The organism is Leptolyngbya iicbica LK (assembly GCF_004212215.1).
GTDB lineage: Bacteria > Cyanobacteriota > Cyanobacteriia > Phormidesmidales > Phormidesmidaceae > Halomicronema > Halomicronema iicbica.
This window is the reverse complement of the sequence record NZ_QVFV01000007.1, coordinates 1-115,343: the sequence shown is the minus strand read 5'-3', so window position 1 is coordinate 115,343 and position 115,343 is coordinate 1. Positions and strand designations below refer to the sequence as shown.

General features: G+C 54.9%; 93 protein-coding genes, 1 tRNA gene and 1 riboswitch (1 of these 95 running past the window's edge). Of the genes, 47 read left to right on the top strand and 47 right to left on the bottom strand.

Annotation, left to right across the window (positions count from 1 at the left end; all coding sequences use genetic code 11):
- Nucleotides 1–1,177: the 5' portion of a 9,9'-di-cis-zeta-carotene desaturase gene (zds, locus tag DYY88_RS20380; protein ID WP_039727183.1), read on the bottom strand. Its footprint begins 260 nt before the window's first position; the window shows 1,177 of its 1,437 coding nt (coding positions 1–1,177); its start codon is at nt 1,175–1,177; the stop codon falls past the left edge of the window.
- A gap of 297 nt (nt 1,178–1,474) precedes the next feature.
- On the bottom strand, nt 1,475–3,124 hold the full coding sequence (locus tag DYY88_RS20375; RefSeq protein ID WP_039727181.1) for a DUF6930 domain-containing protein: 1,650 nt from the start codon (nt 3,122–3,124) through the stop codon (nt 1,475–1,477).
- A gap of 380 nt (nt 3,125–3,504) precedes the next feature.
- Here DYY88_RS20375 and DYY88_RS20370 point away from each other — a divergent pair, with 380 nt between their 5' ends.
- Nucleotides 3,505–4,011 carry a sterol desaturase family protein gene (locus DYY88_RS20370; RefSeq protein ID WP_039727180.1) on the top strand — a complete coding sequence of 169 codons (507 nt, stop codon included), beginning with the start codon at nt 3,505–3,507 and terminating at the stop codon, nt 4,009–4,011.
- A gap of 80 nt (nt 4,012–4,091) precedes the next feature.
- On the opposite strand, the gene patR is transcribed toward DYY88_RS20370, so the two are convergent.
- Nucleotides 4,092–5,132, bottom strand: coding sequence for a heterocyst master regulator PatR (gene patR, locus DYY88_RS20365; protein WP_052288445.1), 1,041 nt, complete (start codon nt 5,130–5,132; stop codon nt 4,092–4,094).
- A 312-nt stretch (nt 5,133–5,444) separates the two neighbouring features.
- Between patR and DYY88_RS20360 the strand changes: the two genes are divergently transcribed.
- Nucleotides 5,445–6,356, top strand: a complete 912-nt coding sequence (locus DYY88_RS20360) for a tetratricopeptide repeat protein (protein ID WP_039727178.1) — start codon at nt 5,445–5,447, stop codon at nt 6,354–6,356.
- A 274-nt stretch (nt 6,357–6,630) separates the two neighbouring features.
- Here the strand turns inward: DYY88_RS20360 and DYY88_RS20355 are convergent, their stop codons facing one another.
- Nucleotides 6,631–8,388 (bottom strand): phosphodiester glycosidase family protein, encoded by a 1,758-nt coding sequence (locus tag DYY88_RS20355; protein ID WP_160299554.1) that lies wholly within the window; start codon nt 8,386–8,388, stop codon nt 6,631–6,633.
- A gap of 592 nt (nt 8,389–8,980) precedes the next feature.
- Here DYY88_RS20355 and DYY88_RS20350 point away from each other — a divergent pair.
- A complete protein-coding gene (locus DYY88_RS20350; protein WP_039727172.1) occupies nt 8,981–13,657 on the top strand; it encodes a glutamate synthase-related protein in 4,677 nt (1,558 codons plus the stop codon).
- Nucleotides 13,658–13,909: 252 nt separating this feature from the next.
- Here DYY88_RS20350 and DYY88_RS20345 read toward each other — a convergent pair whose 3' ends face one another.
- Both DYY88_RS20345 and DYY88_RS20340 read right to left on the bottom strand, forming a co-directional pair.
- Nucleotides 13,910–14,950 (bottom strand): hypothetical protein, encoded by a 1,041-nt coding sequence (locus DYY88_RS20345; protein WP_152624676.1) that lies wholly within the window; start codon nt 14,948–14,950, stop codon nt 13,910–13,912.
- A gap of 132 nt (nt 14,951–15,082) precedes the next feature.
- Entirely contained in the window at nt 15,083–16,042 is a 960-nt protein-coding gene (locus DYY88_RS20340) for a HEAT repeat domain-containing protein (RefSeq protein WP_039727170.1), read from the bottom strand.
- A 191-nt stretch (nt 16,043–16,233) separates the two neighbouring features.
- On the opposite strand from DYY88_RS20340, the gene DYY88_RS20335 reads away from it, so the two are divergent.
- Nucleotides 16,234–19,071: a TIR domain-containing protein gene (locus DYY88_RS20335; protein ID WP_039727168.1), complete on the top strand. Its 2,838-nt coding sequence runs from the start codon at nt 16,234–16,236 to the stop codon at nt 19,069–19,071.
- 359 nt (nt 19,072–19,430) lie between these two features.
- Here DYY88_RS20335 and DYY88_RS20330 read toward each other — a convergent pair whose 3' ends face one another.
- The 8 genes from DYY88_RS20330 to DYY88_RS20295 form a co-directional block, all read right to left on the bottom strand.
- Nucleotides 19,431–20,504 (bottom strand): 4-hydroxyphenylpyruvate dioxygenase family protein, encoded by a 1,074-nt coding sequence (locus DYY88_RS20330; protein ID WP_039727165.1) that lies wholly within the window; start codon nt 20,502–20,504, stop codon nt 19,431–19,433.
- A 100-nt stretch (nt 20,505–20,604) separates the two neighbouring features.
- Complete coding sequence (locus DYY88_RS20325) at nt 20,605–22,614, bottom strand: hybrid sensor histidine kinase/response regulator (protein ID WP_039727164.1); 2,010 nt, start codon at nt 22,612–22,614, stop codon at nt 20,605–20,607.
- The gene (locus DYY88_RS20320; protein WP_039729938.1) at nt 22,614–23,060 is read right to left on the bottom strand and encodes a response regulator; all 447 of its coding nucleotides are present in this window, start codon (nt 23,058–23,060) and stop codon (nt 22,614–22,616) included. Before DYY88_RS20320 ends, DYY88_RS20325 begins: the two co-directional genes overlap by 1 nt.
- A complete protein-coding gene (locus tag DYY88_RS20315) occupies nt 23,014–25,323 on the bottom strand; it encodes an ATP-binding protein (protein WP_039727161.1) in 2,310 nt (769 codons plus the stop codon). The genes DYY88_RS20320 and DYY88_RS20315 overlap by 47 nt, the downstream gene beginning before the upstream one ends.
- Nucleotides 25,324–25,606: 283 nt before the next feature.
- Nucleotides 25,607–26,071 carry a response regulator gene (locus DYY88_RS20310; protein WP_039727160.1) on the bottom strand — a complete coding sequence of 155 codons (465 nt, stop codon included), beginning with the start codon at nt 26,069–26,071 and terminating at the stop codon, nt 25,607–25,609.
- A gap of 128 nt (nt 26,072–26,199) precedes the next feature.
- Nucleotides 26,200–26,868, bottom strand: coding sequence for a Uma2 family endonuclease (locus DYY88_RS20305; RefSeq protein ID WP_039727158.1), 669 nt, complete (start codon nt 26,866–26,868; stop codon nt 26,200–26,202).
- Between the two features lie 104 nt (nt 26,869–26,972).
- Nucleotides 26,973–27,335: a c-type cytochrome gene (locus DYY88_RS20300; RefSeq protein WP_039727156.1), complete on the bottom strand. Its 363-nt coding sequence runs from the start codon at nt 27,333–27,335 to the stop codon at nt 26,973–26,975.
- A complete protein-coding gene (locus DYY88_RS20295; RefSeq protein WP_207223359.1) occupies nt 27,332–31,921 on the bottom strand; it encodes an EAL domain-containing protein in 4,590 nt (1,529 codons plus the stop codon). Before DYY88_RS20295 ends, DYY88_RS20300 begins: the two co-directional genes overlap by 4 nt.
- Nucleotides 31,922–32,363: 442 nt before the next feature.
- On the opposite strand from DYY88_RS20295, the gene DYY88_RS20290 reads away from it, so the two are divergent.
- From DYY88_RS20290 to DYY88_RS20270, 6 genes are all read left to right on the top strand, one after another.
- Nucleotides 32,364–34,829, top strand: coding sequence for an alpha/beta hydrolase family protein (locus DYY88_RS20290; RefSeq protein ID WP_201279009.1), 2,466 nt, complete (start codon nt 32,364–32,366; stop codon nt 34,827–34,829).
- Nucleotides 34,830–35,001: 172 nt separating this feature from the next.
- Entirely contained in the window at nt 35,002–35,955 is a 954-nt protein-coding gene (hetR, locus tag DYY88_RS20285) for a heterocyst differentiation control protein (protein WP_201279008.1), read from the top strand.
- Nucleotides 35,956–36,056: 101 nt separating this feature from the next.
- On the top strand, nt 36,057–36,209 hold the full coding sequence (locus tag DYY88_RS24550) for a hypothetical protein (RefSeq protein ID WP_160299553.1): 153 nt from the start codon (nt 36,057–36,059) through the stop codon (nt 36,207–36,209).
- Nucleotides 36,210–36,257: 48 nt separating this feature from the next.
- A complete protein-coding gene (locus DYY88_RS20280; protein WP_044151238.1) occupies nt 36,258–36,764 on the top strand; it encodes a DUF6653 family protein in 507 nt (168 codons plus the stop codon).
- A gap of 309 nt (nt 36,765–37,073) precedes the next feature.
- Nucleotides 37,074–37,553 carry a globin family protein gene (locus tag DYY88_RS20275; RefSeq protein WP_039727153.1) on the top strand — a complete coding sequence of 160 codons (480 nt, stop codon included), beginning with the start codon at nt 37,074–37,076 and terminating at the stop codon, nt 37,551–37,553.
- A 368-nt stretch (nt 37,554–37,921) separates the two neighbouring features.
- Nucleotides 37,922–38,329, top strand: coding sequence for a hypothetical protein (locus tag DYY88_RS20270; RefSeq protein ID WP_039727151.1), 408 nt, complete (start codon nt 37,922–37,924; stop codon nt 38,327–38,329).
- A gap of 106 nt (nt 38,330–38,435) precedes the next feature.
- On the opposite strand, the gene hemB is transcribed toward DYY88_RS20270, so the two are convergent.
- Nucleotides 38,436–39,434 (bottom strand): porphobilinogen synthase, encoded by a 999-nt coding sequence (hemB, locus tag DYY88_RS20265; protein ID WP_039727150.1) that lies wholly within the window; start codon nt 39,432–39,434, stop codon nt 38,436–38,438.
- Between the two features lie 411 nt (nt 39,435–39,845).
- Between hemB and DYY88_RS20260 the strand changes: the two genes are divergently transcribed.
- Complete coding sequence (locus DYY88_RS20260; RefSeq protein WP_039727148.1) at nt 39,846–40,688, top strand: tetratricopeptide repeat protein; 843 nt, start codon at nt 39,846–39,848, stop codon at nt 40,686–40,688.
- The gene (locus DYY88_RS20255; RefSeq protein ID WP_044151237.1) at nt 40,685–41,950 is read left to right on the top strand and encodes an AAA family ATPase; all 1,266 of its coding nucleotides are present in this window, start codon (nt 40,685–40,687) and stop codon (nt 41,948–41,950) included. Before DYY88_RS20260 ends, DYY88_RS20255 begins: the two co-directional genes overlap by 4 nt.
- A 36-nt stretch (nt 41,951–41,986) precedes the next feature.
- Here DYY88_RS20255 and glcD read toward each other — a convergent pair whose 3' ends face one another.
- Nucleotides 41,987–43,468, bottom strand: coding sequence for a glycolate oxidase subunit GlcD (gene glcD, locus DYY88_RS20250; protein ID WP_039727147.1), 1,482 nt, complete (start codon nt 43,466–43,468; stop codon nt 41,987–41,989).
- Between the two features lie 337 nt (nt 43,469–43,805).
- Between glcD and DYY88_RS20245 the strand changes: the two genes are divergently transcribed.
- From DYY88_RS20245 to DYY88_RS20235, 3 genes are all read left to right on the top strand, one after another.
- Nucleotides 43,806–44,432 carry a hypothetical protein gene (locus DYY88_RS20245; RefSeq protein ID WP_039727146.1) on the top strand — a complete coding sequence of 209 codons (627 nt, stop codon included), beginning with the start codon at nt 43,806–43,808 and terminating at the stop codon, nt 44,430–44,432.
- Between the two features lie 328 nt (nt 44,433–44,760).
- Complete coding sequence (locus tag DYY88_RS20240) at nt 44,761–45,795, top strand: glucokinase (RefSeq protein WP_039727145.1); 1,035 nt, start codon at nt 44,761–44,763, stop codon at nt 45,793–45,795.
- Nucleotides 45,796–45,916: 121 nt separating this feature from the next.
- Nucleotides 45,917–46,741, top strand: a complete 825-nt coding sequence (locus tag DYY88_RS20235; RefSeq protein ID WP_437438593.1) for a YebC/PmpR family DNA-binding transcriptional regulator — start codon at nt 45,917–45,919, stop codon at nt 46,739–46,741.
- A 108-nt stretch (nt 46,742–46,849) separates the two neighbouring features.
- Here the strand turns inward: DYY88_RS20235 and DYY88_RS20230 are convergent, their stop codons facing one another.
- From DYY88_RS20230 to DYY88_RS20200, 7 genes are all read right to left on the bottom strand, one after another.
- The gene (locus DYY88_RS20230) at nt 46,850–48,034 is read right to left on the bottom strand and encodes an NAD(P)/FAD-dependent oxidoreductase (protein ID WP_039727143.1); all 1,185 of its coding nucleotides are present in this window, start codon (nt 48,032–48,034) and stop codon (nt 46,850–46,852) included.
- 6 nt (nt 48,035–48,040) lie between these two features.
- Nucleotides 48,041–48,682 (bottom strand): HAS-barrel domain-containing protein, encoded by a 642-nt coding sequence (locus DYY88_RS20225; protein ID WP_039727142.1) that lies wholly within the window; start codon nt 48,680–48,682, stop codon nt 48,041–48,043.
- 137 nt (nt 48,683–48,819) lie between these two features.
- Nucleotides 48,820–49,008 carry an NAD(P)H dehydrogenase subunit NdhS gene (locus DYY88_RS20220; RefSeq protein WP_039727140.1) on the bottom strand — a complete coding sequence of 63 codons (189 nt, stop codon included), beginning with the start codon at nt 49,006–49,008 and terminating at the stop codon, nt 48,820–48,822.
- A 195-nt stretch (nt 49,009–49,203) separates the two neighbouring features.
- On the bottom strand, nt 49,204–49,689 hold the full coding sequence (gene ruvC / locus DYY88_RS20215; RefSeq protein ID WP_039727138.1) for a crossover junction endodeoxyribonuclease RuvC: 486 nt from the start codon (nt 49,687–49,689) through the stop codon (nt 49,204–49,206).
- Complete coding sequence (gene bchI / locus DYY88_RS20210; RefSeq protein ID WP_039729931.1) at nt 49,689–50,786, bottom strand: magnesium chelatase ATPase subunit I; 1,098 nt, start codon at nt 50,784–50,786, stop codon at nt 49,689–49,691. The genes ruvC and bchI overlap by 1 nt, the downstream gene beginning before the upstream one ends.
- Before the next feature lie 289 nt (nt 50,787–51,075).
- Nucleotides 51,076–52,677 carry a mechanosensitive ion channel family protein gene (locus DYY88_RS20205; RefSeq protein WP_039727135.1) on the bottom strand — a complete coding sequence of 534 codons (1,602 nt, stop codon included), beginning with the start codon at nt 52,675–52,677 and terminating at the stop codon, nt 51,076–51,078.
- Nucleotides 52,678–52,703: 26 nt separating this feature from the next.
- Nucleotides 52,704–53,585: a Tll0287-like domain-containing protein gene (locus DYY88_RS20200; protein WP_039727134.1), complete on the bottom strand. Its 882-nt coding sequence runs from the start codon at nt 53,583–53,585 to the stop codon at nt 52,704–52,706.
- A 924-nt stretch (nt 53,586–54,509) separates the two neighbouring features.
- Here DYY88_RS20200 and rbp point away from each other — a divergent pair.
- The 6 genes from rbp (at nt 54,510) to DYY88_RS20170 (ending at nt 59,408) form a co-directional block, all read left to right on the top strand.
- On the top strand, nt 54,510–54,818 hold the full coding sequence (gene rbp, locus DYY88_RS20195; protein WP_039727133.1) for an RNA-binding regulator: 309 nt from the start codon (nt 54,510–54,512) through the stop codon (nt 54,816–54,818).
- Nucleotides 54,819–55,130: 312 nt separating this feature from the next.
- The gene (locus DYY88_RS20190) at nt 55,131–55,364 is read left to right on the top strand and encodes an RNA-binding S4 domain-containing protein (protein WP_039727130.1); all 234 of its coding nucleotides are present in this window, start codon (nt 55,131–55,133) and stop codon (nt 55,362–55,364) included.
- Nucleotides 55,365–55,519: 155 nt separating this feature from the next.
- Nucleotides 55,520–56,179 (top strand): SIMPL domain-containing protein, encoded by a 660-nt coding sequence (locus DYY88_RS20185; RefSeq protein ID WP_084607075.1) that lies wholly within the window; start codon nt 55,520–55,522, stop codon nt 56,177–56,179.
- A 373-nt stretch (nt 56,180–56,552) separates the two neighbouring features.
- The gene (locus tag DYY88_RS20180) at nt 56,553–57,554 is read left to right on the top strand and encodes a metal ABC transporter substrate-binding protein (RefSeq protein ID WP_039727126.1); all 1,002 of its coding nucleotides are present in this window, start codon (nt 56,553–56,555) and stop codon (nt 57,552–57,554) included.
- Between the two features lie 148 nt (nt 57,555–57,702).
- Nucleotides 57,703–58,497: a metal ABC transporter ATP-binding protein gene (locus DYY88_RS20175; protein ID WP_039727125.1), complete on the top strand. Its 795-nt coding sequence runs from the start codon at nt 57,703–57,705 to the stop codon at nt 58,495–58,497.
- Nucleotides 58,494–59,408: a metal ABC transporter permease gene (locus DYY88_RS20170; protein WP_039727123.1), complete on the top strand. Its 915-nt coding sequence runs from the start codon at nt 58,494–58,496 to the stop codon at nt 59,406–59,408. The genes DYY88_RS20175 and DYY88_RS20170 overlap by 4 nt, the downstream gene beginning before the upstream one ends.
- An 84-nt stretch (nt 59,409–59,492) precedes the next feature.
- Here the strand turns inward: DYY88_RS20170 and DYY88_RS20165 are convergent, their stop codons facing one another.
- Both DYY88_RS20165 and DYY88_RS20160 read right to left on the bottom strand, forming a co-directional pair.
- Nucleotides 59,493–60,104 (bottom strand): SLATT domain-containing protein, encoded by a 612-nt coding sequence (locus tag DYY88_RS20165; RefSeq protein WP_052288443.1) that lies wholly within the window; start codon nt 60,102–60,104, stop codon nt 59,493–59,495.
- Nucleotides 60,105–60,261: 157 nt separating this feature from the next.
- Complete coding sequence (locus DYY88_RS20160; protein ID WP_039727122.1) at nt 60,262–60,531, bottom strand: hypothetical protein; 270 nt, start codon at nt 60,529–60,531, stop codon at nt 60,262–60,264.
- A 450-nt stretch (nt 60,532–60,981) separates the two neighbouring features.
- Between DYY88_RS20160 and acsF the strand changes: the two genes are divergently transcribed.
- From acsF to rpsU, 4 genes are all read left to right on the top strand, one after another.
- Nucleotides 60,982–62,061 (top strand): magnesium-protoporphyrin IX monomethyl ester (oxidative) cyclase, encoded by a 1,080-nt coding sequence (gene acsF, locus DYY88_RS20155; RefSeq protein ID WP_039727119.1) that lies wholly within the window; start codon nt 60,982–60,984, stop codon nt 62,059–62,061.
- Nucleotides 62,045–62,170, top strand: coding sequence for a hypothetical protein (locus tag DYY88_RS24965; protein WP_302849262.1), 126 nt, complete (start codon nt 62,045–62,047; stop codon nt 62,168–62,170). Before acsF ends, DYY88_RS24965 begins: the two co-directional genes overlap by 17 nt.
- Before the next feature lie 130 nt (nt 62,171–62,300).
- A complete protein-coding gene (locus DYY88_RS20150) occupies nt 62,301–63,155 on the top strand; it encodes a hypothetical protein (protein WP_152624675.1) in 855 nt (284 codons plus the stop codon).
- Between the two features lie 332 nt (nt 63,156–63,487).
- The gene (rpsU, locus tag DYY88_RS20145) at nt 63,488–63,664 is read left to right on the top strand and encodes a 30S ribosomal protein S21 (protein ID WP_039727117.1); all 177 of its coding nucleotides are present in this window, start codon (nt 63,488–63,490) and stop codon (nt 63,662–63,664) included.
- 274 nt (nt 63,665–63,938) lie between these two features.
- Here rpsU and DYY88_RS20140 read toward each other — a convergent pair whose 3' ends face one another.
- Complete coding sequence (locus DYY88_RS20140; protein WP_367889313.1) at nt 63,939–65,228, bottom strand: FAD-dependent monooxygenase; 1,290 nt, start codon at nt 65,226–65,228, stop codon at nt 63,939–63,941.
- Between DYY88_RS20140 and DYY88_RS24960 the strand changes: the two genes are divergently transcribed.
- A complete protein-coding gene (locus DYY88_RS24960) occupies nt 65,179–65,304 on the top strand; it encodes a hypothetical protein (protein ID WP_302849261.1) in 126 nt (41 codons plus the stop codon). The two genes, DYY88_RS20140 and DYY88_RS24960, sit on opposite strands and share 50 nt — an antisense overlap.
- On the opposite strand, the gene recJ is transcribed toward DYY88_RS24960, so the two are convergent.
- Nucleotides 65,281–68,355: a single-stranded-DNA-specific exonuclease RecJ gene (recJ, locus tag DYY88_RS20135; protein ID WP_044151236.1), complete on the bottom strand. Its 3,075-nt coding sequence runs from the start codon at nt 68,353–68,355 to the stop codon at nt 65,281–65,283. The two genes, DYY88_RS24960 and recJ, sit on opposite strands and share 24 nt — an antisense overlap.
- 169 nt (nt 68,356–68,524) lie before the next feature.
- Complete coding sequence (locus tag DYY88_RS20130) at nt 68,525–69,532, bottom strand: sugar transferase (RefSeq protein WP_039727115.1); 1,008 nt, start codon at nt 69,530–69,532, stop codon at nt 68,525–68,527.
- Nucleotides 69,533–69,925: 393 nt separating this feature from the next.
- On the opposite strand from DYY88_RS20130, the gene cobM reads away from it, so the two are divergent.
- On the top strand, nt 69,926–70,741 hold the full coding sequence (gene cobM, locus DYY88_RS20125) for a precorrin-4 C(11)-methyltransferase (protein ID WP_044151235.1): 816 nt from the start codon (nt 69,926–69,928) through the stop codon (nt 70,739–70,741).
- Nucleotides 70,742–70,906: 165 nt separating this feature from the next.
- Nucleotides 70,907–71,437, top strand: a complete 531-nt coding sequence (locus DYY88_RS20120) for a gamma-glutamylcyclotransferase family protein (RefSeq protein WP_039727110.1) — start codon at nt 70,907–70,909, stop codon at nt 71,435–71,437.
- Nucleotides 71,438–71,523: 86 nt separating this feature from the next.
- Here the strand turns inward: DYY88_RS20120 and DYY88_RS20115 are convergent, their stop codons facing one another.
- Both DYY88_RS20115 and DYY88_RS20110 read right to left on the bottom strand, forming a co-directional pair.
- A complete protein-coding gene (locus tag DYY88_RS20115; RefSeq protein ID WP_039727107.1) occupies nt 71,524–72,153 on the bottom strand; it encodes a CatB-related O-acetyltransferase in 630 nt (209 codons plus the stop codon).
- A 151-nt stretch (nt 72,154–72,304) separates the two neighbouring features.
- Entirely contained in the window at nt 72,305–73,378 is a 1,074-nt protein-coding gene (locus tag DYY88_RS20110; protein ID WP_044151234.1) for a Gfo/Idh/MocA family protein, read from the bottom strand.
- Between the two features lie 439 nt (nt 73,379–73,817).
- Here DYY88_RS20110 and gatB point away from each other — a divergent pair, with 439 nt between their 5' ends.
- On the top strand, nt 73,818–75,305 hold the full coding sequence (gatB, locus tag DYY88_RS20105) for an Asp-tRNA(Asn)/Glu-tRNA(Gln) amidotransferase subunit GatB (RefSeq protein ID WP_039727104.1): 1,488 nt from the start codon (nt 73,818–73,820) through the stop codon (nt 75,303–75,305).
- A gap of 361 nt (nt 75,306–75,666) precedes the next feature.
- Here the strand turns inward: gatB and DYY88_RS20100 are convergent, their stop codons facing one another.
- A complete protein-coding gene (locus DYY88_RS20100) occupies nt 75,667–75,951 on the bottom strand; it encodes a hypothetical protein (protein ID WP_039727103.1) in 285 nt (94 codons plus the stop codon).
- Nucleotides 75,952–76,084: 133 nt separating this feature from the next.
- On the opposite strand from DYY88_RS20100, the gene DYY88_RS20095 reads away from it, so the two are divergent.
- Entirely contained in the window at nt 76,085–77,473 is a 1,389-nt protein-coding gene (locus tag DYY88_RS20095; RefSeq protein ID WP_084607074.1) for an AAA-like domain-containing protein, read from the top strand.
- Entirely contained in the window at nt 77,470–81,045 is a 3,576-nt protein-coding gene (locus tag DYY88_RS20090) for an AAA-like domain-containing protein (protein WP_072041329.1), read from the top strand. The genes DYY88_RS20095 and DYY88_RS20090 overlap by 4 nt, the downstream gene beginning before the upstream one ends.
- A 95-nt stretch (nt 81,046–81,140) precedes the next feature.
- Here the strand turns inward: DYY88_RS20090 and DYY88_RS20085 are convergent, their stop codons facing one another.
- Both DYY88_RS20085 and DYY88_RS20080 read right to left on the bottom strand, forming a co-directional pair.
- Nucleotides 81,141–81,335, bottom strand: coding sequence for a heavy-metal-associated domain-containing protein (locus DYY88_RS20085; protein WP_039727101.1), 195 nt, complete (start codon nt 81,333–81,335; stop codon nt 81,141–81,143).
- Between the two features lie 169 nt (nt 81,336–81,504).
- Nucleotides 81,505–81,873: a YccF domain-containing protein gene (locus tag DYY88_RS20080; protein ID WP_039727099.1), complete on the bottom strand. Its 369-nt coding sequence runs from the start codon at nt 81,871–81,873 to the stop codon at nt 81,505–81,507.
- Nucleotides 81,874–82,226: 353 nt separating this feature from the next.
- Between DYY88_RS20080 and glgX the strand changes: the two genes are divergently transcribed.
- Both glgX and DYY88_RS20070 read left to right on the top strand, forming a co-directional pair.
- Nucleotides 82,227–84,365, top strand: coding sequence for a glycogen debranching protein GlgX (gene glgX, locus DYY88_RS20075; RefSeq protein WP_039727098.1), 2,139 nt, complete (start codon nt 82,227–82,229; stop codon nt 84,363–84,365).
- Nucleotides 84,366–84,506: 141 nt separating this feature from the next.
- Nucleotides 84,507–85,487: an adenosine deaminase gene (locus DYY88_RS20070; protein ID WP_039727097.1), complete on the top strand. Its 981-nt coding sequence runs from the start codon at nt 84,507–84,509 to the stop codon at nt 85,485–85,487.
- 32 nt (nt 85,488–85,519) lie between these two features.
- On the opposite strand, the gene DYY88_RS20065 is transcribed toward DYY88_RS20070, so the two are convergent.
- The 3 genes from DYY88_RS20065 to DYY88_RS20055 form a co-directional block, all read right to left on the bottom strand.
- Complete coding sequence (locus DYY88_RS20065; protein WP_052288440.1) at nt 85,520–86,914, bottom strand: CHAT domain-containing protein; 1,395 nt, start codon at nt 86,912–86,914, stop codon at nt 85,520–85,522.
- A gap of 106 nt (nt 86,915–87,020) precedes the next feature.
- A complete protein-coding gene (locus DYY88_RS20060) occupies nt 87,021–87,401 on the bottom strand; it encodes a DUF1636 family protein (protein WP_039727095.1) in 381 nt (126 codons plus the stop codon).
- Between the two features lie 102 nt (nt 87,402–87,503).
- On the bottom strand, nt 87,504–87,701 hold the full coding sequence (locus DYY88_RS20055; RefSeq protein ID WP_130199539.1) for a hypothetical protein: 198 nt from the start codon (nt 87,699–87,701) through the stop codon (nt 87,504–87,506).
- Nucleotides 87,702–87,724: 23 nt separating this feature from the next.
- Nucleotides 87,725–87,941: riboswitch (cobalamin riboswitch) on the bottom strand.
- 423 nt (nt 87,942–88,364) lie between these two features.
- Here DYY88_RS20055 and DYY88_RS20050 point away from each other — a divergent pair.
- Entirely contained in the window at nt 88,365–88,622 is a 258-nt protein-coding gene (locus DYY88_RS20050) for a hypothetical protein (protein ID WP_130199538.1), read from the top strand.
- Nucleotides 88,623–88,787: 165 nt separating this feature from the next.
- Here the strand turns inward: DYY88_RS20050 and DYY88_RS20045 are convergent, their stop codons facing one another.
- Nucleotides 88,788–89,180 (bottom strand): hypothetical protein, encoded by a 393-nt coding sequence (locus DYY88_RS20045; RefSeq protein WP_039727093.1) that lies wholly within the window; start codon nt 89,178–89,180, stop codon nt 88,788–88,790.
- A gap of 598 nt (nt 89,181–89,778) precedes the next feature.
- Here DYY88_RS20045 and DYY88_RS20040 point away from each other — a divergent pair.
- The gene (locus tag DYY88_RS20040; protein WP_084607073.1) at nt 89,779–95,178 is read left to right on the top strand and encodes an EAL domain-containing protein; all 5,400 of its coding nucleotides are present in this window, start codon (nt 89,779–89,781) and stop codon (nt 95,176–95,178) included.
- An 88-nt stretch (nt 95,179–95,266) separates the two neighbouring features.
- Here the strand turns inward: DYY88_RS20040 and DYY88_RS20035 are convergent, their stop codons facing one another.
- Nucleotides 95,267–95,428, bottom strand: a complete 162-nt coding sequence (locus DYY88_RS20035) for a DUF4278 domain-containing protein (RefSeq protein ID WP_084607072.1) — start codon at nt 95,426–95,428, stop codon at nt 95,267–95,269.
- Nucleotides 95,429–95,704: 276 nt separating this feature from the next.
- Nucleotides 95,705–96,199 carry a pentapeptide repeat-containing protein gene (locus DYY88_RS20030; RefSeq protein WP_039727091.1) on the bottom strand — a complete coding sequence of 165 codons (495 nt, stop codon included), beginning with the start codon at nt 96,197–96,199 and terminating at the stop codon, nt 95,705–95,707.
- Between the two features lie 314 nt (nt 96,200–96,513).
- Here DYY88_RS20030 and DYY88_RS20025 point away from each other — a divergent pair, with 314 nt between their 5' ends.
- The 3 genes from DYY88_RS20025 (at nt 96,514) to DYY88_RS20015 (ending at nt 99,307) form a co-directional block, all read left to right on the top strand.
- Nucleotides 96,514–97,347, top strand: a complete 834-nt coding sequence (locus DYY88_RS20025) for a PhzF family phenazine biosynthesis protein (protein WP_044151233.1) — start codon at nt 96,514–96,516, stop codon at nt 97,345–97,347.
- 106 nt (nt 97,348–97,453) lie between these two features.
- On the top strand, nt 97,454–99,007 hold the full coding sequence (locus DYY88_RS20020) for a helicase C-terminal domain-containing protein (RefSeq protein ID WP_039727089.1): 1,554 nt from the start codon (nt 97,454–97,456) through the stop codon (nt 99,005–99,007).
- Nucleotides 99,008–99,094: 87 nt separating this feature from the next.
- Nucleotides 99,095–99,307 (top strand): DUF2839 domain-containing protein, encoded by a 213-nt coding sequence (locus tag DYY88_RS20015; protein WP_039727087.1) that lies wholly within the window; start codon nt 99,095–99,097, stop codon nt 99,305–99,307.
- Between the two features lie 171 nt (nt 99,308–99,478).
- On the opposite strand, the gene DYY88_RS20010 is transcribed toward DYY88_RS20015, so the two are convergent.
- The gene (locus tag DYY88_RS20010; protein ID WP_039727085.1) at nt 99,479–99,691 is read right to left on the bottom strand and encodes a hypothetical protein; all 213 of its coding nucleotides are present in this window, start codon (nt 99,689–99,691) and stop codon (nt 99,479–99,481) included.
- 119 nt (nt 99,692–99,810) lie between these two features.
- Here DYY88_RS20010 and rplI point away from each other — a divergent pair, with 119 nt between their 5' ends.
- Nucleotides 99,811–100,269, top strand: a complete 459-nt coding sequence (rplI, locus tag DYY88_RS20005; RefSeq protein WP_039727083.1) for a 50S ribosomal protein L9 — start codon at nt 99,811–99,813, stop codon at nt 100,267–100,269.
- Between the two features lie 325 nt (nt 100,270–100,594).
- Here the strand turns inward: rplI and DYY88_RS20000 are convergent, their stop codons facing one another.
- The gene (locus DYY88_RS20000) at nt 100,595–101,371 is read right to left on the bottom strand and encodes a response regulator transcription factor (protein ID WP_039729921.1); all 777 of its coding nucleotides are present in this window, start codon (nt 101,369–101,371) and stop codon (nt 100,595–100,597) included.
- A 461-nt stretch (nt 101,372–101,832) separates the two neighbouring features.
- Here DYY88_RS20000 and petJ point away from each other — a divergent pair, with 461 nt between their 5' ends.
- The 4 genes from petJ to DYY88_RS24955 all read left to right on the top strand — a co-directional run bounded on the left by petJ (nt 101,833) and on the right by DYY88_RS24955 (nt 104,002).
- A complete protein-coding gene (gene petJ, locus DYY88_RS19995) occupies nt 101,833–102,162 on the top strand; it encodes a cytochrome c6 PetJ (RefSeq protein WP_039727081.1) in 330 nt (109 codons plus the stop codon).
- Nucleotides 102,119–103,042, top strand: a complete 924-nt coding sequence (locus DYY88_RS19990) for a tetratricopeptide repeat protein (RefSeq protein ID WP_160299552.1) — start codon at nt 102,119–102,121, stop codon at nt 103,040–103,042. The genes petJ and DYY88_RS19990 overlap by 44 nt, the downstream gene beginning before the upstream one ends.
- Nucleotides 103,043–103,152: 110 nt before the next feature.
- A complete protein-coding gene (locus tag DYY88_RS19985) occupies nt 103,153–103,713 on the top strand; it encodes a hypothetical protein (RefSeq protein WP_052288436.1) in 561 nt (186 codons plus the stop codon).
- A gap of 166 nt (nt 103,714–103,879) precedes the next feature.
- Nucleotides 103,880–104,002 (top strand): hypothetical protein, encoded by a 123-nt coding sequence (locus tag DYY88_RS24955; protein WP_302849260.1) that lies wholly within the window; start codon nt 103,880–103,882, stop codon nt 104,000–104,002.
- Between the two features lie 135 nt (nt 104,003–104,137).
- On the opposite strand, the gene DYY88_RS19980 is transcribed toward DYY88_RS24955, so the two are convergent.
- From DYY88_RS19980 to DYY88_RS19970, 3 genes are all read right to left on the bottom strand, one after another.
- Nucleotides 104,138–104,818, bottom strand: a complete 681-nt coding sequence (locus tag DYY88_RS19980) for a zinc metallopeptidase (RefSeq protein WP_039727078.1) — start codon at nt 104,816–104,818, stop codon at nt 104,138–104,140.
- Between the two features lie 350 nt (nt 104,819–105,168).
- Nucleotides 105,169–105,240 (bottom strand) — tRNA-Val (locus tag DYY88_RS19975).
- A gap of 121 nt (nt 105,241–105,361) precedes the next feature.
- Complete coding sequence (locus tag DYY88_RS19970; RefSeq protein WP_039727077.1) at nt 105,362–105,838, bottom strand: hypothetical protein; 477 nt, start codon at nt 105,836–105,838, stop codon at nt 105,362–105,364.
- Nucleotides 105,839–106,192: 354 nt separating this feature from the next.
- On the opposite strand from DYY88_RS19970, the gene hetZ reads away from it, so the two are divergent.
- From hetZ to DYY88_RS19955, 3 genes are all read left to right on the top strand, one after another.
- Nucleotides 106,193–107,302 carry a heterocyst differentiation protein HetZ gene (gene hetZ / locus DYY88_RS19965; RefSeq protein WP_039727075.1) on the top strand — a complete coding sequence of 370 codons (1,110 nt, stop codon included), beginning with the start codon at nt 106,193–106,195 and terminating at the stop codon, nt 107,300–107,302.
- Nucleotides 107,303–107,347: 45 nt separating this feature from the next.
- Nucleotides 107,348–108,382, top strand: a complete 1,035-nt coding sequence (locus tag DYY88_RS19960) for a hypothetical protein (RefSeq protein WP_052288435.1) — start codon at nt 107,348–107,350, stop codon at nt 108,380–108,382.
- 215 nt (nt 108,383–108,597) lie between these two features.
- Nucleotides 108,598–109,068 carry an SH3 domain-containing protein gene (locus tag DYY88_RS19955; RefSeq protein ID WP_039727072.1) on the top strand — a complete coding sequence of 157 codons (471 nt, stop codon included), beginning with the start codon at nt 108,598–108,600 and terminating at the stop codon, nt 109,066–109,068.
- A gap of 150 nt (nt 109,069–109,218) precedes the next feature.
- Here DYY88_RS19955 and DYY88_RS19950 read toward each other — a convergent pair whose 3' ends face one another.
- Complete coding sequence (locus tag DYY88_RS19950; protein ID WP_039727069.1) at nt 109,219–109,665, bottom strand: hypothetical protein; 447 nt, start codon at nt 109,663–109,665, stop codon at nt 109,219–109,221.
- A 422-nt stretch (nt 109,666–110,087) separates the two neighbouring features.
- Here DYY88_RS19950 and DYY88_RS19945 point away from each other — a divergent pair, with 422 nt between their 5' ends.
- On the top strand, nt 110,088–111,113 hold the full coding sequence (locus DYY88_RS19945) for a zinc-binding dehydrogenase (RefSeq protein ID WP_039727066.1): 1,026 nt from the start codon (nt 110,088–110,090) through the stop codon (nt 111,111–111,113).
- Between the two features lie 7 nt (nt 111,114–111,120).
- Here the strand turns inward: DYY88_RS19945 and amt are convergent, their stop codons facing one another.
- Both amt and DYY88_RS19935 read right to left on the bottom strand, forming a co-directional pair.
- Nucleotides 111,121–113,817: an ammonium transporter gene (amt, locus tag DYY88_RS19940; RefSeq protein ID WP_052288434.1), complete on the bottom strand. Its 2,697-nt coding sequence runs from the start codon at nt 113,815–113,817 to the stop codon at nt 111,121–111,123.
- Between the two features lie 533 nt (nt 113,818–114,350).
- Complete coding sequence (locus tag DYY88_RS19935) at nt 114,351–115,013, bottom strand: sulfotransferase family protein (RefSeq protein WP_039727063.1); 663 nt, start codon at nt 115,011–115,013, stop codon at nt 114,351–114,353.
- Nucleotides 115,014–115,343 lie beyond the last annotated feature (330 nt).

Genomic DNA, 115,343 nt, shown 5'->3' with positions numbered 1-115,343 from the left:
GAGCGATCGCCTCGTTATTCTCCTTGATGAACGGATCGCCAGGGGTCAGCACACACTGCAACAGCGAGCCCTCGCCCTCACGGTAGTAGTCGGTGGGGCTAGTCAGCGCCAAATCGGCAAAGCACGAGAAATCGGCATCAGGAGTGTAAAGCAAATTGTCTAACCCCGTCGGCGTATCAATTTGCTTCATCGCTGCTGGATTTTGCAGCTCCGTCACCCAGCCATCAAAGCGCAATTGAACCGTGGCAACCGGCACCGCATCCAGCTTGTAGATATTGTCGAACTCGGGCCAGCGCCGCCACACCTCGGGCAGCAGCCGCTTAATGCCGGGGACATCACAGGCCGCAACATAAACATCTGCCGTCACGGTTTCAGTCTCATCGCCGTTCGCGATCGCTAATCCCGTCACGTGGGTCGCGTTGCCACTGTCAGCAAACAACACTTCCCGCACGCTGCGCCGCGTATGGACCTTGGCGCCCCGCTCCGTCAAATAGTTCAGAATCGGCTTATGCAAAAATTCGTCGGGCGAGCCTTCCAACATGCGCAGCACCGACGCTTCACTTTTCGCCGCGAAGAACATGAAGATCGTCAACATGCAGCGGGCGGAAATGTTTTCGGTGTCGATAAAGCCGAGCGCATAGGCGATCGGATTCCACATGCGCTTGAGACTGCCATTCGAGCCGCCGTGCTTGCGAAACCAGTCCGCAAAGCTGATGCGATCCAGCTCTCGAATCACCCTCATCGCCCCCTCGAAATCCACCAAGCCGCGCACGATGGGACTGGTGCCGAGGGCGATCGCATTCATCGCCTTATCGGCCACTGAGAGCTGCGAAGTCGTGAAGAACGCCTTCAGGCCATTAAATGGCGCGCCCGTGATAAACCGAAAATCGAGTTCGCCCGTTTGACCGCCACGATTCACGAACGTGTGGGTGTGCTCTTTGAGGCGCAAATGCTGGAAGGCATCGACCCGCTGCATCAGCGCAAACAGGTTGTAATAGCAGCCAAAAAAGACATGCAACCCCATCTCGACATGGTTGCCATCCTTATCAACCCAGCTACCCACTTTGCCGCCGACAAAAGGGCGACTCTCAAAAATTTCGACCTCGTGGCCCGCATCGGCCAACTCCACCGCTGTGGATAAACCAGCCAAGCCTGCCCCAACAATCGCAACTCGCATGCGTCGTGACGTGTCCTTTATGAAGATAACTTTACGTATTTTAATGGTCGGCGGCAGCTTATGGGGAGGAATGGGGAATTACCACTGCGGCTGGAAGGGGATCGCTTGCGCAGAAGGGCGGAGGAGCAGGGGAGCTTCTTCCAGTTAAATCTCTCAGCTCACCTTCCATGAGAATCAAAACCGTTTCGTGCCTAAGCTCACCCACTCAGCCACCCAGCTACCCTCACACCCAGACACCCAAGCCCTTCGGGCAGGCTCCGCCAACACACCCAACCACTCTCACACCCAAACACCCAACTACTCCCAATCCAGGGCATAGCTCATTTGCAGCGGCGGAATGTTCAGTTCCTCGGGGGTTTTCAAACAGGTTTCAAAAAACGCGACGGTCTCTTTGGGGCCGGGTCGGCCTTTGGCGGCACCAGTCACGCCGGACGCAATCATGACGCCACAAACACCGTTACTGGCCTCGCACCAATTTTGCCACTGGGTGAGCAACCCGCTGTCGTGGGCATCCTGCATCAAAAATTCAATAAAGAGATGAAAGTCGCCATCGCCAGTGTGTAACAGCCCGAGTTGCAAGGTGTCGCCAGACATGGGATCACTGCCGGGATTAAAACAGACCGCCTCGATGCCCTGGGCAGCTTCTAACTGAGAGGCGAGCTTTTTGGCCTTGGGCCGCGATGTCTGGATGGCGACCACCGGCATCATCTCACTAGCGTTGGATTTGCCGCGACTCCGATCGCTCCGAGGTTGCCGTACGCCATCGAGCACTTGGTTGGGCAAGCGGGTCAGCAACACCATCGAGCCTTCGGGCACGTAGTCATCCCGAAAGCGGGGCAGATCAAAGGACGGCAGACTCGCGTCTCGTTCACCCAACCCTTCGGCGATCGCCAGTTGGGCCGTAATATCGGGGCACGTGGAAATTTTGACCGTCAACTGGGCTTTATCTAACGGGTTCCGCAGTTTGTAGGTATTGACGAGGTCAGGAAAATCGGCAACACTCAGCGCTTCGTCGTGAGCCTTAAAGAAGCGGTTGAGTCCTTCTAAGCACACTCGCAGGGCGGCCGCTTCTTCTAGCTCTAAGGTGTGTCGCAAGCCCTCGAGCGGGTGTAAACTACCAAACTCAGGAATCACTTCGGACGGTGCCGTTTGCATCCACGGCAGAGGCAATAGGGGGGCGGCGGTCTCGTCGCGTACCAGTTCAAAATTGAGAAACAGGCAGTCTTGGGACAGAAACGCCTGTTGCATTTGGCGCGTCGTCAAGTTGCTCTCAGTGGCCGTTTTGCGAAACTGCGTTAGGGAGTCGAGGGAGCGATAAATCAGCAGTCCGTACTCTAAGCCCGCCATGCCCAGCACTGAGACGTACAGCGTGCCAAGGTTCCACTGGTTCAACTCGATTTGGAGAATTTGGTCATCTCCCAAATGATTCCACGGGGCGTTATCCCAGAGTTGCTGAGCTTGTTGGTTCAGAGCGGCTTCCCAATCCGGAGGCAAAGGCGATTCGGCCAAGTCGTCGGGCTGCTGCAAGCTCTCAAAGATCTCATCAATGATGGGCAGCACTTCGGCGTAATCCACAGTGATATCGAGGTCTTGCAAAGCCCCCCGCAAAAAAAAGTGAATCTCGCGATCGCACACCACGAGTTTTTGCGGTCGCCCCGGTGGCATCGCCCCTTGGGGATGTTCCATCGCTTGCAGCAGCGTTCTCACCACCGCTTCATGTCCAGTATCGGCGGGAATAATTGTCACCGCCCGCAATACCCCCTCGGTGCCATCGACCCAAATGATGCAGTCGCTGGCTTCGTCGGCATCGTCATCGGAACCGCCCCCGTCATAGCCAAACGCATCCAACATGCCCTCCGAGATCGGACGGCGATCGCCCTCCCACACCACCGGCTGCTTGGGCAACCGCTGCAATCGAGCACACGTAAAAGGGCTGAGAGAATACATAGGGGCTGATGAACAAATCCTTGATAGATGGTTGTAGCAAAAAGCGCTCAGGCATCGAGCAAATACCAGCACTCCTTAACACAAGTCAATCTTGGCGCGGCTACGGGTTTTAATCTTAAAGACCGACGGGTCCACTTTTCAGCAGATGCCCACAGATCACGGTAAAAATTATCCAAAAGTTTACGGCGACCCCGTGAGAGCCCTGCGCATTTGTAAGTTTGTAAGCAAGATGCCGCTGCCACTGTTTGTTTGTCTGGCGACGGGTTCTCACCAACGTGGGCTCTAAATCTGCTCTAAATCCATCATTAAATAATTATTAATCCTGTCTTGATAGCGTGCGCCCAGAGCCGTTGTGGAGACGAGGACGAGGAGGAAGGGTCATGGAAGGGGCGCAGATTTTGCTCACCGCTGGACTGCTGTTGCTGCTGGGAGATTTTGTCGCAACGTTTGGTTACCACGTGCCAGAGCATGTGTTTGGCAAATTTCATGGTCTGGTACACCATAGTCCCCGCCGCAGTTTTGTCTGCTATGCCATCCAGCATCGCCAGCCGATCGCGCTGATCGATGGGTTTTTGAGTGCGTTCCCCTATTTTGTGTTCATTCCGTGGCTGTGGACCCTTTCGCCTTGGGGCGTGGGCTTAGGGCTGGGGTTGGCCGAGTTGCACGTGATTTGGCGGCACCGGTTTTCTCCCCCCCGGCCACGCCCCGTGTGGTTGACGAAACTGTGCTGGGCATTCGGTATCACCACGCCAGAACGCCACCAGATTCATCACCAGAACGGTAACCGGGCCTTTGGCGATATTTTCGCGTTTTATGGGCGACCCGCTGAGTGGTGGCTGAAGTATTTGCGCTCACTCAAAAAGCGCTACCGGGCAACCTGCCGATAGCGCTTTGGGGATGCGGCTGACCGCCCTGAACGTCGGCGATCGCCAACCACTGCCGCCGCGGCCTTTACCATCTACTCCCTTTACAAAGGATTGGACTTGACCGGCGCGGGCGGCTTGACCCGAGGCTTATCCGCGTTGCGAGTCGGGCGGCTGGGGCGATCGCCCCCATCCCCCCGTCGATTCCGTCGAGGGAACCCGCCGCCACGACCGCCTTGCTTTTTCTTCTTCGGGGGCACCATGCGAATGGGGCGACCATCGGTCATGACCAGCTTTTCGCCCTGGCGCTCCACCTCAAATTCCCAAAAGTACCCGACAGTCTTGCCCGCGATCGCGCCAAACACATGCACCTTAAATGCTTTGGGTCCCTTGCCAGAGCGCTTCGATCCTTGCACGATTTTGACGAGAATCGTCTCCGTATCTTCGTCATAGGCCAACACCTCACCGCGCACAGAGAAGTAATTTTCTGAGGGCAGGGTCGCCGCTGCGTCGCTATCAGCCACTGCAGTTTCCGGCTCGTCAGTGGCCGCGTCCGCTTCGGCGTCATCGGAGCCGTCTTCCGTTTTGGGATTTTCGCCCGGTAACCCCAAGGTATCCGGCTCCCAAACCCCCACAATTTGCAGGTGCAAGCTACTTTCTTCTTCGGCATCGGCGTCGTATTCGGTCGCCTGACGAGTGCGGGGATAAACCACCCATAAGTGAGGTTTTTCTAGATCAATATGCTTTTTGATCAGGCTGGTGACGCGCCCCAGCAAGACTGAATCGATCTGAGTGGTGCCGTCATCAGCCACAATATTGCCGCGATTGAGCTGCTCTTCCGAGGGTTGGTAAACCCCTCGCACAAGCCCGATCGCGCGATACTGCATCGGTTCACTCGGCGGCGCAATGGGGTGCAGCGACGACTTAGTCTCAGGCACACTGGGAGCCGGCTCGGCAGTCACCACGGTGGACGCCGCCGGAGTTTCCAGGGCTGGAGCAGGCGAGGCGGGCTGATGCGCCGATGGCGGCGTGGCAGCAGGACGGGGCGGCGGCTTACGCAGAGAAGGACGTTTGGGCGGGCCATTCAAGGGTTGGCTCTGGTCGGGCGCTGATGCTTTTGGGGGCGTATTCTCCGCTGCACTCATGGGTCTTCGGATCCTCCTGAACCTGAACACTCCCACCGAAATTGCTGGCTGCGTGGGGGTTATTCCCTCAAGGTTAACACCGCCGTTTCTATCCCGCGAGATCCTTGCCAGTCTGCCGTCTAATTAGGTGGGAAATGGCTATTAAGCCACTACGTTTAATAAATGTTTCCGATAGCGTAAGGGACAAATCAGCACGCTTTTGCTGGAGTGGCGGGAGATTTGTCATTTCTTCATTGATTTTTATACGGTCATGGGACAAGGATTGCCAAATGAAGGCGCTAAGATGAGCAGGTTGAATTCGGGATCTCGCTTGTGGCTGTAAAGCGCAACCGTTGGTTAGTCATCAGTGTCCTAGTGGTGGCCGTGGGGGCTTTTTTGGCCTTATCGGTGTTGCCTTTCTTAACCGCTGGTGGCGATCGCTCCTCTACTGCTACCTCCACGAGCAATGCCTCGCCCGAGGTCAACGATGCCCAAGCCGAACTCGAAGCCCGCGCCAAGGGCTATGAATTGGTGCTGGAACGGGAGCCCGATAACCAAACCGCGATCGAAGGCTTAGTGGATGCCCGCATTCAACTCGGCGATTTAGAGGGCGTGGTGGAGCCGCTGGAAAAATTAGCGGAATTGAACCCCAACACCCCCGAATATCGCGTCTTGCTGGGGCAAACCAAACAGAGCATTGGCGACTTAGATGGCGCAGCGGATGAATTTCGCACGGTGCTCGATCAGCGGCCCGGCGAGATGAATGCCCTCCAGGGTCTCACCGCCCTCTTGTTGCAACAGGAACGTCCCCAGGCCGCCGTCGGGTTGCTGCAAGACACGCTGCAGTCTGCGCCCCAGATTAATGAAGTAACGCCCGGCGCCGTGGATGTCGGGTCAGTCCAACTCTTGCTGGCTCAGGTCTACGTGGAAGAGGGCGACATTGACGAAGCGCTGCGGGTTTATGACGACGCCATTGACGCTGCCCCTGAAGACTTTCGCCCCGTCTTAGCCAAGGCACTGGTCTTGCGCGATGCGGGTCGCGAACCGGACGCCGTGGTGTTATTCCGGCAGGCGGAGGAACTCGCCCCCGCCCAGTTCAAAGATCAGGTGCGGCAACTGTCGAGCAATCAAGAGGCTACGCCCGAAGGTGAGGCGATCGCCCCTGACGAGTCTGCTGCTCCTACCGAACCATCCGAGCCCGCTGCACCGGAGTCAGAGGAAACCGACGACGAGTTTATCGACTAGGGAATGGGGAATTTGATCTCAGTGTGAACAGCCGTCTCGGCTGTCTCAGTTTGGCGCCAACACGCTCATTCAGAACTGAATCCCCTCCTGGGAGGGGCGAAGGGGTGGGTCGGCCCTGTACTCAAGGGGGGTAAACCCACCCTGCCCTGCGGGCACCCCTCCAGTGGAGGGGATCTTGCGGAACGCTAAACAGATACTCTCGGCTGTTCAAGGTCCGGCCAAAAGGCCGCCTGAGCATACTGGGATTTTATAAAATCCGGATTTCTAACCACCTCTATTCCGGCGCAGCCAGAAAGACACCGAGCCCGTTATGGACCCGCCCCACCGTGCTGCCGTGGCGATTGATCAGGGTGCCGCCAAGGTAAAGGCTGGTGGAATTGCCGCCATCCAAATTCAGGGCATCCGTTGCTCCGAGTTGCCGCATGATTTCGGCGGCTTCGCGCAGGGTGGGGCCGCGTCCCCCCGGACTGAAATGAATGGCGACGAGCATGAGGTTGCCGTCGGGAGTGACGCCGATCGCACTTCTGGGAGCCGCCTGCGCCGCAAAGGCCGCACTGAATCCTTCCGCTTGGGCATTGGCGACAATCTGACCGTTTTGCACTAACACGGGGCCGCCACCGATCGCCGAGGGAAAATTCGCAAAGTTCGGCGGTCGCAGATCAGGCGTTAGCGCCACAGTGGTGCCCACGGGCAAGGATTGGGCCGCGGAGTTAAACGATCGCAATGCCAGCAAATAGCCCTGCGGTGGAATGGGGTAAGTACCTGTACCCGCCCCACCAGCAGGCGTTTGCCGGGTGACCCGATTTCCTTCCACAGTAATGAGCAATTCGCCATCCACAATCGGGGTATAGGTGCGGCCCCAGGCAGTGGTATACAAGCCGATGCCCGCCTGCACATAGCCACTGTTGATGTGGTTCACCGTGAGGGATTGGCCTTGCTGGGTGGTGAGGGTGTGAGCCAGGGAGAGGCGACTGAGGGTGAATTGACGCTGGGCATTCCAGGCGATCGCCCCCCGCCCCAAAATGGGTCCCGAGATCCACTGACCATCGCGGCGAATCGCGCCCAGCGGCAGTTGATTGTTGCGGTTAAAGAATCCCGCATTGATAGCGACGTAAGCTTGAGCATTCTCAGCCATCGTTTTGAGCGGGGTGATGCCGGGGAGCTGGGCGGGATTGCCCCAAATCGGCATCAATTGGGTACGGTCGCTGAGGCTGAGCCAGATTTGGTGCACCGGAAATGCGCGATCGCCCACCCTCAAATACTGCTGCTTCCACAACACGCCGGGAGCCCAGCGAATTTCTCGCGGCACGACATCGGTCTGGCTGATGTCAATCACAATGCGATTGGGATTGGGCAAGCTCCACACCCGGGGGCGCGAGGTGCTGTCAAAGGTGCCCCTAATTTGAATTTGTCCCCCACTGGTCGTCACGGTCAGAGAGTTGAGTTCATTGCCCTCGCCGGTGGTCAGCGCAGCGGGATCAAAGGCGGCCCCGGCCTGGGCCTGAATCGTCAGCGTAAAAGCGGTAGCGTCTTCGTCAAAGCTCCACAACACAGGGCGATCTACATCCAACACCAAGCGATCGCCCCAGGTTTGTTTGCCGCGCCGTCCCGCCATCACAGTGCCAGTCGGCGCTTGAATCCGCAAATTGTTGCCATCGGGCACCAGATGCCAGCCGCGTTGCGCCGCCCAGGCCGTCAAATCGAGATAGCGATAGCCCTGACTGAACCAGGTGGAGACGAAGTCGGCGTCATCCGAAAACCAGACCAGGGGCTGCTGATCGGCTGTGGTGCTGTTTTGCAGATCAAGCCCCAAATGACTCATCAACGGGAGATCGGCCAACCCGATGCGATCGCCCCGCTGTTCCCACGGAATGGGGACGGTGGTGTTGCCCAGGGTGACGCTAGTGCCCTGGGCTTGGGTCGGTAATTGGGCGACTGCCGGCACTAGTTTGGGCACGGCTTGATTTTGTTCCGCCGAGAGCGCGCTGGAGGCTGCTTCGACCACGATAGCCACGCCCAAAGACAGGCTCACGAGGCTCACTCCCAAGATCGAGCTCATCCAGGGGCCAAGCTCTTTCCAAAACGGTTTTCCAGGCATTGTTATCGGCATACTCCGCGCTCCTGTGGGTATCGGTCGGTGTTCGCCCCTCGTAAGTTCCGCAAAAGCGTAATCAGTCACACAGCAAACGCTGTTCGTTTTCCGGCACACTAGGGATCTTTAATAGCGGTTGCGATCGCTGTCTGGGACGCCATATTTTGGCTTCAGGGTTGACCATCGCGATACTCTGCACCATGCCAGAATAGGCAGTATAATCATCAACCCAGGCCCATGATAGAAATAAATCATGAAGCCTTGGATTGATTTAAAACCAGCCTGCGTCTGAGCGGGCAGCGGCAGTACTGAAACGCTAACAGCCTGGTTAATTTAAGGGGTTTGATCGCCTGCAGGCCAATGGCAACGTTTGGGGTTTAGGCTAAAAAACTAGCCAGAACCATCTTGTCGCCGCAATCGACGCTTGATCCGGAACTTTACGCACGGCGCCTGACGTCAGCCACTGTTTCGGGTATGACCGAGTCGCTTGAGGCGACTGTTTTCGTTGACATCACACTTTTTGAGCCGTCTCATGGGGAATACACCGTTGAACCAACACCCGTCCACCCAACATCCAACCCACAGCATGCTGCAATGGGGGCCGCGCGCCATTGTCGAGGAGCGTGATGCCTGTGGCGTTGGATTTGTGGCGGATCAGCAAGGTCGCCCCAGTTTTAAGCTGGTGCAGCAGGCCCTGAACGCCCTGGGCTGTATGGAGCATCGGGGTGGGTGTTGTGCCGATCGCGATTCCGGCGACGGGGCGGGGGTGATGACGGCCATTCCCTGGGCGCTGTTGCAAGCCTGGGCCACCGAACAGGGCATTGAAACGACCCTGGCGGCGGAGAAGACCGGGGTGGCGATGGTCTTTTTGCCGATGCATGAGGAAGCCGCCGCGATCGCCCGTGACCTCTTTGAAACAGCCGCTAAAGCGGAAGATTTCACCGTACTGGGATGGCGTGAGGTACCCGTTAAAGCTGACGTGCTAGGCGTGTTGGCCAAGCAAAATCAGCCCCACATTGAGCAGCTGCTAGTCGAGTGCAACCATGCCAGCGGTGATGAACTGGAGCGGGAACTCTTCCGTCTGCGCCGCCGCATTTTCCGCGTCCTGCATGACTGGTCAGGGGATGCCGCGATCGCTGCCGCCCTCAAAGATACCTACACCTGCTCCTTCTCCTCCCGCACGATTGTGTACAAAGGCATGGTGCGATCTGAGGTGCTGAGCCAGTTTTATCTGGATTTACAGAATCCCGACTACATCAGTCCCTTCGCTATTTATCACCGTCGCTTTAGCACCAACACCATGCCGAAGTGGCCCTTGGCGCACCCCATGCGGTTGGTCGGCCACAACGGCGAAATCAATACTCTCGTCGGCAACATTAACTGGATGAGGGCGCGGGAGGCCGACCTGGCCAACCCCATTTGGAAGGGGCACATCGCAGAACTGCTGCCCATCGTGAATATGGACAACAGCGACTCCGCCAACCTGGACGGGGTGATGGAACTGCTGGTGCGATCGGGCCGCAGTCCGTTAGAAGCGCTGATGATCATGGTGCCGGAAGCCTATCGTAATCAGCCAGACCTAGAGCAGTATCCCGAAATTACCGATTTCTACGACTTCCACAGTGGTTTGCAAGAGCCCTGGGATGGTCCGGCCCTGATTGCGTTTGGCGATGGCAAGCAAGTCGCCGCCGCGCTAGACCGCAACGGGTTGCGCCCGGCTCGCTACATCATCACCTCGGACGGGTTAATCATCGTCTCTTCTGAAGCGGGCGTCGTCGATGTGCCCGTCGAGACCATTGTGGAAAAAGGTCGCCTCGGCCCCGGTCAGATGATCGCAGTGGACTTCGAGACCCACGAAATCCTCAAAAACTGGGATATCAAACAGCGCATCGCCGCCCAGCAGCCCTACGGTGAATGGCTGGCCCAGTATCGCCAATCCATTCAGCCCCAGCTCTTTGCGGAAGACGCCACCCTGGAAAGCGCCACCCTCTTGCAGCAGCAAACCGCCTTTGGCTACACCGCCGAAGACGTGGACATGATCATTCAAGACATGGCCGCCCAGGGCAAAGAACCCACCTTCTGCATGGGCGACGACATTCCCCTGGCAGTGCTTTCCACCAAGGCGCACCTGCTGTACGACTATTTCAAGCAGCGGTTTGCCCAGGTAACCAACCCCCCGATCGATCCCCTGCGGGAGCGGTTGGTGATGTCGCTGGAAACGCAACTGGGCAAGCGCGGCAACCTGCTGGAAGAACATGCCGAGTACGCTCGGTTGCTGAAGCTAGAATCTCCGGTGTTGAACGAGATTGAACTGGAGCAGGTGCAGAAGTCGGACTTTCCGACGACGACGATTTCGACGTTGTACGACGTGAAGGGCGGTCCGGATGGTCTGAAGCAGGCGATCGCGGCCCTCTGCGATCGCGTCGATGCCGCTGTCAAAGCCGGAAGCGAAATCATTGTGCTCAGCGATCGCGTGGATGCTGACGGCAATCCCTGCACCCTGACTGCCGACATGACCTACATTCCGCCGCTGGTCGCGACCGGAGCCGTTCACCACCACCTGATCCGCGCCGGCCTGCGGATGCGAGCTTCCATCGTGGTGGACACCGCCCAATGCTGGAGCACCCATCACTTTGCTTGCCTGGTCGGCTATGGCGCGAGTGCCGTGTGTCCTTACCTGGCGCTGGAATCGGTGCGTCACTGGTGGCACGACAGCCGCACCCAAAAGCTGATGGAAACGGGCAAAATCGAGCGCGTGACGCTGAATGGAGCCCAAGCAAATTATCGCAAAGCGGTCGAGAACGGCCTGCTGAAAATTCTCTCCAAGATGGGGATCTCGCTGATCACCAGCTACCAGGGCGCACAGATTTTTGAAGCAGTGGGCATTGGTGCGGATCTGCTGGAAACTGCTTTCTGGGGCACCACCTCTCGCCTGGGTGGCCTGACCCTGGCGGATCTAGCCCAGGAAACTAATGTGTTCCACCAAAAGGCTTTCCCAGAACTCGGCGGCAAGCGCCTGGAAAACATGGGCTTTGTGAAGGCGATGCCCAAGGGCGAGTACCACATGAATACGCCTGCCCTGACCAAAGCGCTGCACAAGGCGCTGGAGTCGAAAGAATACGACCACTACGAGGTCTACAAAGCGCAGCTCGAAGGGCGCACCCCCACGGCCTTGCGGGATCTGCTGGATCTGACCAGCGATCGCACACCTGTTCCCATTGACGAGGTGGAATCCGCTGCCAGCATCATGGAGCGGTTCTGCACCGGGGGCATGTCCCTCGGAGCGCTATCCCAGGAGGCTCACGAAGTGCTGGCGATCGCCATGAACCGTATTGGCGGCAAGTCGAACTCTGGCGAGGGCGGCGAAGATCCGAAGCGCTTCAAAGTGCTGAAGAACGTGGATGCAGAAGGGCGCTCCGAACTGTACCCGAACCTGAAAGGGTTGCGGGACGGGGATACCGCCAGCTCCGCCATCAAGCAGGTGGCGTCGGGTCGCTTTGGCGTGACGCCTGAGTACCTGATGCACGCCAAGCAAATCGAAATCAAGATGGCCCAGGGCGCGAAGCCCGGTGAAGGGGGGCAACTTCCCGGTAAGAAGGTGAGCCCCTACATTGCGATGCTGCGGCGCTCCAAGCCCGGTGTGCCCCTGATTTCGCCACCGCCCCACCACGACATCTATTCCATTGAGGATCTGGCACAGCTAATCTTTGACCTGCACCAGATCAATCCCAAAGCGGGGGTTTCGGTGAAGCTGGTGGCGGAAATCGGCATCGGCACCATTGCTGCGGGAGTTGCCAAAGCCAACGCCGACGTGATTCAAATTTCCGGTCACGATGGCGGCACGGGCGCATCGCCCCTCAGCTCCATCAAGCACGCCGGACTGCCCTGGGAACTGGGTCTCACCGAGGTTCACAAGGTGCTGATGGCGAATCAGCTGCGCGATCGCGTCCTGCTGCGGGTCGACGGTGGCCTGAAGACCGGCTGGGATGTGATCATGGGTGCCCTCATGGGCGCAGAAGAGTACGGCTTCGGCTCCATCGCCATGATCGCCGAGGGCTGCATCATGGCGCGGGTCTGCCACACCAACAACTGCCCCGTCGGCGTCGCCACCCAGAAGGAAGAACTGCGGAAGCGCTTCACCGGCATTCCCGAGCATGTGGTGAACTTCTTCTACTTTGTGGCGGAAGAAGTGCGATCGCTGCTGGCGCGGCTGGGTTTCCGTTCGCTGAACGAGATCATTGGCCGCACCGACCTGCTGCAGCCCCGCGACGGCGTGAAGCTAACCAAGACCGACTCCCTCACCCTGGCTACCCTGCTAGATCTGCCCGACGTGTCCACTGACCGTACCTGGCTCGATCACGGCGGTGTCCACAGCAACGGTCCAGTGCTGGACGACGAGATGCTGGCGGATGCCGACATTCAAGCGGCGATCGCCCATCACGGCACCGTCCAGAAAACCTTCAAGGTGATCAACACCGATCGCACCGTGGGAGCGCGGGTGTCGGGGGCGATCGCCGAGCAGTACGGCAACAGCGGCTTCGAGGGCCAGCTCGACCTGACCTTTGAAGGCAGCGTTGGCCAGAGCTTTGGCGCATTCAACCTGCCCGGCATGACTCTGACCCTAATCGGGGAAGCCAACGACTATGTAGGCAAGGGGATGCACGGTGGCGAAATCGTCATCAAGCCCTTCCCCGGCGTCACTTACGATCCCTCGGAAAATGTGATTCTGGGCAACACCTGTCTGTACGGCTCCACGGGCGGGACGCTGTACGCCCAGGGCATCGCGGGCGAGCGCTTTGCGGTGCGCAACTCCCTCGGTCAAGCGGTCATCGAAGGGGCAGGCGACCACTGCTGTGAGTACATGACCGGTGGTGTCGTGGTCGTCCTCGGTCATGTCGGGCGCAATGTCGGCGCGGGCATGACCGGCGGTCTCGCCTACTTCCTCGATGAGGCGGGCAACTTCCCCACTCGGGTGAATCCGGAAATCGTGAAGGTGCAGCGGGTGATCACCGAGGCCGGAGCGGCGCAGCTCAAGGCGATGATTACGGCCCACGCTGAGCGCACTGGCAGTGCCAAAGCGGCTAAGATTCTGGCGGATTGGGACACCTACTTGCCAAAATTCTGGCAGGTGGTGCCGCCGTCTGAGGCCGACACGCCGCTGGCGAATCCCGACGCCGTCGCTGAAGACAAAGTGCTGAGTTCCGTCTAGGGATTGTCTCTGAAAAGAGCCCCCTGAGGGGACGGTTCCCCGATCTCAGCCCAGTTAATGTAACGGGCACAGCAGGGAACCGTCCCCTTTGCCGCACCTGCTGATGGCGCGTGGCGCGATCGCGTTGCCGAGTCTCGTTTGGGTTGAACAGACAACCTGCCAACAACAACGACAGCGCACAGAACGAGCACTGCGTCGTGGGCGTTGAAGAGGGAACAGCGGCGATGCCGACCGCAATCAGCATTCGGGTCGCTATCGTTGATCCAACTGACGTTCGGCCACCTGTCGAATCAGGCTAAACTGCTGAAACATTTGTCCCCAGTCATTCGAGGGTACTCGCAGGCGTTGGAGCATATCCGCTACTCCATACACACCGCCAGGGGTGAATAGCCAAAACTGGACTAAGTCTGGTTGATCGGGGAGAGCCTGATCAGGCAAAGGAGAAGCATTCGGTAGCACCGTCTGCGCGAGTTGCAGAATCGTCTGGGCCGCCTCTGCGACCTGTGGTTCACTCCCAAGGCCGATGACTGCGCCCCCCGGCGTCGGAAAGAAGGAAGCCTCACCGCTGAGCCAGGCAGTCATGGAGATGGCCCACAGTTGCGACGTAGACGAGTCCAACATGCCCATATCCATCAACACCCCATAGACGCGATCGCGCTCATCACTAGTGCCACCAGCCTGTTCGGGCGATCGGGTAAATATCTCTTGACGCCAGCGTTCATAGTCTGACGTCATGACCAGGCCAATGCCCTGACCACTAGGCAGGTTAGACGGCGCATTAGTTGCGGAAGTAGCGGAATGGGTCGTCCTTAGAAAATCATGAATGGTTCGGTAAGCGGCATTGACGCTGTCGCCATCGTGAGAATACAGCAACGTTTGCGGGGCCTGACCTGGAGCCACAAACTGGAGGCTATAGAACCATTGGGTACCCTCGTTGCCATTGGCTTTTTGACGGCGACGTTGGCGGGTGACAACGCTGACATCTTGCAACGTGGACAGCGGCAACTGCCACTGTTGGGTGCCCCAGAGGGTTTTGCGATCGCACCGCAGCTGATCCGCGCCCCGATCCAGCGTGAGCACTTCCGACTTGCACTCATCATTGAGCATCGTTCCCCCCAAGAAGCCGAAAAGTCCCACAATAAATAAGAGGGGAATATTGACGGCCCCCGCCAAGATCGCCAGGCCGAGGCCCACGACTACGACGCTCAACAAGCCGATGGGCAGCATCAACCGTTGACGCTCAACGACGCTTTGTAGCCGTAGTTCTGAAGTCGTTTGGCTCACAATTTGCATGGGGCGATGGGGGTGACCGTAAAATTTAGAACTTAATGTATCACTGAAAGGATGACGGGTAATGCGGCCCTTTTGAGTGCGACTCATTAGTCCCCGTTAGAGGGCTTGACATCACCCGGTTTGAGCCTGGTGCTACAACTCCGGTCGGTTGCCCAACACTGCCTGCACCTGCGGCCACAGGATCGGGTCATTTTGGTACAGGCCCAACGCCTCCAGGGCCGCTGCGGCATCCGGTTTGGGGGCGTCGGCGAGGAGTTGCAGCAGCCACTGAATCGCGTCCTCGCGGCGCAGCATGGCGATCGCCAACAAGCCCGTTGGTCGCAGTTCCCGATGGGTGGTACGCTGCCACCAGTCCCGTAGCACCGGAAACGCTTCGGGCAATCGCGACTCGCCCAACACCAGAGCGATGACCTCCGCCGTCTCAATCGCGGCCCGATCATCTGATGCCCTGCGCCCTGCTTCCAGAAACTCAGCCGCCAGGGGCATTCCCCGTTCCACTGAAAGCTGTAACAGCGCCGACAGGCATTCCCCCAGCACCGTGGGCATGTCACCGACCTTGATGCGCAATCGCAGCAATGCCACCCCCAACGGATTTTCGCTGTAGGCGATCGCCCGCGCCGCCCCAATCCGTGCCTCCGGTTCCGAGTCGGCCAGCAGATCCGCCAGCTCCACCATCACGTCGGGATAGTTCATCCGCACGAGGCCCAGAGCGCAGAGGCCCCGCAGCTTAGGAGCCGTATCCACCTGGCCACCCCACACGGGCTCCGGCTGCAAATGGCGAATGCCCTGGAGAAACAGGTCCGCGTCTCGATGCTCCAAACGGTACAGACACTCCGCGATCGCCGCCTTGGCTCGACATCCCGGATCGCGATCGCCCGCTTTTTCCATCAGCCAGTGGAAGCGATCGACGAGCGGCGGGATCAGAGCGTAAATCTCGCTGGTGCTGACCAGATTGGCGGCCTGAGCGATCGCGATGCTGTGCTGGCTGCCAATCACCGCCGTCAGTGTTGCCACCCCCGCCGCCGAGGTCGGGTCCGCCCGGACCGCGTTCAGCTTTGCCGTTAATGCTTCTAGTTTCCGAGACTTCGCCATAACTCGCCCTTGGCCTCAGCACTTCTCAGAATAACCATTGCCCCTCTGCCCCTCTGCCCCTCTGCTCCGTTGCCCCCTTGCCCTTGGACTGTTTAGTGGCACCCTCCAAGCTCGCAAAAGTGGCACAGTCCAGGCTCGCAAAATATAGTAGTAGCAGAATTTTTTGTTGCTGGCCCGACACCCTCTGGACTATGCCCGATTCCCCCGCCCCAGAGTCTTACGCATACGACGTGTTTATCTCTTACAGTACCCAGGACAAGGATTGGGTGCGGGGCGAACTGCTCAGACGACTGGAAGACGCAAAGCTCCGGGTCTGCATTGACTACCGGGACTTTGAACGGGGAGCCCCGACGCTAGAGGAAATTGAACGAGCGGCAAATACCAGCCGTAAGACGCTCCTCGTCTTAACGCCCAATTACTTGGAAAGTGACTGGACATTGTTTGAGCGGTATTTGCTGCAAACTAAGGATCCTGTGAATCGTAAACGCAGGCTGTTACCGCTGTTAAAAGAGCCCTGTGAGCTGCCAACCAGCATCGATTTCCTGACCTACATCGATTTTGCGACCCCGGACGACATTATCTTTGCCTGGACGCAACTGTTCACCGCTTTGGGAAAATCCCCACAACCTATAGCCGCTGATCAATCACCAACCCCGAGTGGCTGGTTACTGGCACACCCCTATGGCATGCCGCCAAACTTTACGGGGCGACAGGCGGAGCTGGGGCTACTGGATGAGTGGCTGGCGGGGGAGAGTACCCCGGCGCTGTTGGTGTTGCGGGCGCTGGGGGGCTTTGGCAAGAGTGCGCTGACGTGGTGTTGGCTGACGGAGCGGGTAGCGGCGGGGCAGTGGCCGCAGGTGGTGTGGTGGAGCTTTTATGAAACGTCGGCGAGCTTTGACGCTTTTTTATACGAGACGCTGGGATATTTGACGGGGCGGGAGCCGGGACCGAGCAAGCGGGAGCAGTTGAATGAACTGTTGAGGCTGGTTCAGGAGCGGCGGGTGCTGCTGGTGCTGGATGGGTTTGAGCGGGAGTTGCGGGCGTATAGCGGCATGGGGGCGGCGTATCAGGGGGATGAGCCTGCGGATCCCACCCTTCGGGAAGAGCCAAGCTCTACCTCCCCTCTCCCAGTTTTGGGAGAGGGGCCGGGGGTGAGGGCTGACTCGGGGCGGGACTGTGTGAATCCGTTGGCGGAGGATTTTTTGCGGGGGGTGGCGAGTTTGCCGGGGGTGCGGGGCCGGGTGCTGATGTCGACGCGGCTGCGGCCACGGGCGGTGGAAATCTCGTCGCGGGAAGTGCTGCAGGGCTGTCGGGAGGTGGAGCTGACGCAGCTGCAGCCGGAGGATGCGGTGGCGTTTTTCTGGAAGCAGGGGATTCGGGGGACGCGGGCAGAGATTGCACAGATTTGTGGGGCGTATGGCTATCACCCGCTGAGTTTGCGGCTGCTGGCGGGTTTCATTTTGGATGATTTTGAATATCCGGGAGATGTGAAGGCGGCGGCGAGCCTGGATTTGACGGGGGATCTGGTGCAGCGGCGGAATCATGTGCTGGCGCGATCGTATGAGAATTTGTCGGAGGCGGCGCGGCAGCTATTGGGGCGGATTGCCTGTTTTCGGGGGCCGGTGCAAATTGTCGTGCTGGCGCAGGTGGGGCAATTTGGGGATGCCGTAGGGGCGCACGGCCGTGCGCCCCTACAGAAATTGTTGCGGGATTTGGTGACGCGGGGGCTGTTGCAGTTTGATGGGCCGACGCGGCGGTTTGACCTGCACCCGATTGTGCGGCGCTATGCCTATGACCGCATGGCGAGGCCCGAGCGCACGGCAGCCCATGCGCAACTGCGAGACTACTTTGAGGCGGTGCCGCAACCGGAGCGGGTGGGGACGATGGCGGATCTGGAGCCGGTGATTGAGCTGTATCACCATATGGTGCGAGCAGGGCAGTATGACGAGGCGCAGAGACTGTTTCAAGAGCGTCTTGATCAGCCTACCTATTACCAACTTGGAGCCTACCAGCTTCAGATCGAATTACTGAGAGCCCTATTTCCTGACGGAGAAAACTGCCTTCCGAAATTAAGTAATGAAGGCTCCTGTAGTAGAACCTTAAACGACTTAGCCTGTGTCTACAGCTTCAGCGGTCAGCCTGAGAGGGCGGTGCCGTTGTTTGAGCAGGCAACAGAAATTTATGAGCGGCGGGAGGATAAGGGAAATTGGGCGATCGCCCTCGGCAACCTGGCTCACATGGCGCAACTCCCCATCGGTGCCCTCCAAGCTGCAGAGGCCAACCTGCGCCGCCGCATCGCCCTCTGCCAGGAGATTGAGGATGAGTTCAGGGAGGCGATCGCTCACCAAGAACTGGGCCGACTGCTAACCTACCGAGGCAATTGGGCCGAATCCGCCACTGAGCTCGACCAAGCGCTGGCGATATTCGAGCAGCAGAGCTACGTTCAGGGTCAGGGTATTATCTGGGCTTACCGTGCCCTCGCTGCCCTGCTCAAGGAGCGGGCGGGGGAAGCATCTGCTGCGGCTACGGCATTGGCCGCCGCCCAGCGCGCCCTCGACCTCGCCGATGAAACGGCCCGCACTCAATTTCCGTATGAGCGAGACTACGTGCGATCGCACTGGCTGCTGGGGGCGGCCCACCGCTTCAATGGCGACCGGGCCCAGAGCGACACCCACCTCAGCGAGGCTCTCACCCGCTGCCGCACCATTAATGCAATTTATGACGAAGCCGATATTCTGCTCGATCTGGCGCGGTTGCGGGCCGCGCAGGGGCAGGGTGACGCGGCGCTACGGCTGGCCCAGGAGGCGCTGCTGATTACGGAGCGCACCGGCTACAGTCTGCAAGGGGCGGATGTGCGGCTATTTTTGGGGCAGCAGGCGTTGCAGCAGGGCGATAGGGCGGCGGCGTTGGGGCACGCGCGGCAGGCGCGGGAGCTGGCAAGCTGTGATGGCGGCGAGTATGTGTATCGCGTGGCGTTTGATGAGGCGGGGGCGTTGTTGCGGGAGTTGGGAGAGAGGGTGGGGGAGTAGCAGGGTATGAGGGTGGCTGGGTGGTTGGGTGATGGGATCGGTGAGGTGGGTGAAGTGGGTGGGGGTAGTCGGTGGGATGGGTGGCGGTTTGTCGGCACGGGCGTCCCGCCCGTCAGGCCCGCTATGAGTAACTTCAACCAAGGTGAAGCTGGAGTTTTGCGTGTTCGGGAAAACCTCACCTAACCTCACCTTGCAAAGGAGAGGAACCAGAGTCTTCTTAAACCTCTCCTTGCGTTGGCGCAGCCTGCCCGAAGGGCTTAGGAGAGGTGCCGCAGGCGGTGAGGTTCGGACAGATGCTAATACTCTACTTCTGAGCCTGGCTGGGCATTCCAGGCGCGACGCCCAGCCAACAAGGTGGATTATCCCAAACTGCCCCGTGACTGCTGCTCCCGCTCGATCGCTTCAAACAACGCCTGAAAATTCCCTTCCCCAAAGCCATCGGCGGGGCGCTGACCCGTGGGGGTGGGGGCCGACTGCCGCTCAATGAATTCCCAAAAGAAGGTGGGCCGCTCGAAGAGGGGCTGGGTAAAGGTTTGCAGCAGGCGAGACTGGGGGGAGTCGGCGGGCCAATCCACCAGAATTTGTTGCTGGGCGATCGCGGCCCAATCCCCCGCTGCACGCCAAAACCCGGCCCGGTTCGGCAACTGCTGATAATAGCTGGCGGGCACCGACAAAAACTGCACCTGCCGTCGTCGCAGCTCGGCAATGGTGGTCACCAAGTCGGCGGTTTTGAGGGCCGCATGTTGAATGCCCGCGCCCCGATGTTGGGTGATAAATTCTTGCACTTGGGAATTGTCGGAGGTGGGCTCGTTGATGGGCAGGGTGGCATCGCCGTCGGGGTGTTTGAGCACCAGACTGCGCAGGCCCGATCGCGGCGTTTGGATCACAAATTGCTGCTCCGGCTGGAAGCCCAGACACTTTTCGTACCAGGTGGCCGCCGCCAAAAGTTCGCCCTCCGGCACATTCAGCACGGCATGGTCGATCGCCAGCCAGGGCAACGCGATGGGTCGGGGGGGAGTCCAAACGGGCGATCGCGGCGGGTCGGCGGGACGCTCAATGAGGGTGTGGGTCAGGCTACCCCAGCCCGAAATGCGACACCACCGTAGCGGCCCCGCCGCCGTCACTTCAGTGCTGATGGGAGCTGTTAACGGGACGCCCAAGCGCTGGAGCCGCGCCGCGATCGCGTCCAAATCGCGCACCCGCAAGGCCACATCGCCTACCCCCTCGGCATAGTGGTGGAGAAAGTGCGAGACCTCGCGACGGCCCGAGCCCGGTGACGAGAGCAAAATGAGGATGCGATCGCGCTGCACGGCCAACTCGCCAAAAGCTTGCCACGTCGGCGCGGCGATCGCGGCAAAATCGAGCGTTTTGACAAACCAGTCCCGCCAAACCGCCGCATTGTGCACAAAGAGATGCAAATACTCAAAATCCATCCCCAAACCTGCGTCTTCTGACTGCTACAGCCTACTGTAGGCATGGGAGGGATCATTTGGATAGTTACGCAAGAGGGATTTTGCTCGCCGTCCGGTCCCCTCACTCATCTAAATGGCGGCGCAGCATCGTCAGCAGGTCGGGCGTGTTGAACGGCTTGGCTAGGAAATCACAAAAGCCGAGATGAGTGGTTAAATCAGAGGTTTGGTAAGCATTGACGCCGCTAGTGGCGATCGCCTTCAGGTGAGGATTCCAATGTTGCAGCAGGGGCATGAGCGTCGCGCCATCCATCCCCGGCATCATCATGTCGATCAGCACCAGATCAATGGTGCGCCACTGGTCTTGATACAGATCCAGCGCGGCGGTCCCATTCTCAGCGGTGAGCACCTGATAGTGGTTGAGCTCTAACACCGTCGCCATCACCGAGCGAATGGCCGCTTCATCATCCACCACCAGAATAGTCTCCTGATGGCCCGCGAGCAGATTGGTATTGTCGTCGGGGGCGATCGCCGCTTCCCGGCTAGCGGGCAGATACACCGCAAACTGACTGCCCTGATTGACCTCACTTTTGACATCTACAAAGCCCCCGTGACTTTGCACAATGCCCATCACCGCCGACAAGCCCAGGCCCGTGCCCTTGCCAATCTCTTTAGTGGTGAAAAACGGGTCAAAAATGCGGGAGACAATTTCGGGCGGAATGCCCTTGCCGGTATCGGCAACGGTGACGCGCACATAAGGCCCCGGTTGGGCTGCTAAAAACTCGCCCGCCGTCACCTCGTCAAACTGCACATTGCAGCCCTCGATGCGCAGGCTACCGCCCTCCGGCATGGCGTCACGGGCATTGACGCACAAATTCATAAAGACCTGGTGCAGCTGGGTCACATCCCCCACCACGGGCCACAGGTGGGGCTCCAACCCCAGGGAAATTTCGATGGATTTGGGCAGCGTCTGGTTCACGATCAGCCGAATTTCTTGCAGAATATGGGACAGCTGGAGGGTGATGCGCTTGCCTTCGACCCCGCGGGCAAACGAGAGAATTTGCTTGATCAGCGAACTCCCCCGCCGCGCGCTGGATTCCAGCGTGTCGAGTAACTGCTGGGTCGAGTCCGGCAGATCCGGAAATTTGAGGGGGAGCAGTTGGGTGACGCCCAAGATCGGGGTCAGGATATTGTTCAAATCGTGGGCAATGCCGCTGGCCAGGGTGCCGAGACTTTCGAGCCGTTGGGCGCGGAGAAATTGCGCTTGCAGGTCTTTGTTTTCGGTGACATCGCGGTGAATGCCAACGATGCGCTGGGGTTCGCCACTGTCGCTAAAAAAGACCTTGCTTTGTACGCTAATCCACCGAGTGGTGTCGTCGCGGCGCACAATCCGAAATTCCGTCTCCAAGGGCTTTTGGTCGGTAAGGGCTTGCTGGAGGGCCAACTCGATGTCGGGGCGATCGTCGGGATGTAGGGTTTGCAGCCAGCGATCGTAGTTGTCCTGAAATGCGCCCGCCGCCATCCCGTAGAGGGTTTCGAGTTCTGGCGACCAGATCACCTCACCGTTGCTCAAATTCCACTCAAAGGTGCCCATCTTGGCGGCGCGTTGAGCCAGCACCAAGCGCTCTTGAAAATGCTGTCGTTCCAAAATCTCTTGCCGCAGCAGTTGGTTGGCGTTTTCTAGCTGGGCCGTGCGCCTTTGCACCCGTTGTTCCAGGGTTTCATTAGCCTCCCGCAGGGCTTCTTCAATTTGCTGGCGCTCGATCGCATACCGCAGCGATCGCACCAGCAGCTCTTGATTCACCTGGCGTTTCACCAAATAGTCTTGCGCCCCCCGCCGCACCGCTTCCACCGCTAGCGCGTCGTCGTTGGTGTTCGTCAGCACAACGACGGGCACCTGGGGCACTTGGGTTTGCAGCTTATCCAGCGACGCCAGGCCATAGCTGTCAGGCAGGGTCAGATCCAGCATGATGACATCGACCGGATGGCTGCGGCAATGCTCAATGCCTTCGGTCAGGCGCGTCACCGCAGCGACCTGAGCTTGATGCAGCACACTCCCTTTCAACGTTTCTTGGAGCAGCCGCGCCTCTGCCCGGTTATCTTCAATCAGCAGAATGTTCTCAATAGGACACATTAGGGATCGGTGTAAGGCAACGCGACGGTTTCCAGCCAAAATTCCTCGATGCCGCGCACAATCTGAAACAGTTGTTTGAGGTTGCGCGATTTCGAGATGTAGCAGTTCACATGCAGGTCATAGCTGTTGAAGATGTCCTCCTCGTTGCGTGAGGTGGTCAACACCACCACCGGAATGTGGCGCAAATTGGGATCGGCTTTGATGTCGGCCAGCACCTCCCGACCGTCTTTGCGGGGCAGATTTAAGTCCAGCAAAATCAGGTCGGGGAGGGTGGCCTCAGCAAAGTCGCCCTCGCGCCGCAGATAAGTCATGGCCTCGACGCCGTCGCGGGCGATCGCTACCTCACAATCCACGGCGGTACTTTTCAGCGCTTCTTGAATCAGCCGAATATCGCCGCGATTATCTTCCACTAAAAAGATAGTTTTGCGTCTTCCATCGGTTGGCATGGCTGGCATCGAGACCTCCCACAGGCAGCGTAAAGCAGAAGTTGGCACCTTCTCCCAGGGCCGACTCGACCCAGATTTGTCCCCGGTGGCATTCCACAATTTTTTTGCAGATGGCCAGCCCCATGCCCGAGCCCGGATATTCATCGCGGGTGTGCAGACGTTGGAAGATCACAAAAATGCGATCGCCGAACTGCGGATCCAACCCAATGCCATTGTCTTTGACGCTAAACCGCCAGGATTCCTCCGTGCGCTCCACCCCAATGTGAATTTGGGGCGCGACATCCGCCCGCCGGAACTTGATGGCGTTGCCAATCAGATTTTGGAACAGCTGCATCAGCTGCGTACCGTCCGCCACCATCGTCGGCATCTTGTCGTAGGTGACCGTGGCCTGAGTTTCCGCAATGCGGCCCCGCAGGTTGGCGATCGCCTGGGTCAGCGACTCTTCCACATTGGTCAAGGCACACTCAATACCCTTCACATCCACTTTGGAATAGGCCAGCACGTCATCAATCAACGTCTGCATCAGGCCCACACCATCCACCGCGAAGTTGATGAAGTCCTTGGCGTCGTCATCCAGGGCGTCGTCATAGCGCATTTCCAGCAGTTGCACGTAGTTCGCCACCTGATTCAGCGGCTCCTGCAAATCGTGAGACGCGACGTAGGCAAATTTCTTCAGCTCCGCGTTAGACCGCTCCAGGTCTTGGGCCAGCAGCGCCAATTCCTCCGCCTGCCGCAGCACAATGTTGACGACTGCTTTGCGGAATTCCAACACGCTGCGAATTTCCACTGGCTGCCAGGGCAGCGACTTCAGCTGCACGGTCTCTTTCCACAGGGCAAAGGACTGGCGCGGACACAGCTGCGGGTCGTCTTGGGTGCCCTCAAAGTGGTACGCATTGTTCGGATCGCCGCCCCAATTCACCGTTTGAATCACCTCAGGCCGGAACCACAGAATGAAGCTGCGTTTGGAAATCGGAATCGCCAGCAAGCCACTGGCAATGTCCTTAAAGCGCTCGGCCTCGAAGTAGATGCGCGGTAGGGAGTCGGTGTAATACACGTCTTCGGAGACGTTGTTGCTGAGCCACTGCGCCAAATAGGTCAGTTCTTCTTCGTTGGGAGTCAGCCCGAGGGTGGTCCACCGCCCGTTGAAACAAATGGCCGCCCCGCTCGCCTTCGCCAAATCCAGCAGATTGGGATCCCCCTGTACGAGAGCGTCGATGAAGCTGTCCTCTCGCGACATCGCATCAATCAGCAAGGCCTGGGTTTGCGAGAGCTGCATCCGGTAGTTGGTGTCGGCCTCTTCTTCGCGGTTGGCGATCTCAGAGAAAATCATGCGGCCCAAAAATTCACAGGCTTTCCGCAATTCATAAGGGATTTGGCGGGGCGTGCGATGGTGACAGGCAATCAGTCCCCAAAGCTTCTGGTCCTTCATCAACGAAATGGTGAGGGATGAACCCACACCCATATTTTCCAAATACTTCAGGTGACAGGGGTAGGGGCTCCGCAAAATCGATTGGATGAGATCGGTGGGGCGGTTGGTGACCGGGTTCACTTCGGGATAGAGGTCAACTGGCTCGGCAGTGGCGTCGGGGATGGTGCGAATCCAGTTGGAGACGAACATCTTGCGGGCCGGAGCGGGGATGTCGGACTCGGGGAAGTGCAGCCCCATGTAGGATTCCAGGTCGGCAATTTTGTCCTCGGCCATCACTTCGCCGTGACCATCCTGGTCAAAGCGATACAGCATGACGCGATCGAACCCCGTCACCTTACGCACTTCTTCCACAATCATTTGGAAAAACTGGTTGAGCTTTGCACCCGCTTCCAACTGATTAATGGAGACTTTGGCGAGATGATAAAAGCCCAAAAAGGGAATATTTTCTTGCATGAGTGCGGGCTCAAGTTCCAGCACTAAAAAGCCGTCCGCACTGCGATGCACGATCGCATCAAAGACGCCATAATCATCCCCTTGACGCCGCACCCAAACCTTAGCGGGGTTCATCAAATCCAGATTGTCGGCAGCAAGAGCCCGGAGGAAGAGATCGGCCTGATAGGAATCCAAAATATCTTCCAAAGGCTTGCCGACCAGGTCTTCGGCGGGTCGACCGAATAGCTTAGAAACGTTGCGGCTAATTTGCAGCACCGTCATGTCTGGCTCTTTGAGCACGAGAATAGCCCCGTGGGGCTGCACTTGGGTCAGAGTGTTGATCGCCGGTTGCTTGAGGCTGGCTAAACTGCGATCGCTGATCTGTAGGGCTTGGCTGTTCATATCCACTCTCTCCGCATTAAAAGGCTGTTAAAAGCAAATCCGCACTGTGAAACGTTGCGTGGAAACACAGCACCTTTCACTTCGAAGATAGAACAGTCATTTGGCGTTTCTACTGGGGAATTATTAAACAAACGCGAAGGTTTAAAAAAGGTGAGACAAAGCGTTTTTTATTGCAATAAATTGACTCATTGCTGTATTAAAACGAGTCAATTGCTTAGGTAAACGTGTTAAAAATCGGGCTTCCTTGACGGAATGTTGCAAGTATTTTTACTCGTGACAGTGTTCACTCCTGGGGCAGGGTCACAATGTTGAGCCAAAAATCTTCAATGCGGCGCAAGATGTGGGTGAGTTGGTCGCGATCGCTGGGGTGAATCACATAGCAATTACCCTGAATGGCGTAAGTGTTGAAAATGTCGTCAGGACAGTCCGAGAGGGTCAGCACGATGATGGGGATGCGGCGCAATCGCGCATCGCCTTTGATGGTCGCTAAAAGCTCATAACCGTTGCTGGCCCCGGCCATGCCCTCGGCGTTGTGGCCTAACTCCAAATCCAGCAAAATCAGGTCGGGGCGCTGGGCCGTGGCGTACTCGCCCTGGCGATGCAAATAGTCGAGGGCGGCTTGGGGGTCGGCGATCGCCACCAATTGCGGCTGCAGTTCATGATGGGCGAGCACGTCTCGAATCACGCTGACATGGGCGGGATCGGACTGTAGCACTAAGATCAGGCGCGGGGCGGACGGATCCTGCATCAAATTCTCTGATGGTAAAAACTGCCGTCCATTCTGGCATTAATCTCTCCTGTTGGGGCCGATTTTCGCCAGGTCGCTATCAATCGCAAGGATTTGGTCTTCGCCGCGCACGCGATCCTACCTGAGCACTACTGCTGCGATCGCCACTGAGTCATCACCCAGTTGGCGGCGGCAGTGTTGGTCTCCGTCATAGATCGCTCTATCGCCTGCTCGACTAAGTCGATGGCGAGTCCAGCCAGCACTTGTGACGTCTGAATCGGTTCGTAAACACCGGCAGGCGTGAGGCCAAACGCAAAGAGTCGTAAACCTTTGACATCTACCACCCAATATTCAGGGATCTGCAATTTGGCATACAGTTGCTTTTGCTCGTCTAAATCAAGGCTCAGGGTCGTGTCAGATATTTCGCCGACCAAGTCCGGCAGGCGCTGGCTGGGTGCGACGATCCGGCGCGGTTCCCCACTTTGCCAACGCGGTATGTCATCCCCTCGATAGAGCACCAGATCAGGGGCGCAGGCTTGGGTATCAGGATGCTCAATCAAGCATCGCCCATAGGATTGCAGCGGCGTATCTGGATGCAGAAAGGCCCAAAAGCCAATGATGATAGTAATTAAGTCACTCAAAGAAGCGTGGTTTGGCCCTTCTGATCCCATATCAATCCACAACCATCCTTCGTCAAAAGCGATTTTTTGCCAGTCGATCGCGTCACTATCGCGCACTGCCACATAGTCTTGCCAAGTGGCGTTGTACTGATGCTGATAGCGATCGCGGGTCTTGAACGGGGCGAGGGACAGGGTCATAGAAGGATAGACTCGACTGCAACGCTGAGTTTCATGATAATCATTGGGTGCGGGTACAGGCCAAATAGAATGCCATTGCTCCCCTTTGCGGTGTGGTGCAGGGGTTACTGCCAGTCGTCTTGGGCTTGTTGCCAAACGTACTGGGCGAGTTGATCGATTTCTGCTGCGGTGAGGCGATCGCGATAGGCCGACATAATGCCTTTGCCATTAGTGATCAGATTAGCGATCGCCGCGACGGAATCTACGCCATTGCGTTCTAGGGCTCGCTGCTTCAAAGTTTTGCGCCGTCGCACGATGTTGCCCCCGCCGACGTGACAGCCTGCACAGTGAGTTTCAAACAAAGCCGGTGCCGACGCCTCTGGCTCTTGTAAGTCTCCTGCCGTCGCCCCCAGCGGGAGCCAGAGCAGTCCACTACAGAGCACAGCGAGCAGGCAGAGCCCGAACTTGAGCAGCGATCGCACCATCATGATTCCTGTTTCGTGACGCCAGTTGTGTTGTCTGTATTGTAGTGAGGCCAGTGCCGTTGCAAAAACGCCGTCATGGCCTGACGACTCAAAGGACGACTAAACCAATACCCCTGCATCTGCTCACACCCTAGACTTCTCAAGTAGGTGGCTTGTTCGGGGGTTTCGACCCCTTCGGCCACCAAGCCCAATTGCAGCGCTTGCCCTAGCGCCACGACGGCCTTGAGCATGGCCATATCTTGCGCATCGTTGGGAATGTTTTCGACAAAAGAGCGATCGATTTTCAAGCCATGAAACGGCAACCGCTTCAAATAACTGAGGGATGAATAACCGGTGCCAAAATCATCCATCACCAAGCGAATGCCTAGCTGGCGGAGTTGTTGCAGCGTCGCGATGGAAACGTCCAAGTTCGACAACGCTGCGGTTTCAGTCACCTCCAGCTCCAGCGACTGGGGGGCCAAGTCAAAGGCCGCCAGCACCTGTTCCACGTCTTGCACCAGGGTCGCATGATGCAGCTGCCGCGCCGATAGATTCACGGCGATTTCCAAGTCGGAAAAGCCTTGCTCTTGCCAGATTTGGAGCTGACAGCAGGCTTGCTTGAGCACCCAGTCACCGAGGGGAATAATGAGGCCGATTTCCTCCGCTATGGGAATAAACTGATTGGGCATAACTTCACCCAGTTCTGGACTGCGCCAGCGCAACAACGCCTCAATCCGGCAGATGCGTCCCTGGGCCACATCAATTTGAGGCTGAAAGTAGAGGCGAAACTCTTCGCGCTGTAACGCTTGATGCAGGTGTTTTTCGAGGAGCAGCTGTTGGGAAGCGTGGGAACTCAGGGTCGAGGTGTAAAAGCGATGGGTATTGCGACCAGCGGCTTTGGCGGCATACATGGCGGCGTCGGCATTTTGCAACAGGGTAGTGACGCTATCCCCATCTTGCGGAAAGACGGCGATCCCGATGCTGCTGGTCACGTAAAGTTCGTGGTTCTCAATCAGGAAGGGGGGCTTGAGTTTTTGGCTCAGACGCTCAGCGACGCGACTCGCTTCGTCGAGGCTGTCAATGTTTTGCAAGATCAGCGTGAACTCGTCGCCGCCCCACCGGGCGAGTAAATCTTCGCGGCGCAAACCGTCACTCAAACGCTGGGTGGCCTGTACCAAGAGCTGATCGCCGATCGCATGGCCGAGGGTGTCGTTGATATTTTTGAACCGATCCAGGTCTAAAAACATGACCGCTACCCTCTGGTCGCGGCGACGGGCGGCGGTGATGATCAGCGGCAGTTCTTGATTAAAGGCGGTGCGATTGGGCAGCCCCGTGAGGGGATCATGAAACGCCTGGTAGCGCATTTGGGCTTCGGTGTGTTGGCGCTTGAGGGCACCGCCAACACTGGCGGCGATCGTCACCAAAATGGATTCTTCACTGGGGGTCCAGTCGCGGTCGGGGTCGCAAGCGTCAAACCCGATGTAGCCCCACAAGTCCTGGTCAATGAAGATCGGCACCATCAAAATCGACGCGATCGCATCCCGGCTCAACAAGTCTTGTTCTTGGAGTGGCAGGGTACTCACTCGTCCCCGGATGGACTGCCCTGCCTGCAAGGCGCGATACCAGCGAATGAGGCCGTGTTCGCTATAGCATTTGTTTTGCCAGTGCGATTGATGGATGCTGGGAGTAATGTGGGCTTGCGTCCATTCGTAGCGCATGCTCATGCAGGGCTCACCGGATATCGGATGCAGATGATTTTCGTAAATGTAGACGCGATCGGCAGCAGCAGCCTCGCCCAGGGTGGCCAGCATTTTGTGAATGGAGTCTTCGACATTGAGGTTGGTGAGCAACTGCTGGCTCGCTTGAGCCACCCCTTCCAGTAGGCGATCGCGCTGGTGCAGCTCGATTTCTGCCTGTTTGCGCTGGGTGATGTCTTCGACCGTGCCCTCAAACCCCATGATCTGTCCTTGGGCATCGAAAATCGTGCGGGCCGATTCCGAAATCCAGATGATGCTGCCGTCTTTGCGGTATACCGCCGACTCATAGCCGATCACCGCGCCGTCCCGGAGCATGCGTTCCACAAACGTGTGGCGCTGGTGCACATCCACGTAGAGCTCAGTGGCAATATTGGTCAAACTGGTGATCAAATCATCCGGCGAGTCATAGCCATAGATCTTCGCCAACATCGGGTTGACGGTGATGTAGCGCCCCTCAGTGGTGGTTTGAAAAATCCCTTCAACGGCGTTTTCAAAAATGCTGCGATATTTGCTCTCGGCCTGTTGTCGTGACTGCTCGGCTTGTAAACGCTCCATGGCGATCGCGATCGCGTTGGCAGCCACCCGCAACAACGTCACTTCAGACGGCGACCACTGCCGCGCCACCTGGCAATTGCTAAATCCCACCAAGCCGTTAAAGTGCCCGCGAATCAGCAACGGCAATAACAAAATGGATTTCACATTAGACGGCGGCGCTCCCCAAATGGGCCGAATTGCTGGCGGAAACTCATCCACCGTTTGGTTTATGCATTCACCTTGGGCCAATGCAGCGGTCCAGTCGGCCAGAGCGCCATCGCGCGCCAAGACCGCCACTTGGGGATCGCCAAAGGTCGAGGGCGTCTCGGCATCCGTCCACTGCGCGGTTTGTAACAGGCGGCTCGGGTCGTGAGCATCAACGACATATAACAGGGCGCGACTGGCGCCAGTGGCGGTCGCCAAGGGTTCGAGGGTGGCCTCAAATCGCTCATGGTTCCAGGTGTCGTCTAAATCAAGGAGCTGGCGCTGCAGCTCGACCAGGGCAGTCAAATACTGTTCGCGACGGTTAAGACTTTGCTGAAACTCGATGCGATCGCTCACATCTTCTAAGCTACCGAGTACGCCGACCACCTGCTGTTCGGCATTGTGAATGGGAAATTTGCTGACATTAATCCAGGTTTGCTCGGCCCCCTGGCCATGCTGCTCTAGGACGTTAATCTCAGGCCAATTATTTTGCATGATCTGGTGATCTTGCTGCCGAAACTGGCGGGCCGCTTCGGGCGAATAGGCCGCAATGTCGTAGTCAGTCTTGCCCACCACAGCCGCCGTCGTCGGCAGCCCAATACTCTCGGCAAACGTCTGGTTACAGCCCCGATAAACGCCGTTGTGGTCTTTCCAAAACAGGCGTTGAGGAATGCTATCGAGCACGAGATTGAGAAACTTTTCTCGATCAACCAGGGTCGTTTCGGCTTCCACGGTTTGCGTCACGTCCCGGGTCACGGCCAACACTTGGGCCTCATCCGTCAGGATGGACTGCTCCATCATGCAGCTAATGGTTTCAAACCAGCGATAGGAGCCATCGCGATGCCGCATGCGGAACCGCAAGGGGTGCGTGGTTTGGCGGCTTAAAAATTGGCGGAAGTAATGAACAACGTGTCGGTGGTCTTGGGGATGCACGAGCCACATGGGTGATTTGCCGACAAGTTCGGCGGCGGCATAGCCCAACAAATTCTGACAGCCCGAAGACATGTACTGAATGTTGCCATGCAGGTCGTGTTGTGAGATCAGGTCGAGCGATCGCTCTGCCAGCATGCGGTAACGGGTTTCACTTTCGCGCAACGCCGTTTCGGCCTGCTTGAGAGTCGAAATATCAGTGATAAACCCCTCCAGCCCGATGGGATTGCCCTGCTGATCTAAAACGCCCTGCCCTTTTTCCCATACCCATTTGGTTTCACCGCTGCGGGTGATGATCCGGTACTCTACCTCGTAAAATTGCGCCGCCGAGAGCGCTTGCTGAATCGCGGCCAGCACTCCGGGCAAATCGTCAGGATGGGTGATGTCGTTATAAGAGATCGGGTCAGTTTCGGTGGTCAGATCGGCATGGCTATAGCCGGTGAGGCGCAGGCAACCGTCACTGAGCGATCGCATCTTCCAGTCGGGGGGGCCTTTGGCCGTAAACACAATCCCCGGCAGGGTATTCATTAACCGTTGCAAATATTGCTGGTGGGTCAAAAGCTCAGCTTCGGTGCGTTTGAGCCGCAAGATCGCGCCTAAATGGGCGGCGACGGCTTCGACTAGATGAATCTGGAGGCGATCGCAAGCATGCGCCTCATTCATCAAAAACACCAGCACCATCAGGGTGTCATCGTCGAGCGAAACGGGCACCCCGACAGCCGCGCCCAAGCCATATTCCGCCGCCAAATCGCGGCGCTTAAACAGAGACGATGAGGCCTCTGCGACATCGGCAATCCACTCGGTTTGCCCCGAGTGATAGACGCGCCCAGGCAAGCCTTGTCCCGCCTCAAACGTCCAAGTCTGGCTCCCTTGGCTAAAGGCATGATATTGCGGATGTGAGGCAAACCAGACCCCGCTATGCTTTAGCACTTGAGGGCCTGAGGGCAGCCACACTTCCCCATAAACCCATGCTGTGTGGCTACACACGAGCTCTAGCAGGCAGGTCAACGCCGACTCAAAATCAGCGGCTTTGCTGACTTCCATCGAAATCATTTGGAGCAGGGTTAATGCTTCTGGATTGATCGCCAGGAAATTGTTTTCTAACTGAGGGGGAGAGTTCGCGCGGGAAGAGTGGGCCATCAGAAATTCAGGAAAGAACAGCAAATACTTCGTGGGGGGCAACACATTGCTAAGCCGGGTGCCAGCACCTTGACACAACCCAGCTAGACAGTTGTTTGCTGTTGCAAGTGGTTGACAGTGAAAGAAGCGATCGCCGCAAACGTCAACCTTGACGAAAGCTCTTTAGGTTGTACCAATTCTATCTAACGGGGGTTGCTAGGGTTAACATGCCCAAAAAAGCGTTCCCTGGCCGCTTGATGACTCGACGCCAACCGTTGCCGCTGGAGCACCCGTGACTCATAGAAATCGCATCCTCAGAAGGGATAAGAGCCCGCGTCGGAACCCACCCCGCCCTACAGGCACCCCTCCCGCGAGGGGATAAATCAGCACATCATTTAATTTCCGATCCGTTGAGAATTGCGGATGTTTTTCTCTCCACAAGACTTTTACAACTCAAACATGGCAGGATAAACAACAAAGTTGCCGACCGTCGCCTAATGTCTTGCTGATGAAAAAGCCATTTCGCCGTCTATTAGGAATTGTCGTCGGCCTAATTAGCGTTTCTTTCATTCCTGCAATGGCCCAAGCCACCTGGCAACAACCGCCCGAACCCATCGCCTCGATGCTGGATACGCCCTGGTATCCGGGCGTGATTATTTCCCCCAATCACCAATGGCTCGTGCGGCTGCATCGTCCCGCCTTGACGCCACTCGCGGAGTTGGCCCAACCCCGGCTAGAACTGGCTGGGCTGCAGCTCAACCCGGCCTTGAGAGCGCCCGCCCAGGCCTATGGGTTTGTGGGCCTGACGGTGCAAGCGATCGCCACTGGCGAGCAAGTGGACATCGCCCTTCCCCAAGCTGCGGGCATTCGCAATTTCCGCTGGTCGCCCACGGGTAATCTGCTGGCGTTCACCCTGGATGAACCGACGGGTGTGGCGCTGTGGGTCGCCGATATGACAACGGCCAAAGCCTGGCAACTGACCGAGCCCACCCTCAACAATACCTACGGTGCGCCCTGTCGTTGGCTGGCGAACGATGCCGGCCTGCTCTGCAAAATGGTGCCCGCTAATTTGGGGCCAGCGCCGATCGCCCACGCCGTTCCGACGGGGCCGCGCATTGAGCAAAACCTGGGGCGCACTGCTCCGGTACGCACCTACACTAACTTGCTAGAGTCGCCCGCGGATGAAGCCCTGTTTGAGCATTACCTCACCTCAGAACTGGCGCGCGTGGATTTGCAGGGCGATCGCATTGTGTTGACCGCTCCCCAACTGATCGCCGCCGCTGCGCCCTCCCCCGATGGCCAGTGGATTCTCTTGCGCACAATCCAGCGACCGTTTTCCTACCAGGTGCCCGCACGACTCTTTCCTAAACGCATCAGCGTGCTCAATCAAGCGGGGGAAGAGGTATATCGCGTGGATGACTTGCCGCTGGCCGATGATATTCCGGTCACCTTTGACTCGGTGCGCACTGGCCGACGTACGACGGGTTGGCGCAGCGATCGCCCCGCCACCCTGTACTGGATCGAAGCCCTCGACGGGGGAGATGCCAGCGCCGAAGTCGAGTACCGCGACGCCGTATTTCAACTGTCGGCCCCCTTTCAGCAGCCGCCTGAACCGCTGTGGCAAACCCAACTCCGCTACAACGACATTCTCTGGGGCCACGACACCCTCGCCCTCGGCATTGAAGCCTGGTACGACACCCGCCGCGTCCGCGTTTGGCAGCTCAATCCGGAAACTCCAGCACAGCCGCCAACGCTGCTGGACGATCGCGATTATCAAGACCGCTACAACGATCCGGGCCAACCGATGACGACGCCTGGTCCCTATCAACGCCGCGTCCTCATGCTTTCTCCCGATCAACAGAGCCTTTACCTCCGGGGACGGGGCGCGTCGCCCGAGGGCGTGTATCCCTTTCTCGATCGCTGGCACCTCGCCACGCAAGCAAAAACCCGCCTGTGGCAAGCGGCTGATCCCTATTACGAATCTGTGGTGGCCTTGCTGAATGATGACGCCACCCAAATCATCACCCACCGCGAATCGACGGCGGAAACCCCCAATTATTGGCGACACGATTTGATGACGGGCGAGGCGATCGCGCTAACCGACTTTGCCGACCCGCGTCCTTGGTATCGAGATTTGGTGCCCCAGGTGATTCGTTATGAGCGAGCCGATGGTGTGATGCTATCGGCGACGCTGTATCTCCCACCGGGTCATGATCCCGCCACGGATGGACCACTGCCAACGTTTCTGTGGGCCTATCCCCAAGAGTTCAAAAGTCGCGATGCCGCTTCGCAGGTCACCACGGCGGAAAATGCCTTTCGTCGTCCCTACGCCTATGATCCCCGCTTTTTGTTGACTCAGGGGTATGCCATCGTCATGGGGCCGACCATGCCCATCATTGGCGAAGGCGACGCTGAACCAAACGATACCTATGTGGAACAACTCACTCAGAGTGCTGAGGCGGTGGTGAACTATCTGGTTGAACAGGGCATTAGTCGGCGCGATCAACTGGCGATCGGCGGCCATTCTTATGGTGCGTTCACCGCGGCTAACTTGCTGGCCCACACCGATTTATTCCAAGCGGGGATTGCCAATAGCGGAGCCTACAACCGCAGTCTGACGCCCTTTGGCTTTCAGGGTGAGCAACGCACCTTTTGGGACGCGACCGATACCTATTTAACGATGTCGCCTTTCACCCACGCGGCAAAGATTAATGAACCGTTGCTCTTAATTCATGGGGCCAATGACGAAAATGCGGGCACGTATCCGATTCAAAGCGAACGGCTCTATGGCGCAATCAAAGGGCTCGGCGGCACGGTCCGTTGGGTCGAACTACCGTTGGAAGGGCACGGCTATGAGTCGCGCGAAGCGGTTGGTCATGTGCTGTGGGAAATGGAGCGCTGGTTGGCCACGTATCTCAAACAGCCGGAGCGGGCCTCACCGGATACTGAGCAGCCAGCCGCGATCGCCCCTTGATGACCTGCGTCAAATTACAAACAGGCTGGAAACTTGTCGGTCTGTCGAACTACAATGCCTGACAGGTTAGGCCATTAACGAGTGAGAGCCGGATGTGTCTGGTCAACTTGCCTAACTAAGCCACAGGATGCCGTTTTTAGCGAATCGTTCTCTTTGATATGAGTGCAGGAGTGTGACCGAATCCGCGACGTCTGCTCAGGAAGTGTCTCTACCCGTTGGAGACGATACCGAAATCATTGCCGACCTAAAAGTGAGTTCGGCCGATCGCATCTTGTTTTACCTGGCCATCAGCGTGATGAAGCTTGGGGGGCATCGGTATGGCTCGTTTCTAGAAGCGGCGAACACCGCAGCCAAACTAGCGATCTATTCATCCTATTTAGAACAGGGCCACAACGTCCGTAAAACCAGCTTTTTGCATCATGTTGAGCCAAAGCGGGTGCGGGCGATCGTCAAAGAGGTCGAAGCCCTGAAAGCCGACGGCAAATCTCTCACCAGCCTCAGCGACCAAGAGCCCTACTACCTCATTGGTCTGCCCTTCCTCTGGCAGGAAAAATATCCCTGGGAAGCCGGACAATGCCGCCTCAACAACCATTACCTCAGTGCCAAAGAGCATGAAGCACTGTATGAGCAACTGCCAGCAGATCTGCCCTCCGCCCGGTTTTTAGACATGCTGGAGTTTTTAGATCTGATTCAGCTGCTCCACGAAAAGTCGCAGGCTGAATATCCCCCCAGTCGCCAGATGCCGCTGAGTGATGCCCTGACTGAGCACATCAAATTTCGACTGCTGCACTCTGGCACGGTCACCCAGGTAGATATTCCCTTTTTATCGATTCCGATTTTTGCGCTGACGCGCACCCACTATGCCCCCAAAGGTCAGCAAGAGCGGGTCTTCACCATGATCGACGACTTGGCTCGCTTTGGTAAGCTCATGCAAGATTGGGTGGTCGAACAGCCTGATGTGCTACGCGGCTTAGAAGTGTTTGATGTGGCGCCAGAGCAGCGGGAGAAAGCCCTGGCAGAACTCGACACGATGCTCAAAGCTTGGGCCGATAAGTATCACCAAGAGGGCGGCCACCCCATGATTTTGCAACTTGCGGCGGGTACTCGCGAGCCGGGTGACGCTTAGGGATGAGAATTGAATCAGTTAGGACAGCCGAGACTCGCAAAAACCGTCCATTGAGTCACCATGCGATCCCTCGACTTCTTGCAAACTGCACTACAACGCCTTTGGACAGGCGGTTCTGCCAATTTGGACCTGACCCGCTGTTGCGATCGCACTTCATCCTCAAACCAGAAGATGCCCAGACCTTGAATGGCCTCTTGGGTACCGAAGCCTTACTTTTAGGGGTGTTCATCTTGCTCATGGGGTTGAAAAAATAGCGGTGAATTGCATGATCTGCCGAATATCTGACCAGGGAGTCACTGCCCATGACTAGCCTTGACCAACTGACTAACCTGTTTCATATGACCGATCAGGTTTGGAGTCGCCACGCCAACCCCTGGAGTGTCTGGACCCGTTATGGGGCCTTACCTTTGCTGATCGGGGCAATTTGGTCGCGGGTTTGGTGGGGATGGTTCGCGCTGCTGCCAACGCTCTTAGTCATCTTGTGGATTTGGCTCAATCCTCGAATGTTTCCCAAACCGAAAACCACTCGGCAATGGGCCTCCAAAGCGGTCATTGGTGAGCGGATTTGGCTCAACCAGAAGCAAGTGCCGATTCCTCGGCATCATCGTCCAGTCATCGCAGTGACCAATACTGTCAACGCGATCGGCTTTGGCATTTGCCTTTGGGGTCTCTGGAGTCTGCATCCCTACCTCACCCTGATGGGACTATCCTGGGTGATTTTGGGCAAAACGTGGTTTCTCGATCGCATGGTGTGGCTGTGTGACGAGATGAGCGATCGCTGCCCCCAGTATCAAGAATGGCTCTACTAGCAGCCTATTCAGTCCGTCGATCAAGGGCCTGGTGACTGAATCAGAAAGCAATGCCAGCCTTCCAGATGGGGATTGCGGCCGCGACGTGGGCAATCTCGTCCGGCGATCGCGACTCAACCGCAGCAATCTCCACCGTGATTGGAAATCATCTGGCCATGTCAGTAAGCTGGAAATATTAAAGCCCCACCACAAAAAGATTTACAGAACCAAAGAACAGCAGAATCACCTACTCATTAATTGTTAATAAATGTCAAGATTCGGGTATCTTTGGTTAGCGTTCTGCTCACACACTTAATTCTTATCCGGCTCATGATCCAGCAAATTGACCAACTTTGTGTCCAGGCCGATGGCCGGTACGCGACCGATGACGAACTTCTCTTTTTTCAGCGTTATCTCAAAACAGCGCGACTCCGATTTGCGCTTTACCAAAAGCTGCAAAAGCTAGAGCCCCAAATTATCGACAAAGTGCTCTTCGAATTGAAAACCAAGGAGCCCGATTTACTGATCATCAATGGTCAAGACTTGACTGCCAAATGGCAGCGAGATACGGTGCGCCTGATACGCTATGCCGCTACAGCTGTCCTCACGGACGATGAAGTGGTTTTCAAAGAGAAGCTATTGATCTGGTTTCAGACGATCATGCAATCGTTTAAGGCTGAACGCAGCTGTGAAGCCACCTACCGAGCTATGCAGAAAGTGTTGAAGAACTTGCTGACTGCCGATGAAGCCGCATTGTTTTGTCCCTTGATTGAGCTGACTCGAGTCACTTTAGGGCCAACGCGCGTTTGATGGGGGGTGGCTCGGCGTCAATTTGCCACATGAGTCCATTCTGTCAGCCGCATTCCTGATTCCTCTTTCGCCCTGGCGGCTCACCCTGTCAGGGTTTTGCATTTGCGGGTTGGGTGGCGATGCGGGTCGCCCAAGCAGTCCTGAGAGTCCTTGACTAAGGCATCCTTGGGGAAAGCCGGGGCAGGGCACCGCAGCCGTTTCTGGGGCGATCGCGGCCAAATACGTCCTGCCAGTTCCGTTGCTCTTAGTAAAAAGCATGGGAGCTCTGGATACAGTTAACGTCCAAGCATTTTGTTAAATAGACTACTTTTTGTCCCCTGAATGAGGTATTTATAAAAGACGTTAAAACTCGCTTTGGAATAAGAAGCATGAAATTAACCCTTAAAGCCCTGTGGTCTTTGCCATTGCTGCTCGCCGCTTGCGGTGGTGGCACCCCCTCTGTCGCGGATGCAGAAGCCGCCCTATGTGGTGCGATCGATGATTTTGGCAGTTCCCTGGCCGCCTATGGTCAATTAACAGCCGACTCAACGGTGGATGAGTTGCAAACGGCTCGCGAAGACGTGGTGAGTTCTTACGAGGCGATGAAAACGGCAGCCAACACGGTGCAAGATGCTCGCATTGTTGGCGTAGAAACGGCTTACGCTGATCTGCAAAGAACAGTAGACGGTATTTCGGGTCGGGATACCCTGGGCGAGGCTGCGACTCAGGTAAGCGAGAGCTTGGCAACCGTGCAGACGGCTCGCGAACAACTCTACAGCGACTTGAGTTGCCCATAACTCTCCCGCTGGGGGTTAGGCGCTGGACACAGCGTATGACTGACTTGTGACGCAAAAAACAGCGGCTGATTGCTAATTGCGATCAGCCGCTGTTCTGTTGGGATGCCTAAAAAATCGTGTTGACTTTGTCGAGCCAGCGGGCAACATCCTTAGCGTGATAGGTCAGGATCAAGTCCGCGCCCGATCGCTTAAAGCTAGTCATCGTTTCAAGCACGACTTTTTGTTCGTCAATCCAGCCGTTGAGCGCGGCGGCCTTCACCATGGAATATTCGCCAGAGACGTTATAGGCCGCCACGGGCAGATCCGTCGCGTCTTTCACCTGCCGAATAATGTCCATATAGGCCAGAGCCGGTTTCACCATCAGCATATCGGCCCCTTCATCAATGTCGAGGGCGATTTCTTTGAGGGCTTCGCGGCTGTTGGAGGGGTCCATTTGATAGGTGCGGCGATCGCCAAACTGGGGAGCCGAGTCCGCCGCATCCCGAAAGGGACCGTAGTACGCCGACGCATATTTCGCCGCATAGGACATGATCGGAATATTGGTAAACCCAGCGGCATCCAGGCCTTCGCGGATGGCCGTAACAAAGCCGTCCATCATGCCAGAGGGCGCAATAATGTCAGCGCCTGCCTGGGCTTGAGAAACGGCGGTTTTCTTCAGCAATTCCAGCGTGGGATCGTTGAGGACACGCCCGCTCAGATCACCCACTTCCAGATAGCCACAGTGACCGTGGTCGGTGTATTCACAGAGGCAAGTGTCAACGGTGACGATCAGATCAGGCACCGCTTCTTTCACCGCCGTGGTGGCTTTTTGCACGATGCCGCAATCATGCCAGGCACCCGTCGCTTCGGTGTCTTTGGTATCGGGGATGCCAAACAGAATGATGGAAGGAATGCCCAGGTCGTAAACTTCCTTGGCTTCTTCGACAATTTTGTCGATAGACAGTTGGTAGACCCCTGGCATGGACTTGACCTCTTCGGCCACCCCTTCACCGGGGACTGCAAACAGGGGATAAATCAGATCATTAGTCGAAACCACCGTTTCGCGCACCATGCGGCGCAGTTGGGGATGGCTCCGGAGACGACGAGGACGATGAGTCGGAAACATAGATTGACAAATGCACTGAGCAGGCCAAAGGAGCAAACCCACGATCGCTCGCCGACACTGATGAGCAGGGACGCGATCGCAGAATGTTAAAAGTCTACGTTGCTGAGGATGCCGTCTTTACAACCTGCTTACATTCTGTAAAGTCCCGCAACTATAGCTATATTGCAGGAGTGCAGGGAAGCGGTTAAAGCGCAAGGCGATCACCCAAAAAACTCTGTACTACTCAGAACGATTGCTCAAATGCCGCAAAATTCGCTGTGCTGCTCCCAGTAGTCATTGGACGGGGCCAGGGGATTCTATCGTATGGGGTAGAAACACTGTCCGGCATGCGCTATAACCTCGCCTATCCTACTTACTCACCCACTGGAACGTCGTTCTAAAATAGAGCTAAACCCATCTAACTTCTGTCTCATGGCCTTAGAGTCGCCATCGCCACACTTTACCCCCACGCCGGAAGCTGTGGCCTATTTGCAACGAGTCTCACGCCTTGCTGCTAGTGGGCAAAAACCATCCGAAGCCGTTGACTTGAGAGAACTCGAAACTGAGACTTTAAGTTGGGCTTTTAGTGCTTTGATTGGAGAACAGCTGAAGCGATTAAAGATATCTGGGGAAAACACTGGCCTGGATGAGTTGATCGAGCGAGCGAGCACTTTTACTGCTAGAGGCGACACTGATGGCGATGCCTGTTTTTACTACACCCTAGGTACCGTATACGACTATCGCTACAGCCTGCACCATGATCCGCAAGATCTAGTCTGGGCTGAGGCCGCCTACCGTCGCGCTGCTGATGCCACCTCCTCGCCTAAGATAAAGCTTTTTGCTATTGAAAAAGCCGCCGATAGCCAATATCGACTCGGCATTGCCCGCACCCAAGACGGCGCGTGGTACGAGGGGTTGGCCCACCTGGAAGCCAGCCTGCACACCTATCGCGAGGCTGCGAGTCGCCTGGGCCGCGCCGACGCCCTGCAACAAATGGCCCGCACCCACTACCTCATGGGCAACTTCGACAAGTCGCGGCTGTACTTTCGCGATGCCCTGCGGCTCTATCAGGCCGAGGCCAACCCCCTGGGCGAGGCCAACTGCCGCACCGGGCTGGGACGGTTGCTGTTGCGGCTCAACTTTGTGGAGGACGCCCTGGCGGAGCTACGGCAGGCTTGCGACCTGTATCGCCTGCTCGATCAGCCCACTCGTCTGCAAGAAGCCCAAGCCACTTATGAACTGGCCCAAAAGGTGAAGAAGAAACAACCTCTATGAGCACCTTTGACGATCTCTTTCAGGCTAAAGATGACCTATACGAGCAGTGGAACCTAACAGCGCTCCCCTTCGCCGAAAGTGCCGAAAAGCTCCAGCAGTTGAGTCAGGTCTTCACCGGGCGGCGGGATGAGCTGAGCCAGGTGATCAATCAGTTCAGCAGCCGCGATGCCAAATCCATCCTCGTCTACGGCTGGATCGGCATCGGCAAAACCGCCTTCGTGCGGGAAGTGCTCGAAGGGTACGATCGCAACCTGGGCGATCGCGTCCTCACCGCTTCCATCAAGCTGGAACCCCACACCGACCTCGCCACCGCCGCCCTCATCGCCCTCGCCCGCGAAATGCCCCACGACGACTGGGCACAGTTTCAGCTCAATCGGCTGGGGCTGCGGCCAGATCGCGACCTCTACAACCGCACCACCACCGCCGGGGCCAACATGGTGTTTCAGGGCACCGTCGAAGAACAGCGCGTCAATCCCGAAGCGCCCCAGTTCCCCAACCTCAGCTTCGAAGACCTGCTGGAACGGGCCATGGCGAAACACGACCGGGTGATTATCGCGATCGACGACCTCGACAAGCAAGACCCCGCCGTGGCCCGCCAACTTTTGCTCAACGCCCAGGGGTTGCTCAAAGGTCGCGCCTGGTTTTTGTTCACCGGGCATCCCTCCGGCATTACCCGCGATTACCTGATCCGCGATCGGGGCCTCTTTGACCTCGCCCTCGAACTGGGGCCATTGGACGAAGACACCAGCTACACCATGCTGAAAAACTACCTCGCCAGCGCCCGTCGCCACCCCCCAGATCCCGACGATGAAGCCGCTGCCGTGCATCCCTTCACCCCCGCCACCGCCCGCGACATCTGTCGTGTCGCCGAAGGCGTCCCCCGCTGGCTCAACCGCATGGCCAGCTATGTCCTCCTTAAAGCCGTTGACCTGAAGGCTCCGCAGATTACCCCGGAGGTTTTGCAGGCGGGACTCGACCACGCCCGCGACAAACTCAAGGGCCAACCCGGCCTCACCCCCCAAGACTATTACGTCTTTGAAATGGTGCTGGAACGGCGCATCCTCTCCGACGACACCATCACCCTGGCCGAGCTCGAACAGCTCAAAATGGAAGCCTTCAGCGAGATTATGCCGATTCTGGATAAACTCGTCGCCGCCGACCTGCTCAAGCGCCTGCCCACGGAACGCGCCAGCGCCTACGCCCCCATGCCCCTGCTTAATGCCGACGCCGCCCCACCCGCCGCCCCCGATGACCCATCGTAACGGTACGGCTTTCCTTGAACTGACCAACCGTTGCGCCTAAAACCGCTCGACGTTTTCTAATCCAGGGGATAGAGGCGATCGCGCGGCTTCGCCACAGGTACGAGGGGTGGGAAACATCTTGGTGGGATTCGCCAGCCCTTGAGGATTCCAACTGGCGCGGACCCAGCACATGGTTTCCAGGTCGGCAGGGGAAAACATATCCGGCATGTAGCAACGCTTATCGGCCCCAATGCCGTGCTCACCGGAGATGCTGCCGCCCACTTTGACGCACAACTTGAGAATGTCGCCGCCCAGTTCTTCCACGGCTTCTAACTGGCCAGGCACTTTGTTGTCAAAGAGGATGAGGGGATGTAGGTTGCCATCCCCAGCGTGAAACACGTTGGCGACGCGGTAGCCATGCTTTTCGCCCAGGGCAGCAATTTCCTGCAACACATAGGGCAACTGCGTGCGCGGAATCACGCCGTCTTGCACGTAGTAATCGGGGCTGAGTTTACCCATGGCGGCAAAAGCGGCTTTGCGACCTTTCCAGAGGCGCAGACGGTCGACCGGGTCGGCAGCAATGGTCACGTTGCGCGCACCGTTTTGTTGGCAAATGGCGGTGATGCGATCGCGGCTCGCAGCGACCTCCGCAGGCAAGCCATCGATTTCGATCAGCAAAATCGCCTCGGCATCACGGGGATAACAGTCCGTTTTCACCACGTCTTCCACGGCGTTGAGGCTAAAGTTATCCATCATTTCCATCCCAGCAGGAATGATGCCCGCACTGATGACGTCAGAAACGGTGGCCCCCGCCGCTTCTACGCTGGTGAAGTCTGCCAGCAGCACATTAATCGTTTCCGGCGCTTTGAGAATCCGCAGGGTGATTTCTGTGACGATGCCCAGGGTGCCTTCAGAACCGACAATCAACCCCACCAGGTCGTAACCGGGTTGCTCGCCCACGGCACCACCGACGTCCACAATTTCGCCATCCGGCAGCACCAGCTTCACGCCGAGAATGTGGTTAGTCGTCACGCCATATTTCAAGCAGTGGACGCCGCCGGAATTTTCGGCCACATTGCCGCCCACGCTACACACACTCTGGCTCGAAGGGTCGGGCGCATAATAAAATCCGGCACCGCTGACGGCCTCGGTGACCCAGTTATTAATGACTCCCGGCTGCACGACGACTCGCTGGTTGTCATAGTCAATGTCCAAAATTTGCCGCATCGTGGCGGTGACGATCAGCACCGCATCCTCAACGGGCAGCGCCCCACCAGATAAGCCCGTGCCTGCCCCCCGAGGCACAAAGGGCACCTCAAACTGGTGACAAACCTTGATGGCGGCGGCGACTTGCTCTGTGGTGCGGGGCAACACAACTACCGGGGGCCGCTGGCGATAGCTGGCGAGGCCGTCACATTCGTATACCAACAACTCTTCTTTGCGGCGCACGACCTGGTTTTTGCCGACGGCTTTTTCGAGGGCGCGAATGATGGGTTGCCAGTCGCGCTGGGTGGTCGGGGCAGTGAGTTGAGCAACCATGGGTTTAGGAAACGATCCACTTGCGGCAGTATGTGGTTTTGATTTTATCGTTGCGGCGAGCGCTCTGGGCAGTCGGAGCGGTTCGTCTTGAGCAACTGACTTCGTGCTGAGTTCCCGAACCGACTGGCAAGCAATAGGGTTGAGTGCCAGTCATTCTGAACGGTGCAAGCTCATCGAACAGTCACAGGATACGCTCCTGGCAACCCGCTCGGGGATGCGGATCAACGGGGTTGAGCTGGAACAGGTTTGCCACGCTGTTGGCAGCTGAAACTATCAGGATTTTGGTCAGCCCCAGCGTAATAGTGAATAGCCCCTCCCTTCACTGTTTTGCACTGCCATGCAAATTCCCCCGCCGCCGCCACCCACCTATCCCCCGCCGCCACCGCCCCCGCCGCGGCCAACCTATCCGCCACCGCCGCCCCCCATTCTCTTTGGGCCGGAGCCACCCCGACCGCCAAATCCAGAAGCGGTGGTGCTCACGCTGGCCTGCGACCTGATGTTTCTCTCGGTCACGATTGGCATTGGGATTTTGCTACAGATTTTGGTGGCGACGGTTTGGCCGCCGACCATCAGCGCTGTGGAAAGAGACATGATGGAGTGGATGCCGTTTTGGGCGGTGGTGACCACGAGCCTTGGCTATCTGATGCTCGACGGTTGGCGTTGTTGGCGGCGACGATCGCAACTCCCCTTTCAGGCTGAGGCTAAGGCGATTTATCTCATTTATTGGCAGCGCTTTGAGCTGGTGATTGATGCGATCGCCGCCCATCTGCTGTTGTTGTGTTTATGCCTGCTGCTGCCATATCACCCCTTCTTTAGCAAGCTATTTATGGCGGCGGCGTTGGCGTTGCTGGCATTTGTCTTGGGCCGGGGTATGCCAACTCGGCAACTCGCGTTTGTGGCTTCCACGGGGGTCTTTACTGTGGCAATGCTGGTCATTGCGATCGCCGTGACCGTCAGCGCTTAAACCTTTGGCTCGAACCATTGCCTCCCGCCTCTTTAATAGTCGTCCCACGGTGACGATTCGGTAAGTCTCTCTGAAACACAAACCCCTGCCTGCTCCCAGCAGTCATGCAGGGCTTTCGTCCGGCGTCCGATTACGCGAACGCCGAGCAGTTCCTTTTTTCAACTCATCTGGACTGGCCTAACCATCAAAAGCGCTGATGACTGTCGGTATCGGTTAAACGTCTTGGCCACTGAGCCGATGCAGGGCCAGTCCTTGAGGAAAGCACCGCCATAACTGCGGGGTCTAGTGTTACTGTCACAGCAAGGCATTAATCGACTGAGGTAAAGAGATGAGGTACCTCCTGGCGGGAGACATTGGCGGCACCAAAACCATTTTGCGGTTGGTAGGGGCGGATGCTGCCCACTTACAAACCTGCTATGAACGGGAATATGTCTCGAAGGACTTTCCTGATTTGGTGCCAATGGTGGAAACCTTTTTGGCGACCGCCCAGGAACAGGGGGCAGACTTTGGTAAACCCACTCGGGCCTGCTTTGCGATCGCGGGGCCGGTGGTTAACAATGCCTCGAAGCTCACTAACCTGACGTGGAATCTGGATGGCGATCGCCTCGCTCGCGACCTGGAACTTGAGGCCACGGAACTCATCAACGATTTTGCCGCGATCGGGTATGGCGTGTTGGGCCTTGAGCCGGATGATCTGCATACCCTGCAAGCGGGCACCCCAGACGACCAGGCACCGATCGCCATCATTGGGGCGGGCACGGGCTTAGGCCAAGGCTTTCTGATTAAACAGGGTGAGATGTTTCGGGTCTTTCCGTCCGAAGGGGGGCACGCGGACTTTGCCCCCCGCTCCGAGCTGGAATTTCAGCTGTTGAAATATTTGCTGGACAAACACCAGATCACGCGAGTGTCTGCCGAACGGGTGGTGTCGGGGCAGGGGGTCGTGGCGATTTACCAGTTTTTGCGCGATCGCGGCATCGCCCACGGCACGGCAGAACTCGCCGAAGTGGTCGAAACCTGGGAAAGAGAAGCGGGTCAGACCAAAACCGTAGATCCGGCGGCGGCGATTTCCCAAGCGGCGCAGCAGGGCACCGATAGCCTAGCGGTGCAAACCATGAATTTGTTTGTGGGGGCCTACGGTGCAGAAGCGGGAAATCTGGCCCTTAAGCTGTTGCCCTATGGCGGGTTGTACGTCGCCGGGGGCATCGCCGCCAAAAATTTGTCGCTGATGACGGCGGGCAGTTTTCTCGATGCGTTCATTCATAAAGGGCGGGTCAGCAAGCTGCTAGAGGCGGTGCCCGTACACATTGTCCTCAATCCCCAGGTGGGGCTGATTGGCGCGGCCCGGCGGGCTGCCGGACTGTAGCGGAGCAACGCGATCGCCCCTGCCGACGACGGGAAATTTCGGGGCGATTCGGCGATCGGGTATCCTGAGGCAACAGGGGTGGAGGCTCGCCACAGCCGTTTCATCCTGCCGGAACTGAGCGATGGAACCTGGTGCCATCGCCACGTTGCCACTGTTTCAAAGCTGCGTAATTGCGAGTATGGCTGGTCATAGTAAATGGGCGAATATTAAGCGCCAAAAAGCACGGGTTGACGCGGTGAAGGGCAAAACCTTTGCCAAGCTCTCGCGAGAAATTATCGTCGCCACGCGAACTGGGGGGCCGGATCCGGCGGGCAATTTTCAATTGCGGACGGCGATCGACAAGGCGAAGGCGGCGGGCTTTCCCAATGACAATATCGATCGCGCGATCGCCAAAGGGTCGGGCCAACTCAGCGGCGATGATGCCCTCGAAGCCATTCGCTATGAAGGGTATGGTCCGGGCGGCGTCGCTGTCCTGATCGAAGCCTTGACGGACAATCGCAACCGCACGGCAGCGGATCTGCGCGCTGCGTTCAGCAAAAATGGCGGCAACTTGGGCGAAACAGGCTGCGTCGGCTGGATGTTTGACCAGAAGGGCGTTGTCACGGTCGTCGGTCCTGTCGATGAAGATGCCTTGCTGGAAGCGGCGATCGAGGGCGGGGCCGAAAGTTATGAAGCGACCCAGATCGATGACGATCGCGACGGCTTTGATGTGTTTTGTGACCCCAGCGATTTAGAGACCCTGAACAATGCGTTGCAGGCGGCGGATTATGCGATCGCTCAGGTCGAAAATCGCTGGATTCCCAGCAACACGATTGACGTGACGGACACTGACCACGCGCGATCGCTGCTCAAAATGATGGACGCTTTGGAAGACCTCGACGACGTGCAATCAGTCACTGCCAACTTTGATATGGCCGAAGATCTAATGGCCGCCAGCGTCGCCTAATCTTCGTACGTGGCCAATCGAGGTTCTGGGTGAACCCGCCAAAATTCATGCCGATGGAGCTTCGCTGTGAATGACTTGATCGGCTCCTCGTACTGGTGGTGATGAGGGCTAGGTGGGGCTAATGGTGAAGCGATCGGGTCGAGTAGCCTGCAAAATATTGCTGTCCCCATCACTGACCCACCGAGCAAAGTGCTCTGCCATCGCGGGCACTAAGCCAAACGGACTGGTAAACCCAGAAAACACATACCCCCCCGACAAACCAGGGATCGCCCCCGCTAGCGGCAAACCGTCTTCGCTAAAGGCAACGCGGCAGGCATGCCACTGCCCCGGCACTTTTTCTAGCGCAGGTATCAGAGGTTCGATGCCCTGCCGAATCCGCTGTTCCCCTCGAGTGGCGTCGAGGGCGGGCTCTAATGCGGTGTTGATGCGACTAATCTGGCCGATGCGCAGACGTCCATCCGGGAACTGGACGCAGCCAGAATCGAGCATGGGGGGACGAATTTCGTGGTTGGGTTTGTCCCACAGATCATGGGTGTCGTCATCGGTGGCTTCGGCCTCGATCGCCGATCGCGTCAAATCGGCGGGCATAATCAGAGATCGCAGTTCCCAGTCCAGCGGCGGCGTTTCCACCAGTTCGGCATGGCTGAAATACACGGGCACTTTAACGCCAGCGGTTTTGATTAGTTCGCGCGTCAGTCCGCCTGCTGCCACTGCGACATTGCCCGCCGCGTAGGCTTGGGTCGGGGTCGTAACGCCGGTAATGCGATCGCCCATGCGGACTAATCCCGTCACCGTCGCGATGATGATTTGCCCACCTAAATTTTGCAGACCGTGGTTATAAGCCTTGACCAGGGCCGCCGGATCAACGTGACCGTGACGCACGGTCAGCGCTCCCGCGATCGCCGCTGCATTCAAATAAGGCTCTCGTTCCTGGGCTTCGGCAGCCGTAATGGGGACTGGCGGCGTCTCGACAGCGGCGTAGCGTTGGGCCAGCGCTTGAGGATCTTGCCCAGGCTCCACTGTCAGCAGCAAGTCGAGTTCCCGATAGTGATGAGGCACACCCGTTTCATCGGATAAGGCGGTATATCGCGCTCGGCTCTCGCGATAAAGCTGGCGCAGCATGGCAGTGTCGCCAGACCAGTGGGGCACCCCACCATAGGTGTATCGCGTTGCACTTTCGGGGCTGGGAGATCGTTCCAGCAGCAGCACGGCTGCTCCCTGCTTGGCCAGCTCATAGCTCAGGGCCGCGCCCGTCAAGCCGTTGCCGACCACAATCCAGTCAAAGGTGGGCATGACGATTTAAGGATGAATTTGCGAGAGGATGATGCGCAGGCGATCGTAATCGTCCTTGAGTTGCACGTTGAGAATGCGGCCAGCCTGTACCAGCCAATCGCGATCGAGCTTACGCAATTGATAGACTTCACGAATCACAGCAGCAATCAGGCCATCGATTGGCGCGCTGCGCGTATCCATCAGCGTCCGCAAAAAATCGAGCTGCTCGGTAAAGGTGACCACCTCTTCGGGCTGGCAACGGTAAACCGCCTGGTGTACCTGCGGGGGACGCGGTGGCAAATGTTGATAGATGATATTGTCGCCAGCAGGGCAAAACCCCACGATCGCTACCCGAAATTCGGTTTTCAGCATGGCAAAGATCTGCGGCTGCTGTTCCCGGAGTTCTGCCAGAGAGAGCCCCAACGCCGTGGCCCGATGCACCGAATCTAACGGGCTCGTCGTTGCGTGGTACACCACACCATAAATCTGGTTGCCAGAGTCTTCATCAGCGGCCCTGACCCAACTGCCAAAGGGCGGCATCTGCGCAAAGTCTAAGGAATCCGGTTCTAGGCACTGAGCCAAAAACTCCGTCGTCGAGGTCTCAATCACTTCGGCAATGTGACCGGGTTGCCGTGACTGGGTGGCTAGCTGCGGTAAAGGCAATCGCATACAAAAAGACCTGGGTAGTGGAGGCAGGCGAACTTAGGACTGAGCACTTAAATCAGCTCCTCAAGACCAAAAGGTCGCGGTAAGGGTTTGGCAATGCCCAACCCCAACGGTCAAGGAGGCGATCTCAAGCACCCTCCTTACTTTTTGCCCCGCCGCTTGTCCAAAGCTTCTAACTCAGTCGCATTAAACGTTACGAGCTTGTCCCAGTTGCCCCCTTCAAAGAGTACGGCTACTTTGCCATCCGAAACGCGCTGCACTTGACCTTGGAATCCGTAGTAAGTGTCGTCCAGATTCACGACACGAACCGCCGCACCAGGAAAAAGCATACTCTTTGAGTTCCTAAAAAGTTCGCTACTCCATTCTTCTAACACAAAACCGTGAGGTTCTTGCATCACAGCCCGCTTGGCGCAACGCGATCGCTAATCACACGCATTGCATTTTGATATCGCTACATCAAACTGCAATGCCCAAAGAACGTTCTCTAAAAAAAGAATGGCGAACCCGGTCTTGGATTTCCTCAGTTATCGCTGAAACCAGGCCGTCAGGGCCACAGCTAAGCCATCGGCGGCATCGTCAGGTTTCGGAATTTTGGGCAACCCCAATTCGCGCATCACCGATTCTTGCACCATGCTTTTGTCGGCGTTGCCATAGCCCGTCAGCGCCTGCTTGATTTGAGCTGGGGTAAATTCCACTGGCGTGAGGCGATGCTGGGCAAGCACCAACATCACGACTCCCCGCGCTTGAGCCACCAAAATGGTGTTACCCATGCGATAAAAAAACAGCTTTTCTAACGCGACCAAGTCCGGCTGAAATTGTTGAATCAAGCTGTGCAAATCGTCATGGAGGGTGCAGAGGCGATCGCCGACCGGAGTATTCGCTGGGGTTTCAACAATGCCAAAATCGACCACCGCAGCGCCCGCTGCAGTGGCCGTAGTATCGCCCCCGTCAATGACGCCAAAACCCAAAATCGCCAGACCTGGGTCAAGCCCCAGAATCCGCTGGCCCACTAGCGCGCCCCGACTGGCTGTCGCCCATTGGTCGCCGCATCTTCGTCTTCAAGCGCCACACCAAAGACCTGACTAAAGACCTTCTCAACCTTGTAACCAGAATCAATGGACTCCAGCGGATCTTTCCGCAAGCGGTGCCGCAAGCACATCACGATCACGGTGCGAATGTCATCCAGAGTCACTTCGGTGCGCCCTTCGTAAGCGGCTAGCGCTTTCGCCGCGCGATTCGTCACAATGTCGCCGCGCAGGCCATCTACATCTAACTCCGAGCAAACTTGAGAAATCTTGATGCGGAAGTCGTGCTCAATGGTGACCTCGGCCAACCGTGCTTGGGCATCGGTAATGCGCTTTTGCAAGGCGGTTTGGGGCTCAGCAAACTTTTCTAAATAGCTCTGGGGATCTTGGTCAAAGTCCGATCGCTGTTCCACAATCTGCACCCGCAATTCTGGGTCACGCACCGTTCGAATCTCAGCGTGCATACCAAAGCGGTCTAACAACTGGGGCCGCAACTCACCTTCTTCAGGGTTGCCGGACCCCACCAAAACGAACTGGGCCGGGTGGCGAATGGAAATCCCTTCCCGCTCAACGGTATTCCAGCCCGAAGCCGCTGAATCCAGCAGCACGTCAACCAGGTGGTCGTCCAGCAGGTTCACCTCATCCACGTACAAAATGCCGCGATTGGCTTTCGCGAGGAGACCCGGTTCAAAGGCTTTGACCCCTTCAGACAAGGCTTTTTCGATGTCGATGGTGCCACAGACGCGGTCTTCGGTCGCGCCCAGTGGCAAGTCGATCATCGGCACTTTCTTGGCTGAGGTGGGCAGCGTGTCGGTGCCGCGCTCACGTTGAATATCGGGATCGCTCGGCGCGCGGCTAAAGGGATCGTCCGCCACGACTTCGATTTCGGGCAATAGGTCAGCCAAGGCGCGAATCGTGGTTGATTTGCCGGTGCCGCGATCGCCCATGATCATGACGCCGCCAATTCGCGGATCAATCACATTCAAAATCAGGGCCAGTTTCATATCTTCCTGACCGATTACAGCGGTAAAGGGGAAGACAATGCGGCGCGGAGTGGTCGAACGTTCAGCAGTCGCAATCACAGGCAAACAACTCTCTTACAAATTCTTGAGAACAGGCTTTCAAAAGTGAACCTTTATTGTGCCATAGGGGTTTGCGCCTTCACACTCCCTAGCCAGATAAATTGTGGAATCAGTTAACCGCCTATTTGCAAGCAATGGTTTGGTGCCGTGGTTCATGCTTCCTCACCGATTAAGCAATTGTTGTCTTGATCGAACCGAGTGGAACAGTTATCAATAAGGTGAAGCAGGTTCCTGGCCATATGTGACGACACTAACCGCTGGACAATGAACGGTTCGTCAGTTAAGCCATTCAACTGAGACAATATTGTTGTAAATGCTGAGCGATCGCAGAGGCCTTGACTGGCGGTGTTGTGACTGCTTGCAAAGACTGCTCCAGATAATTTTGGTAATAACCTTGGGCTCGCCGACTCAAGCTGTTCACAGTCGCATCATCTTGTTCTATGGCTGCCATCACTGCCCGTGGGGTCACGGCCAATACCTCAGTCTCCTCGGGGGTCGTCATGACCACATCCGGCAAAGGAGTCCCTAAAAATAGGCTCATTTCACCCAACACATCGCCGCGTCTAAATCTTTCTGTTGGTGCTTGGGGTTGATAACTCAAAAATGCTCGCCGTTCCTGAGGGTCAGAAATTTCCTGCCCTAACGCCTCATACAAACAATATGCCGAGGCGACATCTTGAGCTTTACGTTGGGTCAACGGGAATGCAATGGGACCAATATGACTCGCTAATTGGCTAGCGGCTCGATTGAGCAGTCGGGGATTCAGGGGGTAGCGTGATGAAGTTTTGGGCCGACGGCTAAACGGAGTAAATGATGGAGTAAATGTTTGACTGCCCGCTGGCTTGGTCGCCTCTAGTTGAATCTCGATTTCTCCTTTGAGCACGATGATTAGCGCCTCTGGCGGAAATGTTCGCTTGGTCAGCAATTCACCAGTATCAAAAAGCAACTTTTGGGAATTTTTGATGACCCCCTGCTGGGCTTGGTGACTCAACTCTTGGAAGAACTCAATGCCTTGAATAAGTGGCTGAATGTGCTTGGACTCACTCAATTGATGCTGATTGCCAAAGCCAGCTCGGCTGAGCGCGTACCACAGCCGACATCGGATTTCTGAGTCGGTGTGAATCTCTGCCTGGTGATGACTTTTGGGGTAGTAGAAAAGCCGATACTGAGTTTCATCAAGACTGTATATCCCCATTCGGGTGAAAACAGGTTGGTCGACATCAATGTTGGGATTAGGCGTATTTAAGACGGCATTAGTGGCAACTTCAGCAACTTTGCCAGGAGGAACAGTCGCAGGAGCCGTAAACTCTATCGTGCGATATACCGAACTGCCAGTTGCGATTACGCCAATTAAGTTTTGAGCAATTGAGCTATTCGGCACGTGCAAAATCTCTCCCGAATTCAAGCGAATTTCGGTTGATCGCCAATCCATTTTGGCGATGTTACCTTCGTATCCGTTAAACCGGACGCGATCGCCGATATGAAAGGGTTGGTCAAACTGAAGAAACACCCCCGAGAGAAAGTTGCCTAACGGAGTTTGTAAAGCAAAGCCAATGATCGCACTTGCGATCGCCGACGTTGCGGCTAAGGCCGTAATGTCGCGCCCCAATATCGGAAAGATCACAAATGCGCAGGCAACATATAGGAGAATAGAGACAACGATTTTTAACAGATCAGAAGGCTGTTTGCGCGTGGCTCTGACAAACCAAACGTTAATGAGTAGGAAAGAAAGGATATCAACAACAATGATGCTGAGCCCAACTAGCACGATCGCCTGAAAAACCTCGACCAAAGCTTCCGGGGTCGTCTGTGGACTATTGATCAGCAGTAAATAAACGAATAGCGTGAAACCCGTTAAGGCACTCACCAGGATAATTCTTGAGTTAAGCATGCAGCTGTATGGAATGATCAACAGGGCTAACGAATATTTTCTTCTTTATTCAGTAGCGCTTTATTCAAAGTCGTAATCAGTCGATTAATCGATCGATTAAGTCGCCCAATGGCATCCGTTCTGTCTTCGGGTAATTGACTCTCAATTTCGGTTTCTCTCAGGCTGATTTCTTCCACGAGTTGAGTGATTTTCCCCAGGGGAATCGTGAGCCACTTCCGAACGATAATGCTCAAGGCCGCATAAGCTAGTAAGAAAACCCCAGCAATCAGTACAAGATAGGAAAAGACAGAACTAATTGCCTGCTGATCCTGAATCTCTGTCGGAACCGAGATAATTCTCGTTCCAATTGTTTCATTCAGCTCCCAGCCAAATCCGTTAGAGCGCCCATAGGTTTTGATAAGTCCTGGAGGGGCAACATCTGGTGTGCTATGACATTCCAGACAACTGGTTGAGTTGACGCGAATCGGCTCCGCGACGAATAATGTGGACTGCCCACCACGATTAACGCGTTCGTCAACGACCTCATTTGCATCTGGATTTTGAATAAAATACTGAATCAGCTCTACTTGCCACGCCTCAGCTAAGTCTTTAGGGTTTGTAGGATTGAGGGCACGCTCACTATAGCTATAACCAGGATAGTCTTCATTCAATCTGTCAAAAAGTTCCTGAGCGGCGAAAGAAGGTACTGTTTCTCTGACAAAACCATCATCATTGATTGAGAGTGGCTCGATTCTTTCGGTTGTGTAGTTACGAGCCGAAATTGCTGTGCTGAGTAAAATCCGTGCGGTATTAGCAACATTGGCACGGGCATCCTGCTTTTCTAGAATAAATGCAGAAGCACCAGCAATTAGCCAACCCCCGAAAAAGATTACTAAAATAACGATGGCTAATCGATTTTGAAGCTTCATGAAATCCTGGTTTACTACTTCATGGCTTGATTAAAACGAGAGATCGATTTTCACTGCTGTTCTAGATAAGCCATTGAATGGCTGAACAAAATTCATCGTAGCAAGCATGAACTTGCTACGAATAGGTTTGGGAGATGTTCACTAAAGAAACCGAGTTTCCGACAGGGAAAATTTTCTCTTTTGAGCCGGTCTACTGCGCTAGAGGACCTGCAATGATATCAATTATCTCAAAGGCCTAATGACTATCTGTGGACCTATGCAATTCAAGCTACGAGCTTATGTTAGGACTTTTTGAAGATAGTCTCAAGTTCAAAGATACGATCTGACTGAGTGTTTGTCAGGGAACGTATAGTGTTTTCTTGCTCTATTGAGGTGCAATCGTAGCAAGTTGGTGATCCATTTATATCTTCGTGAAGAATCTTTTGGGAAGACTTCTGCTGAAGCCTGGGCTAAGTCAGGATATGTTCTTACTAAAATGTTTGCTGAACGACGCCAGGGGAGGGATTCCGGTGATATCTAATGAACCTCACGAGGCCAAGAAAGGCGACAAATACTCAAAGAGCTAACCAGAGAGGGTGATCGCTTAAACGACGAAGAGGAATAGTCAATTTCCAGCTTCTTTGACCTTGCCCCATACCGGCATTTAGACAGACGATTTGGTGATACACAATTCTTAGCAACTCGCCAGGAGGAAGCTCGCAGGCCCAAGAGGCAGGGTTTCGGCGTCGTTTTGCGTTAGCTGTGATAACTAACAGTTTCGCGGCTAGCCAAGATTGCCGACATGTGAGGTGGACTACTAAGGTTCAAATTTTAATCGGCTATGATTGCACCAAATATCTCGCCAAGTTCCTGGTCTATTGCAGACATTTCTTGAGCGATTGGGTGAGATATCAGATCTGCTTTTAGGTTTGTTTGGAGAGTACTGTGACTATCTACATCGGTAATTTGTCGTTTCAAGCGGAGGAGGATGATCTACGCGAGGTGTTTGCTGAATATGGTGAGGTTAAGCGCATTAGCTTGCCGACCGATCGGGAAACTGGCCGGAAGCGTGGATTTGCCTTTGTGGAGATGGCAGAAGACGCCCATGAAGATAAGGCGATCTCGGAGCTGGATGGCGCTGAGTGGCTCGGGCGTGAATTGCGAGTCAATAAGGCTCGCCCCCGGAATGACAGTGGTGGGGGCGGTGGGCGACGCAATGATGGTGGCGATCGCCTCAAGAGTAATCCCCTCTAGAGGCAGGTTTTGGGGCCACTGTCAGAATTGAATATTACGAAGTAGATGCAGTCATGCTCTGAACTTTGCCTGATGGTAAAACTACCAGCGTGGTCAGGAAAAGACTGTTGTTCGGGCTTTCCGCAGTGATTCACCCAGCAGTGTGAAGGCATTGAAAGCGGTAGGTTGCTGGATTCACAAGGGTGGATTGCGGCAGCTTACCGCTTTTGTACTGTCAGGGAACCGGTGTTCGCGAGACAGTCGGCTCAATGCTAGCGCGATCGCGCCATGGTTGCCCCGTAAACTAAAAGGATAATTGAGGCGATAACCACGATGGGTACGACAGCAACCGGCGAACCGTTCATTAAGCTAGATCAATTTTTGAAGTGGCAGCAGGTCGTGCAGTCAGGCGGCCAGGCCAAGCAACTCATTCAAAATGGCTATGTGGAAGTGAACGGCGAAATGGAACTGCGGCGCGGGCGCAAACTCTTTGCTGGTGATGTCGTGGCGGTTGATGACCTTGTGTTTGAAGTTCACATGGCAGGCACGGCTGAAGCCACCGATTAACTCACCCCAATTCAGCGTTGCCAAAATCGCAACATTGCGCAGTTGCCGGAGAACTGCTGGCATCTTAGTAGCAGTTGTTACTAGAAAGGTGAACTGTGAGGAAGGTATTTTCGACTGCTTGTTTAAGTTGGGCGCTATTAACAGGAGTCGGCGTCATGGCCCCGATGATGACGCCCCCCGCGATCGCTCAGGAAGCTGCGATGAGAGTATTGACCGTGACTGGCCAGGGCGAAGACCGAATTGAAACGTCGATTGCTCAGGTCAGTTTGGGGGTCGAAGTCGAGGCTGACACGGCCGAAGCTGCCCAGGCAGAAGCCGCCCAACGGTCAACGGCGGTGGTGGCCTTGCTTCGCGATCGCAATGTCGGGCAATTGCAAACCACCGGCATCCAGCTCAATCCCCAATATCGCAACTTCGACAATCAGCGCGCCCTCACGGGATACACCGCCACCAATACCGTCAGCTTTGAAATGCCCATTGATGCTGTGGGCGCTCTGCTGGATGACGCGGTGACAGCGGGGGCGACCCGCATTCAAGGGGTGAGCTTCCGCGCCAGCGATGCCGCGATCGAGGCGGCGCGCAATGTGGCTTTACAACGGGCGGTTGCTGATGCTCAGACTCAAGCCCAAGTGGTGTTGGGCACGCTAGACTTCAACGCCGAAGAAATCGTCAGCATTCAAATCAACGGCGCGGCTCCCCCGATGCCCATCCCGCAACCTCGGTTGGCAGCAGCGGACTCTCTAGCGGCATCTACGCCTGTGATTGGCGGCGAGCAAACGATCAACGCGACCGTCACGTTGCAAATCCGCTACTAAACCACATCCCGGAGAGTTGGGGATCGATACCTTCCCGCTCTCCGGGATGATCTGGCAGGAGTATCGGGCAAATCTGCCCCCCTCTAACTATCAACTTTCTGGGGGCTGATAGCGATCGCAACGGTTCGGCAGCGCCAGCCCAGTGAGTCATCGGGCTAACAGACTGCTGAGCCCCCTTGACCAGCTGACAAAACCGCCACATCACTGGTTCTAGGGAAACCAGAGGAATGCGGACAAATTCTCCAAATCGGAATCATTTTCAACCCCCATCGATGCATGGAACCAGAGCGTGAGCGATCGCTTTGGCTAGTCACTTTTTCAAAAATGAGGTAAAAATGAAATATGAAACGATTGTGAAAAGTATTTCATCGGTATGGCAGCATCACTTTCTCTGCGGGGGGCATTAATCGGATCTGGACTCGCGATCGGGGTTTGGCTGACCGGGTGTGGAACGACTGCAACCGCGCCCTCCTCGTCCTCTCAAGAAGCTGCGACCACGTCAGAGACGGTTGCCGAGACCACATCAGAGACGGCCACTAAAAGCAAAAAGCAGGTTTTAACCACCTTCACGGTGTTGGCCGATATGGCGCAAAACGTCGCGGGCGACAAGCTCGACGTCCAGTCCATCACGCGCATCGGGGCCGAAATTCACGGCTATGAGCCGACCCCCAGCGACATTGTGAAAGCCCAAGAAGCAGATCTGTTGCTCTACAACGGCATGAATCTGGAGCGCTGGTTTGAGCAATTTTTGGGCAATGTCGAAGATGTCCCTTCTGTGCTCTTGACCGAGGGCATCGAACCGATTCCCATCGCCGAGGGGCCGTATACCGACAAGCCGAATCCCCACGCCTGGATGTCGCCCCGCAACGCGCTGGTTTATGTCGAAAATATTCGCCAAGCCTTTGTAGAACTCGACCCCGACAACGCCGACTATTACAACGCCAATGCCGCCGCCTATAGCGAAAAGTTGAAAGCGATCGACGCGCAACTCACCGCTGATTTGGCGCAAGTGCCCGATGACCAGCGCTATCTCGTGAGTTGCGAAGGGGCGTTCTCCTACCTGGCGCGAGACTACGGCATGAAGGAAATTTACCTGTGGCCGATTAACGCCGAACAGCAATTCACCCCCAAGCAGGTGCAGACCGTCATTGAGCAGGTCAAAGCTAACGACGTGCCCACCATCTTTTGCGAAAGCACGGTCAGCGACGACGGCCAAAAGCAAGTGGCCCAAACCACCGGGGCCCGGTTTGGCGGCAACCTCTACGTCGATTCCCTTTCCACAGAGGAAGGTCCCGTGCCGACCTTTCTAGACCTATTGGAATACGATGCCCGCGTGATTGCGAACGGGTTGTTGGCAGGGGCAAATGTGGAGTAGGCGGGAAATGGGCAGGGGAGCGGGGGAGATAGGGAGCAAGTGACTGGACATCATTGCGAGTGGACAGATAAACCCAAGACCTAAAACTCAAAACCTCAAAATTCAAAACCTCAAAATTCAAAATTCAAAACTCAACCAACGACTTACTATGCAAACCACAGTTCCCCCAGTTCCCCATCTCGATATCTCTGTTGATAACGTCAGCGTGACGTACAATAACGCCCGCTTGGCGCTGTATAACGCCAGTTGCACTGTTGAGCCGGGCACGATTACAGCGCTGGTGGGACCCAACGGTTCAGGCAAATCAACGTTGTTCAAATCCATCATGGGATTTTTGCAGCCGAACCAGGGCCGGGTGCGGGTGGGCGGTTTGCCGGTGCAAAAGGCCCAAAAGCGGCAGTTGATGGCCTATGTGCCCCAGGCTGACGAAGTGGATTGGAATTTTCCCGTCAGCGTGTACGACGTGGTGATGATGGGCCGCTATGGCTACATGAATCTGTTGCGGATGCCCAGTCAGAAAGATCGGCGCTTGGTGATGTCAAGTCTGGAGCGGGTGGGCATGGTGCCCTATCGCGATCGCCAAATCGGCGAACTCTCGGGCGGTCAAAAGAAGCGGGCTTTTCTGGCGCGGGCGCTGGCTCAGGAAGGCAAGGTGATTTTGCTGGATGAACCCTTCACCGGGGTCGATGTCAAAACGGAAAAAGGCATGATTGACCTGCTGCTGCAATTGCGGGCCGAGGGCCATACGATTCTGATTTCGACCCACGATCTGGCGTCCATCTCGACGTTTTGCGATCGCGTCATTTTGCTCAACCGCACGATTCTGGCTGAGGGCAAAACCGCCGACACCTTCACCAAAGAGAACTTGGAGATGACCTTTGGTGGGCTGCCCATCACTAAGCTCAAGCAAGTGTTTGATGCTGCCGAGGTGCGGGCATCGTGAGTCAGGTCGTGGTGGCGTCAGCCCTGTGGGACTGGTTAGTCGAGCCGTTCCAGTATGCGTTTTTGGTGCGGGCGATTTGGGTCAGCGCTTTTGTGGGACTGGTCTGTGCGGTGTTGTCCTGCTACATCACGCTGAAGGGTTGGTCGCTGATGGGCGATGCGATTTCCCACGCGGTGGTGCCCGGGGTCGTGGTGGCCTATGCGCTGAATATTCCCTTTGCGATCGGGGCGTTTGTGTTTGGCTTTGGGGCGACGGTAGCGATCGGCTATGTGAAATCCAAAACGCGCCTCAAAGAAGACGCGGTGATCGGGATTGTCTTCACCGGATTCTTTGCCCTGGGGCTGGTAATGATCACCAAAATCCCCAGCAATGTCGATCTGTTCCACATCCTATTTGGCAATGTGCTGGGCATTTCGCGCTCTGACATCATCCAAACCCTGATTGCTGGCTGCCTGACACTGATCATCATTTTGCTGCGCCGCAAAGATTTACTGCTCTACTGCTTTGACCCCAACCATGCAAAGGCGATCGGGTTGCGCACTGGGGTGATGTACTACACCCTGTTGTGTGTATTAGCGCTGACCATCGTGGCGGCCCTGCAAACAGCGGGGATCATTCTAGTGATTGCGATGTTGGTGACGCCCGGATCGATTGGGTATTTGTTGAGCGATCGCTTTGACCAGATGCTGCTCTATTCCGTCGGCAGCAGCGTCTTTGCCTGCGTCTTTGGCACTTATTTGAGCTACCACTTTGATTTATCAACGGGGGGCACCATTGTGGTGGTGCTGACGGCCCTCTTCATTTTGGCGATGTTTTTTGCCCCCAAATACGGCATTGTGGCCCAGGCATTACGTCAGCGACTCCACCACTCACCCGACGATGAGCCGCAGGTTGTGGTCGATCAATCCTGAGACTATTAATGGCTGTGACTGTGACTGTCTTCAGGGGCACTCTGCCGAGCCCCAGACCGGATCTTGCAGCAACCTGCGGTCGGCTTACGAAAGTTCACTATTCGGCTTTTTCGACAGGTTATCGACTTCTAGCAACGCCTGCTGAAATTCCTGCGCCCAGGCATTCGTCTCATTTTGAATTTCCAGATTCACGTTGCGCAAAAAAGTAAGACAGAGCAAAATCCCTTCTCGGGTTTCCTCGGCGGTTAGTTGCGGACAGCGAAACCGATAGTCCTCCCAATTGAGGCGAAAGTCTGCCTGCAACAAGGTCAATCGCTGCGCCGTTCGGACATAGCGAACCCAGCCACTGGTGTAACCACCAAAGCGATCAAGCGCAACAAACAAGGCCGCAAGGGCTAACGCGACTGTCGCCCACGCAGGCGATAACAGCGGTGAGCCATCGGAGCGTTCATAAATCTCACCAATAATGGGAATCACCCCAGCAACCGCGATCGCCAAAATCGACCCCGCGCGCAAAAAATATCCCATGCGACTTTTAGCCCGCTTGCTGGAGTAATACCAGTGGATCGCGTTGCCACACTCTTGAACCACGAATTCATACAGTTGCACTAGAGAATCCCACCGCTGCTCTGTATGCCAGTCGAGATTTTTGGGAAATCCCTGGGGAATCAAATCTGTTTTCTTCGCTGCACCCATATCGGCAACCTAAGGGAACTCAAGCAGTTCCCAACAAAAAATCTATAAGCGTCATCATACTGGAGTAATTTCGTCCGTGATTGCGCTTGAGCGGTTCAGTGCCGCCAGACCCACGGCACAAGTCGGTGTAGAACAGTGGCTGCCGCTTCGATCGCTTCTAAACTGGGCGATCGCTAACATCCAGCATGTCAAACACCAACACCGATTGATGAAAGGAGATCGCCTGCCTGCGTTCTCTAATCAGCATGGGTGCGGGAATATTGCGAACAGAGCAGGCTTCCTGCACTTCTGCCACATTATTGGCGTAGTTTTGAATGCTGTCGTTTTTCGACGCCGAAAAATGGGTTTTGGAACCGTCGTAGTCTACGCCAAGCCTACCGCCGACATCGAGATCGCCCATCTGGGCCTCAAATTCAGACAGTTCCACATAAATCCGGCAGGCTTACCGCAAGACGCCTCTGATCACGCTAATGGCAAAAATCTGGGAACCAATGTGGAAATGCAGCAGATGTAGACAGCCCAGCATGTCCGCCGCCTTTTCGCATTGATAATTGAGAGGCAGGCTAGCAGCCTAACCACAAAGAGCTGAGAATAGCGCCACCCCAATCGTTCAATGCCGCCGCTGAATCACCTGCCAAAACGGACAGCGACAGGGTGTTACGGCAGGTATCCGAATGTTGCAATTCTTAAAGCTTCAGGTACGTTCAGCCCCCCTACAGTTGATAGACTATGTGACAGTTGACTGAGCAGTGATTCACTTAGGCGAACCCCTTGCCCATAGGTTCTTTTGGGAAAAGATTGGGTTTTGTCTATTAATAATCATTTGCTGCCTGAGAGGTTGTCGTTTTCGGCATCGCGAGCTTGTACCAGAGGACTCATGGTAGATTCCCTTAAAAAGCCAGAATTACAAGAAGAATTACGCCCTGGGGTTAAGACGCCTACTAAGGACACTATCCTGACCCCCCGGTTTTACACCACCGACTTTGATGAAATGGCCGAAATGGATATTTCGGTCAACGAAGACGAACTCCAAGCCATTCTTGAAGAGTTCCGTGAAGACTACAACCGTCATCACTTCATCCGTGATGAAGAGTTTGAGCAGTCTTGGGAGCACATCGACGGCGAAACCCGTCAACTCTTCATTGAGTTTCTTGAGCGTTCTTGCACCGCTGAGTTTTCCGGCTTTTTGCTTTATAAAGAGCTAGGCCGTCGCCTCAAAGACAAGAGCCCCGTTTTAGCGGAATGCTTTAACCTCATGTCGCGAGATGAAGCGCGTCACGCTGGCTTTTTGAACAAAGCCATGTCGGACTTTAGTCTGCAACTCGACTTGGGCTTTTTGACCAAGAGCAAGAAGTACACCTTCTTCAAGCCGAAGTTCATCTTTTACGCAACTTACCTGTCTGAGAAGATTGGCTACTGGCGTTACATCAAGATTTTCCGTCACCTGGATTCACATCCTGAGAATCGGATTTATCCGATCTTCCGGTTCTTTGAAAACTGGTGTCAGGACGAGAACCGCCACGGTGACTTCTTCGCCGCTTTGATGAAGTCACAACCCCAGTTTTTGAATGACTGGCGGGCCAAGTTGTGGTGTCGCTTCTTCTTACTGTCGGTCTTTGCGACGATGTATCTCAATGACTTGCAGCGTAAGGACTTTTACGCGGCGATCGGGTTAGATGCTCGCACCTACGATATCGAGGTCATTCGCGATACTAACGAGAGCGCGGCTCGGGTCTTCCCCATCATTTTGAATGTGGATCATCCGGAGTTCTTTAAGGCGCTGGATAAGAGTGCCGAGGCCAACACGAAACTCGTGGCCGCTGGACAAGGCGATCAGCCTGCTGCACTCAAGTTCTTAAAGCGCTTGCCGCACATCGCGACCATTGGTGGTCAAATGATTCGGCTTTACTTCATGAAGCCGATCGATGCTGAACAGATGCGTGGTATCGTCCGCTAGTTTTGATTGCTGCTCTCAAGTTGCCAAAGCCCTGGTTTATGACTGGGGCTTTTTGCTGTATAAAGACGTCAGCGATCGCGGTTTGGCCTGGGCGCATCTCCTCTTTTAACATCGTGAACTAGGAAAACATTTTGCATTGTTGCCTTGATCGTACGTACACCGGGGGGCAATTGAGTCACCAACCCATCCAGAAGCTCGGCCAATGTGGGCTGGGAGGGCTGTTGATGCTGGGTGCTTTGATGGCCTCACCAACTGCAGCCCAGCCGGTGATCTCGCCTGCAATAGTCAGCGATAAAGCTCACCATCGCTGTGTCGAAGTCATGGGTGCGATCGCCCCTAAATCATCACTTCCGGCGTGTGATCGCTCCGATTCGAGCTCTGCCGAGGCGATCGTGGCCACCCCCATCCCCCCATCAAGTGACGCGACCGAGTTGCTCATCTCTCCTGATGAGCCGTCAGCGGTCTGGCCCGAGGCCGCGATGAATGTGGCTTCGGTGCAGCAGGTCGATGTTGACCCAGCCATTATTGAAAACAGTCCGGTCTTGCAGCGTTGGTTAGAAGACGTGCCCAATCTGGCTGTTGATATTGGTCATGATCCCGCCTTTCGGACGCGGGTACGGGTGGGATATGCCGAATTTCCGTCGACTGATAGCACCGGGGGCATTTACGTTGGGGTGCAGGATGTCTTTGTGGGGCGCACTCCGCTCACCCTCAGTGCAGACTATGCCACCAATGGTCGGGGCGATCGCCAAGAGTTTGGCATTGATGCCCAATACTATGTACTGCCCCTGGGGTGGTACGGCAACGTCGCACCCGTCATTGGCTATCGCGAGATTGAGACCCCATCGTTTGAAAGTAGCGGCATGAATCTGGGCTTGCGGGTCATCCTCATCCCTTCGCGGACGGGCACCGCTGACCTCTCAGTCACCCAAAGTTGGGTCGCACCGGGCACTGATCGCGAAGTAGGATTAACGACCTTTGCTGCCGGGTATGCGATCGCTGAAGACTTGCGTATCGGTACCGACATCCAAATCCAAAACACCCGTGAACGTCAAGAAAGTCGGGTCGGGATATTATTGGAGTGGATGCTGTAAAAACAATCGGAAAACAACAAAAAGGCAGGGGAATTCGATCAATTAGCACTGCTGTTGTGGTGATTCCCTGACAGACAGGGGAGTGAATGGTGAGGTGCAGGGAGCACCAGGAAAAAGTTTTCCCTAATCGGCATCGGCTTTTTCTCAGGGCGGGTTCGCCACGCTAACACCTGGCCCAGGGCAATTTTTTGGGCGACTTTCTCTATCTGTATTTAGGTCTCTGGTATGATTTAAAACTTGAAGTTGAGAGTTGCTCAACGAGTCTGCAGAGGTTGCTAACCCCTAGACCAGATCTGTTGTTTAGTTTCTGACGTTGATTCAAAAAGTAAGGTATGACTCAAGTCGTTGTAGGTGAAAACGAGGCGATCGAATCGGCATTGCGGCGGTTTAAGCGCCAGGTTTCAAAGGCCGGCATCTTTTCAGAGGTCAAACGCCGTCGCCATTTTGAAACACCCCAAGAAAAGCGCAAGCGTAAAGCCGTTGCACAACGCAAAAAGCGGTTTCGCTAAAGTTTTGGTCTCTAGTCCATAGCCTGCTGTTGAGCAATTGGTCACTCAATAGCAGTAGAGCTTTGCTGTTACAAAATCCTGGAGCTTAGCCGCATCTGGGACAAATTTGGAGCAGCCCTTTGGCCTCATTGGCGCGATCGCCCGCTGCTCATCTCCGGACCGGGTAAATGCTGAACACGTCCCCCTCCTCGCTACTGCCAACAGACAATAATCAGAGGGAAAATCATGGCCCTGGACTCTGAGCGGATGTGCTCAGAGCCGTGTCGTCTTTTTTCTAAACTTTTAGGAGCACCGGGGTGGAGCCATAGCGGAGATATCGCTGCTGGTAGAGCCAGGCAGCTTGGGTGATACCCAGGCGTCCCAAGGCGGTGGCTAACCCTTTGAAGGGCTGATAGGTCAGGGGGGAAGCGGTAATGAGAGCGATTTTTTCCCACTCTTCGAGCTGGAGCTGCTGCACCGTGGTGATTTCGGGCTGACGCTCGGTTTGAATCGCGGTCAGGCATTCGGTAAGAGTATCAGTGTGCCCACCTTGCTGACACCAGGGCACCAGATGATTGGCGATCGCGATCGCATCTCGAAAGGCCATATTGATGCCTTGGGCGCGGTTGGGCGCCATGGGGTGAGCGGCATCACCCATGAGCAACAGCCCTGGTGCTGACCACAGGGGCGCACAGCCCACGATGACATCGAGGAAGATCGGGCCCACCAATTCCGAGCGGTGTTGGTCAAAATGGGCGGCCAGTTTGGGCGGTAAGGCAGGAACGAATTCAGCAATCCAGTCGCGATCGCGCTGCCGTTTCCCGGCTCCCTTTTCGACAATCCAGCCAATTTGCAACCGCTCATCCCAAGAGGGATAAAACGCAAACTGGCGCTGGCGTTGCAGGCAGACGGTAAACACCGTTTCGCAGAGCATTTCGGCAGGGGCGGGCAGCTTAAACCACAGCACGTCAAATTGCGTCTCGGCTGGCTGGAGAGGCAGCCCTGCGAGTTGACGCAGCCGAGAATAACGGCCATCGGCAGCAATCACCAAGTCGCCTGAGAACTCTCGGGTCTGGCCGTTGTGGCTGGCCGTCACACCAATGATGCGATTCGCTTGTCGCAATAGAGTTTGCACTTGCCAGCCGGGATAAAACTGAAAATTGCCCAGGGGTTGAGTCCGTTCAGCGATCGCCGCCAGCAATGCCGACTGATGAATGATGTGGGTGGGGGGTGAACCGTTGGGGGGCCAGGGCTCCACTACGCGCATCCGTCGTTGCCCGTCGATGACAAAATCCCAGGCGTCGAGCGGCCGGTGGGGAATCTGGGACAAGCAATCCCCCAATCCCATATCGATGAGTGCCTGCACGCCCGCGGGCATCAACCCTTCGCCCCGAAAGACGCGATCGAACTGGACTTCTTGCTCAATTAACGTGACCGCAATCCCCCGCGTTGCGAGGAGATAAGCCAGGGCGATACCGGCGGGACCAGCCCCGACAATAATAATTTTTCGACCCATCGAAATTGACCTTGGCAGTGTGGCTTCTCTGCAATTACGGTATCGCTTGGTCGTCGGTGTGGCGATCAAACCGGGTGACGGGCAAGGGCGATCGCGGCTCCCCTCGTTGACCTTTCTCGACTCAGCCGTAAATGCATTGCAGTAGACCCGAGGTTTCAGGCTGGCCGATTACCAGGTCGCGCATATGCTCAAACGCCCAAAGATACAGCGGCTGCGTGGATTGGGCGGCAAGTTGGTGCAATTGATGAATCTGATCGAGATAGGTGGCAGCGGCATCGCCATGGGCCTGAAACCAAGCACTCATCGGATGGTCCCACTGGGCTAAAAAAGCGGCGAGCAGAGCGCGATCGCTGGTGCTGAGCTGGGAGGTAGCCTGGCTGGCCACGTAGAGTTGCTGGTCACTGGGGCGCTGGCTGGCGGTCAGGGCGGTGGGGGCGATCGTCGTCCAAGCATCGGCCCACAGCGGCACGGCCAACGCTAGAGAATATTTGCCCGCTGTCCCCAAGGGCAAGTGGCCTAAAGCGACCTGGCCCTGGCGTTGCAAAAAGGCCTGCAGGTCATCAAAACAAGGCTGCACCACCTCGCGCTGCACCACCTGCCCCAGCCGTAATCCGGCCTCGCTGTAATCAGCGGTGGGGGATTCCGAGCCATCAGCTGTCGCCAATGCGACTTGCTTGTAGGCAGCGTATAAGTCTTTTTGGCTCTGGGTTTGCAGGCAAAACCACACCTTATCGCTGACCGCATCTCGCACCTCGCGCTTAATCGCTTTGGGGTCGAGGGTGGGCGGTGGCCGATGCATGGTCTGCTTGATGGTCTCGATGTGTGCCTCTTGGTGCTGCATAGCGGTTGCCTGGGCTGTGACCTCCGCTTGCAGGGCTTGCAATTGTTCGGTCTGGGCGGCTGAGGCTGAGGCTTGTCCTGCCTGGGCTTGTAGCAGTTCGACTTGGCGCGTCAATGTAGCAATGTGCTGATCTTTGTCGGCCAACAGCTCATCTTTTTCTAACAGCAGGTGCGTTTGTTGCCGAATTTCTAGCGCATCCAGCCCCGCCCGCAGCAGGTTGAAATAGTGGGGCTCGCTGAGATCCACCGGCTTGGCCGTCGCCCCGGGAACGCAGAGGTAGCCCTGGCGATCAGGCAGTGACACCACAAACACCTGCCCTTCGGGATTTTGAATCTCGAGCTGACGTGACTGCCCTGCTTGTACCGTCCGCACCTGATAGCAACGGTGACTGTAATAAAAGTCAGCCTGACTCATGGCTGGTGCTGCTGTCGGAGCCGCCGTCTGCTGAACCGTCCCCCGGCCTGACTCCGGCAAACGGGACGGCGACTGGCGGTCAGCCGCCTGGGGCTGGGCTGGCGGATTCGCGGTTGACTCGGCTGCCGTTAGCGGTAATTGGGCCGGCTGTGGGCTGGTGAGGCGGATGGCGTGGTTTTGGGTCGCCACTTGGGCTACTGCGGTTGGCGATGTCGGAGGCCGCACGCCCACCAGTTCAAGCTGCAGGGTGGTATTGCCCTGCCATTCGTTGAGCTTGAGTTTGTAGGCAATGTCTAAGCGATCGGGCAGCGGACAGTAGGTGCCCCAACGCCAGGCGATCGCAGCTAGCTGGTTATTCGCATCATCGGCAACGGTGAGCTTCAGATGGGCTTTGGTCTGACCGATCGCGCGCTGCTCCACGACGCGCACATTCGGCGTCCAAAACACGGGATCAGGATTACCAATACCACAGGGATGCAGCTGGTCGAGCTGGTCGTGCAGGGCAAAGGTCAATTGGTCAAAGGTGGCGCGCACATCCACCGTCACCAAGGGTTTCAGGTGCTCGACTCGCAGGGTTTGGTTCGCAAAGTTGACCAACCGCGATTTGACCTGGCGCAAATGCTTGGCCAAAAAGGAGAAGCCGCCTGCGGCCTTGTGCCCGCCAAACTTAATCATCAGGTCGTGACAGCTTTGCAGCGCTTCAAAGACCTGAAACTCGGGAATACCTCGGGCCGAGCCGCGAATCTCCTTCTGCTCATCATCTTCATAGGTGCAGATGAACACGGGTACGCCGTAGCGCTCCACCAGCCGCGACGCCACAATGCCAATCACGCCGTGGTGCCAGTCGGGTTGCAACACGAGCAGCACACGATCGCGCACCAAGTCCACACTGCCGTCGGCAATTTGCGCTTCCACCCAGGCGATCGCTTCTTCCTCAATGCGATCGCACATCTCCCGCCGCTGCTGGTTTGCCGCCTCGCATTCCAGAGCCCGTTGCAGCGCTACATCGACATCGTCCGTCGTCAGCATTTCAATTACGACTTGCGGGTCGCCAATGCGTCCTACCGCGTTGATGCGCGGCCCCAGCCGAAAGCCAATGTCTTCGGGTTTCAGGGTGTCATTTTCTTCCCCCAGTCCCGCCACCTTGATCAGTGCCTGCACCCCAATTAGCCGCGATTTAGGCAACAGCCGCAGCCCACGCCGCACCCAGCGACGATTTACCCCAGTGAGGGGGGCGAGATCGGCGATCGTCCCCAGGGTAAACAGTTCCAGCAACGGCGTGGTCAAGTCTTGAATGCGACCCATTGCCTGGGCCAGACACACCGCCAAAATGTAGGCTACTCCCACGCCTGCGACGCCATAGTAGGGCGAATCTGGCGGAATTAATTTGGGATTCAAAATGGCGTGGGCGGGGGGAATCTCCGGCGGCACGTCGTGATGGTCGGTCACAATCACTGTCAACCCTAATTCCCGCGCGTGGGCGATCGGCTCTACCGCCGCGATGCCATTATCCACCGTGAGAATGACGCTCACCCCATCCGCGAAAAACTCTTCAACAATGCGAGTGTTGATGCCGTAGCCCTCTTGCATGCGGCTAGGAATGGCATAGTCAACTTGGGCGCCCAGATATCGCAAGGCCCGCAGTAGGAGTGCGGTACTGGTCATGCCGTCGGCGTCATAATCGCCACAGATCGCAATTTTTTCGCCCAGTTCGATCGCCTGCAATAGAATCTCGATACTCGGCTCCAAATCCGGAAACTCATCCAGCGGGGAAGGCAGCAGCAAGGATTCGGGATTGAGAAATTCTTGGGCGGCAGCAGGCGTCTCGATATCGCGATTGAGCAGCACCTGCGCGACCAAGGGCGAAAGCTGCAACTGCTGCGAGAGTCCCTTGGCTTCCCCCTTAAGAGCAGGCTGAATTTGCCAGCGCTGATCGGGCATCTTCAAACCTACCTCAGCCGAAGACGAGACCGGCGAGGCAGATGACCGAGGGGTGGATTTTGCTTTGGCCGGGTCACTCACCAACGGCTTTACCACAGTAATGCAAAATAGATCGCTTGCACTAATATATCGCTTCTAACCCAAATGGTACGACTGGGATGTTGGCGAGTTAAGCCGCGCCGGATTGCTTAGTGAATAACACTAAAACGGTTCTAATAATCAGCTTGACGTCATACATCAGGCTCCAGTTTTCCTGGTATTTCATATCTAAGCGGATGACGTCTTCAAATTTCTTGATATTTGATCGTCCATTCACCTGCCATTCACCCGTGAGTCCGGGTTTCACATTCAAGCGCTGCCATGCCGGAATTTCGTAATGGGCAATCTCGGCAGGGGTGGGGGGCCGGGTCCCGACCAAACTCATGTCCCCACGCAGCACGTTCCAAAACTGAGGGAACTCGTCGAGGCTGGTTTTGCGCAAAAAGCGACCGACCCGAGTGACGCGCGGATCATTTTCATTTTTAAACAGCGGTCCTTCCACCTCGTTCTTGACCTTTTTTTTCAAGGATTCCGCATTCACCACCATGGAGCGAAACTTCCAAATACGGAAGCGGCGACCCATCCAAGAACAGCGAATTTGACTGAAGAAGATCGGGCCGGGGTCATCAATTTGAATCGCGATCGCGATCGGCACCAACAGCACCGCCGTAATGCCCAAGCCCACCAGGCCACCCACAATATCCATCAAACGCTTGGCTTTCGAGGTGACCGAGGGATGGGTCGAACGGATCTGCCGTTCGAGTTGACGCGGCGGCAAGGGCAAGGCATCTTCGGCGGGGCGCTGCTGAGCAATGGTAAAAACCTTATCGAGGTTCGTCATGGTCAGCACCATCATGACTTGCGGCCCCACTTCTTTGAGCACCATATCGATCTGATGCTGCTCACACAAACGACGACAGATCACGAGAGACCCTAGCCCGCTACTGTCTAAAAAGGTCGTCGCCCCAAAATCGAGCGCAATTTGCCGCAGGTCATCGGGCTGAGCCTGAAAGACATTGCGACAGATGGCTTGAAAGTCGATCGCTTCATTGACCGCAAAGATGGGGGGCAGCATGACTGTACAAACGCCATGGGCAAAACTGGTGGTGATAGAAGACGAGGGGGAGTTTGGAGGCATACCAGTAACGCTTGCAATCTAGGACTAGTCGCGAACTATCAACAACAGCACGTTTCACCAGGTCAGACAGGGGTAGACCAGCCCCCTGGTGCGGCACTGCACAGAATCGAGCGGTGGAGACTAGTGAAATCAGCTTAGCCAAGGCTTAAGTGATCAAGAACTACACTAGCGGTTTAATCATACCGGAGAGATTTTCGGAACTTGCTGATGTAGGGTGCCCAGAAACTTACGGAAAATACTAATAGGACAGGAATTTCGTTCGGGCATCGAGCGCCGTACCCCCCACTCCAGCCCGGGAATCTCAGTAATATCCCTGGCGAAACTAAAGGGATACAGACGAGATGAGTCGGGCCGGAAACGCTAAGCTAAGGGCTGATTGATCAGCGAACGCCCATGCCCCTGCCTCTAACTCCGCCCCAAAATGCCCCGATCGCAACGACCCCGTTGGCACCTGGGGTCTATTTTTTAGGGGCTGGCCCCGGTGATCCAGACCTCATCACCGTGCGGGGACAAAGGCTGCTACAACAGGCCGATGTGGTGGTCTATGCGAATTCGCTGGTGCCGCCGCAGATGTTGAGTTGGGTCAGGGCGGATGCCGAAAAGGTCGCGACAGCCAATATGACGCTAGAGGCGATCGCCCCCCTGATGATTGAACGAGTCCAGGCGGGCAAATCGGTGGTGCGGCTGCAATCGGGTGATCCAAGTTTGTACAGCGCCATTCACGAGCAGATGCAAATCCTGACCACAGCAGAAATTCCGTTTGAAGTCATTCCGGGGATCAGTGCCTTTCAAGCGGCAGCGGCCAAACTCAATGCCGAACTCACCATTCCCGGATTGGTGCAGTCCATTATTTTGACCCGGATTAGTGGTCGCACCCAAGTCCCAGACACCGAAGAACTGGCCACCCTCGCCGCCCATCAGACCAGTCTCTGTCTTTATCTCAGCGCTCGCCATGTGGCCGCCGCCCAAACCCAACTGCTGGCGCACTATCCCGCCGACACACCCGTTGCCATCTGTTTTCGCGTAGGCTGGCCCGACGAGCAAATTGTAGTCGGGCCGCTGTCAGAAATGGCCGCCACAACCCAACGGGAAAACCTCATCCGCACCACGCTGTATATCGTGAGTCCCGCATTACGCGGCACGGTCGCGCGATCGCGCCTCTACAATCCAGAGCACAGTCATCTGTTTCGCCCACAAGCAAACCGCTAAAGCGCTCACCCCTCGACGCCCCAAGGCTCGAAACTCCATGATGGCCAGATTAATTTCCCTTCACATTTAATCCCCGGTAAGTCAATCGGGATATAGTAGATTCAGCGGATCCATCGCAGGCAAAGTCTGCTACAATCCCTTCAATGTCGCTCAGGCCAGTAGCTCATGTCAGTGACAAGACTTTTTTCTGAGACTTCTAACGAGCCTAGTTTTTACTACTTTGCCTACGGGTCTTGCATGTGCCCCGTTGATTTGAAGCGATCTCTGGGCGAAAGCACCCATCATTATGTCGTCGGGCCAGCCACCTTACCCGGCTATCGCCTCGGATTCTTTCGCAAATCAGAGCGTCGGAACTGTGGCGTGCTCGATGTGATCAAAGATCCCCGCCATACCGTTGAAGGCGTCCTGTACCGCTTGCCTCAACGCTTTAGTGCGCGGCTGGATGAGCGCGAAATTGGCTATCACCACGAAGCGGTCACGGTGCATTGCCAAGGACAAGTGTACGAAAACATCCGCACCTACACGGTGTGCGAAAAATTGACCCAAGAAATTGCCCCTAACGACTGGTATTTCAGTGTCGTGCTGCGGGGGGCTTATACCTGCGGTCTGCCTGAACCGTACGTCTGGAACCTGTTTAATCACATGCATCGCTTGCAGCAAACCCAAGGCATGGGACAACTGCTGAAGTCGGCATAAATTAACGCGATCGCGGCGGCGAAATCACGCTCCAGCAGGCTGATTTATTTTTCCGCTATGAAGCTTCATGAGGCAATTGCTGGGCCTTAGTCAGCCCTTTGCAAAGCGGCCAGATCGTTTCCGCAAATTGCTTTGAGGTTGCGGGTGATTTTAGCGATATCCCAATGCCACCACTGCACCGCTAACAGAGCTTGAATCGTGGCATCATCAAAGCGCTGACGAATCTCACGGGCCGGATTGCCCCCAACGACGCAGTAAGGTTGGACCGATTTTGTCACAACGGCCTGCGCCGCCACGATCGCACCATCGCCAATATGTACTCCCGGCATGAGCGTCGCTCCATAGCCCAGCCACACGTCATGGCCGATTACGGTATCGCCTTTGTTTGGCCACTCGGTCGGCATCGCGACTTCCCACCCTTGGCCAAAAACTGGGAAGGGATAGTTGGTAAACCAATCAGTACGATGATTCCCCCCGTTCATGATGAACTTGACATCAGAAGCGATGGAGCAAAACTTGCCGATGATGAGTCTGTCACCAATGAAATCAAAGTGATAGAGCACATTGCGCTCGAAATTATCAGGATTCTCAAAATCGTCATAGTAGCTATAGTCGCCCACGACAATATTCGGGCGCGTGACGATATTTTTGAGATAGACCAAGCGCGTTTGCCCAGTAATCGGATGACGGGTATCGGGGGCGGGACCGTAAGTCATAGGTTAGGGCTGGGCATCCAATACGAGCAACCAGGCTTGCGAGACCTGAAGGGTGGCCATCATCCACTTAAATGCAACAATTGCCAGCCGCTGTTTGCAGCTGTCAGGGGAGCAAGCGGCAAAAACATCAAGGACAGGAATGAACCGTTGCCTAAACCGCGATCGCGGTAGACTCAATCCCCGTAGCCGCCAAGTCTTCGCCGTGCCAAGCCGTGCCATCCAGGGCCATTTGCTCGATTAGGCTAGCCAAGCGCAGCGCTTTGAGGGCTTGTTCACCCCCCACAGACGGCTTTTCGCCCCCCCGCACGCAGTTCACAAAATGCTCCAACTCAGCGTGCAGCGGTTCGGTATTGCTGGTATAGACCTTTTCAATCAGCCCATCCTGCCGGTAGAGCACTTGACCGTAGCTGGTCATGGTGTTGGCCGTAGTCTGACGGTGAATCAGAATTTCATTGTTGAGAAAGTCGGCTTCGGTCAGAGAATTGCGACAGTGGGCGGCAATGCTGCGAATTTTGCGATGGGTGACTTTGCTGGCGGTCAACGTCGCCACCACGCCATTGGCGAATCCCAGGGTAGCCGTCACGTAATCGAGATAGCCGGAGTTAGCTGAACGGCTACCGCTGGCGGAGAGTTTTGCCACGGGGGCACCCGCCAGTTCCAGCAACAAGTCGATGTCGTGAATCATCAAATCCAGCACGACAGAAACATCGTTGGCGCGATCGGAATAGGGACTCATCCGCCGGGCTTCCAGCGCCAAGACTTCCTCAGTGCGCAAAACGTTATGCAATTCTTTGAAAGCAGGGTTGAAGCGCTCAATGTGCCCCACTTGCAAAATGCAGTTGGACTCAGCCGCGGCGTTGACCAACGATTCAGCTTCCACAATGTTGGCGGCAATGGGTTTTTCAATCAAAACGTGCACGCCAGCGCGCAAGCAGCTCATGCCCACAGAGTGATGCAGCCGCGTGGGCACCGCGACACAAACAGCATCAACTAAGTCAAGCAGGCTGTGATAGTCCTCAAAAAAGCGCACCCGGTACTTGCTTGCGGTGTCGAGTCCGAGCTCAATGTTGACATCAGAGACTCCCACCAGTTCTACGTTTTTGAGGCGACTCAGAACTCGGGTATGGTGTTGCCCCATGTTGCCAACCCCAATGACCCCAACCCGAATCGGGTGGGACGGCGTCGCTGGGACTTCAGTATTTGCACCATTCATAGATAGACTCATCGTGTTAGCCTGCAATCCTCTAAATAAGGAATTTCGCAACCCAAGTCGTCTGTGTGCCTTAGCAAGTTACGAAATTAAACAAGATATTATCACGCCTTTACTTTAGGGCTTTTTTGGCCCGCGCCATGATTTCTAGGACACCTCTGCAAAACGTCCTCTGTGTTAAGCGATCGCTGATTGGGAATGATATCCTGGGCGCTTGCGTGATTTCACTGTTTTGCACCTCAGTGTGATTGCTAGGCCGCCTTTCGGCATCTGAATCGCGCCACAGTTTTAGCTTCTTCCGTCACTTGACCAAGGCGACTGACCCGTAATCGTCAACCGCTGCAATTTATTATTAGTAGAGGTGAGTGCTGACTGAGATTTGCTCAACCAAAGCGGTAATCAGGTCAACAACGAACGTTAAAATATTAGGGTTAACACGCGATCGCGGTTTGTCATGACGTCTGCTGCCCCTGCTAAAACCCAGTACGAAGCTGTCATTGGTTTGGAAACCCATTGCCAACTGAGTACCGAGACCAAGATTTTTTCGCCCAGTTCAACCGCGTTTGGGGCGGATCCCAATACCCACATCGACCCCATTGTGTTGGGGATGCCGGGGGTATTGCCGGTGCTGAATCAAAAGGTCTTGGAATATGCGGTCAAAGCAGGACTGGCGCTGAATTGCCAAATTGCGCCTTACAGCAAGTTCGATCGCAAACAGTATTTTTATCCCGACCTGCCGAAAAACTATCAAATATCGCAGTTTGATTTGCCGATCGCCGAGCATGGCTGGTTAGAGATTGAACTAGTAGACCCGAAGACTAAGGATGTCAGCCGCAAGCGGATTGGCATCACGCGGTTACATATGGAAGAAGACGCGGGCAAGTTGGTACATGCGGGCAGCGATCGCCTTTCGGGTTCCGCCTATTCCCTGGTGGATTTCAACCGAGCGGGGGTGCCCCTGGTGGAAATCGTCTCCGAGCCCGATCTGCGGACGGGGCAAGAGGCGGCGGAATATGCCCAAGAGTTGCGGCGCATCATGCGGTATCTCGGCGTCAGTGACGGCAACATGCAGGAAGGGTCACTGCGCTGCGATGTGAATATTTCCGTGCGGCCCGTCGGCACGGAGAAATTTGGCACGAAGGTAGAAATCAAGAATATGAACTCCTTCAGCGCCATTCAAAAAGCGATTGAGTACGAGATTGACCGCCAGGTAGCGGCGATCGAGGCCGGAGAGGCCATCTATCAAGAGACGCGCCTGTGGGAAGAGGGCAGCCAGCGCACCATCAGCATGCGATCGAAGGAAGGATCGAGCGATTATCGGTACTTCCCTGAGCCGGATTTGCCCCCCATTGAGGTCGCCCCGGAGCAACTCACGGGCTGGCAGGCAGAACTGCCGGAACTCCCCGCAGAGAAGCGATCGCGCTATGAAACCGACCTGGGCCTCTCGGCCTATGATGCTCGCGTGCTAACCGACGAACGCATCGTGGCGGAATACTTTGAAACGGTGGTGGAGTCGGGAGCCGATGCTAAGCTTGCCGCCAACTGGATTACTCAAGACATTGCCGCTTATCTGAACGCGGAAAAGCTGTCGATCAATGAGATTGCCTTGAAGCCGGAAATGCTGGCGGAAATGATTCTCATGATTACAGAGGGCACCATTAGTACCAAGATTGCCAAAGATATCTTGCTAGATTTGCTCACCGAGGGGGGATCGCCCAAGGCCATCGTGGAATCGCGGGGCTTGAGCCAAATCTCTGACCCCAAACAGATCGAAGCCATCATTGACGAAGTGCTGGCAGCTCATCCGGAAGAATTGGAGAAATATCGAGCGGGCAAAAAAAAGCTGCAAGGCTTTTTTGTGGGGCAGGTGATGAAGCGTACCAGTGGTCGGGTCGACCCGAAGCTCACGAATCAACTGCTTATCAAAAAGCTAAATGGTTAAGAAACGTAAATAAAGGGGGTGGGGGTTCCACCCCTCATCGCTTCTATGCCATACTGTGTTATGTAGATGCACCCTGATGGTAGGGAGAGCTGAGTTCAGCTCTCCTTTTTTCCTTTTAAAGGCACGTTGCGCCGCCGCCACCTGTGCGATTTGCCTCTCTTGGGTTGCTCAAAGTTTTTGAAAACAATCGGTTGAGGAGGGAGGCGATCGCTCACCCTCACCCCTCTAAGTAGATGACTCAAAAGTTGTTTGCAATTTAAGAAACCATGTTCTGAACGATCATGAGTAACAAAGATTATTACGGCTGTAAGACTAACGCTTACTACGCAGGAAAACTACAGAGGGTAATTTATTGATTGCATTAATGATCTTTGGCTTCATTCTGCGAATTCAGTTTTAAGACTTCGCTTGGGCTGCCAGAGAGCATTGATGCATGCCCTGACTGCATCATTACCGGAATAAGCACACGGATGAGTCCCGCGAGTGAGCCAATCAGTACAGAAATAGCCAAGATAATCTCAACGGGGCTATAACCAGTGCCATTAGCCCAAGCTCCTGACTCAGACAAAGCAGGCTTACTCGATGCCACGGTCTGCTGTTCGATCCCGAAATTTTGCTGGGACTGATTGAAGAAGGTTTTATACATGGGTTTACTCCATATGCAGTGACATTGCTCTAGTTCGCAACTAAGCTCAAACTAAGGGGAATGCCCAAGACACTCAAGGACAGTTGAGAAGTGTCCACAACTGTCCCAATGGAATCTAAGCAAGGGATGCGATATGTCTACCGGTGGAGCAAGTCGCGGTGTATGTGCAACAAAAATAGGAGTGCAACTACTTGAGCAGGCAAAAGTTACCCGACGTAAGCAATACGGCGGCATATTATCTTATGAATTTATTGCTGAAGAAGCGTCTATCAGTCCCAAGACTGTGCAGCGTTTCTTTAACCAGGAAAATGTTAGTCGAGAGAATGCGATCGCAATCTGTAAAGTGCTTGGCCTTAGTATTGTTGATGTCACTAATGCCGAAGACAAGACTAATAGGCTGTTCAGCAAGAAAATCAGCAAGAAAAATAGTGATCCATTAGTGCAAGAGCCTTTGCAGTCTCCTCTTACCTTAGAAGTTCCCGAAGGACAAGTTCCTATCAACTCGTCTTTTTATGTTGAACGTCTTCCCATCGAGACTGATTGCTATAGAGCTATTCAGAGGGCAGGAGCTTTAATCCGCATCAAAGCTCCTCGGCAGATGGGTAAAACCTCTCTGATGTCGAGAATTCTCAATTCCGCCAAGCATTCTGGAAGCCAAACCGCATTTATATCTTTGCAAGAGGTTGATAGCGACTTACTGCAGAGCCTAGATCGTTTTCTGTACTGGCTTTGTGCCCGCATTGCCAATCGCTTGAAAATGGATGAGGGTTTAGAAAATCTTTCAGATGAATGGATGACAACCTTAGGTAGTAAAAGCAAATGCCGAGATTATCTGCAAGAGTACATCCTGGAGAATTTGACTACCCCCTTAGTATTGGGTCTGGACGAAGTCGATGTGTTGTTTGAGTGTCCGCAAATTGCCAGTGATTTCTTTGGCTTACTCCGGTCCTGGCATGAAGAAGCGAAGATTGATCCCACATTGGAAAAATTACGGCTTGTCATTGTTCACTCACAAGAGGTGTATGTTCCTCTAGACGTGAATCAATCTCCTTTCAATGTTGGATTAGCCATTGAACTGCCTGAGTTCAAAGACGAACAGATAGTCGATTTAGCCAGTCGGCATGGTGTAGATTGGGCAGCAGAGTGGAGTAACTACAGTAATTATTCTCCCTTACAAGAGTTAAGAGCTATGGTTGCTGGCCATCCTTATTTAGTCCGAGTAGCATTGTATGAATTGGCTAGGAGCCGTTTGAGCATCAAAGAGTTTGTTGAAATTTCGCCGACTGAAGAGGGGCCATATCAAGACCATCTACGTCGGCATTTAATTAACTTGCAACAAAATCAAGCGCTGATGAAGGCCATGAGAGAGGTTGTTTCAGCGAATGGGCCAATCAGAGTAGAGTCCTCGATTGCCTTCAAGCTCAAAAGCATGGGACTGGTGAAACTCCGAAAGAACTCTATCGTCCCCTTGTGTAACTTATATCGGACTTATTTTCGAGATCGTCTAGGGAATAACCAATGAGTACATCGTCATCTTACGAATATCACTTGGGCGGCACCTTGCCGATCAATGCTCCTTCATACGTCGAGCGCCAAGCAGACCAAAGACTTTATGAAAGTTTAATCGCTGGAGAATTTTGTTACGTACTTAATGCCCGACAAATGGGTAAGTCAAGCTTAAGAGTACGCACAATGCAGCGTTTAAGAGAAGCTGGGGTTTCTTGTACTTCAATAGACATAACGTCAATTGGAACACGCGATATCACCTCTGACCAGCTTTACGCTGGTGTAGTTGATAGCATCGTGAATAACTTGCAGGAAATGAATCTAGACAATTGGCAAGTCTGGTGGGAAAGCCAAGGGCTAATATCGCCTGTCCAAAGATTTGAAAATTTCATTGATCAAGTCTTGCTAGAAAAATTAAAAAACAATATCGTCATTTTTATTGACGAAATTGACAGCGTCCTAAGCCTTGACTTTGATGCAGGCGATTTCTTTGCTGCCATTCGAGATTGTTATAACCGAAGGGCTGATCAACCTAAGTATAATAGGCTGACCTTTGCCTTGATGGGTGTCGCTACACCTTCTGATCTCATTCAAGACAAACGGCGGACTCCTTTCAATGTTGGCCGAGCTATTGAATTAACAGGATTTAGTGCTGACGAAGCTCAACCTCTAATTCCGGGACTCTCAGCAAAAGCCCAAAACCCTCAAGCTGTTTTAGAAAGGATTTTAGATTTCACAGAAGGACAGCCTTTCCTTACTCAGAAAATCTGTCTGTTAATTCATAAGAGCAATTTCACGATTCCAGCAAACCAAGAGACAGAATTAGTTTACAAAATTGTCCACGCCAAAGTCATATCGAATTGGGAATCACAAGATGAACCTATTCATCTTAGAACTATTCAACAACGATTTCTGAGTAAAGAAGAACAGTTTAGAGGCAAACTGCTAGGAGTTTATCAACAGATTCTAGAGCAGGGATATGTTGATGCCGATGATAGTCCAGAACAAGTAGAGCTAAGACTATCCGGCTTAGTGGTTAAACAAGCCGGTTATCTAAAAGTTTATAACCCTATTTACAAAGAAGTCTTTAGTTCGGAGTTGGTAAGTGAAGAACTAAAGAAGATTCGCCCCTACGCAGAATCGCTCAAAGCTTGGTTGGGCTCGTCCTATGAGGATGATTCACGCTTGCTTAGGGGAAAAGCACTTCGTGAAGCATTAGATTGGCTCCTAGGCAAAGAAATCAATCCAGAAGATCACGATTTCATTAGAAGTAGTCTAGCCAACTTATTGCTGGAAGATGGGAAATGTATTGATACGCTATCACAATATAAAAAGATCCTAACTGGGAAATGGGTACCCGATGAAGAGGCTGCTAACTCACAGATATTTCTGGAATTAGGAATTCTAGAAGTTATAGATAAGAGACTTGCCATTGCCCACGACATATATCTTGATTTATTTAATGGAGATTGGGTACAGCGGGTTCTGACAGAAGCACAAAATCGACGCATCATTCGTAAAAGATATGAAGTCGTCAGTAAGCTTTCAAGTGACAGTCCAATCAAGGCATATCTAGTACGCGATTTAGACTTGGCAGGCAAGCCTCAGTATATCATCAAGCATCTCACTCCAATCACAAATAATTTAGACCTCTTAGAACACATTAAGGATTTATTCAACAGCAAGTTGAAAGATTTCGAGAAAATTAGGGGCCACGAAAAAATACCGAACTTAATTGCTTTCTTTGAGGAGGAAGGCGAATTCTATATTGTTCAAGATTTCGTAGAAGGTAATAACTTAGATGCAGAGATAGCACCTTATAAAAGATGGGAAGAAGGTAAAGTCATTGATTTTTTGATTGATATTTGCAAGGTTTTAGGTTTCATTCACCATCAAGGCTTAGCACATCTCAATCTTAAACCATCAAATATTCGGCGCAAGCAAATAGACAAAAGTCTGGTCTTGATTGATTTCGGAATTCTTCAGGAAATCATGTCATTGGTTGATCTAGAGCAGAGGAGAGATTTATCTGAGGATTCTTGGACTTTGGATTACTACCCTCCTGAAGAGATTAGCGAATGGTCAGATGAACAGCGAGATATTTATGCCCTTGGCATGATTGCAATTCAAGCTCTTACCGGCAATTATCCGTGTGAACTGAACATCGATCGCAAAACTCGAGAAGTGATCTGGCGTTACAGCGTCTCCAATCAACCAATGGTTGACATTCGGTCTGAGTTTGCAAATGTGATTGATCGAATGGTAAGTCATAAACTTAGTAGTCGCTACAGGGATATTGATGAAATTCTGACAGATCTTCACGAACTCGAAAAGTTTCCTAGACGTAAAAATCGAGGCCTGCTCAGCCTCAAAAGGCATCATGCTTTTATGCTAGGTACCGGCATTTTTGCTCTTTTGGGACTCACTGGCTTCGCGGCTTTCAAGCTATATGAGAGAACTCAAACTTATCAGGCTTTTCGTGAAAATTTAAACCTGTGCCAAGGGTTAGTCAAAGCTCCTAAAGCATATGGAGATAATTTAATTGATCTTGAAGTAGATTCCTTAGCAGGTAGACGTATCACTGCATGTGAGACAGCGATTGAACAGATAGAAAACAAAAACATTGATGTTGACAATGATATATTGCCTATTCTCTTTGTCCGACAAGGGCAGGCACGAATTATTCAATGGATTGGCAAGTCAGATAGTACCAAGGAAGAGTTTCTTGAATCTGCAATCGAGAATTTTCAGACTGCAGTTAATGCTACAAGTTCCAGCAATGATCAATCACTTTTAGAAGAAAATGATGAGGTCAATGTGCTACCACAAACTTTTTTCTATCTCGGCCTCGCTCAAAATATGGAACAAGTAGAACAAACAAATCAGACGGGAGAACTAAGTCCTTTAGAAGGCATCCGCTACAACAATGCCCATGAAAGAGCAATCCAACAATATATGGACATGCCGGCTGAGGAGCTTTCTGATGAGGATATTCCTATCTTGGGAACATTAGCATTCCTTTTATTTCAGGCTAAGGAATATGGCCAAGAAGAATTCGAGTTGTCAATCTCGCTACTAGAAAAAGCAATCGAGAAATCTAATTTAATAGACTTGAAGGCAAACAGCTTAAACTACAACTTAGCTGTTGTTAATGCTCGTGGAGGAAATTATAGAGATGCCGATAAACTTTATAATAATGGTGATTTTCTCGATAATAGTAACGCGTTTATGTCACTAGGTTTTATCCACTTAATTTTTAGTGACAGAGAATGGCCCCTAGCATTAGAAGCCTTTGATAAAGCACTCGATATCAATCCCAGACTTGCCCTTGCAAAAAAGTATCGAGATAAGCTGAGAGCATGTTTATCCGGTAATGCTACTTGTAATCGAGCAGAACTGACTCGTGATGCTATTGAAAAAACTGAAGGATTAGAAAAGGTGTTTCCGTTAGCTCCTATATATCAGTGCAGTGATTATCCTGTCCTTGCAATCGCAGAGCAGGTGGCTGAAGGATCTAACTCTGAAAGACGACTTGATGACTGCCCACTACAGGCGCCTGCGCCCGAGCAAAATGCTGATGATGATTAAAGGTTTCCTTTTATTGGTACTGCGTATTGCCCTCTCATAGCATGTAGCCTCCAGGAGGACACTTCCCTCGAAGAGAATTGTTCCCCTGGGTTGAGTTAGGCCATGGTGTGACCTTTGGCCGCGATCGCTTCCCGTACCGCATCCACAGTGGCGCTGGTCTCTGCCGACACCGCTTTGCTATCCACATCAATCTCGACCTTGGCCCCCGCATCCACCGATTGAATTGCCTCGGTCACAGCGTCGGCACAGCCTTCACACTTCATCGAAGGCACCTTAAATTGCAGCGTCATGGATTCACCATCCTTTGGCACAACTGATTTTCTTCACAGCATAGCGAGGCGATCGCTTACCCGCCTCACTTTTAACCAAAAATGCGCCCTTTGAATCTCAAAGCAGCGCACTTTCATTAACTTCGTGATTGTAGGGTGGACGTTGCGATCGCCCCTCGGCGACTCACCCTTATTCCAAACTGCGACCAAAGGGGAACAGGGCCAAATTCATCAGCTTGAAGTGTTGCTTGGCAAAGGGAATGCCGATGATGGTGATGGCGAGGAGCACGCCCCAGAACAGGTGATTGAGCGCGATCGCCCAGCCAAAAATCACAATCCACACCAGATTCAAAATCAAGACCAGCGTGGAATCAGCATTCGGCCCTTTCTTAATCGTGCGACCAAACGGCGTGAACGAAGCGATGCCAATCTCAATCGTCGCCAGGCCAAAGGGAATGCCAATGATGGTCAGACAAGTGCTAATGCCACCGAGAATGTAGCCCACCCCACTCAAAAAGCCGCCAAAAATCAGCCAGATAATATTGCCTAGCAAACTCATCGCCGTTCTCCCTCAATTGCCCACTCAACGATGCCATCATACGAGAACTGATGCGGTTTCGAGCCGTACCGACCCCACCGTAATTCACCCACTTTTGGAGTGAGGAGTGGATGGGTGGTTGGGTGGATGGGTGGTTAGATAGACGCTCGTCCCCTTACCCTCACACCCTCATACCCCTTACCCTCTCACCCTCATACCCCTTACCCTCTCACCCTCATACCCTGCCACCCTCATACCCTGCCACCCTCACACCCTCAATACCCTGCCACCCTCACACTCTCCTCCCCCACGCCTGACACCCAACCCGTTACAATCAGGTCGATCACCCTTGCCGTAATCCCTAACTTTCAGTTATGACCCACACCATCTGGCCCGGCGATCCGCAGCCTCTCGGCGCAACCTGGGACGGCAAGGGAACCAACTTTGCGCTGTTTTCCGAGAATGCGACGGCAGTGTACTTGTGTCTGTTTGATGAACACGGCCACGAGACGCAGATTCAGTTGCCAGAGTGCAGCAATTACGTTTGGCACGGCTACCTGCCCGACGTTGCGCCTGGTCAGCACTATGCTTACCGGGTCGATGGGCCTTATGATGCCGAAGAAGGACAGCGGTTTAATCGCCACAAGCTGCTGATTGATCCTTATGCGCGGGCGATCGCGGGTGACATTCAGCATGGGGCAGGCATTTTTGGCTATCCCATTGGCGAGTTAGATAACGACGATCGCGATCTAGAAGCATCGGAACTCGACAGTGCCGACTTGATGCCCCGCTGCGTAGTGGTCGACCCCACCTTTGATTGGGAGGGCGATCGCCATCCTGGCACCGCCTGGCACGAAACCATCATTTACGAAGCCCACGTCAAGGGCCTCACCCAGCAACATCCCGACGTACCCGAAGAACTGCGCGGCACCTATGCCGGAGTCGGCCATCCCGCCATCATTGCCCATCTGAAAACCTTGGGCGTGACCGCGATCGAGCTATTGCCCGTTCACCATTTCACCGCCTATCCCGGCCATTTGGTTAGCACGGGACTGCGCAACTATTGGGGCTACGACTCCGTCGGCTACTTTGCCCCCTATTCGGAATACAGCGCCCACGGCCGCCACGGCGAACAGGTGCGCGAGTTCAAAGCGATGGTCAAAGCCCTGCACCAAGCGGGCATCGAAGTGATTCTCGACGTGGTGTATAACCACACGGGCGAAGGCAACCACTATGGGCCGACGCTGGCGTTTCGCGGCATCGATAACGAAGCTTACTATCGCCTGGTAGAAGATTTGCCCCGCTACTATATGGATTTCACCGGCTGCGGCAACTCGCTGAATGTCTGCCATCCCCAGGTGCTCAAGCTGATTATGGACAGCCTGCGCTACTGGGTGCAGGAAATGCATGTGGACGGCTTCCGGTTTGACCTGGCCTCAGCCCTGGCGCGCGAGCTGTACGAGGTGAACAGCCTCGCCGCCTTTTTTGACATCATTCACCAAGACCCCGTCCTCTCCAATACCAAGCTGATTGCGGAGCCGTGGGACATCGGCGAGGGGGGCTACCAGGTGGGCAACTTTCCGCTGCTGTGGTCGGAGTGGAATGGCAAGTACCGCGACTCGATGCGCGACTTTTGGCGCGAGGCTCACTGCCGCCTGGGGGAATTTGCCTTTCGTCTGACGGGCAGCTCTGACCTGTATGAATCGAACGGCAAACGGCCCCACGCCAGCATCAACTTCATCACCTGCCACGACGGCTTTACCCTGCGCGATCTGGTTAGCTACAACGAAAAGCACAACGAGGCCAACGGCGAGGGCAACCGCGACGGTGAAAGCTACAACCGCTCGTGGAACTGTGGCGTGGAAGGGGACACTGATGACCCCGTGGTGCTGGAAATTCGGGCGCGGCAACAGCGCAACTTTTTGGCGACGCTGCTGCTGTCGCAGGGAGTGCCGATGCTGCTGGGGGGCGACGAATTTGGCCGATCGCAACAGGGCAACAACAATACCTACTGTCAGGATAGTGAACTGTCGTGGCTCGACTGGCACCTGAAGCCTGAGCAGCACACGATCCTCACCTTTGTGCAGCAGTTGATGCGGTTTCGGCGAGCGCATCCCGTGTTTCAGCGGCGGGACTGGTTTCAGGGGCGCGAAATTCATGGCTCCGGCGTGGATGACATTGGCTGGTTCAACATCGACGGCACTGACGTGAGCGACGAGGACTGGCAAGAGGCGGAAGCCAAAGCGATCGGGGTCTTTTTCAACGGGGAAGAAATTCCCACTCCGGATCGCCAGGGCCAGCGCATCATTGACGATAGTTTTTTGCTGTTCTTTAACGCCCAGGCCGAGGCCCAGACGTTTGTGATGCCGCCAGAGTTGAGCGATCGCCCCTGGCAACTCATCCTCGATACCAAACTCACCCAGGGCTTTGTGGAGTCGGCCCCCGAGGTGGTGGGCGAATCGCTGGTGGTCGGCGGGCGATCGCTCATCCTGCTCATGCATCCCCGCGACTGAGTGCGATCGCGCTGGCAAATTAGCGGCGGCTCCTGGGGACGGGTCCCTGGTCGAACTTCAGCGAGTGAGTTGGGACATGGGTCCAGGGACTCGTCCCCTTAATGCCTCTTAAAATCAGGTTATCCTGCCATTGCTCCCGCCATGTCATCCCTCATTCAGACCCTACCCAAAGCCGAACTCCATATCCACATTGAGGGCTCCCTGGAACCAGAAATGATGTTTACCCTGGCCCAGCGCAACGGCATTGAGCTTCCCTACGCATCAGTGGCCGAAATCCAAGCGGCCTATCAGTTCGAAAATCTGCAATCCTTCTTGGACCTCTACTACGCGGGGGCGCAGGTCTTGCAAACCGAGCAAGATTTCTATGACCTGACCTGGGCCTACTTGCAAAAATGCGCCGCCCAAACCGTGCGCCACACTGAGATTTTCTTCGATCCCCAGACCCACACCGATCGCGGCCTGCCCTTTGAAATCGTCTGCAACGGCATCACCGCCGCGCTTCAGGCGGGACGCGAACAGTTGAACGTCTCTTCGCACTTGATTTTGTGCTTCTTGCGCCACCTCAGTGCCGACGACGCCATGGCCACCTTAGAGCAGGCATTGCCCTACCAAGACCGCATTATCGGTGTCGGGCTCGATTCTTCGGAACTGGGGCATCCGCCGTCCAAGTTCCAAGCGGTGTTTGACCGGGCACGAGCAGAGGGCTTTCTCACCGTTGCGCACGCGGGCGAAGAAGGGCCGCCGGAGTACATTTGGGAAGCCCTGAAACTGCTCAAAGTCTCCCGCATTGATCACGGGGTGCGGTGTGTGGAAGATCCGGCCCTGGTGGACTATTTGGGAGAGCATCAAATTCCCCTGACGGTGTGCCCGCTGTCGAATGTGAAGCTCTGCGTTTTTGACACGATGGCCGACCATAATCTCAAAACCTTGCTGGATCAGGGCCTCTGCGTCACGGTCAACTCCGATGATCCGGCTTACTTTGGCGGTTACTTGAATGAAAATTTCGAGGCCATTCAGACGGCGCTGGCACTAACGGATGCCGACCTCACTCAATTGGCCCAAAACTCTTTTCGCGCCGCTTTTTTGAGCGCCGCCGACCAACAGCGGTTGGCGATTGGGTAATTGTGCGGTCAGGGTGCCCGCGATCGCCCAACTCACCACGGGGCGCCCACCAGCACAAACGCCGACCAGTAAAACGGATGCGACAGGTCAATATCGGCCACTTGGGCTTGCAGACTGAGAGGCAGGGCGATCGCCTGTCCGCTAGAGTTCACCAGTTGCGTCTCCGTCAGCGTCACCTCGCCGTGAATCATGGCCCGCTGCGTTGAGCCCAACACCGCTGCTTTCGTTTCCCCTTGAGCTTGGGCCAGTTGTCCATAAAACTCTCGCATCAGCGCCAGCGTGCCCACATCACTCACCGACCACAAACTGGCTAGCGCCGATCGCACCCCGGTTTGATACGCCAACCCGGCAAACCCCAACTCCGCCTGCGGATTGCCCAACGCCGTCTGACATGCGCTCAGTACCAGCAATTCAACGGGCAACGTTTGCCAATCCAGGTCGCGGAGCTCTAGCAAATTGAGCTGCTCATCTTGCCAGAGCTGAATAAATGATTGGTCGGCAGCCCCTTCCTGAAACTCGGCATGGGTCGCCAGATGCACAATTTCATACTGGGCCTGCGCCAACTCGCGTTGCAACACTTGCTTGGTAAAGTCCGCATTGAGATGAATGACCCCAGGCCACAACTCGTCCGCCACGGTCGATAGTTCCACCGAGACCGCTGGCAAGTCCGCCAACCGATTGAATTCACTCGCCCCCATCGCCAACACATCCACCTGACGCAGCGCCCGAAACTGCGGATCCGTCAGCGTCAGGGCGGGAATCAGGCCCAAGTCATACTTTTCTGCCAGGAATTGTTGTCCATCGTGGAGAGCCGCTAAGGGCAGCGATCGCACTCGCTCTCCCACACAAAAGACCAGCGTGTCAATTCGTCGGTCGCCCAAATCCGCCTCCATGGGCGCGATCAGCCACTGATATAGCTGCTGAGCCGGAGCCAGATACCGATCAGAATTGGGCCGCAAAATCTGCCGCTGTAAATTATCCACCTCGGCCTCGAAGCGCGATCGCGGCACCTCTAGACGATATTGCACCGCTGCCGCATCAGGACTCGCAAGCACCAACTCTAATCCATCGCTCTCCGGCACGATATAAACCAACCCCAGCCGATGCCCCGTCTGGGTATTGAGCTCCGCCAGGGTCGCCGCCACATCGGCCCCATCCAACGGTTGCAACCCTGATGGACTGCGGAGAAAAGCGGTATAGTCTGCTTCCCAGGTTTGTTCGATGGCTTGAATGCGGGCCTCGACCCCAATGCCTCGGGTAATGACCGGCTGTGGGGCTGCCTCAGGGGACGCATAGCGAGTGTAATCGGCGGTAGCAGTCGTCCCCAGGCCCATCGTCCAACTAGTGGCGAGCCCCATCATGATGAGCCAACGCCATTGATGGCGCAGATATCGGTACAGGGCCGTGCATAACTGTGAGGGCAACATCTGAGTTCCCGTGATGACGTCAGCGAGTCTCAACACCCTTCAGCCACAGCTTAACTTGATCAGGATCTAGCGATGGCCATTTGTCAGTAAATAGAGCTGATTGTCCCTAAGGAGTGGGGAGTGGGGGCAGCACAAAGGCAGTTGCCCGCCGGATGGCAAGCGAGCGATCGCCATAGGGCACCCGCCCATCGGTCGTCGCAGCATATTGCTGGCAAAACTCTGAGACTGAAGCTGCGCCAGTGGTGGGGGCAACGCCACTGAAAATAAATGTCAGCTTACCCGGTGCCGCGATTGACACATTGCAGGGCTGGTGACATCCCGCCATACAGCGTAAAGGCTCGATCTTGACCGCATCTTGTAGTTGCCGTGAGGCCAGAGCTTGGCGCAACTGGTCGATCAAATACTGACCACCAGCCACACCATTACGACTACGCTCTTGTGCAGAAAAACGACACAAGGCGCACACCATCAACGTTGTTTCAGACATTTCCAATCGTCAAACAGGACAAAAAATCAGCAGCATTCGCGTTCTTCCAGAACGCTTAGTTGGCTGATGGGCAGCAGCCTCCCGACCGGGCATCAAGCCCCGTCATGCTGGCTCCACTCGCCCAAAAGTGCTCCAGGACTCACCGACAAAGCCGAGGGCACTGCCTGCGCGTCTATATTTGATCACTGCCGCAAGCGACCGGGCCAAATTAGGTGGGGCGATCGCGCCCGCCACCCGCCCATATTGCGATGACTCAAAGCTTGCCTTGAACTCCCTCAAGGACTGAACACGTAAATCCATCCGTACCTCGCAGACGAATACACAACAGGTTGTGATCATCGGCGGGCATTCTGACTTACGCGACTGGGAATGACTGATTTTGGCTGTTCGTTTAGGTGTCCATCCCACCCAAACTGATTGGCCGCAAATCGCATCTCCCAAACCGGTTCACAGCTGCGGGACAGCGGCAGATTTGCACTGCACTTTCCCCGTTTCCTTTAGCGACTGCTCTTCGCTAAAACCGATGGCCTTTCACCTTAACACCGTCGGCAATGAGGCGAGCATTGAGTTTTGTCACGGTCACTCCCAGGGACTTCTCAGTTGCTAGCGTGATTTGACCTCGGCCTGATAGACGGCAGTATTGAGGGATGCAGTCGGTGTGGCCTCAATACTGCCGCCCTGGGCAAAAGGGACTTGGCGGATGCTATAGCGCCGCATAGATAGCTCCGTACATCCCCATGTTGCGGAACAAGGGGCTGCCTGTTGGCATCTTACTGCGGACTGCTATCGCTAGAAGTCAGGCCAGTGAAAGGTTGGCATCAGCGCCCAGTTAGCTGAGCCATCAGTAACCGCGCAAGAAGCGAAATTGAGTTTTGCATAGATTTTTGCTGGCCTCGCAAAGAATGCCCCGCGATCGCGCCGAATCGAGCGTAATGGGGATAGACGGATTAGGTATAAATGCTCATGAGGTATTTCTGCGAATCTCCTCTCGCGATCGCCCTAAGGCAAGAACTTCCCAAGCGCCTAAAGGCCCATTCCTACACGATTATTGACCTCGCCCAAGAAATTGCTCAAGACTTGGGATGTCCACTGTGTGAAGTCCTCACCCCCGTCAGCGAAGCGCTTATGGAATTGGTCGCCCAACATCAAGTAGAGTTTGATCCCAGCTGCAGGCGCGTGATTTTATGCCAGCAAGTGGCTCTACTGGGCACTGTTAGTTGATTTTCGCGCTGCTCACGCTCGACTGGCACTGTGAGTCCGGTTGCGCGAGCATTTAGCTTGATGATCTGGCAGTGGTGAGCAGACCAAACCTCTTATGTCGGAAGGAATTATGTCGGCAGGAATGGACTTCTGCCCGCCGATGCAATGAAACGAGTAGCACTCTACTTACAGATGCGCTTTGATGAGCACCAATGTTCCGACGGTCACACCTAACGCAAAGATGCCTGACCCGATCATGACCATCTTCATCTTGCGGCGGTAAATTCGGCGGCGACTGTGGACAAAGCCGTCGAATGCATCGGGTTGGGCATCGGGCAAAGTAGTGAGAAAACCCACTGCGTAGGCGATCGCGGCAAACAAGAAAATCACCGCCGGGATGCTCAGGGCGACGCCTTTGAGCTTGCCAGCATCCACATCAAAGGGTATAGCTATCATCAATAGCCCTAAATAAACCGGGATGGCGAGCAGGCTAATTTGTAGCATCAAACGACAAAACGCTTGGGTGACGACTAAGCTGTCAGCTGACTGCTTTTCGGGTAAGGCTTTCATCAAGGTCATAAGGGTTACACATAATCGTTAGAGGTTCTCCACTGTGCATAAACAGGCGGAGAAAAGCGGCGATCAACTGCAGGCTCCTGCGACTATCGCGACGCAATGAGGGACGACACTGGCGTCAACCTGGATAGTCTCACAACGCCGATTGCAGCCTCTCGAATCATCCCCATACTAGCTGTGGCGGCCTTAAGCTGTCGCTACTTCATGAAGTGTTTAACTTGCGGTGGCGATCGCTAACCCTCAACGCCAAGGGATGATTCCTGTTTTGACAGGTCTCCAGATTTGCCAAACACTCCACTGTTGCCGCCAGTCAGTCAGCAATAACGGCGATACATCTTGTCGCTTAGTCCAGGTTGTTGGCTTTAGTAACGGTAGGAATGAGAAGCAAAATTACGGCTTCATCAACTATTTTCATTGAAATATATGTAGAATTTCGCCTTCTTAGGCGCTAATTGAGCAAACTGCTTCAGCCGACTAACGGATTTGGGATATATGGTAAGTAATCGCGGTGCAGAGTCTCATCAATGCCAGATACACCACTCACAGCACGACGTGAGTCGTCCCCTTATCGTTTTCTCTCCGATTCCAACAGCAACCATTAATGATCGATTCCTGCCATAGCGAGCATTCTCCATTTCATGAAGACTTCCCTGCATCGAGTTTTCTAGTGGGCATTGGGGCGTCAGCAGGGGGCTTGCAAGCGCTAGAAAGCTTCTTTGGCAGTCTGCCGCCGGAACCCGGCGCGGCCTTTGTGGTGGTGCAGCATCTCTCGCCCGATTTTCGCAGCTTAATGGTGGAACTGTTGCAGCGGCATACTCAACTGCCCGTCAGCGTCATTGAAGATGGGATGGTGCTGGAGCTAAATCAGGTGTACGTGCTGCCACCAGGGATGATGGTGAGCCTGCAAGGGCAGCAGCTATGGCTCGAAGAACGTTCCGGCGGGGCAAACGATTACCCCATTGACCAGTTCTTTTTGAGCTTGGCGCAAGAGCGGGGCGATCGCACTATTGGCATCTTGCTGTCCGGCACCGGGAGCGATGGCACCGAGGGACTGAAGGCCATTAGCCGGGCAGGAGGCATTGCGCTAGTGCAGTCGCAAGAAACGGCTCAATTTGGCGCGATGCCAAGCAACCCAATCAGTTCTGGGCTGGTGGATGAAATTCTCTCCCCCGAAGAGTTAGCCCAGGCCGTTTGTGAAATCATTCGCTACACCGCGACCCAGGCAGCCCTAACGACCGATGCGGCCCCCCTACTCCCGGACGAGCAACTGACCCGCATTTTAGACCTCTTGCAGGAGCAGGAGAATATTGACTTTTCGCAGTACAAAATCGCCACCCTACATCGGCGCATCGTCCATCGCTTATTGCTCTCAAAGGCCAGCTCCGTTGAAGAGTATTTGACCTATCTGGCTGCCACTCCAGAAGAGGTCAAAAATCTGCGACAAGATCTGTTGATTGGCGCTACTCGGTTTTTTCGCGATCCCGAAATGTGGTCACGTCTGCAGCAAGAAGTATTGCCCAGACTCATTGAGTCCTTGCAGCCCGAGCAACCCCTGCGGCTCTGGGTCGCCGCCTGTTCGACAGGCGAAGAGGTCTATTCCCTCGCGATCGTCGTTCATGAAGTGATGGAGCAACTGGGCAAACCTCACCCGGTTAAACTCTTTGCCACCGATATTGACGAAGAAGCTTTACTCATTGCGTCACAGGGCGTTTATCCCCCCACGATTGGGCGGGATGTAGGGGCTGAGCGGCTCGATCGCTTCTTGAAACTCGAAGGGTCAAGCTACCGCATCAAAAAGTTTCTGCGGGCTCAGGTCGTATTTGCCTCCCACGATTTGACCCAAAATCCTGGCTTTTCGCAGATGCACCTGGTGAGCTGTCGCAATCTGCTGATTTACATGCAAGTGTCGTTGCAAGAGCAGGTGTTAAAGCTGTTGCACTTTTCCCTCGCGTCTCGGGGCGTTTTGGTGTTAGGCCCCTCAGAGCATTTAGGGGCGACTTCCCACGCCTTTCATACCCTTGACCAACAGTGGAAAATCTTTCGCAAACGGCAGGGGGTGCAACTGCCGATGCAGCGATCGATCGGGTCGCCCACACTGCAGTCTGTAGCACCTGCTCGGACCCCAAAACCCGTGCGATCGCCCTATGAGCAGTTGCTCTCTGAGGTGTTAAAGCTGCGATTTGGCGATCGCCCCATCACCTGCTTACTGGTCGATGACACTTACCAATTGCGCCATATCTTTCTCAACACCGCCCGGCTATTAGACTTTCCCCTGGGAGAAATCAACACCAACGTCTTAGAGCTCGTCGTGCCGTCGCTCAAGGTACCCCTCAGCACCGCTTTGCATCGTGTTCAACGCGACCAACAACCCGTCTTATATAGCGACATCCAGGTGGCTGAGCTCAGCCCCAACCAGCGTCTCAACCTGTGGGTTGGTGGCGTTGACCCCAAAACGACAGACCCCGACGCTGGTAACCAGTGGATTCTGCTGTTAGAGGTGGCGATGCTGCCCGACTCGGCCAACCCTGAAGACGAGACCGAATTTGACCCCAACGCCGATCTCTCACAACATGTGCGGGAATTGGAGTATGAGCTGCAGCAGACCCGCGAAAACCTGCAAACCAGCATCGAAGAGCTGGAAACTGCCAATGAAGAGCAACAAGCCACGAATGAAGAACTGCTGGCCTCTAACGAAGAACTACAAAGCACGAACGAAGAGCTGCAATCGGTCAACGAAGAGCTCTACACCGTCAACTCAGAAAATCAAGAACGCATTGAGCAGCTGACCGAGTTAACCGCTGACATCGACAACCTGCTGCAAAGTACGGATATCGGGGTCGTTTTCCTGGATCAGTGCCTGAATATTCGCAAATTTACTCCTGCTGCCACTGAGGTCTTTAACTTCCGCATGGGGGACACGGGTCGCCCCCTGACCGAGCTGGTAAATCATCTCGACCTCGACCACATCACGGCGCTGATTCAGCAAGTCGCCGAATATCAAACCGTTCAAGAAACAGAAGCGACCAATCTCAAGACTGGCGATCGCCTGCTCCTACGCATCCTGCCCTATCGCCGCGAAGACGGCACCACCGATGGCGTGGTGTTAACCCTGATTAAAGTCAATGATTTAAAGCAAGTCCAAGACGCGCTGATGCAGAGCAATCGCCTGCTCGAAGGCCTGTATCGCAACAGTCCCTTTGGGCTCGCCTTATTCGACTCAGAGCTGCGGTTCCTCCGGCTCAATCAGACCTTAGCCGACATTAACGGCCTCACCATTGCCGCACATATCGGCCAGACCGTTCAGGAACTCCTGCCTGATCTGCAGGCCACCATCCAGCCTTATTTGCAGCAGGTGCTCGATACCCATAGTCCCGTCACTTTTGAAATTAGTGGCACCACCCCAGCCCACCCCGGTGTCGAACGGACTTGGCTGGCGTCTTACTATCCCGTTGTGCTGGATGACGAGCAGGGGGGCGTCGGGGCCATTATCACTGACATCACTGCGCAAAAGCAGATTCAAGCCGAGCTGACCGAAAGTCAAGCCCTCGTGCAACAAATTGCGGAGGCGAGTCCCGCCGTCCTGGCGTTATTTGAGTTACCCAGCGGCAAGACGGCTTACATCAATTCAGCGATCGAAAACTTACTGGGCTACACCCCCGACGAAATTTACCAGGATGGCGAGGAAATTTTGGCCCACCATGTCCATCCCGAAGATATGGCGGTGGTGCAGGCGCACTTCGCCGCCCTCGCCCAAACTCAAACGGGCAACGTTTTAAGCTATGAATATCGTGCCCGCCACAAAGACGGCTCCTGGCACTGGATTTATCAGCGCAACGTCGTTTTTCGTCGTAACGCTGACGGCACTGTTCAGCAAGTGCTGGGGGTGGGCACTGACATTACAGAGCGGGTGGAGGTGCAAGCGGCCTTACAGCATAATGAAACGCTGCTTCGCGCCACCCTACTCAGTACCCCCATTACCCTGTGGACCCAAGATCACGACCTGCGATATACCTGGATTCATAATCCAACTGAGGGGTTGCGCCTGGAAAACATGATTGGCCGTCGGGATGAAGATTTTCTCCCAGCTGCTAAAGCCACCGCCCTCACCCAACTAAAACAACAGGTTTTGGACACCGGAGAAGTCTGCCATCATGAGTTTTCGCTGCAAACCGGTGACTCTCCTCACGTGTTTGATCTGACCCTGACTCCCCAACGCGATCGCACCGGGCAGATTGTGGGTCTCACAGGGGTCGCGATCGACATCACCCGCACCAAGCAGACCGAAACCCAGCTCCAGAAATTGACCCAACGCTTGGAGCAAGCCCAGCAAATTGCCCACATTGGGGATTGGGAATATGACTTTGAGCAGGATCACATCACCTGGTCTACCGAAGTCTTTCGCATTACGGGCATTGACCCCGCCGCTGGGGTGCCGTCTATTCCAGAACTTTTCAGCCTGGTGCATCCCGACGATCGCACCTTACTCACGAATCTGCTCGATCAAGACCCAGACTTGCCCCAAGCTCTCAATGTCGACATTCGAATTTTGCCGAAAAATACTTCAGGCCACCGCCATATCAACATCATTGGCCGGAGCGTCGCCGATGACACTGGGCACCTCACGCGGCTGTACGGCACCGTCATGGATGTCACCAATCGCAAACAAGCCGAAGCCGACCTGGAATATCGCGCCTTTTTTGATCCCCTCACCCACATCCCCAATCGCGCCTTTTTCTTGCAACATCTCAAACTGTCCGTCAGTCGAGTGAGTCGCGATACCACTTATCAATTTGCGGTGCTCTATCTCGACCTCGATGACTTCAAAGCCATCAATGATTCGCTGGGACATGCCGCTGGCGACCAACTCCTCATTCAAATTGCCCGCCGCTTAGACGATATTCTGCGCCCCGGCGATATCGTCTCTCGCTTGGGCGGCGACGAATTTGCCATCCTGCTTGAAAAAACCGCCTACCCAGAATTGGCCCTCCAAATTGCCCATCGCGTTCAAGCCACCATTGCGCAGCCAATGGCGATCGATTCTGCGCAGATTTCAACCACGAGCAGCATCGGCATTGCCTTTTATGAAACCGATAATCCTTGGCATAGTGAAACTGCAGTGCTCGAAAATGCCGACATTGCCATGTACCAAGCCAAACGCAAAGGCCCGGGCAACATTGAGCTGTTCCACCCGACCCTGCGCGCCCAACGGGTAGACCAAGTAGAACTCAAAGTCGGCATCGTCCAAGCTTTAGAGCAGCATGAGTTTTTGCTGTATTACCAACCGCTAGTTGACCTGCAAAGACGATTAGTCATCGGGTTTGAATGTTTAGTCCGGTGGCAGCATCCCCAACGTGGGTTACTTTCGCCTCTCGAATTCCTGCCTGTGGTCCGCTCTTCTCAACTGATGCCGGGGCTCGAAGGTTGGATCTTGAAGCAAGCGTGCCGCCAAGTCCATCAATGGCAGCAACGGTTTGAACTAGACACGGCTTTTTGCATGAATGTCAATGTGTCAGCCGATTTTCTCAAACATGCCAGCTTTATGGATAGCTTGCGGCTTGCCCTCAGCGAGTCCGCTGTCAATCCGCAGCATATTTGTCTAGAAATCACCGAACATTCATTCATCAGTCGCAGCAGCACTGTGGACACGGTGCTGAGAGAGGTAAATCACCTGGGCATTAAAATTGCCCTCGATGATTTTGGCACGGGATATTCGTCCCTCTCTTATTTGCATCGATTGCCGATCGATGTCATCAAAATCGACCAATCTTTCATTCAGTCTTTGGATGCAGAGGCGTCCCTGACGAGCATCACCCGTGGCATTGTTAATTTGGCCCACCAGCTCGACCTCAATGTCATTGCCGAGGGCATTGAAACTCCTCGTCAGTTGGAATTTGTCACAGAATTGTCGTGTAACGTCGGCCAAGGATATTTGTTCTCCCATCCGGTAGGAGAGCAAGAAGCGGAGCGGTTTATCCAAAATCCGCATCTCTTCAACAACTAATCTTGCGTTATGGCAGAACTGCTTTGCGCCACGCTTGACCAGCAGAATCAGGACAGGCGTCGGTCTAAATCTGTGATCAGGCGATCGCTCACGGAGTATAGCGGACGCCACGATAGGTCAATTCTGCCCCGGGGTGGCGGAGACGAATAGGGGAATCGGCTGGCTGGTGGGCTGACCGAGAGGGACGAGGTTGAGCGGTGTCAGCCATGACCGAAGGTTCGTAAGGAACGCCGCGATAAATGAGTTTCATATTGAGTCAAACCTGGTGTGAGAAAGGAGCATCCGGCTAGTCACGCATCCGCGATCGCGAGTAATCGACCGTTGCGGTGAACTGGATTTAGTGTTCCTCCCGTGACAATAGAATCGCGGTTTGTCACAAATCATCAAATCGTCCGATCGAGGAGTCAGTTCCCTCCCGATCGAGGAGTCAGTTCCCTCAGACGGCGGCGATGACTCATCGCTTCCTCCCACTGAGGCAGCATTCCCCTCTGTTGGGGCGATCACGGATACAGGTACCCCTAGCGACCTAACCGCAGCCCAAACTGTCGCGGGTCGCGACTCCGGTCACTGGGTTAACGCCATCGGCGTGCTCACACATTTGCTTGATTTGATAGCGGTCTAAAATCGTGCCAGAAAAATCCGCTCCGGTGATGTCGGCCTCATAGAACGTGGTGCTGGTCATGATGGCATCGACGACGATCGCATTGCGCAGATCAGCCCCGTTGAATGAGACGCGATCGGCAAAAGACTGGGTCAGGTTCACCCCCGCCATGTGGGCTTTTTCAAAGACCCCTTTGGTGAGAATCGTTTCGCTCAAATCCGCATCGGTAAAGTCGGCTTCGTTAGCATTTGCCGCCGCCAATGATGATCCGGTCAAATCTTCCCCCGCAAACGAGCGGTTTCGGAGTTCCGCATAGGTGAAGTCTTCGGCGGCGATTGCGGCTCCCGTCGCCAGCGACAACATCCCCAGCAATACCCCCACACAGAGGATTCCACAGACCATGCGAGCGATTTTGAACATAAGCCTTTGACCTGAATTCACTTTTCTGATGATTGATGTCTTTACTTTAAAACGGATTAGCCCAGCCCATGGTCAACGCACAGTCGTCCCGCCAATCGGACATTAACCCCCTGCACAACTGCCACTCAGTGAGACGCGGAGAGCAATTTAGTCGAGCGATCGCACCGGGGTTTGCCCTCGAACCGCAGCGCCACCCGATCACCCAGCCAGCCCCGTCCCCTCGTCAAACCACGAAATTAGACGATATTTGGGACAATTTCTAAGCCATGATAAAAACGCAACGCGATTCTTACTGATTTATTTTTTCTAAGTTCATGAGTTCTCCCGACAGTGTGACCATTTTGCAGGTCGATGCCTTTACTGACTATTGTTTCGGTGGTAATCCGGCAGCCGTCTGTATGTTGTCAGCCCCGGCTAGCGAAACGTGGATGCGGGTCGTCGCCGCCGAAATGAACCTGTCAGAAACGGCCTTTTTATATCCGGTTGAAGACGGCTACCAGTTGCGTTGGTTTACCCCCGCCGCTGAAGTCGATTTATGCGGTCATGCCACTCTCGCCAGTGCCCATGTGCTGTGGAGCGAGGGCCAGTTAGCGGCTGATCAGACGGCTCGTTTTCATACCAAAAGTGGGTTACTCACCGCGAGTCAGCAAGCCGGGTGGATTACGCTCAACTTCCCGATTCAGCCAGTAGCGCCGGTCTCCGCCCCCCCGGAATTGCTCAAAAGTTTGCGGGGTTTGCAGCCAAAAACGGTGACCTACGGCGGCTCGGCAGAAGCCAATTATTTGGTGGAGCTGCCGTCGGAGGATTATGTGCGATCGCTCCAGCCCGATTTTGGCATGATGCGCCTATTGCCCGCCCAGGGGGTCATTGTCACCGCCCTGAGCGAAGACCCCGAGATTGATTTTGTGTCGCGTTATTTTGCCCCAGCTGTGGGCATCGAAGAAGACCCCGTGACCGGGTCGGCCCATTGCTCCCTCGTACCCTTTTGGCAAGAGAAACTGGGCAAGTCAGAATTTGTCGCCAAACAAGTCTCCCAGCGCGGCGGTTTATTGAAGGTGCAGCGGGCGGGAGATCGCGTGCTCATTAGCGGACAAGCGGTCACCGTGATGCAGGGCACGTTATTTTCGACCCCGACCCCAGCAGCCTAAACGGCCCCGCTTAGCGGGTGGTGGCCCGCTCGACCACTGAAAAGATGGGAACCCTGGAGCGGCTATGTCACAATGAAGGTCATCACGCAGTTAGGAGCAGGGTTAAGTGCTGGAAGCACAGGTGCATGAACAGTTGCGGGCATTTCTGCGACATCATCGCAACACCGACTGGCCCCATCATTTGACGATGGCTCGGTTGGCTGCGCGAGCACTGCGCTTGGGCCGCAGTTCTCTCATGCAGGTGGGGGCTTCGGCGCTGTATCAGGGGCACTATCGCCTCAGCTACCTCATGTCGCTGCTGCTGTGGCCCGACCCCGCCATTCTGGTACTGCCCGATGCCTTGCGCCAGACCGTCCTCTTGGGCGACATTCCCCGCCTGCAAGAATGGATGCCCTGTCAAAAGCCAGTGCAGTGGGGTAATGAATGGCCCCACGCCGATTTTCAAGGCTTGTTCATCACCAGTCCGGAAGTGTGGCTGCGCGATCGCCTGCACCACCAAAATCGTTTTCCCAGCCACGTTCCCGTTTTCATTGACGGGGCCGACGAACTGGAGTTTTGGATCCGCGATGTCTTAACGGTCAAACTTGACGCCGATGCCTGGCAAACCCTCATGCAGGCTTATCCCCAGCACCAAGCGCTGATCCGCGATACGCGCGTCAGCCTGACCCATCAAGTCTTCAAGCATCCGGCCAACCCCTACCACTGCCACCTGGTGGATGAGCCTGAACGGCAATCCCTGATGGCCCTGCGGGAAGTCCTGTTGGATGGGGATGCCTCCCAAACCGGAATGCCGCCCCAATGGCAGCGCTTTTGGGCGCAGATGAATCGACCCGAATCCTTACATTGGGCGGCCTTAGATCGAGCTAGCGGGCGCTGGACGCTGAACTGTGCCCCCGTAGACGTGGCGACCTTTATGACCGCGCACTGGCAACAGCAGCCCCTGGTGTTGATGGGCGGCGCCCTCGACGCCACCACCGACGCCACCGACTTCCGGCAACGCTTGGGCTTGGGCGAAATGACGTGCCTCAAATTCAACCCCGATCGCCACACCGAAGAAATTCAACTCTACTTGCCCGATCGCATTCCCTTGCCTAACACCGCTGAGTTTCAGCCCGTATTGCAAGACGAGCTAGCGTATCTCGTGGTCGCAGGCACCAGTCGCGGTGGTTTTACCGTAGTCCTGGTGGATGACACCCCCCTCAAGCGGCAAGTCGCCACAACGCTGGCGTCGCAGTTTGGCTCACGGGTACAAGTCGAAACCACAGACCTCCCTGCCAATGGCGTGCTTGTCACCGGCTGGCGCTTTTGGCAAACTCACCAAACCCAGTTGCCGTCACCCAATTTGTTGGTACTCGCGACGTTGCCCCTCCCGTCTTTAGAAAATCCTCTAGTGGCTGGACGAGTCACTTACTACAAGCGATCGCGCCAAGACTGGTTTCGGTTATATCTACTGCCGACCGCCCTGATGGAACTGCAACGGGCGATCGCTCCGGTACGGGCCAACCAGGGCACCGTCGCCATTTTGGACAATCGAGTCAACCATCGCAGCTATGGTCGGCAGATTTTAGAAGCGCTGAATCCTGCCATTCGCCTGCATCAGCGGCAGCATTTGTGGCTCTCCGAGCCCGCCACCCTCTCCCCCCGACAACAGCGCTTTTAGAACGCGGTATGATGGCGAGTGATCGTCGCCAGACTCCGTCAGCGCGATCGCCGTTCACTTGTAGACACCCCCCATCAAAGGTCTGCCATGGGAGAAGCTAAACGCCGTAAAGAAAAACTCGGCGAAGACTACGGTAAGCAAGAAAACATTTTGCCCTGGGTGCCCATCACCAAAGATCAGAGCGAAAAGTTCGTCAAATGGACAACCCAAGGAGCCTGGATTGGCATCTTTGCCATGATTGCCCTCTGGGTAACGGTACGCTTTATCGGCCCCGGCTTTGGCTGGTGGGATGTCACCTAATTAGCGATCGCGCTGCCTCACTAGCCACTCGCACAGCCGCGCAGCATCGCCGATTTAGGATGGGGATTTAATGATGTGTGGACAGCCGTCTCGGCTGTCCAAGTCCAGACAAGTTGCCTGCACAACAAAACTTGGATTTTACAAAATCCTGATTCCTTAGCCGACATGCCGTTATCGCGATCGCCTCCGGCCCAGCAGCCACCACAAGCCAGCGGTAATTACCATACTGCCCGCCGCAAAAAAGCTGAGCACCACCCCAAAGGGCAGTTCCACCGACTGGAGCCCCAAAAATTTGATAGCGACAGGGGTAGCATTTTGTACGGAAAGGATAGCGATCGCCACGATCCAAATCGCGGGCACAATTACAAGCAAAAGTTTTTGCATAGCAAACACGGGTGGGCTGGCATCACAGCCATTCTGCCACTCTCACGGCTCATAAATGACAGTTGCCAGCGGACCCCTTCTTTAGGTAATCTATTAGACCGGGCGTTTGAAGGAAAATTATGGCTAAGCGAGTTCAAGTCGTTTTACAAGAAGACATTCGTAAGTTAGGGATTTCGGGTGACCTGGTTGAAGTGGCTCCCGGCTATGCCCGTAACTATCTGTTTCCCCGTGGGCTAGCAGTGCGCACCACCCCTGGCGTGCTCAAGCAGGTAGAGCGTCGCCGCGAAGAAATTCGCCAACGCTTAGAGCAAATCAAAAATGATGCCGAAGCGATGAAAACAGCCTTGGAAACCATTGGCATGTTTGTCATCAAAAAGCCTGTCGGCGAAGATGAGGCGATTTTTGGCACCGTCACTTCGAGCGATGTGGCTGAAGCGATTCAACTAGCGACGCAAAAAGAAGTGGATCGCCGCGACATCTCCGTTCCCGACATCAACAAGCTCGGTGAATACAAAGTCACGATCAAGCTTCATGCCGACGTGACCTCGACTATCAACATTCGTGTTGCTGCTGACTAAGCCAACTTAGAACGCCCATATTGCAAAACAGGTTAGGTCAACAGCCTAGCCTGTTTTGTTGTGTTGGCCGATTTTGATGAATGGGGATTAGTAAGGTCTGTTCAGCGACACTGATGATTTAGCGCGGACATAACACTCACTAGATAAGAGTCCTGCACATTAGAGGATTATCGAGATCAGGCTAGCCGTGAACGGCAACGAGGCTTGTGTGACATCCATTGCAGGTATAAGGATTTTCTACCCATGCTTCAATAACTGATCAGATGCTGCCACCAATGGTGTCGGCCACGCCTCGTACCATGGCCTTGAGCTCAGGTTGAGCAAATTACATTGCGCTGGTGGAACCAGGTACAGATGCCGCCGTGGCCATCGATCGCAATTCACTACGTGATTGCCCCGGCAGGTCAGCATCCGTCACCAGCCGGTCAACGTTAAAGCGATAGCCGACATTTCTCACGGTTTGAATAATGCTGGGTTGGCGCGGGTCGGCTTCAATCTTTTTGCGCAATGACAGGATATGCGTATCAACCGTACGTGGATTATCGATCGCATCCGGCCAAGCCCGCTGCAAGAGATCACTGCGGCTCAAGGGTTTGCCACTGACCTGCGTGAGTACATACAGCAAGCTAAATTCCTGGGGCGTCAGGTCAATGTATTCATCACGGTAACGCACTCGCCGCTGCACCAAGTCGATATACAGCGAGCCATAGTTAAGTGAAGCTGGCGCACTGAGACGATTGAGGCGGCGGGCCAAAGCTTCGACTCGTGCTAAAAATTCGCGCATGCCAAATGGCTTAGTCAAATAATCATCAGCCCCGGCCTTGAGCCCAGCCACAATGTCAGCTTCTGTATCACGTGCCGACAACATCAGAAGATAACTGTTGCCCTGCTGCACAATCCACTGACAAAACTCCAAGCTATTGCTGCCCGGCAGTTGCGCATCTAAAACCACTAAGTTGGGTTGATGAGTCTGATACGCTTCGCGCGCCCGCACAATATCGGCAGACTGATGTACGCGATAGCCTGATTGCTGCAAGTGCCACCCCAACAGCGATCGCAAATGAGGGTTGCCCTCAATAACTTGAATAGTCGCTATAGCCACCAATCTTCTCTGTACAGGATCCTAAAAGTGACCATCAACATAACAAAGCGTAACGGAGTTTTTTGTAACGGCAACTACCTGAGTTTGAGGCCAAGCCAGCGTTTCAGCGAAAGCCAGTAGAGCTTCGCAATGATCGGCCCTTCTCGGTTCCCAGTCGTTCTCGTTGATGCAGTTCGGGACAACCAGAGTGAACTGATGGGAGGAGCCCCATCGGGCTTACCCAGCAGCCATTTGCGGGGCTCAGCACAAGCCCCCCACTTCAGAAGTTTTCTCAGCAGCAATCGGGTGACTGGCATTGCAGTTCGTAGATCAATCACCCCTCAAACACCACCGCCTTAGCGCAACTTTTTGTAAAGCTCACTAGGCCAAACGGGTACCCAACCCCTTAAACTCTCCTCTTGGTGGAACTTATTTTCTCCACTAACTGGACATTTATCAAAGATATTGGTGACTAAACCATCATGAAAAACTTTGTTTGGAGTCTCTGTCTCATCTGCCTGGCCTGGTTAATGACAATGGCGCCTGCACTCGCCGGAGATAGCGCCCATGGCGGCCAGATATTTGCTAGCAATTGTGCGGCTTGTCATATTGGTGGCGGCAATGTGGTCAATGCCGCCAAAACCCTGAAGTTGGCAGATTTAGAACAATACGGCATGGCTTCTCTAGAGGCCATCAAAACCCAGGTAACCAATGGCAAGAGTGCCATGCCTGCTTTTGCTGGACGTCTCACCGAGGAAGATATTGAAGATGTCGCTACCTACGTTTTGGCGCAAGCGGAAAAAGGTTGGTAAGCCACTGCTTGGCAAATTGGTGAGCCTTTTCCTGGTCTTAGTGACTTGGGGCGTTATGGAAGGGGCGATCGCCGCCCCTTATTCACCCTTAAAGCAGGGCATCGAGGCTTTACAGCAGCAACATTATGAAGCGGCTCTGCAGCATTTTGCCGCTGCGGCAGAGTCAGGTCAGACGGTTGGTGATGCGTATAGCTATCAGTGTTTGACCTTCCTCATGCTCAATAAGCCTCAACAGGCTACTGAGCATTGCCAGGCGGCACTCAAGGTAGATGCAGAACATCCCCAAGCGCGGTTTTATCAAGGATTGGCACATTATCGGTTGGGGCAATTTGAGGCGGCGATCGCCGCTCTCAATCATCATCTTGCGGCTCATCCCGATGATTCGCGTGCTTATTACAACTGTGGTCTGGCTAAGTTTGCCCAGGGAGATGTGCGAGGCGCGATCGCTCAATATCACCAAGCGCTCACTTATGCCGCCGCACTGACGACGATGGAAATGTCCAATCTTTACAACGATTTGGGGGTCGCTTATTGGGCCACTGACGCCATGCCAGAAGCCAAGTTCGCCCTCGATCAAGCCGTAGCGATGGACACCCAAGACACCCGCGCATATTTTAATCGCGGCTGTATCTGTCACCATTTAGGCCACTACCAAGCGGCCCTCCAGAACTTTGAGCAAGTGCTAGCACTCGATCCTCACCATGCCTCAACCTATCTGAATCGAGGGATAGTACAGCAACAACTCGGCAACCTCTCAGCCGCGCAGCAAGATTACCAAACGGCCGCTGAGCAGTTTCGTCAGCAGGGCGATTTAACCCATGCGCAACAAGCTCAGTTGCGCTGGCATCAGTTACAGAAATCTCCAGCAGCTGTAGGTTAAGCATTGGTCGTTGAGTCAAGGCTTGATACCCAGATTTGAGTTGACAGCAGTTGGAGATGGCTAATTCTCAACTTGTAGACAATGTCCGAACTTTGCACTTTCTCTAAAACATGTCCAAATTCATCACAACATTCGCAACGACTGCCCTTTTAACGCTCGGGTATGCCGCGATCGCTCCCGCTGAGTTGCGCGCCGATATGGGTCACGATCACGGCCGCGGCTCTGCTGACATGCATCACGAAGGCAGTGAGCCCACAGCGCCCCCTTCAGAGACACCGCCTAGCGGTGGGCATGGTGACCATGGCAGCCATAGCCATGGCATGCTGATGATTCCAGCGGGGGAACCCATCCCCGAGATTACGGTTGATATTTTTCCCGATCCCGTCGCTGGCTGGAATTTACAAGTCCAGACTGCCAACTGGGCATTTGCCCCTGAAGCCGTGAATACTGCTAGCAACCTTACCGAGGGCCACGGCCATCTCTACATCAATGGCGAAAAAGTAACCCGCATTTACAGCGAGTGGTTTCATCTGCCCAGCTTGCCCCCCGGCGAGCATGTTTTGACGGTAGGGCTCAACGCCAACGGTCACGAAGCTCTGATGTACAACGGTGCTCCCATTGAGGCTTCGGTCACGGTAATAGTGCCTGAACCCACTCCTACTGAATCCTAGTCGCCACCGATTCATTGCTCGGGGGTGTGCCTGTGGTGAAGCCCTCGATGCATTTGATGCATTTACAGCGATCGCCGACGAAACATGAGCGACTGACCTCGCCCCTTTCACAACGGCCAGTCTCACTCAAGCATGGTCATGGGTCGATTGCAGTGGTGGTCAGCGCATGGAATTGGGATCAAGCATCAAGGGTGCTGATCCCAGCGCGGCAGATATCTACCGCATTTGTGGGGTGTACTGCGATCGCTATCAACATTGCTGGCTAGCGCTCTTCCGTGGAACCGCCTAGCTCAACTCCCAAACGCACAAGGTTCTCCCAAAAGCGATTTCGTCAGCGCATCAAAACAATTCCTATGGAACGGCTTCCAACTGTTCTGACGAAGCCGCTTTCCTACAACGGCAACCCCCCCACCGCCTTCAAGAATTAATTGCGTCTCAACAATAACAAGACGTAGTACATGAGGTTGAGCAGTGCAGTGAAGGCAGTTGCCACATAGGTGAGGGCAGCAGCTTGCAACACAGCCTTCGCACCTTTGTTTTCTTCGCCCTGCAGAATGCCGTATTCGTCAATGAGATTTAATGCGCGACGAGAGGCATCAAATTCTACTGGTAAAGTCACAACATGGAATAGCAAAACTGCGGCAAACAGAATGACCCCTACCCAAGCCAGGCCAAACAGTTGCAGCATAAACCCCGCGAAGATCAAGATGGGACCCAGGCGCGAGCCTAAATTCACTGCGGGCACGAGACTTGCCCGCAGATTCATAAATTTGTAGTCGTCTACATCTTGCAAAACGTGGCCACACTCATGAGCGGCCACGGCGGCAGCAGCCAAAGATGTCGAGCCATAAATCCCCTGAGACAGACGCACGGCCTTTGCCCCGGGATCATAGTGATCGGTCAGCTCTCCAGGCACCTGCTCGACTTTGACACCCTGGACACCCATTTTATTGAGGATGGTTTGAGCAACTTGAGCGCCGGTCATTCCCATCGTGGAAGGCACCTGAGAGTAACGTCGATACGTGCCCTTGACTTTGTTTTGAGCCCACATGGTGGCAATCACGCCGGGCACCATAAAGACGAGGTAAATCGGATCAAAATACATGACAGTTGAACCCAAAGAGAGCAAAAATGCGTAAACGCAATGACAATACAAACCGGATCAAAGTTGTTGGCATTGTCGTCTTGAAAATTTGTCCGACAGAGCCTGAGCTTAAATGATGCCAGATTCTGCACTGATCCGGGCCTTAAGCTTTGCTAAAAGCTGCGTTTCAGCTTTGTGTCAGTGTCAAGATTAGGCCAGAACGAACCCGCTCAGCACCAACTGCATCCTCCCCACAACACAGTCTCAGAATTCATTAAAGTCACCAAAATGCGTTGGTGACTACACCAACGCACAAGCCCCTGAGCAGTGCATTGCGCCTGACGCTTACGTCACCATGCCGTTGAAAAGTATGGGCGATACTGGGTTCGAACCAGTGACCTCTTCCGTGTGAAGGAAGCGCGCTACCACTGTGCTAATCGCCCTAGGACTTATGACAATAACATACGTTTAGGTCTTCTTTTGCTGAATGCGGCGCGAAGAAGTGGGAGCAGCGATCGCGTCACTCCCTATCCGCCCTTCCATCACCATGAGGCGAGACAAACTTTAGCCAATATTGGCATTAGGGTCTGACACACCTTGAGCGGCTTGCAAATGAGCCTGCACCGTCGCTTGAAATTCTTGTTTGTGAATCTCTGTGCCCTGGCGCAAGTTACCCGGCGTGTCGAAAAAGACCATGCTATCCAAACTTTTGAGGGCCAGCATTTGAAATAGGATGTGCGTTACCGGGATGGGGATCGCCATGATCTGGGGATTTTTGGCGGTGTTGGGATCGGATGCGGCATCCTTCAGAGTGGCAAAGCCATAGAGCACGTTTTTGCGCACATTGGGCTCTAACCGATTGCTCAAGGTCGTCATGACCCAGCTTTTACTCAAGTTTTGCAAAATGTAGTACTGCCGATGCTTGAGACGTTCGGCAAAGGTGATCAGCACGGGCGCGATCGCCTCTAGCGTCGGCCCAGTCACCCCATCATTGGGAGCATTTTGCACCAGAGTTTGAATTTGCGCTTGTAAGTCTTCCATATACGTAAGGATAAAAAAGATGCAGTAATGCCAGGCTATGTACAGCGCAAACTAACTTAACGACTGGGGCGGTATCACCGCTATCCTAAGTTCAGCGCCCATTCATGCTATTACACTCTGTTCCTTGTGTAAGCCTTTCTTCAGCTGTAAATGGGTAGATAGTGATTTCACGTAAGTTTTCGGGCAATCTGAAAAAGAATCATTACCATTAGCCAACTACCACCCGTGTCGAAATGGCACATCAACAACCCACAGAATCGGCTCTTGGCAAGGGACAATGCCACATTGCCTCATCCAAAAGCTCCTGTGTTACTGTTTGAGGGATCATCTGCATCGGGGTAGTTCTTCCGAAGCGTGGAAGTACTTTTAGAAAAACTTTACCAAGAGCTGAAGCAAGCCACCCGCGCCTCTGACAGTAATAGTCGGGCGATCGCGAAGCGTCTAACCCATGAGGTACAGCGGATCTGTACCCAAAGCCAGCGTATTCAAGATTCTGGTGAGGTTGAAGCGTGGGCGCATAACCTCGCGATGCACCGCTTAAATCAATGTCTCAAGTATTACCGCTGTGGCTCGATTAAAGGTCGGGTGGAGCTGCACAGCACCCTCAGCGCGATCGTCTATCGATACATTTCACTCCCCCACGCCCAGGCCAGTTATCAAGCTCGGCTCAATTTAATTGAAGACTTTCTACAAAACTTCTACCTCGAATCGCTTAATGCCTTTCGGCGAGAAAACGAAACTGCACCCGATTATCAACCGCGCACCTTATTAGAACTGGCCGAGTACATGGCCTTTACTGAGCGCTATGGTAAACGCCGCATTCCGCTACCGGGCCGACGCAGCCAACAACTCATTATTTTGCGTGCCCAAACCTTTGCCAAACAGCAGCCCCCAGAAGCCACCCTAGATATTGAAAAAGCAGCGGACGGCGGGAGCCATGACACCGATGACGTACGGGATAATCTGCCCACCAAGCGATTGCGCGAAAAATTAGTCGATCAGCAAGACAGCCTGCCCGAAGAAGTCTTACGGAATCGAGTCATCGAAGCCTTGCTCAGCTATCTCAAAGAGCGAAATCAAGAAGACTGTGCCGATTATTTCACGCTGCGTCTCCTTGATTTACCTACCACTGAAATTGAGTCGATGTTGCAGCTAACGTCGCGGCAGCGCGATTATTTGCAGCAACGCTTTAAATATCACCTCGTGCGCTTTGCGTTATCGCACCACTGGGATATCGTCCATGAGTGGTTAGAGGCCGACCTAGAGCGAAATTTAGGGCTGGCGCCCCGGCAATGGGATACCCTGCTGCAACGTCTCAGCGAAACCCAGGTTAAGTTGTTACAGCTCAAACAAGACGGATTCGCCGATGCGGAAATCACGCAAAAGCTCGGCTTGACGCCAACGCAGTTGCAAAAACAATGGACCAAACTCTTGGAACAGGCTTGGGAAATCCGTAACCTTTAATTTGTCAGCTTTGATTTGAATTGTCCGGAAGGGAGTCTACCCGTGATGAAAAGTGACGCAGATACGATTCGAAGCTTTCTAATTGGGCTCTTAGAACACTTTAGCCAGCTAGATGCTTCGCCATCAGGGCAGGTTGATGCAACGAAGGGTACCGCCGCGCCGCCTGGGTTGGCCCCCGACTCACCAACGACCGTAGAAAGGGCATCGGCTAGTGCCTCTGATCCGGCAGTTGAGGCAGCGATCGCCCCTCATCAGTTTTCATCACCTGAAGTTCCCCCGATTTCTGAACTTGGAGAGTTACCTTCCGTGCAAGATCATTTTCAGACTGTGTTAAAACGCCGTCTCCAGATTGAAATTAGTCAAAATCCCCCCCGCTTTCCTTGGGAATCAACCGTCACGGACTACCCGGTAGAACTGACTGAAGCGAGCACCTATCCCTGGCTCGTCCAACTGCGATCGCTCGCTTTGCCCACCACGTTGCCCGATGACATCTTGACGGGATTGCTGAGCCGCTGCCAGGAACTCATTCGGGAGTCGCTGCAACCCGGCGTGCAGTTGGTCAAAGCCGTCGAAAATTTATTTCCGGATCAGCCCCAAGCGATGGATCAAATCGCGGGTCTGGTGTTAGCAAATGCAACCATGCGTAGCAGCACCGCCACCCAGGATATGGCCGCCTTGAAAGCCGCCTTTCCCGATGGCTATGACGGTGCCAATCCACAGCAACAAGTCACCCTGACCATGCTGGCGGCCAAAGATATTTTAGAAACGTTGACCTTGTCATTGACGCCACAGCAACCGCTGCAAGCGCGGCAGTGGCAAACTTCGGAAGGGGCTGTGGCCATCACCGCCCAGTATCAAGTTGGGCTGCCGAATCACATTAGCTTGGCCGTAGCAGTGCCTTGTGCCAGTCAAATGACCCTGCCGAGTCTGGGCCAAACGGTCACCCAAACTCGCCCTGGCACCCTGAACTTGACGCTGCCAGAACCGATCGCCGACACGACTTATCCGGTCGAGGTCTATTTCAGCGGCACCGAGGCCGCCCCGCTCACCTTTGCGATTCGCTGGAGCGAGTCGACTTAACCAACCGCAGGTGACTGTTAACTTTATTGCCCGACCTGTCGTCTACGAGAGGTCGGTTTTATCATCATTGAGGGATCAACAAGGTTGGGGATGACGGTGCGATTGACCTGTGCCCCTCTCCCTACCGGAGCTAGTTGATGAGGGATGAGCGCGATCGCCCTTGACCTTTTCAGTCAGCTGGGATACACCTATGGCGTGGATTGCCAAAACGCATCATGAAAGCATTTTTTCTCGGCATAACAAAACTGACATTGGGGATCTTTTTGGCCTTCATTTTGATGTCTTTGGCAGGCGTTGCCACCGCTCGTTACTTTATGGCCAAGCTGTCTGTCTTGCCGCCTAAGCCGGTTTATGAAAATGATGTTGCGCTTCAGGTTAACGCAGCTAATGCCCAGCCTGAGACTCCACCGGCTCCGGTCGAGACACCCCCCGCGCCAGCTCCCGCCGAAACGTTACCACCCGATAGTTATTTAGCCGTTGTCGTGCAGCCGATTGGTTTGGTCATGCGCTCGGGGCCGGGGGCCGAAAATCAGCAACTGGGCGGGATCGATTATCAAGACCAGGTAATTGTGCTGGAAACTGATGAAGCCGGAAACTGGCTTAAAGTGCGCGTCCAATCCACCGGACAAGAGGGCTGGGTCAAAGCGGGCAACACCGAGGCGATTAATGAGCCGCCCGCCCAGTAGGACTTTGGGTGGCGAGTCGCTCGGGAAACTGACATGCCTGACGCTGTTGACTGAATGCAGGATTGTGAACGAATGGTTCGTTCAGAAGAGACCCTTAGGCTGGTCTCAGGAGATATTGCCAGTCAAGCAACCTGTCTTCGCGCCTTTTAGTTAAGCAATCATGGCCCGCTGACTCCAGACCGAAGCGAGCCGCTTGGAACAAGCCGGCACCGAGGACATCATTGAGGGCAGCAGAGGCAGTTCCTCAATGGTCCAGCGGCCTGGTAACCAGCCGCTCGTCACCCACTGCTCGGTGGCGGCATCGTAGATACAAGCTTCGTCGTTGCGAGAGTTGATGCTAAAAAACGATTCCTTTTGAGAATGAGAACCCGACAAAATCGTCTCTGCCGTCGTGCGGGTAAACTGCCCAAACACCTCGTCAAAACTCATCATGAGGTTGCCCTGGGGTGTCAGAGCGATCGCCCGTAGCGATCGCACATTAAAGACATAATCTGACTGACCACCATAACTGTCACCAATCATGGTGCCAACTAACTCGTGACCCGAGGCAAAAGCATACACAAAACGGTAATGACTGGTTCGTAGACGCAAAGTCATAGATGGAGGCTCAACTAGAGAACGCATAGCCTGACCCGAAAAAATGGCTTGGTAGTAATGACAGAATTGGCTTCAGCATTCGTCCACAGGCTCAAAGGCCATCAGGCAGAGCTAGTGGGAACGTCTGCGGCGTAATTTTCAGTAGTTACGCGGTCATGGCACACCCTCGTTAATTAAAACTATAGTTTTCTACGGGGTAGATCCGTGTTTTTTCTGATGCATTTCACACAGGCTTGAAAAATCACTGCCCCAACCTGAAGGGATTATGAACAGAACTACATATTTTCAGCCGTGATCCCCTGCGTCCTAACTTCGGGGCGATCGCTGGTAACGGTTCGCAACGCAGAGAATGTTTACAGCCTGTGATCTTTAGGGGTCGACAGCATCAGGCAAAATCAAAGCAGACCAACGAGGAATAAGACATGTATCGAGCGGTCGTGAAGGGATTTGGTGGCATTGACCAGCTTGTGATAGAAGATGGGCCAACCCCAGCACCAGGGCCAGGGGAAGTCGTCGTGCGCCTTACTAGCATCGGCATGAACCATGCCGAGCTCATGGCCCGCCGGGGTGAATATCGCCTGGTTTCAGGCAATCCGCCCTTTATTCCGGGCCTAGAGGGCGGCGGTATCATTGAGGCCGTGGGCGAAGGCGTGAGTGATGCGCCCCGCGCCGAGCAGCAACGCACGGTGGGGCAGCGGGTCGTACTCACCCTCGACGCCCCGGCCAGTCGGGGCCTGGGGCAGGGCACTTACCAATCTCACTATGTGGTCGCAGCGGATAAAACGGTACTGGCGCCAGCGGCGATCGCCGATGAGTTACTAGGGGCGCTCTGGCTGCCCTTTTTAACCGCATGGGGCTGTCTCGTGTGGAAACAAAATATCCAACCGGGCGCGCGGGTGCTGATTCCGGCGGCGAGCAGCAGCGTGGCGATCGCCGCTTCGCAAGTGGTGAAATATTACGGGGGCCTAGCCGTCGGCACCACTACCCGCCCCGAAAAAGTCGAGCGCCTCGCCGCCTTACCCGAGGCCCGCTTTGACCATATCGTGGTGACCCACACGCCCAACTGGTGGCGCGAGGCCAAAAAGCTGACGGCGGGCAAAGGCTTTGATGTCATTTTTGATCCAGTTGCGGCGGGAGCATTTCTGAATCAGGAAATTCGGCTGCTGGCACCGCATGGCACCCTGTGGATTTATGGGCTGTTGGGCACCCCTGACACCGTCGATGTCACCCCGTTGATCCGCAAAATGGCGTCGATCCGAGGGTGGCTGTTGAATGAAATCGCGGCCAGTGGTTCTGAACAGAGTGCCTACCGCCACGTATTAGACCGGATAGCGGATGGCACCTATACTTTGCCCGTCGCTCAAACCTTCTCACTGCGGGATGTCCAAACCGCTCATGCCGTCATGGAGCGCGGCGAGCATTTGGGCAAGTTAATTTTGGTGCCTTAGGCGACCCTCAAGTCGTAGTCGCCGCCGCTGATATTAACGGCAAATCGATCAAAAAGCGGGTGCCGTGACCGGGCGTCGAGAGGCAATTGAGTTTGCCATGGTGCCGCTCGACGATGATTTGGTAACTAATCGCCATGCCGAGTCCGGTGCCTTGGCCGACGGGTTTGGTGGTGAAAAACGGATCCATCATGCGGCGCTTCACATGGTCGGGAATGCCGATGCCATTGTCAGTGAAGTGCAGGTGAATGCGATCGTCCGCCACCTGCTCCGTCCGCAAAATAATCTTGGGCAGCCACTGCGAAGTATGGGGGACAGCATGGGCTTGTTGAGTTTCCCACCTTTCATCCAGGGCATCGATCGCATTAGTCAACAAGTTCATAAAGACCTGATTCAACTGCCCCGGAAAGCACTCCACCAGCGGCAGGTCGCCATATTCCCGCACCACTTCAATTTCGGGGCGATCGCCGCGCGCCTTGAGCTTATTGCCGAGAATGGTCAGGGTACTATCCAGTCCTTGATGCAGATCCACCCGCTTGCGTTGTGCGCCCCCCTGGTGTGAAAAGTCCTTCAGCGATCGGACGATTTCCGTAATCCGTTCTGTGCCCCCGCGCATCGACTGCAAGATTTTCGGCAAATCTTCGACAAGGTAGTGAATGTCCATCGCCTTGACTTGCTTTTGAATGGCCTCAGAAGACTGGATCTCCGGGTCTGACAGATACAAATCAATCAGCTTCAGCAAGTCTGCGACATATTCATCTACATAGGTGAGATTGCCGTGAATAAAGCTCACCGGATTGTTGATTTCATGGGCCACCCCCGCCACTAGCTGCCCCAAGCTCGACATTTTTTCACTATGGACTAGCTGGAGCTGAGCTTCCTGTAGTTCCGCCAGGGTTTTTTCGAGGCGCTTGGCTTCTAAGTCCTTCGCCTCAGCCCGCAGAATCGCCGCTTCCGCCTGTTTGCGCAGCGTAATGTCCCGCACGATTAAGGTATAGCTATCTTCCGGCTGACTTTTCAGCGCCGCCACCGTCACCTCCACCGGAAACTCGCCCCCACTGCGTCGACGGCCCAGCAACTCATAGGGGGTGCCTTCTTCGCTGGCTGTCTGCACTAACTGCGCCAGCGCCAACGCCGACGCCAGGTCAGGATCTGGGGCAACCGTCTCGTTTAACAGCGCAGCGGCGGTGGGGGCAGCCACGACTAATAGCGTTCCAAGAGGAGTCCCCTGCAATTGCCCTTCTGCCAGGCCAAACATCTTCCGCACCGCCGGATTGGCCGACTGAATGCGCAAATCGCGCCGCGATACCGTCAAGATCACCTCGATCGCGCTCTCGACAATGGCGTCTGTACGAGCCAGCGCTTGCTCTAAGCTCCCAATGACGCGATTGTATCGAGCTGCAATTTGTCCGACAGGCGTAAAGGGTTCGACCGGGGCGCGTAGCCGCAGATCACCCGTGCGCTCTTGCCGCCGCATCACCGTAAAAAAATCGACTAAATCACTCGCAGCGCCATGTTCGGCAATATTGAGGCCAATGTGCTCATCGCGACGGCGCACCCGCAGCGGCCAGCGGCGATTGGTCAGCCACAGTAGAAAAAAAGTAATCCCAAACGCCCAAATGCTGGCCGTGACGATGCCCGCCAACTGCACGCCCAGTTGCGCCGCTCGGCTTAACCCCGTATCAAGCACGGTCAGATCACCAAACAGCGCCACCGCCAAAGTGCCCCAAATACCTGCCGCCAGGTGAACCGGAATCGCCCCCACCACATCGTCAATTTTGTAGCGCTGGAGCTGGGCCTCAGCAAACAACATGCACAGGCAGCCGATCGCCCCAATTAATATCGCGTTGTGGGTCGTGACCGCATGACAATTCGCCGTAATTGCCACCAAGCCCGCCAGCGAGCCATTCACCACCGCACTGACTCGTAGCTTTTGCTTTTGAAAAATGCTGATCAAAATCGGCATCACCAGCCCGGCAACTCCGGCCATCACCGTATTGGTAATAATGCCGGGCACCTGATCATTGAGCGCCAACACGCTGCCCCCATTAAAGCCAAACCAGCCAAACCAGAGCAGCAGCGTACCTAACAGCGATAACGGCAAGTCGTATCCGGTCAAGAATCGCCGCCGCCGCTTGCGCGAAAATCGCCCGATGCGCGGCCCCACAATAATGGCGGCCGCCAAAGCCACCCAGCCGCCGATACTATGCACGACGGTCGAGCCCGCAAAATCGACAAAGCCAAGCTGCCCCAACCAACCGCTGCTCTCACCCACATTCAGACCGTTCCAGGCCCAATGACCAAAAAACGGATAGATGAAGCCTGATACCAGCACGGAAATGGCGAGATAGCTGGAAAACCGCATCCGCTCGGCGACGGCACCGGAAACAATGGTGACCGCCGTGCTGCAAAACATCGCCTGAAACAGGAAAAACACCACAAACCAGGTTTCGCCTTGACCGACTTCGGGGGCCCACACATTGGTGCCCACCCAGCCATAGTGGGTTTGCCCAAACATGAGTCCATACCCAAACAGCCAGAAACACAGCACTGAAATGCCAAAGTCAGAGATGTTTTTAATAACGACATTGATGTTGTTTTTGCTGCGGGTGGTACCGGCCTCTAAGCACATGAAGCCCGCCTGCATCAAAAAGACGAGGCTGGCACTAATCAGCACCCAGAGAATATCGATCAGCGATGGAGTCATGCAGCTAGCATTCGCCTTGTCGGCAATGAGAGAAGTCTAAATTAAGCCAAGGTTAAATCAGCCGTTCGGTATACGGTATTCACCGACCCATCAATGCCGGCGTCTTTGCCAACACAACAACGATAAAACAGCAAAAATTATCAATAAAACCGGGGAGCATCAGGAGCGATCGCCCAGTCGGCAACAGGCATATCATGCCCGATAACAATAAAAACAATTGTAGTGAGAACTCTTTTAAAGCCGAAAAGCATCAATCAATAGGGAAAAACTGATTTGTGATATAGATTACCCACTTTTATCAGTGAGTCATGCGAGGAATCAGGAAAAATCCCTAAAATAGGCTGACTGGGGAGCGATCGCAGTTCCGGCAGAACCCCGAAACATCAGCCACTCAGCATCAATGCTTACCAGGCGATCGCGAGCTACCGCCACCACTTCCCCTGACGGGACTCAGACGACGCTTCCACGGCCCGACCGCAGGGGAATGATGGAGAGGACGGCTCAGACCTGAAACCACATCAGACCTGCATCCATTAAGGCTCTGGTGCCCCTGTATATCCGAATACGGCCTCGGGCCCCTCAGCAATGATTTTATTCAGAATCCCCTTGACGGCCTGGGTGTCATTCACAAACGGGAATTCCCCCCCCGGCACGGGTACGTCTAAAAACTGGCACAACGGCCCCCAACCATCCTTCACTTCAAACACCAATAGCCGTGATGCAGGAATCGTCCGCTGCACTTCTTCATTGTGTTCTTGAAAACGCTGAATCAGATACTCCTGATCATGCATCCGATCTTGTAGGTAGTCGTTGATGGTGGCCTGGATAAATTGGCCCATCTCAACGGACCTGAGGTACTCGATCCAATGGGGCGCGAAGATGGTTTCCTGAGTTGATTTGAACCACCGTTCCGGCTCTCGAACCGTCAGCACAACCTTGGCATCGGGATAGTAATCAGCCAGGGCCTGATAGCTGGAGCAGGCCGGAAAATCGACCGTGGCTCCAAACCCTGCAAACAGAGTATCCCAGTCCGGCTTACCGCCCGCCGCATCAATCCACTGCTGCCAGTGCTCTGGCCCTCGAGGCAGGCACTCGACCATGTGATAGCACGGGCCGAAGCCCAGTTGCTCTAACGCCACCTTCATACTCATGGTGCCGGTGCGCCCAAAGCCTGCACCGATGACTTGCAATGCCATGCTCTACCTCCGATTGACCGCAGTTGAGCCTGGATGGTTGCTCGTCACCGATCTCCCAAGCAGGCGGCTTAAGATGCAGCCTAGTTTACTGTTATGGGGGCATTAGAGTAGCCATGGCCCTATTAAACAGATACAAAACGACATTGCCGGGGGTCACGCCTCCTTACTCAATAAAGGCCCTAAACTGGCGAGGCTGATTGCTCTGGGCCATTTCAAAACTAAATTCGTATGAGCATCGGCTAATCAGGTACGTGTTTAGCGTCTGTGTTCGGTTGTCATTCCTCCCAGCAGAGAAAAGGAGGCTTAAGGTAGTGACTATCGCGCTGATAG

Excerpts from the sequence above, each read along its gene's own strand:
- DYY88_RS19945 (WP_039727066.1), top strand. The coding sequence starts at position 110,088 with ATGTATCGAGCGGTCGTGAAGGGATTTGGTGGCATTGACCAGCTTGTG.
- DYY88_RS20325 (WP_039727164.1), bottom strand. The coding sequence starts at position 22,614 with ATGTGTCCTATTGAGAACATTCTGCTGATTGAAGATAACCGGGCAGAG.
- patR (WP_052288445.1), bottom strand. The coding sequence starts at position 5,132 with ATGAGTGCAGCGGAGAATACGCCCCCAAAAGCATCAGCGCCCGACCAG.
- amt (WP_052288434.1), bottom strand. The coding sequence starts at position 113,817 with ATGACTCCATCGCTGATCGATATTCTCTGGGTGCTGATTAGTGCCAGC.
- DYY88_RS20090 (WP_072041329.1), top strand. The coding sequence starts at position 77,470 with ATGAGTACATCGTCATCTTACGAATATCACTTGGGCGGCACCTTGCCG.
- DYY88_RS20320 (WP_039729938.1), bottom strand. The coding sequence starts at position 23,060 with ATGCCAACCGATGGAAGACGCAAAACTATCTTTTTAGTGGAAGATAAT.
- DYY88_RS20120 (WP_039727110.1), top strand. The coding sequence starts at position 70,907 with ATGTCAGTGACAAGACTTTTTTCTGAGACTTCTAACGAGCCTAGTTTT.
- DYY88_RS20065 (WP_052288440.1), bottom strand. The coding sequence starts at position 86,914 with ATGTTGCCCTCACAGTTATGCACGGCCCTGTACCGATATCTGCGCCAT.
- DYY88_RS20310 (WP_039727160.1), bottom strand. The coding sequence starts at position 26,071 with ATGCAGGATCCGTCCGCCCCGCGCCTGATCTTAGTGCTACAGTCCGAT.
- DYY88_RS20335 (WP_039727168.1), top strand. The coding sequence starts at position 16,234 with ATGCCCGATTCCCCCGCCCCAGAGTCTTACGCATACGACGTGTTTATC.
- DYY88_RS19970 (WP_039727077.1), bottom strand. The coding sequence starts at position 105,838 with ATGGAAGACTTACAAGCGCAAATTCAAACTCTGGTGCAAAATGCTCCC.
- DYY88_RS20200 (WP_039727134.1), bottom strand. The coding sequence starts at position 53,585 with ATGAAGCTTCAAAATCGATTAGCCATCGTTATTTTAGTAATCTTTTTC.
- glcD (WP_039727147.1), bottom strand. The coding sequence starts at position 43,468 with ATGGTTGCTCAACTCACTGCCCCGACCACCCAGCGCGACTGGCAACCC.
- DYY88_RS20060 (WP_039727095.1), bottom strand. The coding sequence starts at position 87,401 with ATGTCTGAAACAACGTTGATGGTGTGCGCCTTGTGTCGTTTTTCTGCA.
- DYY88_RS20280 (WP_044151238.1), top strand. The coding sequence starts at position 36,258 with ATGACTAGCCTTGACCAACTGACTAACCTGTTTCATATGACCGATCAG.
- DYY88_RS20235 (WP_437438593.1), top strand. The coding sequence starts at position 45,917 with ATGGAACCTGGTGCCATCGCCACGTTGCCACTGTTTCAAAGCTGCGTA.
- DYY88_RS20275 (WP_039727153.1), top strand. The coding sequence starts at position 37,074 with ATGATCCAGCAAATTGACCAACTTTGTGTCCAGGCCGATGGCCGGTAC.
- DYY88_RS20085 (WP_039727101.1), bottom strand. The coding sequence starts at position 81,335 with ATGACGCTGCAATTTAAGGTGCCTTCGATGAAGTGTGAAGGCTGTGCC.
- DYY88_RS20315 (WP_039727161.1), bottom strand. The coding sequence starts at position 25,323 with ATGAACAGCCAAGCCCTACAGATCAGCGATCGCAGTTTAGCCAGCCTC.
- DYY88_RS20270 (WP_039727151.1), top strand. The coding sequence starts at position 37,922 with ATGAAATTAACCCTTAAAGCCCTGTGGTCTTTGCCATTGCTGCTCGCC.
- DYY88_RS20015 (WP_039727087.1), top strand. The coding sequence starts at position 99,095 with ATGGGAGAAGCTAAACGCCGTAAAGAAAAACTCGGCGAAGACTACGGT.
- DYY88_RS20180 (WP_039727126.1), top strand. The coding sequence starts at position 56,553 with ATGGCAGCATCACTTTCTCTGCGGGGGGCATTAATCGGATCTGGACTC.
- DYY88_RS20130 (WP_039727115.1), bottom strand. The coding sequence starts at position 69,532 with ATGCCTCCAAACTCCCCCTCGTCTTCTATCACCACCAGTTTTGCCCAT.
- DYY88_RS19955 (WP_039727072.1), top strand. The coding sequence starts at position 108,598 with ATGAAAGCATTTTTTCTCGGCATAACAAAACTGACATTGGGGATCTTT.
- DYY88_RS20175 (WP_039727125.1), top strand. The coding sequence starts at position 57,703 with ATGCAAACCACAGTTCCCCCAGTTCCCCATCTCGATATCTCTGTTGAT.
- DYY88_RS24955 (WP_302849260.1), top strand. The coding sequence starts at position 103,880 with ATGGAATTGGGATCAAGCATCAAGGGTGCTGATCCCAGCGCGGCAGAT.
- DYY88_RS20340 (WP_039727170.1), bottom strand. The coding sequence starts at position 16,042 with ATGGCGAAGTCTCGGAAACTAGAAGCATTAACGGCAAAGCTGAACGCG.
- DYY88_RS19980 (WP_039727078.1), bottom strand. The coding sequence starts at position 104,818 with ATGTATTTTGATCCGATTTACCTCGTCTTTATGGTGCCCGGCGTGATT.
- glgX (WP_039727098.1), top strand. The coding sequence starts at position 82,227 with ATGACCCACACCATCTGGCCCGGCGATCCGCAGCCTCTCGGCGCAACC.
- hemB (WP_039727150.1), bottom strand. The coding sequence starts at position 39,434 with ATGTTTCCGACTCATCGTCCTCGTCGTCTCCGGAGCCATCCCCAACTG.
- DYY88_RS20220 (WP_039727140.1), bottom strand. The coding sequence starts at position 49,008 with ATGCTTTTTCCTGGTGCGGCGGTTCGTGTCGTGAATCTGGACGACACT.
- DYY88_RS20110 (WP_044151234.1), bottom strand. The coding sequence starts at position 73,378 with ATGAGTCTATCTATGAATGGTGCAAATACTGAAGTCCCAGCGACGCCG.
- petJ (WP_039727081.1), top strand. The coding sequence starts at position 101,833 with ATGAAAAACTTTGTTTGGAGTCTCTGTCTCATCTGCCTGGCCTGGTTA.
- DYY88_RS20025 (WP_044151233.1), top strand. The coding sequence starts at position 96,514 with ATGAGTTCTCCCGACAGTGTGACCATTTTGCAGGTCGATGCCTTTACT.
- DYY88_RS19960 (WP_052288435.1), top strand. The coding sequence starts at position 107,348 with ATGAAAAGTGACGCAGATACGATTCGAAGCTTTCTAATTGGGCTCTTA.
- DYY88_RS20225 (WP_039727142.1), bottom strand. The coding sequence starts at position 48,682 with ATGCGATTGCCTTTACCGCAGCTAGCCACCCAGTCACGGCAACCCGGT.
- DYY88_RS19935 (WP_039727063.1), bottom strand. The coding sequence starts at position 115,013 with ATGGCATTGCAAGTCATCGGTGCAGGCTTTGGGCGCACCGGCACCATG.
- gatB (WP_039727104.1), top strand. The coding sequence starts at position 73,818 with ATGACGTCTGCTGCCCCTGCTAAAACCCAGTACGAAGCTGTCATTGGT.
- DYY88_RS20255 (WP_044151237.1), top strand. The coding sequence starts at position 40,685 with ATGAGCACCTTTGACGATCTCTTTCAGGCTAAAGATGACCTATACGAG.
- cobM (WP_044151235.1), top strand. The coding sequence starts at position 69,926 with ATGCCCCTGCCTCTAACTCCGCCCCAAAATGCCCCGATCGCAACGACC.
- DYY88_RS19950 (WP_039727069.1), bottom strand. The coding sequence starts at position 109,665 with ATGACTTTGCGTCTACGAACCAGTCATTACCGTTTTGTGTATGCTTTT.
- acsF (WP_039727119.1), top strand. The coding sequence starts at position 60,982 with ATGGTAGATTCCCTTAAAAAGCCAGAATTACAAGAAGAATTACGCCCT.
- DYY88_RS20150 (WP_152624675.1), top strand. The coding sequence starts at position 62,301 with ATGGCCTCACCAACTGCAGCCCAGCCGGTGATCTCGCCTGCAATAGTC.
- DYY88_RS19985 (WP_052288436.1), top strand. The coding sequence starts at position 103,153 with ATGTCCAAATTCATCACAACATTCGCAACGACTGCCCTTTTAACGCTC.
- DYY88_RS20165 (WP_052288443.1), bottom strand. The coding sequence starts at position 60,104 with ATGGGTGCAGCGAAGAAAACAGATTTGATTCCCCAGGGATTTCCCAAA.
- DYY88_RS20100 (WP_039727103.1), bottom strand. The coding sequence starts at position 75,951 with ATGTATAAAACCTTCTTCAATCAGTCCCAGCAAAATTTCGGGATCGAA.
- DYY88_RS20010 (WP_039727085.1), bottom strand. The coding sequence starts at position 99,691 with ATGCAAAAACTTTTGCTTGTAATTGTGCCCGCGATTTGGATCGTGGCG.
- DYY88_RS20350 (WP_039727172.1), top strand. The coding sequence starts at position 8,981 with ATGGGGAATACACCGTTGAACCAACACCCGTCCACCCAACATCCAACC.
- DYY88_RS20300 (WP_039727156.1), bottom strand. The coding sequence starts at position 27,335 with ATGATGGTGCGATCGCTGCTCAAGTTCGGGCTCTGCCTGCTCGCTGTG.
- DYY88_RS20330 (WP_039727165.1), bottom strand. The coding sequence starts at position 20,504 with ATGGATTTTGAGTATTTGCATCTCTTTGTGCACAATGCGGCGGTTTGG.
- DYY88_RS20375 (WP_039727181.1), bottom strand. The coding sequence starts at position 3,124 with ATGTATTCTCTCAGCCCTTTTACGTGTGCTCGATTGCAGCGGTTGCCC.
- recJ (WP_044151236.1), bottom strand. The coding sequence starts at position 68,355 with ATGCCCGATCAGCGCTGGCAAATTCAGCCTGCTCTTAAGGGGGAAGCC.
- DYY88_RS20370 (WP_039727180.1), top strand. The coding sequence starts at position 3,505 with ATGGAAGGGGCGCAGATTTTGCTCACCGCTGGACTGCTGTTGCTGCTG.
- DYY88_RS20185 (WP_084607075.1), top strand. The coding sequence starts at position 55,520 with ATGGCCCCGATGATGACGCCCCCCGCGATCGCTCAGGAAGCTGCGATG.
- rplI (WP_039727083.1), top strand. The coding sequence starts at position 99,811 with ATGGCTAAGCGAGTTCAAGTCGTTTTACAAGAAGACATTCGTAAGTTA.
- DYY88_RS20045 (WP_039727093.1), bottom strand. The coding sequence starts at position 89,180 with ATGACCTTGATGAAAGCCTTACCCGAAAAGCAGTCAGCTGACAGCTTA.
- DYY88_RS20035 (WP_084607072.1), bottom strand. The coding sequence starts at position 95,428 with ATGAAACTCATTTATCGCGGCGTTCCTTACGAACCTTCGGTCATGGCT.
- DYY88_RS20230 (WP_039727143.1), bottom strand. The coding sequence starts at position 48,034 with ATGCCCACCTTTGACTGGATTGTGGTCGGCAACGGCTTGACGGGCGCG.
- DYY88_RS20190 (WP_039727130.1), top strand. The coding sequence starts at position 55,131 with ATGGGTACGACAGCAACCGGCGAACCGTTCATTAAGCTAGATCAATTT.
- rpsU (WP_039727117.1), top strand. The coding sequence starts at position 63,488 with ATGACTCAAGTCGTTGTAGGTGAAAACGAGGCGATCGAATCGGCATTG.
- DYY88_RS20240 (WP_039727145.1), top strand. The coding sequence starts at position 44,761 with ATGAGGTACCTCCTGGCGGGAGACATTGGCGGCACCAAAACCATTTTG.
- DYY88_RS20115 (WP_039727107.1), bottom strand. The coding sequence starts at position 72,153 with ATGACTTACGGTCCCGCCCCCGATACCCGTCATCCGATTACTGGGCAA.
- DYY88_RS20040 (WP_084607073.1), top strand. The coding sequence starts at position 89,779 with ATGATCGATTCCTGCCATAGCGAGCATTCTCCATTTCATGAAGACTTC.
- DYY88_RS20070 (WP_039727097.1), top strand. The coding sequence starts at position 84,507 with ATGTCATCCCTCATTCAGACCCTACCCAAAGCCGAACTCCATATCCAC.
- DYY88_RS20345 (WP_152624676.1), bottom strand. The coding sequence starts at position 14,950 with ATGCAAATTGTGAGCCAAACGACTTCAGAACTACGGCTACAAAGCGTC.
- DYY88_RS20030 (WP_039727091.1), bottom strand. The coding sequence starts at position 96,199 with ATGTTCAAAATCGCTCGCATGGTCTGTGGAATCCTCTGTGTGGGGGTA.
- DYY88_RS20260 (WP_039727148.1), top strand. The coding sequence starts at position 39,846 with ATGGCCTTAGAGTCGCCATCGCCACACTTTACCCCCACGCCGGAAGCT.
- DYY88_RS20080 (WP_039727099.1), bottom strand. The coding sequence starts at position 81,873 with ATGAGTTTGCTAGGCAATATTATCTGGCTGATTTTTGGCGGCTTTTTG.
- DYY88_RS20305 (WP_039727158.1), bottom strand. The coding sequence starts at position 26,868 with ATGACCCTGTCCCTCGCCCCGTTCAAGACCCGCGATCGCTATCAGCAT.
- DYY88_RS19990 (WP_160299552.1), top strand. The coding sequence starts at position 102,119 with ATGTCGCTACCTACGTTTTGGCGCAAGCGGAAAAAGGTTGGTAAGCCA.
- DYY88_RS20095 (WP_084607074.1), top strand. The coding sequence starts at position 76,085 with ATGTCTACCGGTGGAGCAAGTCGCGGTGTATGTGCAACAAAAATAGGA.
- DYY88_RS20055 (WP_130199539.1), bottom strand. The coding sequence starts at position 87,701 with ATGGATTTACGTGTTCAGTCCTTGAGGGAGTTCAAGGCAAGCTTTGAG.
- DYY88_RS20050 (WP_130199538.1), top strand. The coding sequence starts at position 88,365 with ATGAGGTATTTCTGCGAATCTCCTCTCGCGATCGCCCTAAGGCAAGAA.
- DYY88_RS20245 (WP_039727146.1), top strand. The coding sequence starts at position 43,806 with ATGCAAATTCCCCCGCCGCCGCCACCCACCTATCCCCCGCCGCCACCG.
- DYY88_RS20205 (WP_039727135.1), bottom strand. The coding sequence starts at position 52,677 with ATGCTTAACTCAAGAATTATCCTGGTGAGTGCCTTAACGGGTTTCACG.
- DYY88_RS20290 (WP_201279009.1), top strand. The coding sequence starts at position 32,364 with ATGAAAAAGCCATTTCGCCGTCTATTAGGAATTGTCGTCGGCCTAATT.